The sequence below is a fragment of the Pseudomonas sp. Pseusp16 genome, assembly GCF_047324915.1.
GTDB lineage: Bacteria > Pseudomonadota > Gammaproteobacteria > Pseudomonadales > Pseudomonadaceae > Aquipseudomonas > Aquipseudomonas fluorescens_CD.
Genome location: NZ_CP168522.1, coordinates 6,295,524 through 6,410,866, shown reverse-complemented (window position 1 = coordinate 6,410,866; position 115,343 = coordinate 6,295,524). Strand labels below are relative to the sequence as shown.

Sequence of the window (115,343 nt, the reverse complement as noted above, 5' to 3'; positions counted from 1 at the left end):
TGACTGTCGAGCAACAGGTATTGATACAAGTCATTGAGCGAGGTCAGGTTCAGCTTGTTCGGACGGCCCTCATCTTCTTTCGGAGCCACTTGCCCCAAATAGAAATCCGCCAGGGCCATGCAACGACGCTCTTCCAACGCACCAATAATTGACTTGTTCATTGTTTTCTCCAGTTTTCAGTCTTAATGCGCTTGGCAACATCGAGGCAATAACCTGTTGCAGCGGCAATTACACGTCAGTACCGCCAGTGAAAAAAATCGCTGTATTCAAGACGGTTACTACCCCCGAAACTCGATCAACCTCTGGCAACAACAACAATTTCATGGTCGTAGCCCATCCAGGGGGAGGTCACGGAACCGACCTTCAAATTGGCTTCAAGAAAATGTGTACCAACGGCCAAGGGAGGGTGAAGCTGAACCCGCCAGCGCCCGTCTGAACCAACAACCCCCGCGGCATACACCGTTCCGTATTTAGCCCGGCACACATTAATTTCCGCTCCCGGCAACCCCACCCCTTCAATCCAGGATGCAGGATCTACTTTTGCTTTTACTATCGGGCTCACTATCGCTGCTGCGGCAATAGAGCTGTTTACTGTCACCCGAACATCCGGTGCCCAAGCCTCGGTCGTATCGATATGCCGCTGTTTCACTGAAATCACATGCGGCCCCATCGCCAGCGGTTCAGGCATCCGCACCGACCACTGCCCGTCATTCCCCACACTGGTACGCGCCAACAACGGCCCACCCCTGCCTTCAAACACATAAATCTGCGCCGATGGACTGCCAGTACCTTTAAGCAAGGGCTGAACTTCCACGGTGTTGCCAGTGGCGGGATAGATCAGCACCGGCGGCGGTGCGTCCAGCCGGCCCGGCAATACCAGGCGCTGGTCGAGACGATTGCAGAAGAAGGTCAAGTCGAATGCGCCATTGCGCAGGTCCTTGCAATCGACATCCCAGTGGAGTTTCGTATTGCCGCCGATGATGACGTAGGCCCCGGTGGGCGGGCTGAAGATCATTCCCAGGCCTTTGGCCGAGAGCTCTCCGCTCCAGATCAGCATCGCCCGGGCATCCTTGAGGTCCACCGACGTTGGCAGGTCAATCTCGAGTCTGTATTGGCGCCCGCGGATAAACGCCAGAGGCGCCCCACTGATAACGGCATTGGTTGTGGTATCGATCAGTTTGTAAGTCCACTGAATGGCCGGAACGACTTTGAGATTGAACGTGCGTATTTGCCCTGTGGTGCTCTTGAGCCTGGCGGTCACCACGTAGTCCCCCTCTGCATCCGCCTCGAACGCAAAGGTCGAACGGCCCAATACATCGGTGGAGATATCGACCCGCGTCGAACTGCTCCCTCCGTTTTTTTGCACCGTCCATTCAACCGGGCTGTTGGGTATGAGCCTGGACTGGTTGTTCGCTTCCTCCCGGACGGCGACCCACAACAAGGTCGGCGTCCCCGAGCCCGCTATCGGGTACAGGAAGTCAGTAGACTCACCATGGATCACTGCCGTTTTAGCCACGTAGACATCAAGCCGTTGCTCGCCCATTTCGACCTTGGCGATATAGGTCTGATCTCCGTCGGTTGGCGTGGTCACGGTGTACTGCGCAATCCCCACGGCCGAGGTAGTGCCCTCTCCAAGCTTCGTTTCTCCTTTGAAGAACTCGACTTTCACACCAGGCGCCGGCTTCTTGGTCAAACCGATAACGTGACAACTCAACACAAGTGGTTGCCCGACGACAGCCATCGAGGTTGCCTCCAGCAGTTTGATGAACGGCTTGTCAACAAACGTGATGTTGTTGATGACGAGGGGATCCTTGGTGCTGTAGCTCGCCACCAGACTGGCCTTTTCCACCGGTTCCATACTTCTGACTTTGGTTCGGGCATAGCCCTGATCGTCGGTCACCACCACCAGCGGATCGGCAACCACACCCTTCCCGGCGAATGTCACGGCACGGCCGCGCCCCGGATTCCCGTGTCTATCGACAAGCTGAACATACACAGGGAAAAACGCCTGTCCGCCAGCAAGGAATGTCTCGTCTTTTCCCGGATCCTCAGTACTGTCGAGGCTGAAGCCCAGGGAGAATTCATCGCAGTCGATCAGGATTTTCGGTGCATACACCGTTTGAGCCAGACCGTAGGTGCCTTTCACTTGCACGGCGCCCATCCAGGATCCTTTTTCCGGCTTGAAGTGAATCACCGCGCGCCCCTCATGATCGGTGATAGAGACCGACTCCATCAGCCCTGGACGATCACTGCTCCAGGTCACGGTGATATTCGGCAATACCTGATTGGTCAGGTCACGCAACGTCAATTCAACCAGCGCGACTTGATTACTCACATTAGCGATCAGGGTGTCGTTGAGACACCTGATGTCGTGCGTCACGCTCTGGCCGATTTCACCGAATACCTGAGACTGGCCGTGTACCGCCGATTCGGACAAGCATTCCAGTACATGTTCGGCCGCACTGCGGCAGGCATGTTTGTCGCTGTCCGGGGTGAGCGCGCCCAATCCGATAATGGCCTTGGCGTCCAGCCCGCTGCTGGATGCCAAACCTCGAATGCGAATCAATGTGTCGAGGGCTAAAAGATCACGCACGACCGGCATTGACGGGCTGATATAGAGAATGCACTCCAACACTTCCCTTACCCCCCACTTCACCACTTCCGCCAGCTTGCTCGCTGCCGAATCACGAATCAGGCGCAGGTCTTCCGGCGTCAGATAGGTGGGCAAGGTGTTTACCAACTCCAGGTAATGCAGCAGTTTTTCCGCCGGCTGCCCGGTAAAGGCCACCATTCGCTGAAACAGTGTCAAGTAATACAAGGAACCGATGGATATCGTCTCCGGGTGTCTGAGGTCGAGCCACTGCCAGTTATGCCGGGTGGTCAGAGCGACCAGCATTGCGGAACTGAGCCCCAGCTTTTGCACGACGTCTGCGCGCCGCACCAAATGTGCCAGCAGGTTTAACACCTCATCACCGACATTGACCTTTTCAGAGCCAGAAGTCACCGCTTCCAGCGCCCGAGTGGTGTCCAGCAGCAACATGTGGACACCACCTCTGTTGACCCATTTGAGTAACGGCAACACCAGGTCCTGGGAAAGGCTCAGGTACACTGACAAGCTTTCCTGAACCACCGCATTCTGAGCGTCCCGAGCCTGCAGCAGCAGGGCCAGAATCGCCTCACAAACCCGTTCGAAATCTTCTTGCCGAACCTGCGCCAGGGTCACCGCCGCTTCAATTTCCCCACGTGCCAGCCGTTCGTAGTCATCCGCTTCGCCCGTGTGACTCAACACCAGGCCATCCTCATCGACGACCTCTTCGAGCAGTTCCAGCCACCCCCCGTAATAATTGTTATGGGGGGACCCACCTACCGCCCTCAGCGCCTCTTCATAGAGCCGCACCGGTTGCAGGCGTTTGTGCAGTTCCTGCAACAGCATCGTGTCGGCCTCAGTGGCCAAGGGTGGAGCAATCCTCGGGGTGACATGCTGCACCAGCCAGGACACGCTCAACTCATTGTCCTGACACCATTGAACGCAGGAGTGCACAGCATGCATCACACTCAATACATCGCCATTACTGGTGGCGCCGCTGACCCGCAAACGGGGTTCGCCCAGCACCCGCTGCAACAGTTCACTGCCCCCCTTGTTACTCAAGGCCTCCAGCAACGCCCCCAGTTCTATCGCGCTGATTCCGAGAAACGCAGCCAGTAACACATGACGATAGAAGGACGAGAGAACCGGCAGACTGCACTGCAATTCGTCCATCAGGTTGTAACTCTTGGCCACGAACCGCGCCAGATAGCGCCAGGCTTCCTGGTTGATCCCCAGACTGCTGCAAATATGGTCGACGATGCGTTTATCGGCGCGGGTCTGCGGGTCGATTGCGAAGGAGACGTTACTCAACGTTAAAGGCGTATCGAACAAAGCCTGGGCATTGAAGATCCGGTCGAACTGCGAGAGTTCTTCCCCACGGCCATAAGGAGAGATTTCGTCAATCAACGCAGCGAATTGCTCGGCAGTGCACTTGAAGCGCAGACGAAACTCCTGGAACAGACCGATCGCCCGAAGGGTATTGTTGGTGATCCGCTTCGGCGCATCTGCCAGGTCTTGCGAATCGACGAGGTCGGCCCGTTGCTCAGCCCGGATTGCGGCCATGACCAGACGATCAGTTTGCTCCACAGGCAATTTCAACCAACGGCTCAGACGCAACATCCGGCTCATGCGTTCAAAGCGGTTATCGGTACTGTTTGTGAATTCGCGCGTGCCATTGGCCGGCGTACTGAGGTCCATCGCAGCGGTTGCACCATCGTTGATGAACGCTGAGCCAAAAACCTTGGGGGAGGCCGCGGGTACAACGCCCGCGGCGACGTTGTCCGATAGCTTGGGCAAACAGTCTTCGATCGATAAAAAGGACGTAAGCGTCTGCGCATCGATCGAGGTCTGGGCACAGAAGTGCACCGAGTCCAACAATGCCTTCCCAGTGGAGCCAAAGTCTCTTTTGTAGAACGCTGCTTTGTCCGGGTTGTTGGGAAACAGAAAGTTTTCCAGGAGCATCCGCTGGCCCTGGGGCCCGATATTGCAGGATTGACGCAGGGCAATGTCCGAAAGGTTTCCCTGAACCCCCAATTGCTTGAAATACGGCGCCGTCAGGTCAATGGCCCGCACCACTTCCCCCAGCGACAACTTGTTCTCCTCCAGAACCTGCTTCCATTGTTCGGCATACCACTCGAACGGCATGGTGCGAAATGGAAAACGCGTTTCCAGCAAGCGGTCATCGACCACTTTGTCGTCTGCATTCACGGGGGCGGAATTGTTGCTGATGAACGATTTGATGATGCTTTCCAGCACCTCATTGACCAGGGTCACCGTCGGCTTGATCTGGAACATGCTCACCGAATCAATGATGAGGTCGTCCAGGTCCGGCCGCCGAGTATCCAGCTTGATGAATCCGGCCCCGCCCGTCGCGCGACCTTCCAGCTGCCGGGCCAGCAAGACCAGCCTCACGAAATAGGCCGCTGGCGAGATGCTCGAATCCGGACTTTGCGAGGGGCTGGCACCCTCCCAATCGGGATCGAACAAATCGTCGAACGTCGGCGTATCCACCAGCGCCCGGATTCCGGTGCGATGCAAGGGATTGGGCGGTGCATGAGTCACCAGGCGCTGCTCACGGAACTCGCGAGCGGTATGCACCGCAAGACTCCGCGCCTTGTCCAGCAATGCCTGGGCAGCGCGGCTGTGCAGCCCGAACGTCTCCACGACTTCTTGACGCCCCAACTTCAGCAGGTCGAAAACCGAGCCGCCTTCCGCGACGAAGCGCTCGTAGTTGCTTTGCACGGCGGGCTCATCTGTGCCCGGCGTCAGATCCAGGAGTTGCTTGAGAGGCGAGGTCGAGTCGTTGCTCATTGTAAATCTCCTGAAAGTCTGGGTGATCGAGCACCGGGCGGCAACGAAGGGAGATATTTGCATTTACCCTTTCGTGGTTTTTTTACGCTTTACCTGCGCCGAAAATCACCTGCCATAAATGACAGTTCAGACGAACGGTAAAGTGGATTGAAGTTTGAGAACGGCGTTTGATTCCAATAAAAGCGTTCACCAGCAGTGGGTAATCAGAGGCGATTGGAAAATGCCAGGCACCCAGGAACGAGTGCCCATTTCCCCAAAGGCACTTGAACAGTTTTTAAAGGATTTCGAAGGGTGGAAGTCAATCGACTGGTGGGGTTAAAACATAAAAATATTTGATAAATACCCAATCCGACTCTTCATTTTGTGAACCGCTGTACCATACCGCGAGCGTATGCAATTCATGAGGGCCTGGATCCATTTCCATCTGATAGCGCCCCAAATGCGCGTCTCTTTCTGCATAAGGGCCGTCATAATAAAAGTGGATTTTGAACTTCTTCGCAGCGTAAGTCCCGCCTTCACCACGGGTAATATCAACGTAAAAAGGTGAGCGATAAACCTCTCCGGCCTTAGGGCTGTTAACGACGGGCGGACGAATATCAATCAACGGATGCTGGTCGTCTTGAAGTGTTGTCATTTTCAAATCCCCGATCATAAAACGGTCAGTTGTTCCACAGTGCTATTGCTACACCATCTTCTGGCGTGAGAGCACCTGTAACAAATGACAGTTCAGACGAATGGCAAAGAAGTCTTCAACTGGATGAACTGGGGAATATTCCGGACGACATTGACCTGAGCACGGCTGTCAGGCTGAAGCCGGCAACGGCAGAAAACTGAAATACTGCTTCAACGCCTCCACCAGTTGCCCATACTCCGGCGGTGCCCGTTGCAGGCTGAACCCGGCGTCGTAATGTTGAGGGGTCACGTCTTCATGGCACCACAGGCAACAGGCTTGCAGATCGATGATCCGCTGGCCACCTTCGCTGGCGGGAATTTTCAGGCGCAGGTTGAAGTCCGCGCCGATCATCATCGGCAGCTGGCTGATGAGCATCAGCCCGTCTTCAGAGACGTTGCCCAGAAAACCGATGGGTTTGTCGGTGGTGCCGTTGAATACTTTCAGGAAGTACGGCAGTTGATGCCGCTCGATTCGGCGGTCGGTGAACATGTGCAATATCGCTATGCAAGGCTCTTAAGCAGAGCCGCACTACTGCTTCGGAACGGGTACGCATAAGTCTTTGCCCGCTCTCCCCGCTTCCGGTGCGCCAGTTCTTGAAGCGCAGAGTCTTGCTTGTGCCGGTCACAGGTGTTGCCCCGGTTCAGAGGCAAGGCTCCAGAACCGGTTTATTCGACTATAGCTCACCACCGCCGGGGAACCAGCGATTGAATGATGCCTGCCATCAGTACTGTGTTGGTTTTGCCGCTGCGGCACTGCGCATCGGGTAGTGGCCCAGGCTCTGCAAGGTTTCCAGGCGGGCGCGGGCGCGGTAGGCGTATTCGCTTTGCGGATACGAGTCAATCATGAACTGGTAGGTCTGGGCCGCATCGATGAACATCTTCTGCCGTTCCAGGCACTGGCCGCGCATCATCGACACTTCCGGCCACACGTAAGGCCGCGCGCGGCTGTCGCGTTCGACTTTGGACAGCTCGAGCATCACTTGCTCGCAATTGCCCCGGTCATAGGCGCTGTAGGCATTGTTCAAATGATGGTTCATCGACCAACGGGTGCAGCCCGTGACACTGAGGACGCTGATGGCAAGGGCGGCAATGAGCACGAATCGCATGGGGGATCTCCTGTCTTGAACCCTGTATCGACCCGTGGTCGGAAATCTTCAGGCTGTAGAAGCGAGAAGTTGCCTGGCTCCATAAGGAAGGCAATAACCAGGTTCTTCAAAAAAACCAGGCTCTTCACGAAAAAGTAGTGCAAACGAACAATGACTACACCTTCGGAGCATAGTAGCCTCACTCAGCGCTTGAACTCAGGAGTCTTTGCATGTCCGTCCGTCGTACCAAAATCGTCGCCACCCTTGGCCCGGCCAGTAACTCGCCGGAAGTTCTCGAACAGCTGATCCTGGCTGGCCTGGACGTCGCCCGCCTGAACTTCTCCCACGGCACTCCCGACGAGCACAAGGCTCGCGCGAAGCTGGTGCGTGACCTCGCGGCCAAGCACGGTCGCTTCGTCGCCCTGCTGGGTGACCTGCAAGGCCCGAAAATCCGTATCGCCAAATTCGCCAACAAGAAGATCGAGCTGAAGATCGGTGATCAATTCACCTTCTCCACCAGCCATCCTCTGACCGAAGGCAATCAGCAAGTGGTCGGCATCGACTACCCGGACCTGGTCAAGGACTGCGGCGTGGGCGACGAGCTGCTGCTCGACGACGGTCGCGTGGTGATGCGCGTCGATACCGCCACTGCCACCGAACTGAACTGCACCGTGACCATCGGCGGCCCGCTGTCCGACCACAAAGGCATCAACCGTCGCGGTGGCGGCCTGACCGCTCCGGCCCTGACTGAAAAAGACAAGGCTGACATCAAGCTCGCTGCGGAAATGCAAGTCGACTACCTCGCGGTATCCTTCCCGCGTGACGCCGCCGACATGGAATACGCCCGTCAACTGCGCGACGAGGCCGGCGGCACTGCCTGGCTGGTGGCGAAGATCGAACGCGCCGAAGCCGTGGCCGATGACGAAACCCTCGACGGCCTGATCAAGGCGTCCGACGCGGTAATGGTTGCCCGTGGTGACCTGGGTGTGGAAATCGGCGACGCCGAGCTGGTGGGCATCCAGAAGAAGATCATTCTGCACGCACGCCGCCACAACAAGGCTGTGATCGTTGCGACCCAGATGATGGAGTCGATGATCCAGAACCCGATGCCGACCCGCGCCGAAGTGTCCGACGTGGCCAACGCCGTGCTCGACTACACCGATGCCGTGATGCTCTCGGCCGAAAGTGCCGCCGGCCTGTACCCGCTGGAAGCCGTTCAGGCCATGGCGCGTATCTGCGTCGGTGCCGAAAAGCACCCGACCAGCAAGACCTCCAGCCACCGCATCGGCAAAGAGTTCGAGCGCTGCGACGAAAGCATCGCACTGGCGACCATGTACACCGCCAACCACTTCCCGGGCGTGAAAGCGATCATCGCCCTGACCGAAAGTGGCTACACCCCGCTGATCATGTCGCGCATCCGTTCCTCGGTGCCGATCTACGCGTTCACCCCGCACCGCGAAGCCCAGGCTCGCGCGGCCATGTTCCGCGGCGTGTACACCATCCCGTTCGATCCGGCTTCGCTGGCACCGAACGAAGTCAGCCAGAAGGCAATCGACGAGCTGGTCAAGCGCGGCGTCGTGGAGAAAGGCGACTGGGTCATCCTGACCAAGGGCGACAGCTACCACACCACCGGCGGCACCAACGGCATGAAGATCCTGCACGTTGGCGACCCGATGGTCTGAGTGACCGGTTGCTGAAAAACGAAAGCCCCGCCATGTGAATGGCGGGGCTTTTTGTTTTCTGATCCAACAGGTGTGTTGTCTGATCGGGCCCCTTCGCGAGCAAGCCCGCTCCCACAGGGTTTTGTATTGGTCACATGATTTGTTAGCAACTCCGGTCAATGTGGGAGCGGGCTTGCTCGCGAAGGGGCCGGTACAGTCAGCGAAAGACTCAATGCCGCTTGATGAACCCGGTCAACGCAGCCAGTGCTTCCGGCGAACTCAACCGCTGGGTGAACAACGCCCCCTCCTCTTCGATCACCCTGCGCAACAACTCGCGATCCGGCGCCTTCATCAATTGCTTGCTGATACGCACCGCTTCCGGTGGCAGCGTCTCGAAGCGCAGCGCCATTTCCCGCGCCTTGGCCAAGACTTCTTCGCCACTGCCCAGCGCCTCGGACGCAATGCCCCACGCAGCAGCCTGTTCACCATTGAACCCCTCACCGAGCAGCAATAACTCCGCCGCTTTGGCATGCCCGAGCAAGCGCGGCAGGAGCAGGCTGGAACCAAATTCAGGGCATAAACCCAGGTTGACGAACGGCATGCGCAAGCGCGCATCACGGCTGACGTAGACCAGATCGCAATGCAGCAACATCGTCGTGCCAATGCCCACCGCCGCTCCAGCCACGGCGGCGATCACCGGTTTGCGGCATTCAAGCAGGCTGAGCATGAACTGGAATACCGGGCTGTCGAGGCCGCTCGGCGGTTGCTGGATGAAATCGGCGATGTCGTTGCCGGCGGTGAAGCATTCGGCGGAGCCGGTGATCAGCACGGCGTTGATCTCGGGGTCGCTGTCGGCCTGTTTCAACGCTTCGGCCAGGTGGCTGTACATGGCGCGGGTCAGGGCGTTTTTCTTGTCCGGGCGATTCAGGCGCAGGGTCAACAGGCCGCGTTCGCGTTCAACTTGGATGGCATCGGTCATGGCAGGTCTCGCGTCTGAAAGTCAGCGCTCAACCACGGGGCAGGAACACATCGGCCAGCAGTTGATTGCGCGGCAATCCCGCCAGGTACAGGCGCCGGGCAAAGGCGTCGACACTGTCGGGGGCTCCGCAGAGTAAGGCCAGGGTTTGCCGCGAAACAAGCCGCAGTTGCGCCAAAGCCGCTGGCAACTCGGCCGGGGTCCACAGTTCGACACTCAGGTTAGGACGGCTGGCGGCCATGGCTTGCAGTGGTTTTGCCAGGTAGTGCTCATCGGCATCATGGGCCAGGTGAATGACACGGATGGCGCCCTGATGATCGTGGCGCAGCGCTTCGCGCAATACGCCAAACAACGGCCCCAACCCGGTGCCGGCCGCCATAAGCCACAACGGTCGGGTGTGCCAGTCAGGGTCGTAGTGCAACGCCCCGCCGCGCAACTCGCCGAGACGCATCGGATCGCCGATGTTCAACTGGCGGGCTGCATCGCTGAACTCCCCCGGCAGGCGACAATCGAGGTGAAACTCCAGAAAGCGGTCGTCTTCCGGCAGGCTGGCAAGGGAATACGGCCGCGCAACGCTGCCCGCCCACAACACCAGATGCTGGCCGGCGCTGTAGCGCAACGGTCGCTGCGGGGTCAAGCGCAAGCGCAACACGCTGTCGCTCAACCAATCGACAGCCGCAACCTCGGCCGGGCGACCGTCCTCTAGCGGGTCGAAGGCATGCACCTGCAAGTCCTCGACCACCTGGCACTGGCACGCCAGTCGCCAGCCCTGTTCACGCTGCTGTGCACTCAGGGCATCCGGGCGGCTGTCGCTCGGCAGCCCCTGTACACACTGCACCAGGCACGCATGGCAACTGCCCGCGCGACAACTGTAAGGCACCGGCACGCCGTTCTGATTCAGCGCATCGAGCAGATTGCTGCCCGCCGCCACCGACCAGTGGCGCTCGCCGACCCGCAGTTCAGGCATCGACGTTCTCCCACGCTGCCGCGCATCGGTTGCGGCCATCACGTTTGGCGCGATAGAGCGCCTGATCGGCCTGTTGCAGGGCATCATCGAGGTCGTCGCCCAGTTCCAGCAGGGTCATGCCGGCGGACAGGCTGAGGTTACGCACATTCAGCCCGATCAATTCGACATCGGTGAATGCAATGCGCAGTCGTTCGCAGCACGAAGTCAGACTGTCGGCATCACAATCGGGCAGCAGCACCACGAACTCTTCGCCACCGTAGCGAGCCAGAACGTCACCGTCGCGCAGGCACGCGGTGGCTACGCCGGCAAAGGCTTGCAGCACCTGATCGCCGGCGGCATGGCCGTGCAGGTCGTTGATGCGTTTGAAATGGTCAAGATCGATCAACGCCAGGCCATGCATGACACCCGCATCCATGGCTTTCAACTCGCGGGAAGCAAGGCGCAGGAAATGCCGGCGATTGAACAGGCCGGTCAGCTCGTCGGTGGCTACCAGGTCTTCGAGCTGACGCATCATCCCGCGCAATGTGTCCTGGTGTGCCTGCAACGCAAAACGCCGCTGACGCATACGCTGTCGCGAGGCCTGGACATGGCGGGCATACAGCACCAGCCACACCAGTACGATGAACAGCACGCAGACCTGCAACACCGCCATGGCCGGGTCAGGCAGCTGGAAGTGGTAGCCCTCCCACAACGTGATCGCGCTGAAACTGCAAAACACCAGCAACGCACATCGTACAAAAGACCGGCGTGACAGATGGAACAGGCCGAACAGCAGGATCAGCACGTAAAACACCAGAAACGCGCCCCGTGCTTCGTCCAGATGGGCAATCAGCCAGGTTTGCCAACCCAGCCCCAGCAACACTTGCGCCTCGGTCAGGCTGGGGTCGGCGAGACGCAGGTTGTAGCCGCTGTAGAACACCGCGAACAGGATGACCTGACTGGTCACTACCAGTACGCTGCCGATGACGACACTGGAAAGCGGCGCGTCGTAGTGACCAGTAAAAAACGCCAGCCAAAGCAACAGCAATGCCAGGGCATAGGTGCCGGCCGCCAGGGCGAAACGTTTAAGCAACAGGCGCTGGATGGCGTTATGGGTCAATCGTTGATTCACCAAATGAAAGGAGACTGACAGAGCGTCCTACTCTACAGACCGTATGTCACTTTAGTGGCGTGGCCGATAAATGACCATTCAATTTTCGGCATGGGCAAGGTCATCTCGGTTGCAGGAGCTTATGCGACCAACGATTGACTGTCGGCGCGTGTGCAGGCCTTTGATGCGCGGTATACTGCCGCGCCTTTTTAGCGTCGCGCCAGCATGCCCGGCGTGCCTTGAAAGGTGCTTGCAACCGACCGATGCACCCAAGCTGCAAGCACCTTAATTGAATGTTCCCGTCTTTTAGAGGAGCGCGACTCATGACCGTGATCAAGCAAGACGACCTGATTCAGAGCGTTGCCGACGCCCTGCAGTTCATTTCCTACTACCACCCCGTGGATTTCATCCAGGCGATGCACGAGGCCTACCTGCGCGAAGAATCGCCAGCGGCCCGCGACTCGATGGCACAGATCCTGATCAACTCGCGCATGTGTGCCACCGGCCACCGCCCAATCTGCCAGGACACCGGTATCGTCACCGTGTTTGTCCGTGTCGGCATGGACGTGCGCTGGGATGGCGCCACCATGGGCCTGGACGACATGATCAACGAAGGCGTGCGTCGCGCCTACAACCTGCCGGAAAACGTCCTGCGTGCCTCGATCCTCGCCGACCCGGCGGGCGCTCGCAAGAACACCAAGGACAACACCCCGGCCGTTATCCACTACTCCATCGTTCCGGGTAACACCGTGGAAGTGGACGTGGCGGCCAAGGGCGGCGGTTCCGAGAACAAGTCGAAGATGGCCATGCTCAACCCGTCCGACTCGATCGTCGACTGGGTGCTCAAAACCGTTCCGGAAATGGGCGCCGGCTGGTGCCCACCGGGCATGCTCGGCATCGGCATCGGCGGCACCGCCGAGAAAGCCGCGGTGATGGCCAAGGAAGTGTTGATGGAATCCATCGACATTCACGAGCTCAAAGCCCGTGGTCCGCAGAACCGCATTGAAGAAATGCGCCTGGAGCTGTTCGAGAAGGTCAACCAGCTGGGCATCGGCGCCCAGGGCCTCGGTGGCCTGACCACCGTGCTCGACGTGAAGATCATGGACTACCCGACCCACGCCGCCTCCCTGCCGGTGTGCATGATCCCCAACTGCGCCGCCACCCGTCACGCGCACTTCGTGCTCGACGGTTCCGGCCCGGCCTCGCTGGAAGCGCCACCGTTGGACGCCTACCCGGAAATCGTCTGGGAAGCCGGTCCGTCGGCCCGTCGCGTCAACCTCGACACCCTGACCCCGGAAGAAGTGCAGAGCTGGAAGCCGGGCGAAACCGTCCTGCTCAACGGCAAGATGCTCACCGGTCGCGACGCCGCGCACAAGCGCATGGTCGAGATGCTGAACAAGGGCGAAACCCTGCCGGTTGACCTCAAGGGTCGCTTCATCTACTACGTCGGCCCGGTCGATCCGGTCGGTGACGAAGTGGTTGGCCCGGCTGGCCCTACCACCGCGACGCGGATGGACAAGTTCACCCGTCAGATCCTCGAGCAGACCGGCCTGCTGGGCATGATCGGCAAATCCGAACGCGGCCCGACCGCGATCGAAGCGATCAAGGACAGCAAGGCCGTGTACCTGATGGCCGTCGGCGGCGCCGCTTACCTGGTCGCCCAGGCGATCAAGAAGTCCAAGGTGCTGGCGTTCGCCGAACTGGGCATGGAAGCGATCTACGAGTTCGAGGTCAAGGACATGCCGGTCACCGTTGCGGTCGACAGCAAGGGCGAGTCCGTACACATCACCGGTCCTGCCATCTGGCAGAAAAAGATCAGTGAAAGCCTGGCGGTGGAAGTTCAGTAAGCACTGACAGCGCACAGTAAGAACCGGTCTGCTGGCAACGGCAGACCGGTTTTTTTACGCCTGATAAAAAGCGATCGAAGGCTGAAGCTCACGCATCGTTTGTTCTAATAAATCCCGGCTGACCTGTCAGATCTGACAGGTTACAGCCGCCCGTGTCGCTGATAGCTTGAATGCACTCGATGCATTCTCTGTCACGGCGGACACTCCCATGGCGACTGAACAGCAGGGCACCCTCGAAATCAACGCACCCGCCCTGCCCAAAGGCGGCGGCGCCATCCAGAGCATCGGCAAGGGCTGGGGCGGTGTGGGCACCACCGGTGCGGCGTCGCTGGAACTGCCGCTGCCCATCAGCAAGGCGCCCAATCGTGACATGGTCCCGGCCCTGGGCCTGGGTTACAGCAGCGATGTCGGTAACAGTCCGTTCGGCATCGGCTGGCGTATGACCACCAATGCAATCACCCTGCGCACCACCAAAGGCGTGCCGAAGTACGACGGCAGCGACCAGGTGGTTGGCCCCGGCGGTGATGTGTGGATGCCCGAGAAGAGTGACGACGGCAAACTGATCTCCAGGGCGGTGTCCGAGTACAACGGCATTCAGCTCGGCATGCACCGGGTCGTGCGCTACTGGCCGCGGGTCGAAGGCGCTTTCGATTTGATCGAGCACTGGACCAAAGAGGGCGATGCGGACAATCCGGCGGGCTTCTGGCTGATTCACGGCGCCGACGGCAGCCTGCACTGCTACGGCAAATCCGAGGCGTCACGCCGGGCCGATTCGAACGACAAGTCCCGCGTCGGTGTATGGCTGATCGATGAAAGCCTGAACCTGCGCGGTGAACATGTGGTGTACCTGTACCAGGCAGAGGTCGATGCGCCGACCGCCCCGCAGTTGCGCGACTACCGTGCCCAGCGCTACCTGCGTCGGGTCTTGTACGGCAACGCCCAGGCCAGCGCCAACCTGTATGCATGGAAAGCCAATGGCTGGAAAGACGTAGCCTGGCATTTCCACTTGCTGTTCGATTACGGCGAACGCAGTACCGACCTGACGCAAGTGCCGGTTTACGATCTGCCCGGTATAGAGCGCGGCGAGTGGGGCGAACCGCGCAAGGATCCATTCTGGAACTACGCCTACGGTTTTGAATTGGGCTCCCGGCGTCTGTGCCGTCAGGTCCTGATGTTTCATCAGTTCGCCGAAGAACTCGGTAACGACCCGGTGCTGGTCCAGCGTCTGCTGCTCGAGCATCGCCAGAGTCCGCTGGGCTACAACCATCTGACCGCCGCCCACATCCAGGCTTATGACAATCAGGGGCAGATGGAAAGCCGGCCGCCCATGGAATTCTTCTATAACCCGTTCGAACTCGATCCGCAGCGCGAGGGTTACCGTGAATTCCCGCAAATGCCCGGCCTCAATGACGGCCAGCGTTATCAACTGGTGGACCTGTATGGCGAAGGCATGCCCGGCGTGCTGTTCAGCAGTGACAAGGCCTGGTATTACCGCGAACCGCTACGCGCCGCCAGTGGCGGCAATGACGTGAGTTATGGCGACTGGGCGCTATTGCCCGCCATTCCCGTGGCCGACAGCAGCAAACCTATTCGCCAGTCCCTCAGCGACCTGACGGGCGACGGCAAGCTCGATTGGGTGATCGCCCAGCCCGGTCTGTCCGGGTTCTTCACCCTCAATCCCGACCGAACCTGGTCGAACTTCGTGGCCTACGCGGCATTTCCCACGGAGTTTTTTCATCCCAAGGCGCAACTCGCCGACCTGGTGGGCGACGGTCTGACTGACCTGGCGTTGATCGGCCCGCGGAGTGTGCGGTTGTACTCCAGCCGTCGTGAAGTCGGATTCAGCCAAGGGGCCGACGTCCCTCACGATGATGACTCGCTGCCGCTGTTGAGCAATGCCCAGACCGAACTGGTGGCGTTCAGCGACCCGCTGGGCAGCGGCACGCAGCACTTGGTGCGCATCCGCCACAACGAAGTCAAATGCTGGCCGAATCTGGGTCATGGAAAGTTCGGCAAAGGCTTCGTGCTTTGTGACCTGCCCTTCGACTATGCCGAGTTCGATGCGTCGCGGGTACGACTGGCAGACCTGGACGGCTCGGGGGCTGTTGACCTGATCTACCTGGAGCCCGACGGTTTCCGGGTGTTCATGAACCACGGCGGCGAAGGCTTCGATGAGGACTTTGTGACAATGCCGTGGCCGCAAGGCGTACGTTACGACCGCCTCTGCCAGGTGAGCATCGCCGACCTGCAAGGGCTGGGTTGTTCCAGCCTGATCCTGACCGTACCGCACATGGAGCCCCGGCACTGGCGCTACGATTTCGTCAGCGCCAAGCCGTATCTGGTGAACGCCAGCCACAACAACATGGGCGCCGTGACGGGCGTGAGCTACCGCAGTTCGGCCCAGGAATGGCTGGATGAAAAAGCCGAACTGATCGCGGCTGGCAAAGCCCCGGTTTCGCACCTGCCGTTTGCCATGCACCTGGTCAGCCAGCAGACCCAGCTCGATGAAATCACCGGCAATCGACTGACTCAGGGCTTCACTTACCGCCAGGGTTTCTACGACAGTTTCGAACGTGAGTTCCGTGGTTTTGGCCTGTTGTTGCAAACCGATACCGAAGCCTCGGCGGCGGAACGTTCAAGCCTGGGATTCACTGCGCCGATTCTCAGCAAGACCTGGTTCCATACGGGCAAAGCCATAGACATGCGTGACGATAGTTACTACCGGGGGGACACCAACGCCGTCGATTTGCGCGCAACCCTGCTGCACGAGTATCACCTCAGCGACGCGGCGGGACGAGTGATCGAGCCCGACGAAGAACTCGTCCGCGAGATGGCCCGCGCCCTCAGCGGCTCTGTGTTGCGCTCAGAGGTTTTTGCCGCTGACGATGATCCCGCAACGGCTGTGCCCTATACAGTGCAGGAGAACCGCTTTCTCATTCGCCAGTTGCGCCCCAAAGGTAAACATCACCCCTATGCCGTGTTGCAGTCACTGGCGCTGGAAAGCATCGCTTACCAGTACGAAAAAACACTCGCCGACGACCCGCTGGTCCAGCACACGATCAACCTGGAGTGGGACAAGTTCGGCAGCCTGACTCATGGTTTTGTCGTGCACTACGCCCGGCGTAAAACCGACAAGGACAATCCGCCCTTCCACGTCGATCAGCCCGGCGACGAAAGCGATGAAGACTACGAAAACAAATGGTGGCTGGACGCCCACGACGAAGCGCAACAATGCTGGTATCTGACCGAGGCGAAAGCCGAGCATTGCCATTTGGAAAACACTGACGGCTGGCGCCTGGGCCTGCCCTATCGTCAGCGCGGCAATGCGCTGGTCCTGGAAAAAAACGAACTCAAACCTGTCGACATCCACCATGAGAAGCTCCTTGAGTGGGCCGCCGACGCAGGAGCCTGGGCAGGCAAAGCGGTGCTGACCGGTTTGTCGCTGCAACGCTATCAGGACCCGGCCACCGGCCAATTGCTGGACCCGGACCGACTGATTTTCACCGCCCTGCCCGACTACCTGGAAACCGCCGAACTGGATGCCGCCGCCCTGAGCGCCTACGACAAGCTCAAGGACGAAAACGGCAACATGCCGTTCAACCTCAAGGAGAAACTCCAATCACCCGAAGTCGGTTACCACATCATGGATCTGTTCCTGCCGGATGCTCCCGCGGGTGACCCCGTAGACCCGACCGATGCCAAGAACTATCTGTGGTCCGTGCGCAAGAGCTTCCCCACTTACCACGGCCTGGAAGGGTTCCATAACGTCGAAAAATTCCAGCAGACCAAAAGCCATGGCATCACCTCAGTCGCGTATGACGAGCACTGGTGCCTGAGTACCGCCGTCACGTTGCCGGATGGCTGCACCACAGGCATCCTCGATATCGACTACCGATCGTTCCTGCCAGCAGGCATCATCGACCCCAATCAAAACACCCAGGAGGCTCGCTACAACGCGTTCGGCGAAGTGCTGGTGACCAGTTTCTACGGCACGGAACTGGGCGTCGAGGTCGGTTTCCATCCGCTCAGCGGTTACCAGCCACCGGAGGACCGCACCCCGGCAGGCGCTATCGCCGACAAGAACAAAGCCATCGGCAACTACGCCACGGCCACCTTCTCTGCACCCTTCAGCTGGATGGGCAAAATCCCCCCGGCAGCAACCGCGCCCTGGCTGGCCTGGGCCCGCGCCGAAGGTTTCGTATTACCCGACGGCCATCTCTGCAGCCGGGCGCGTTTGCACCTTGAAGACCTGCAAAATCCTTCCGCGAACGAACGGCAGCTTCAGCAATACCTCGACAACGCGCATCGCGAACCGGTGCATGTCGTCACCTTGCAGGCCGACCGCTACCCCGGCGATCCGGAGTTGCAAATCCGCGCGGCCATCGCCTGCTGGGATGGCTTCGGACGCTCCCTGCAAACCAAGCAGGAGGTCGAACCCGGCCTGGCCTGGGTGGTCAACGACAAAGGTGAACTTGAACCCGACGAAAACGGCCGCCCCAAGGAAGAACAGGCAGCCCGGCGCTGGCGGGTCAGCGAACGGGTCGAGTACAACAATAAAGGCGAAACCGTGCGGATCTATCGCCCCTACTTCGCCAGCGCCTACCGCTACATCAACGACGCCTCGATCCGCGAGTCGGGCTACCACGACCAGCAGTTCTACGACGCCGCCGGCCGGCCGACACACACTGTGCTGGCGAAAAAAATGCTGCAGGGCAATCCACCAGAAGAAAAACCGTTGCGTCGGGAACAACGCTATCGCACCTGGTACACCATTGCGTTTGACGAAAACGACTTGTTTGATCCGCCACCCGCACAACGGCAATCCATCTGGACAATCCATTGAGCGCAAACATCCACCGCCATACGCCAGCGCTGGCTGCTACCGACGGTCGTGGCATAGTGGTACGGCAAGTGGCTTACCTTCGTGCCTTGAGACCGAAGTGGAACAAATGTGCAAAAAAATGAGCGATTGAAAGCTCAAGATATTCACCAGGGCACAGTGAGATGAGATCTGGCGCAAGATAGTCCGCATGCTATCTTGCGCCTCTTATCTTTTGTCCGATTTCCGTTCGATGCTCCCGACCTCCCGAACCCTGCGCCTGGCGCTCTACACCCTGTTGATCATCGCCGGCGCCGCCATCGCCGCGACCCTGGCCGTGCGCCACTCCGTGCGTCAGTCAATGGTCGAAGACGCCGCCCGCGCCAATCAGCAATTGGCGCTGTACGCCACGTCCCTGCATACCTTGATCGAACGTTACCGTGCCCTGCCCGCCGTGCTGGCGCTGGACCCGGAATTGCGCTCGGCACTCAGGGGTACCGTGAGTCCCGAGCAGCAGGATGCGTTGAATCGCAAACTGGAAAAGATCAACGGCGCCGCCCAATCCTCGACCCTGGAATTGCTCGACCGCAACGGCCTGGCCATCGCGGCCAGCAACTGGCGCCTGCCCAGCAGTTATGTCGGTCACAACTACGCGTTCCGCCCTTACTTCAACCAGACCCGCACCCAGGGCACCGGGCGTTTTTACGCGGTAGGCGTGACCAGCGGGATTCCCGGTTACTTCCTCTCCAGTGCGGTCAGCGATGACGATGGCCAGTTCCTTGGCGCCATGGTGGTGAAACTGGAATTTCCCGAACTGGAGCGCGAGTGGCGTCAGGGCAGCGATACGCTGCTGGTCAGCGATGCGCGCGGGATCATCTTCATCGCCAACCAGCCGGGCTGGCGCTACCGCCTGCTCAAGCCGCTGAGCGATAGCGATCATGCCGAACTCAAGACCACCCGCCAGTACGATAAACAGCCCCTGACGCCGCTTGAGTTTCAATCGTTGCGGCGCTTCGACGACAACAGTGACCTGTCTCGGGTCGATGGTCCGGACGGCAAGGCGGATTACCTGTGGGAATCCCTGCCGCTGAGTGCCGAGGGCTGGACCCTGCACCTGCTGCGTCGCCCGCAAGTCGCCTTCGAAGACAGCCGCAATGCGGCGCTCGCCGCGGCCGGGCTATGGCTGACCCTGGTGTTCCTGCTGCTGTTTCTCAACCAGCGCTGGCGCCTGGCGAAAATGCGCCAGCGCAGTCGCGAAGAACTCGAACGACTGGTAGAAGAGCGTACCCGCGACCTGCGCACCGCCCAGGAAGGCCTGGTGCAGTCGGCCAAACTCGCGGCGCTGGGGCAGATGTCCGCCGCCCTGGCCCATGAGATCAACCAGCCGCTCACCGCCCAGCGCATGCAGCTGGCGACCTTGCGCCTGCTGCTCGACAACGGCCGCGTCGACGACGCCTACAAGGCGCTCAAACCGGTGGATGAAATGCTCACCCGCATGGCGGCCCTCACCGGCCACCTGAAAACCTTCGCTCGCAAGAGCCCCAGCGGTCTGCGCGAACGCCTGGACCTGGCAACGGTGGTGGACCAGTCGCTGCAACTGCTCGACACAAGGTTGCGCGACGAACAGGTCAGCACGGTGTTGCACCTGACCCGCCCGGCCTGGGTGCGCGGCGATGCGATTCGTCTGGAACAGGTGCTGATCAATCTGCTGCGCAACGCCCTCGATGCGATGCAGGACAAACCCTGCAAACGCCTGGAAATCCGCCTGGAAGCCGACGAGCAATTGTGGCGCCTGAGCGTGAAAGACAATGGTGGCGGTATCGCCGAAGAGAACCTGTCCAAGGTCTTCGATCCGTTCTTCACCACCAAACCGGTGGGCGATGGCCTGGGCATCGGCCTGGCCGTATCGTTTGCCATCGTTCACGAATCCGGCGGGCGCCTGAGTGCCGCCAATCATGACAAAGGTGCCGTGTTTACCATGACCTTGCCCATCGACCTGGAGGTGCATGAACCATGCTGAACTCAGTGATGGTGGTCGACGACGAAAGCAGCATCCGCAGTGCCGTTGAGCAATGGTTGAGCCTGTCGGGTTTCGAGGTGCAGCTGTTCAGCCGCGCCGATGAATGCCTGGCGCAATTGCCCAGGCACTTTGCCGGGGTGATTCTCAGCGATGTGCGCATGCCCGGCATGACCGGCCTGGAACTGCTGGCCGAGGTCCAACGCCGGGATGCCGATTTGCCGGTGATCCTGTTGACCGGCCACGGCGATGTACCGATGGCCGTCGAGGCCATGCGCGACGGTGCCTACGATTTCCTCGAAAAACCCTTCAGCCCGGAAACCCTGCTTGGCAGCCTGCGCCGCGCCCTCGACAAGCGCCGGCTGGTGCTGGAAAACCGTGCGCTGCACGAGCAGGCGGACAACCGCGCCAAACTGGATGCCACGCTGCTCGGCGTGTCCCGGGGTTTGCAGACCCTGCGGCGGCAGGTGCTGGACCTGGCAGCACTGCCGGTCAACGTGCTGATTCGCGGTGAAACCGGCAGCGGCAAGGAACTGGTTGCGCGTTGCCTGCACGACTTCGGGCCGCGGGCCGACAAGCCCTTTGTCGCACTCAACTGCGCGGCCATCCCCGAGCAATTGTTCGAGGCCGAGCTGTTCGGTCACGAGAGCGGCGCGTTCACCGGGGCGTCCGGCAAGCGCATTGGCAAACTGGAGTACGCCGACGGCGGCACACTGTTTCTCGATGAAATCGAAAGCATGCCGCTGGCCCAGCAGGTGAAGTTGCTGCGGGTGCTGCAGGAGCAAAAGCTTGAGCGACTGGGGTCGAACCAGAGCATCCGCGTGGATTTGCGCATCATCGCCGCGACCAAACCGGACCTACTCGACGAAGCGCGGGCCGGACGTTTTCGCGAAGACCTGGCCTATCGTTTGAACGTCGCGGAACTCCGCCTGCCGCCCTTGCGCGAACGCCGTGAAGACATACCCTTGCTGTTCGAATCCTTTGCGCAAAACGCCGCTGAACGGCTGGGACGTAAATTTCCACCATTGAGCGGCGCGCAGTTGAGCCACCTGCTGAGCCATGACTGGCCGGGCAACGTGCGCGAACTGGCGAACGTCGCCGAGCGTCAGGTTTTGGGTTTGGGTGAACCGGAGCCAGTGGGCATCGAGCCCGGCCAGTCACTGGCGGCACAGCAGGAAGCGTTCGAGGCGCAATGCCTGCGTGCGGCGTTGACCCGGCACAAGGGTGATGTGAAGGCGGTGCTCGAAGAACTGCAGCTGCCGCGCCGGACCTTCAATGAAAAGATGCAGCGGCATGGGTTGAGTCGGGAGATGTTTTTGTAGCGCCTGAACTGGCCTCTTCGCGAGCAAGCCCGCTCCCACAGTGGATCTCCAGTGAACACAAGATTTGTGTACGTCTCAGATCAATTGTGGGAGCGGGCTTGCTCGCGAAGAGGCCGGTACAGGCGACACAAACCCAGGAGCCCGAATAAGCAACTTTCCGCCCACCACCAACCACAGATAAGCGGATTTCCGCTCACTGAAACACCCTCCCCCCTCTAAACCGGCCCTCTCCCCGTTGGCACAGCTCCTGCTATAGCCCAGGCAGGCTGCGTTTCATCGCGCTCCACAAAAACAATTAAATGAAGGATCCTTCAATGGATAACTCCAACTCCCTGCCGCTTGGGTCGGCTGCCGTACCGGCCAAAGAAAGAACCACTTCCAGTCGCATCAAATCGATCTTCAGCGGTTCCGTCGGCAACATGGTCGAGTGGTACGACTGGTACGTCTATGCCGCCTTCTCCCTGTACTTCGCCAAGACTTTCTTCCCCAAAGGCGACACCACCGCCCAACTGCTCAACACCGCCGCGATCTTCGCCGTGGGCTTCCTGATGCGTCCGATCGGTGGCTGGCTGATGGGCCTGTATGCCGACAAGGTCGGGCGCAAAAAGGCCCTGATGGCCTCGGTGTACCTGATGTGCTTCGGCTCGCTGCTGATCGCCTTGAGCCCAAGCTACGAAGTCATTGGCATCGGCGCGCCGATACTGCTGGTGTTCGCGCGCTTGCTGCAAGGCCTGTCGGTGGGTGGCGAATACGGCACCTCCGCCACTTACCTGAGCGAAATGGCGACCAAGGAGCGTCGCGGCTTCTACTCCAGCTTCCAGTACGTGACCCTGATCTCCGGCCAGCTCATCGCTTTGGCAGTGCTGATCGTGCTGCAACAACTGCTGACCACCGAAGAGCTCTACGCCTGGGGCTGGCGCATCCCGTTCGCCATCGGCGCGCTGTGTGCCGTGGTTGCGTTGTACCTGCGTCGCGGCATGGAAGAGACCGAGTCGTTCACCAAAAAAGAGAAAGCCAAGGAAAGCGCGATGCGCACCTTGCTGCGTCATCCCAAGGAACTGATGACCGTGGTCGGCCTGACCATGGGCGGTACCCTGGCGTTCTACACCTACACCACGTACATGCAGAAATACCTGGTGAACACCGTCGGCATGAGCATTTCCGACTCCACCACCATTTCCGCCGCCACGCTGTTCCTGTTCATGTGCCTGCAACCGGTCATCGGCGGGCTGTCGGATAAAATCGGTCGCCGGCCGATCCTGATTGCCTTCGGTATCCTCGGGACCCTGTTCACCGTGCCGATCCTCACCACCCTGCACACCGTTACGACCTGGTGGGGCGCGTTCTTCCTGATCATGGCGGCGCTGATCATCGTCAGCGGCTATACCTCGATCAACGCCGTGGTGAAAGCCGAACTGTTCCCGACCGAGATTCGCGCCCTGGGCGTGGGCCTGCCATACGCACTGACCGTATCGATCTTCGGCGGCACCGCCGAATACATCGCGCTGTGGTTCAAGAGCATCGGCATGGAAACCGGTTACTACTGGTATGTCACCGCGTGTATTGCCGTGTCGTTGCTGGTGTACGTGACCATGAAAGACACCCGCAAGCATTCGCGGATCGTGACGGACTGACCGTCCACCGGCACTCACTGCAACGGTGAGTGCCATGAGCCTTCGCGAGCGACCTCGCGAAGGCCACCATTCGTCTCCCCCTCCAGCAAGATAATCATCGGTTAATTCACCGGCCGCACCCTGCGCCTGAGTGCATCCAGATGAACAGGACGCACGTATATCCGTTACAGGCCTCGAAAGAGCATCTGAACGAACCCATTACGAACGTACCTGGAGTACCTGTCATGAAAACCCGACTGATCCTTGCCCTGACCCTTTCCGTGCTGGCTGCCAATGCCTTTGCAGCCGACGGTTACGACAAAACCGGCTCGGCCTCCTACGGCACCGGCACCAGCGCTGCCATCGAGCACGCCCGTTCGGGCACCTATGCCGCCGATGGCTTCGATAAAACCGGTTCCGCTGAAAGTATCGGCTGATTGTGGAGGGGAATTGGGGGGACGTAGAAGTATTCGGGTCAACCATGGAACCTGTGGGAGCGGGCTTGCTCGCGAAAGCGGTGTATCAGTCACATTGATGCTGGATGTGCCGACGCATTCGTCGGAACGCCGCCCGGAGCAAGCCCGCTCCCACATTTGACCTCATCACCTCAAGTGCTGAATCCGGCTGGAAATCTGCGGCGCGTGCTTGCACCATGAGCGTCTCCAGCCCGCTCCGGAAATTCTCTCCAATGCCCGACGACATCCACTTCTACGAACCCGCCAACGGCCACGGCCTGCCCCACGATCCGTTCAACGCCATCGTCGGCCCACGCCCCATTGGCTGGATCTCTTCACAGAATGCCGAAGGCCGTTTGAACCTGGCGCCCTACAGCTTCTTCAACGCCTTCAACTACATTCCGCCGATCATCGGTTTTTCCAGCGTCGGGCGCAAAGACAGCCTGAACAACATCGAACAGACCGGTGAATTCGTCTGGAACCTGGCCACGCGGCCGCTGGCCGAGCAGATGAACCAGAGCTGCGCCATGGTCGGGCCTGAGGTCAACGAATTCGAACTGGCCGGACTGACGACCGTTGCCTCGAAGGTGATTCAGGTGCCACGAGTGGCCGAAAGCCCGGTGTCGTTCGAGTGCAAGGTCACGCAGATCATCCAGTTGCAACGGGCGGACGGCAATGTGGTGCCGAGCTGGCTGATCCTCGGCGAAGTGGTCGCCGTGCATATCGCCAAATGGTTGTTGAAGGATGGGATATACGACACCGCCGCGGCAGAACCGATTCTGCGCGGCGGCGGGCCAGCGGATTATTTCCAGCTGGGGCCTGAGGCGTTGTTCAAGATGTACCGCCCGGGGGCGGTGAAGTGATCACCAGAGCAGGTCGGTGTTTTCCTTGACGTCCTTGAGGCGGGTCAGCTCCTTGGCGGCCGCATCATCGGCCTCGTGGGCGGTCTTGAAGACCTGGCCTTCCAGCACTTTGTGAAAACGCGGGGCGCCGGAACCACCCAGCGCTTTGACGGCGATAGCGGCGTGGTAACCACCCTCGCCCGGTACTACAGCGGAAACAGCTTCAAAGTGTTCAAAGGCTTTACGTGCCATGTCGCGAATCCTGGCTGGTTGAGAATGCTGTCATTAAACCCTCAACCGGCCAGTTTGTGTACCGCCACTGCGGACTGACCGAGGGCCTGCGCCGCCGACACATCCTTGAAGGTATGGAAATCCAGGCTATTGACCACCAGGTCCTGCACCAGCTCGGCAAAAACCTCCATCGCCGGCGTGCTGAAGTACGCGGTCATGGCCTGTTGATTGCTCCAGAAACCGGACACCAGCCACAGATCCGGATCGCACTGCGAATGCTGCAAGGCAAAACTCAGGCAGCCCGGCGCTGCGCGGGACGGCTCGATCAGGGCACTGAGGCGCACACCAAGTTCCACCGAGCGCCCGGCGCGCGCTCGAACGAAGGCCATATGACTGACGGGGATCTGCTTGGACATGTTCAACCCTCCCGGGGAGTCGCGAGGCAGCCGGGGGACGGGCTGCGACAGGATCAAAGGTTAAGGGCCGCGACGCCGGTCTCGTTAGTCGATTCCTGCCGGTGCGTTGCACAATCCTGCGAAACTGCATGGGAAGCCTGTAACAAGCGGTAAAACCCTGTCACGGTTCTGCCATACGAGTTTCAAGCAAGTTTTTCCGGTGCAAGGCTCTAGTGTTAATACCGCCGGTCGAGCCCAGGCAGAATCAGGCAAGCATCCGGCAGGATGTGTCTACCACTGTCACTTGCACAAACTTATGCTCTGCTCCATTCCCACCCTGCCTTGCCGAGGATGCCTCGCATGTCGTCGCCCGATCACTTTCAAGCCCCGCTGGACACCGACATGGAAAAGCAGCGCGCGGAACTGGCGGCGATCATCCGCCGTAACACCGCCGAAGACGGCAGTTATGCCACGGCCATCGCCTCGCTGTTCATGTCACGCCACAGCCAGTCCCACGAGTTCGCCCCGGTGCTCGCGCAACCGGCGCTGTGCATCATGGCTCAGGGACGCAAGGAAGTTCAGTTGGCCAACGAGTACTTCAACTACGACCCGTTGAACTACCTGGTGGTCTCGGTCTCGATGCCGCTGAGTGGACGGGTGGTGGATGTCTCGGCCGAGGAACCGATCCTGGCCTTGCGCCTGGACATCGACCCGGCGGAAATCACTGCATTGATCGCCGACGCCGGCCCCCTCGGCGTACCCACCCGGCCGACCGGGCGCGGGCTGTATGTCGAACGACTCGACACCGCCATGCTTGATGCGGTGCTGCGTCTGGCACGGCTACTGGACACGCCCAAAGACATCGCCATGCTCGCGCCGCTGATTCGCCGGGAGATCCTCTATCGACTGTTGCGCAGCAAACAGGGGCATCGGCTGTACGAAATCGCCATCGCCAACAGCCAGAGCCATCGCATCAGCCAGGCGATCAAATGGCTCAACGGCAACTTCGAGCAGCCGTTGCGCATCGATGATCTGGCGAAGGAAGTGAACCTGAGCGTGTCGACCTTGCATCACCGTTTCAAGGCGATGACGGCGATGAGTCCGTTGCAATATCAAAAGCAGCTTCGCCTGCAGGAAGCGCGGCGGCTGATGCTGGCCGAAGGGCTGGAGGCTTCGGCGGCGGGGTATCGCGTCGGCTATGAAAGCCCTTCGCAGTTCAGCCGGGAGTACAGCCGGTTGTTCGGCGCGCCGCCGTTAAGGGATCTGGCGCGGTTGCGGTTGTCAGTCTGATCCGGAATTTTTGGTGTGGCTGCTGACCCCTTCGCGAGCAAGCCCGCTCCCACAGGTTCTGTGAACGCCACATACCCTGTAGGAGCTGGCTTGCCAGCGATAAGGCCAGCAAGGCCAACATCAAATCCGGATCAGGCCCCGAGTACCCGGCAAGCCTCCGCCGGCAACGTCACCGACACCGGATGCCCGATGCTCAGGCCGAAGCCCTGACATGGTGTGCTCAGCGCGGTAAACGACACCCCGGAACACTCCACCGTGGTCTCGATGGTCGCGCCGATATCGCGCACGAACGTCACCTTGCCCAGCAAGCGGTTGCCTGCGGTCGCCTGGGGTGCCGACAGTTGCAGGTCTTCAGGACGAATCAGCATCTTCAACTTCTCCCCTGCCGCAATACTCGTGCAGATCGGCACTTGCAGCGCATCGCCACCCGGCAGGCAGACCTTGCCGTTGCCCAGCGCCGTGGCCGGGAAGATGTTGCCCGAGCCGATGAAATCGGCGACGAACTCATTGGCCGGGTGCCGGTAGATTTCAATCGGCGTGCCCACTTGCTGCACCCGATGTTCACCCAGCACCACCACGATATCGGCCATGGTCATGGCCTCGCGCTGGTCGTGGGTCACCATGATGGTGGTGATGTTCAGGCGTTGTTGCAGTTGACGGATTTCCACCTGCATCGACTCGCGCAGCTTGGCGTCCAGCGCCGACAACGGTTCGTCGAGCAGCAGGATCTTCGGGTGCGAGGCAATCGCCCGGGCAATCGCCACGCGCTGACGCTGGCCGCCGGAGAGCTTGGCCACCGGACGATTGATCATCGGTTGCAGCTGGATCAGTTCCAGCAATTCCACCACCCGCTTCTGCTGATCGGCCTTGCCGACCCCGCGCAGTTTCAGCGGATAGGCGATGTTCTCGCCCACGGTCATGTGCGGGAACAGTGCCAGGGACTGGAACACCATGCCGAAGTTGCGCAGGTGCGCCGGGGTGTTGCCGATGTCTTCACCGTCCAGGCGGATCTCGCCGCCGGTCAGGCTTTCAAGGCCGGCAATCATGCGCAGCAACGTGGTTTTGCCACAGCCCGAAGGGCCGAGGAAACACACCAGCTTGCCCTCGGGCAAATGCAGGTTCACATCCGTTACCGCGCAGGCCGAGCCGTAATGTTTCTCGACGTTTTCCAGAATCAGACCAGACATAAGAATCACCTCAAAAATAAGGTTCTGTCTGGAGGTCGCCGAGCGATGATCAGGCAAGGCAAAAGTCTGCGAAGAAGCGGAGTTGACTTTAGTCAATGAGCATTCTGAGCTGACTTTTAACGCAGCATGATCGAGCGCAGGCACCTCCGGGCAGAAGCTAGAACGAAACGCCACCTTCGCCGACTAACTTCTCCAGCGCCCAGATCAGGACGAAGTCGATCAGCACGATCAGCACGGCAAACGAAAATACGGTTGGATCGAGCGAAGACACGGTGCGGCTGTACATCCAGATCGGCACGGTCATCACATCGATGGTGTAGAGGAAGTAGGTCACGGTGAACTCGTTGAACGAGACGATGAACGCCAGCAGCATGCCCGCCAGGATCCCCGACTTCATCAACGGCACCACCACATCGACAATCGCCCGCAGCGGTGAAGCGCCGAGCATCTGCGCGGCCTCCTCGACTTCGCTGCCGATGGAGAGCATCGCCGCCGTGCAGTTCTTCACCACGAACGGCAATGCGAGGATCACGTGGGCAATCACCAGGCGCGAGGTAGTCATGTGGAACGGCAGGCTGTCGAACACCAGCAGCAATGCCAGGCCCAACACCACCATCGGGAACACCAGTGGCAACGACATCAGTTGCAGCGCCACGGCCTTGCCGCGGAACTCGCAACGGGTCAGCGCGTAGGCCGCCGGCACCGCGATCAGCGTGGCGAAGATCATGGTCAGGCACGACACCAGCAGGCTGGTGCTCATGGCCTGGCCGAGGCTCAGGACGTCGCTGGCGTCCGGTGACACAAAGGTGTGCCAGGCGGCTTTGTACCATTGCAGGCTGTAGCTGCTCGGCGGGAAGTCGAGGTTCGACGCGCCGCTGAACGACATCACGATCATGGTCAGGATCGGCAACACCGCCAACAGCAGGATGAAGCCCGAGAGGATGCCGGCAAACTTGCCGGTATCACCCGGCAACAGTGACTGGCGCTTCTTGATCAGGGTACTCATTGCGAAGCCTCCAGCATGCGGCGACGACGGCCAGTGATGTATTCGGACAGGGTCATGATCGCCAGGGTGGTAACGATCAGCACCACACCGGCAGCGGATGCGGCGGGCCAGTTCATCAGCGGGGCGATCTGGTCATGCACCATCACCGCCAGCATCGGCACGCGCCGGCCACCGAGCAGCAACGGCACCACAAAACTGCTGGCGTTGTAGGCGAACACCAGGGTCGCACCGGTAATGATCCCCGGCAGACTCATCGGCAATACCACCTGGCGGAATACCTGCAAACGACTGGCGCCGAGGGTGGCGGCGGCCTCTTCATAGCTGCGAGCGACACCGCGCATGGCGCTGGCAATCGGCAACACGGCCAGCGGGAAGGCGGTTTGCACCAGGCCCATCAACACGCCGTTCTGGTTGTACAACAGCATGATCGGGCGCTTGATCAGGCCCAGGCCCATCAGGGTCTGGTTGAGCATGCCGCCGGGACCGAGGATCACCAGCCAGCCGTAGCTTTGCAGCAGCAGGTTGACCAGCAAGGGCAGCAGCACCGCCGCAAGGAAGATCCGTCGCACGAACGGCGAGGTCAGGCGCGACATGGTGTAGGCCACCGGGATCGCCAGAATCACTGCGATCACCGCGCTGATCAGCGCCAGGCGCAGGGTCAGCATCAGCGATTTGAGGTAATAGGGTTCCAGCAACTGGGCGTAACTGGCCAGGCTGAAGCCGGACCATTCCGCGCCCTTGGTGCCCACGCTCATGCGCAGTACCAGCAGGCTGGCGGCAATCAGTACGCCAAGAAACAGCATCGACGGCGAAAGGAAAAACCAGGCGCGCGCCGTTGGCGAAACACCCTGAGCAGCGCGCACGGGGGCGGCACTCACCGGATGGGTCAGAGGTTGGTGTTCCATAGCAAAGGGTCTCGTCAATGGAAGATCAATGGCACACGGAAGCGGGGTGTAAACCCCGATCCCCTGTAGGAGCGAGCTAGCTCGCGAAGGAAGTGAGGGCGCCACGTTCATTCAGGCAGCCCTCGTCATCGTTAACATCCATCGCGAGCTAGCTCGCTCCTACAGATCAGGAAGAAAAGATTTCCGTGTAACGACGAATCCACTGGTCATGCACAGTCGCCAGGAAGGCGTTGTCGTGCATGATCGCCTTCTCGGCAATCTGCTCCGGCGTGAGGATGTACGGACTCTTGCGTGCTTCGGCGGAGATGATCGCCTTGGCGTTGACCGGGCCGTTGTAGATGTCTTCAGCCATCTTGCCCTGCACCAGTGGGTCCAGAGAGTGGTTGATGAAGGCGTAGGCCATATCGGTATCGCCCGGACGGTTCTTCGGCATCACCGACAGCATCAGGTCGGTGTAGAAACCTTCCTTCATGCCGAACGTGGCGCCCAGGCCGTAGTTCGGATCGCGGATCTGTTTCGGGAAGAACGCTGGAGCATACAGACCGCCCATGTCCAGGGAACCGGTGCGGAACAGTTCGGCGATCTGGTTCGGGTTTTCACCCAGCGTCACCACACGATCTTTCAGCTCGGCGAGTTTCTTGAAGCCCGGTTCGATGTTGTGCTCGTCACCACCGGCCAGTTTGGCGGCGATGATGATCAGGTCCATGGCCTCGGTCCAGTTCGGCGGCGGCAGGAAGATGTTCGGGGCCACCTCCGGGTCCCACAGGGCCGCGTAGCTGTCTGGCGCTTGTTTCTGGGTGCGGGTGCTGTAGACCAGGCTGTTGCACCACAGCAGGTAACCGATACCGTGGCCATTGGCGCCGGTGCGGTACTTTTCCGGTACATCGACGAGGTTGGGAATGCGGTTGAGGTCGGGTTTTTCCAGCAGGTTGGCGGCGGCCAGACCTTCGGCGCCGACGCCTGCAAGGGTGATGATGTCGTATTGCGGACGATCACCGCCGGCCTTGAGCTTGGCGACCATTTCCGAGGTACTGCCGGTGCGGTCAGCGATAACCTTGCAACCGTACTTGTCTTCGAACGTCGCGGCGATGTTGCGCAGTGCAGCCAGGCCGGTGTCATCGGACCAGGTCAGCAAACGCAGGGTCTTGCCGGCAAAACGTGTATCGCTGGCATTGGCCTTGATGAACGGCATGCTCATGGCCGCTGCTGCAACCGAGGCTACGCCCACGGTCTTGATGAATTGACGTCTGTTCAGATCATGCTCGCCCATTACGGACTCCCTTTGTTTTTGTAGGTATGAGGCTGGTCGAAACTGTTGCATCCGCGCGGCTGGATCAGCTTTAGCCCCTGTGTTTTCGGGGGCTTGGCTGAGCCAGCGAGTTCATCCTGAGGTCGTGTAAAACACCTGACTATCGATAAAAACTCATTGAAGCCATGACGTCAGCGCATGCCTCCTTTTCCTTGTGGGAGCGAGCTTGCTCGCGATGGACGTCAACGATAATGCGGGGCATCAGACAGCCCGTGTCGTCCATGCGTCCATCGCGAGCAAGCTCGCTCCTACACAGTGCCAGGCGTCAGACGGCCCGAATCACGTGTTTGATTTCCTGGAAAGCCTGCAAGCCCCACGGCCCCAATTCGCGGCCGATGCTGCTCTGCTTGTAGCCGCCCCAGGCGGTCTGCGGGAAGATCACCTGCGGTGCGTTGATCCACACAAGCCCCGCCTGCAACGCGTTGGCGACGCGGTCGGCGGTCTCGGCATTGCGCGTCACCACACTGGCGACCAGGCCAAACTGACTGTCGTTAGCCAAGGCAATCGCTTCGGCTTCAGAGGCGAAACTGCGCACGCAGATCACCGGGCCGAAAATCTCTTCATTCCACAGCGCACTGTCGAGGGGCACTTCGGTGAAGACTGTCGGCTGCAAAAAATATCCGCGCGGCAGGTCGGCCGGGCGATTTCCACCGCAAACCAGTTTGGCGCCGGCACTCAAACCACGATCGATGTGACCGAGCACGCGCTGGTACTGCGCCTGATTGACCAGGGCGCCCATTTCCACGTTCGGGTCGAACGGGTCGGCCACGCGAATCGCTTCGGCACGGGCTTTCACACGGGTCAGGAACTCGTCGGCCAGCTCATTGGCGACCAGCACACGGCTGGTGGCGGAACACATTTGCCCGGCGTTGAAGAAACCGCCGCCGCAAGCCACGTCCACCGCCAGGTCGATATCGGCATCGGCCAGTACCAGCAGCGAAGATTTGCCGCCCAGTTCCAGGCTCACGCCCTTGACGGTTTCCGCCGCACGTTGCATGACCTGCACGCCGACCGCATTGCTGCCGGTGAACGACACTTTGGCGATGCGTGGGTCAGCCGACAGCGGAGCGCCAACTGCCAGGCCGGTGCCGCACACCAGGTTGAAGACACCCGCCGGCACACCGGCTTGCGCGATGATTGCCGCCAGTTCCAGTTCCGGCAGCGGCGTCACTTCCGAAGGCTTGAGCACCACGCAGCAACCGGCGGCCAGGGCCGGGGCGAGTTTCCACGCGGTGGTGACCATCGGGAAGTTCCACGGCACGATCAGACCAACCACACCGCACGGCTCACGGCGCAAGCGAGCGCTGAAGTCGTCGCTCGGCAGCTCAATGGCACTGTCCTGTTTCGCGTCCAGGCCTTCGGCCAGACCGGCGTAATACTCGAACGTGGCGATCACGTCATCGACGTCGATCGCGGCTTCGAACTGCGGCTTGCCGTTGTTGCTCGACTGCAAGTGCATCAGTTTTTCGCGATTGGCCTGCACGCCCGCGGCGATTTTGCGCAGGATGGCAGCGCGTTCGGCGCCCGTGGTTTTCGACCAGGCGGCGAACGCCTGGGTCGCCGCGCTCACGGCTTGATCGACCGCGCGTTCATCGCCACCGTTCACCGTGGTCAACAGGGCTTCGGTCGCCGGGTTGATGACACGCAGGTGTTCATTGCCCGCCGACCATTGGCCGTTGATGTACAGGCCATCCAGGGTAGTCGGGAAACTCATTTCGACACCGCCTGCATCCATTCGGCCTGATCGATTTCAATCAGGGTCGGACCCTGGCGATCGGTGGCCACGCGCAAGGCGCCGCGCAATTTCTCGACACTGCTGACGGCTTCGGCCGCGCAACCCAATGCTTTGGCCACTCCGATGAAGTCCGGGGTGTAGATGTCCACGCCGACCGGCTCGATGGCGCGGTTGACCATGTATTTCTTGATCTCTTCGTAGCCCTGGTTATTCCACAGCAGCACGATCACCGGGGTGCGCGCTTCAACGGCACTGGCCAGTTCCGGCAGGGTGAACTGCAGGCCTCCGTCGCCGATCAGGCACACCACGGGAGGACGAGCGCCGTTTTCAACGCTGCCGCCGAGCCAGGCACCAATGGCCGCAGGCAAGGCGTAACCGAGAGTGCCGTAACCGGTGGACGAGTTGAACCAGCGGCGCGGACGCTCCGGGTTGAAGGTCAGGTTGCCGGTGTACACCGGCTGGGTCGAATCGCCGACGAACACGGCGTCCGGCAGTTCGTGCAGCACGGTTTCCAGGAAACGGGTCTGGGCCAGGGTCGGTGCGTCCCAGGTAGCGGCCAGGTCTTCACGCAGACGAGCGGCGCGTACTTGCCCCCAATCGTTGCGGCGCTCGGCCAGGGATTTGTGCGACAAGGCGCTGAGCAAGGCCTGGGCGGCGTTGCGCGAGTCGGCCACCAATGCCACGTGCGGCGGGTAGTTGCGCACGGTCTGGTCCGGGTCGATGTCCACGCGCAGCAGCTGGCCTGGAATCTCGAAGCCACCGGCGAAGGTCACGTCGTAGTCGGTCTCGGCCAGCTCGGTGCCGATGGCCAGTACCACATCGGCCTCGGCGACCAGAGCACGGGTGGCGACCAGGCTCTGGGTCGAACCGATCAGCAGCGGGTGGCCGGAGGCGAGCATGCCCTTGGCATTGATGGTCAGGGCTACCGGTGCGTCCAGCAGCTCGGCCAGCTCGGTCAGCTCGGCCGCCGCGTCGATTGCACCGCCGCCGGCGAGAATCAGCGGACGCTTGGCGCCGGCCAGCAAATCGGTCATGCGCGACACGGCGCTCGGCGAAGCACCGGCGCGGTCGATGTTGACCGGCAGGCTGGTCAGCAGGTCGTCGGCGTCTTCAACCAACACATCCAGCGGAATCTCAATGTGTACCGGACGCGGACGGCCAGCCTGGAACAGCGCAAAGGCGCGAGCCAGCACGCCCGGCAATTCCGATGCCGACATCAGGGTGTGGGAGAAGGCCGCGACACCGGCGCACAATGCGCCCTGGTTCGGCAGCTCATGCAGCTTGCCGCGACCGCCGCCCAACTGGCTGCGCGATTGCACGCTGGAGATCACCAGCATCGGGATCGAATCGGCGTAGGCCTGGCCCATGGCGGTGGTGATGTTGGTCATGCCTGGGCCGGTAATGATGAAGCACACACCAGGTTTGCCGCTGGTGCGGGCGTAGCCGTCGGCCATGAAGCCGGCGCCCTGTTCATGGCGCGGCGTGACGTGGTTGATGCTCGAACGGGCCAGCCCGCGATACAACTCCACGGTATGAACCCCCGGAATGCCGAACACCTGCTCGACTCCGTAGTTTTCGAGTAACTTGACCAATACTTCGCCACACGTCGCCATGTCTTTGCCCTTCTTGTTCGTTTGAGACGCCGGGCATGCGCTGTGTTTATGATGGATTCGCAGGCCCGGGAATGGCCTCATTGGAACGGGCGACACGTAGCCGCAACAATGGATAAAAAGTCATACTAGCCATGTCCTCACGTCATACCTTGGATCCCAATGAAACGACTGCCTCCCCTGCCGGCGCTGCACACATTCCTGATTACCGCGCAGTGCTGCAATTTCACCCGTGCTGCCGAACAGCTGTTTATCACCCAGGGCGCGGTGAGTCGGCAGATCGCCGGGCTGGAAGATTTTCTGGGTTATGAATTGTTCATCCGTCAGGCCCGAGGCCTGGACCTGACAGCCGAAGGACGGGAATGGCTGCCGCGGGTCCAGCAGATTTTCGGTCTGATCGACGAGGCGGTGGAGCAGATCGGCGAGAAGCGCGAAACCCTGCAGCTCAAGGCTCCGACCTGCGTCATGCGCTGGTTGCTGCCGCGTCTGTTGCAATGGCAAAGGGAACGCCCGGACGTGCCGGTGGAACTGACCACCACGGTCAAGCACGGCGTGGATTTTCATCGCGAGCAGTTCGATGCGGCGGTGATGTACGGCGCACCGCCGGACGATTCATTGATGTCGCAAAAGCTCTTCGATGAACAACTCACGCCGGTGTGTTCCAGGCCGATGCTCGAAGGCCCGATGCCCCTGCAGACTCCAGCCGATCTGCAACAACACCTGCTGTTGCATCCGACCCGCGATGAACGGGACTGGAAGGCCTGGTTGAAAGCCGCGGATGTACAGTTGAGCAATGTCGGCAAGGGTCAGCATTTCGAAACACTGGACCTGGCGATGTCGATGGCGTCCCAGGGAACGGGGGTGGCGATTGGCGACTGGTCGCTGATCGGCGATGACCTGAACGCCGGGCGGCTGGTCATGCCATTCGAATTGAAGGTGACAACCGGGCTGGCGTATTACCTGGTATTCCCCGAAAAACCCGGGCCTTCGCCGAAGTTGCGCGAATTGATGGGCTGGCTGGTGGAGCAGGCACAATCGCGCTGAACAATACCTTGTAGGAGCGAGCTCGCTCGCGATGAACCTGAGAATACCGCGGGGTATCAGGTTCCCAGCGTTATCGTTGGCGATCATCGCGAGCGAGCTCGCTCCTACAGGAGATCAGTGATCTTCAATAACCGACCGTAAACCGCTGCCGCGAATGCTTCGGTGCTTCCACTTCATCGAGCATCGCGATCGCGTAGTCGGCAAAGGTAATCCAGCTGCGCCCTGCGCTGCTCACCAGCAAATCGTCCTTGCCGACGCGGAACTTGCCCGTGCGCTCGCCCTCGACAAATTCGGCCGATGGCGACAAGAAGGTCCACTCCAGATCCCGCTCTTCACGCAAGTTTGCGAGGAATTCGGCACCGGCGCTGGCCTCTGCCTTGTAAGCCTCAGGGAAGCCTTTGCTATCGATCACCCGAGTGCCATCCGGCAACAACAGCGACCCCGCACCGCCCACCACCAGCAAGCGATTGACCCCAGCCTTTTTCACCGGCCCGGTAACGGCACTCGCCGGCAACGTCGAGAAATGCGCGGCGCTGATCACCACATCATGACCGGCGACGGCTGCTTGCAGGGCCGCGGCATCGAGGGCATCGACATCTTTGCTGACCACACCGTCACGCTGAGCGATCTTCGACGTATCGCGGGCAATGGCAGTGACGCTGTGGCCGCGACGCAAGGCCTCTTCCAGCAATTGGCTACCGGCACGACCGGTGGCCCCGATGATTGCGATTTTGCTCATGACATTCTCCAACAGGTTGGGTAGCTCAATGGGTTACCACTTCATCTCGCCCTTCGCGACCTGGGCGCTCAGCTCAAGAGAGCTTTCGTCGCCCAAGGTCGGGAAGCGTTTTTTCATCGCGGTGATCAGTGCGGCAGAATCCTTGGCCTTGGCGGTTTCTTCATCGAAGGCCTTGATGTAGTCGGCGGTGAACTGCACAGAGGCCAATGAACCCGTGCTGTCGCCCAGGTAATGACCCGGCACCACGGTCTGCGGTTTCAGGGTTTCAATGGAATGCAGCGTAGCCAACCAATCGGCATGGGACTGTGGCGTTTGGGTGTCAGCCATCCACACGTGGATGTTTTGCGCCACCACGACACCCCCGACTACGGCCTTGATCGATGGAATCCACACGAAGCTGCGATCCGGCTGCGGGCCCTCAAGACCCACCACCTGCAGCTTCTGCCCTTCGAGGATCAGGCTGTCGCCCTTGAGCACGTCCGGCACGATGGTTTTGGCCGGCACATCGGCACCCATTTTCGGGCCCCAGAATGCCAGTTTGCCGTCGACGGTTTGCTTGATGTGGTCAACGGTCGGCTGCGAAGCAAGGACCTTGGCCTTGGGGAACGCGGCCGTCAGGGTATCGAGGCCGAAGTAGTAGTCCGGGTCACCGTGACTGATGTAGATGGTGGTCAGCTGCTTGCCGCTGGCGCGGATTTTTTCCACCACCTGTTCGGCCTGGGACTTGCCGAATTGCGCATCCACCAGAATCGCTTCCTTTTCGCCGCTGACCAGCACCGAGGTCACCGGGAAGATGGCTTTTTCGCCAGGGTTGTAGACATCCAGCGTCAGGGTCGAGGCGCTGGCATGGGCGGCAAAACCGAGGGCGGCGCTTGCCAGCAAAACACGCTTGAGAATGGTGAATCCGATCATCTGTTGCTCCGTTGTCCGAATGCCTAGCTAGGCGAATGCCCTTTTTGTAGGAGCGAGCTTGCTCGCGATGGTCGTTAACGATAACGCGGGATACCGGTTATACGCGGCGTCTTCGAGTCCATCGCGAGCAAGCTCGCTCCTACAGAGGAACAGAGCTTAGTTGCCTGACTCAGTACAAAAAATGCGATGCTTGAACATAGTTTGTTTCTGAAAGCGGGCAAATCATGGATCGTCTTCAAGCAATGCGCGTGTTCGTCACGGTGGTCGACCTCGGCAGCCAGTCGGCCGCCGCCGATCATCTGGAGCTGTCACGGCCGGTGGTATCGCGGTATCTGGCGGAACTGGAAGACTGGGTCGGCGCACGCCTGATGCACCGCACCACACGCAAATTGAGCCTGACCGCCGCCGGCACCGAAATCCTGCCCCGCTGCCGGCAGATGCTCGATTTGTCCAGCGACATGCAAGCCGCCGTCAGCGAACCGGATGACGCACCGCGCGGCCTGCTGCGGATCAGCGTCAGCACCTCCTTCGGCCAGGCGCAACTGGCCGATGCCATGGCCGCCTATGTGCGACGCTACCCCGGCGTCAGCATCGACATGCAGATGCTCGACCGCACCGTGAACCTGGTGGATGAGCGCATCGACCTGGCGATCCGCACCAGCAACGACCTGGACCCGAACCTGATCGCCCGTCGCCTTACGGTTTGCCGCTCGGTGATCTGCGCGTCCCCCGCTTACCTGCGCGAGCACCCGGCACCGCAACGGGTCGAGGACCTGAGCCTGCACAATTGCCTGACCCATTCCTACTTCGGCAAAAGCCTCTGGCATTTCGAGCAGGACGGCGAACAGGTTTCAGTACCGGTGCAGGGCAACATCAGCGCCAACGAGGCCAGCACGCTGTTGCGCGCAACGCTCGCCGGCGCCGGGGTGGCGATGCTGCCCACGTACCAGGCCGGCGTGCACATCCACAGCGGCGAATTGATTCGCCTGCTGCCGACGGCCGAACCCCGGCAAATGAACGTGTATGCGGTGTATGCCTCGCGCAAGCACATGCCGGCGGCATTGCGCAGCTTGTTGGACTTTCTGGTGCTTAGATTTCCGGAAGAACCACAATGGGATATCGGCCTGTAACCGGATCAATTGTGGGAGCGGGCTTGCTCGCGAAGAGGTCGGTACATCCAATGCAAATTTTGCGCATGAAATATCGCTTTCGCGAGCAAGCCCGCTCCCACAAGTGGAAGTCATCAGTGGTCTGAATGGCGTGTCATGGCTGGTAACTCACAGGCGCTGACCTATGCTCAAAGTAATACCGAAAGGTATTCGTTCAGAGGTCAACGCCATGAACATCAAAACGAGAAGATACCTCGCGATCTTCATCACCTGCGCGGTCACGCTCGGGCTTTATGGCGCTGCAGCCTGGCGCGTCGAGCAATTGCGCAACCTGCCCCGTGATTACGCAACCTGCAACTTCGAGCACTGCGTTCCCCACAACGCCACCCTCGATGCCCTCCGGTAACGAAGGGGGTCAGGCTTCGTTGCCCTGATCGGCTTTCAAGCGGTCGCGGAACGCCTTGGGCGAAATCCCCACACGACGCCGGAACAGGCGCGTGAAATTGGTCGGATCGGAAAACCCCAACACGTCGGACATTTCATAAATGGTCATGCTGGTGTAGGTCAGCAAACGCTTGGCCTCCAGCAACTGCCGTTCGTGCACGATCTGCAACGCCGGTTGCCCCGCCAGCTCACGACAAGTGCCGTTGAGGTGGGACACGGAAATCCCCAGCCGGTGTGCCAGGTCCTCGACCTTGACGTGCTGGCGATAGGTCTCTTCCACCAGCTGAATAAAGCCGTTGAGATATTCCCGGGCCCGCTGCGGTCGCGCCATGGCGGTGCGACGCTGGATCACCTGGCGGCTGACCCACACCATGATCACACTGACCAGCGAATGCATGAGCATTTCCCGCGCCGGTTGATGGCTGGTGTACTCGTTCTGCAAGGCACTGAACAGGCTGTTGAGGTACTCGGCGTCCTTGCCTGCCGGGTAACTTTCGGCCTGTGCCAGGGCATTGACCGATTGCCCCAGTTGCATCTGCAGGTGGGCGATCAACGGCGCGGCGAGGGTCACGACAAAGCCTTCCACGTCCTCGGAAAAACGGAAGCCATGCACTGACAGCGGTGGCAGGATCTGGATCGCCGGTTCCACCAGTTGCGTACGCTGGCCTTCGATTTCAAGCTCTGCCTGACCTTTGAATACGAAGAGCAACTGGCACAAATCAGCGTGGCGGTGGGGTTTGATTTCCCAATGATGTTCGCTACTGCGTTTGGAAATGGTTTCACAGTGCAGCAAGTCCGGGGTCGGCCAATCCAGGCTTTCACCGTAGAGCTTGAACACCGGAATCGAAGGCAGGTCAGGCTTGTTCATCACTTCAATCCAGGCCTCGGAATAGATGACGGGCGATAATCGCACCGATTGGCAGAATGTACAGCTATCGGCTCAGTTTTCACCTTCAATTGACAGACTCGCAAGGGAAAAATGCAAGCACTCGATCCATAAAAATCACTCACCGGCCCTGGTCGCGTGAAGCTTGCGAGTCATAAAAACAATGAAAACACTGAAAACCCAGGTCGCTATCATTGGTGCCGGCCCTTCAGGCTTGTTGCTCGGCCAATTGCTGCACAACGCCGGCATCGACACCCTCATTCTAGAACGTCAGACCCCGGACTATGTACTCGGCCGAATCCGTGCCGGCGTGCTTGAGCAAGGCATGGTAGAGCTGTTGCGTCAGGCCGGCGTAAACCAGCGCATGGACGCCGAGGGACTGGTGCATGGCGGCTTTGAACTGGCCCTCGACGGGCGCCGGGTACACATCGATCTGCACGCCCTGACGGGTGGCAAAACCGTGATGGTCTACGGCCAGACCGAAGTCACCCGCGACCTGATGGCCGCTCGTCGGGAGGCCGGCGCGCAGACGATTTATCAAGCCGAAAACGTCGTCCCCCACGGCCTGAAAACCGATGAAGCGTTTGTCACTTTTGAAAAGGACGGTGAGACCTGGCGAGTCGATTGCGACTACATCGCCGGTTGCGACGGCTTCCATGGAGTGGCGCGGCAATCGATTCCCGCCGACAGCCTGAAAATCTTCGAACGGATCTATCCCTTCGGCTGGCTGGGGATTCTGGCCGATACCCCGCCGGTCCACGATGAGCTGGTCTACGCCCGCCATGAGCGCGGTTTCGCCCTGTGCAGCATGCGTTCGTCGACACGCACCCGTTATTACCTCCAGGTGCCCACCAGCGATCATGTCGAAAACTGGTCGGACCAACGCTTCTGGGACGAACTCAAGTCACGATTGCCGCAAGCGTTGGCGGACAGACTGGTCACGGGGCCGTCCATCGAAAAGAGCATCGCGCCGCTGCGCAGCTTCGTGGTCGAACCGATGCAGTACGGGCGGATGTTCCTGGTCGGCGATGCCGCGCACATCGTCCCGCCGACTGGTGCCAAGGGCCTGAATCTGGCAGCCAGTGATGTCAGTACCCTGTTCAACATTCTGCTCAAGGTTTACCGCGAAGATCGCGTCGATTTGCTGGAGAAGTACTCCGAAATTTGTCTGCGCAGGGTGTGGAAGGCGGAGCGTTTCTCCTGGTGGATGACTTCGATGTTGCACCGTTTCGACGACCACGATGCCTTCAGCCAGCGCATTGCCGAATCGGAGCTGGAATATTTCATCGACTCCGAGGCGGGTCGAAAAACCATCGCAGAAAACTACGTCGGGCTTCCTTATGAGGCTATCGAATAGCTTCCTACCGACTTACACTGGCGAGCATTCCCGCTCGCCTTGCCTCTTGCGGGTCAATCACTGCCCGCAGGTTTTCCCGTGACCAATCTCCGCCAGCCTGAAACGCCCAAACCCGCCATCCGCAGCGTGCTGATCGCCTTGATGCTGGCGATTTTTCTCGGGGCGCTGGACCAGACCATCGTCGCCGTTTCGATGCCGGCCATTTCCGCGCAGTTCAAGGACGTCAGCCTGCTGGCCTGGGTGATTTCCGGCTACATGGTGGCCATGACCGTGGCGGTGCCGATCTACGGCAAACTGGGCGACCTGTACGGGCGGCGCAAGCTGATGCTGTTCGGCATGGGCCTGTTCACCCTGGCGTCGGTGTTCTGCGGCATGGCACAGAGCATGGAGCAACTGGTACTGGCGCGAATCTTCCAGGGTATCGGGGCCGGCGGGATGATTTCGGTAAGCCAGGCGATCATCGGTGACATCGTGCCGCCACGGGAGCGCGGCCGGTATCAGGGCTATTTCAGCAGCATGTATGCAGTGGCCAGTGTGGCCGGCCCGGTGCTCGGCGGTTACATGACCGAATACCTGTCCTGGCGCTGGGTGTTCCTGATCAACCTGCCGCTGGGCCTGGGCGCCTGGCTGGTGGCTAATCGCACACTGGTCGGCCTGCCGATTCCGCAACGCAAACCGGTTATCGATTACCTGGGCACCGTGTTGATGATCATCGGGCTGACGGCGTTGTTGCTGGGTATCACGCAGGTCGGTCAGGGCCATTCCTGGCGCAGCCCCGAAGTGCTGGCGTTGCTCGCGTGTGCGGTGCTGGTGCTGGGGCTGTTTGTCGTTCACGAGCGGCGGGCACGGGAGCCCTTGCTGCCCATGCATCTGTTCGCCAACCGTAATGCGATCCTGTGCTGGTGCACGATTTTTTTCACCAGTTTCCAGGCCATCTCGCTGATTGTGCTGATGCCATTGCGCTTCCAGAGCGTGACCGGCGCTGGTGCCGACAGTGCCGCCCTGCATCTGTTGCCGCTGGCCATGGGCTTGCCGATTGGCGCGTATTTCGCCGGCCGCCGCACTTCCGTGACCGGACGCTACAAACCGATGATCCTCACCGGCGCTGCGCTGATGCCCATCGCAATTATTGGCATGGCGTTCAGCCCACCGCAGGCATTCGTTGTGAGCAGCCTGTTCATGTTGCTCTGCGGGATTTCCTCCGGCATGCAGTTCCCGACGTCATTGGTCGGCACGCAGAACTCGGTGGAGCAACGGGACATCGGCGTCGCCACCAGCACCACCAACCTCTTCCGTTCGCTGGGTGGTGCCGTGGGTGTGGCGTTGATGTCGGCGCTGCTGTTGGCGTTGTTGCAGGGCTCAAGTTTTGCGCACCTGGCCGGCTCGTCACTGATCGTCGAGGGCAGTTCAGGCAATGTGCTGCTCGACGGCTTGAACGCCGCACCGGGTGACGCGCAGGACGCCTTGCGTGCCGAGTTGCTGTTGACGTTCCGGCACTTGCTGACGGTCAGCGCGATGGTGTCGTTGCTGGGGCTGGCGGCAGCGATTGTCATGCCGAACATGCTGTTGCGCGGGCGCGAGGACAAGGTTCGCTAGGTAGACCGCGTCGCCTGTATTCGCGAGCAAGCCCGCTCCCACATTAGACCGCGTACTCATGAAGAACTCGGTCTAATGTGGGAGCGGGCTTGCTCGCGAAGGCGATCTGACAGTCACTACGATTCAAGGGCTGTAATACCCGACCGGCACCAGAAAGTACCCGACCTTCCTCAGAGTCCTCTGGCCGACGCGCTGATAGTCGACATGCTTGCGCTCTACATTACTGCCGGGCGCGCAGTTGCTGCTGAAGGTTCTGGATCTGCGCCTGGAGGGTATTGATGTTGCGGGTGACCTGGCTGCGGAACGCATCGAACTCGGCGGTATTGCTCGAGCCCTGTGTGACCGCCGGACGGTTGTCCTGCTCGCTCTTGAGCACGATCATGTCTTGCTCGAGACGCTCGATGGCAGCGCTCGGGTTGCCTTGTTTCTTCAGCGCGGTGATATCGGCGCCCAGGCTCTTCAGCTGTGCATCGAGTTTTTCCGAGTCGGACGGGGCACTTTTCAGGGCGGCTAATTCAGCGTTCAAGGCTTTGACCTGGGCCTGCAACTGAGTATTGGCTGTCTGATGTTCGTTGTTCTGGGCAGTCAACTGCGCCAGACGTTTGTCCAGCTCTGTGGATTGCGCAGTCATTTGCGCCAGTCGCTTGTCCAGGTCCGAGGCCTGGCCGGCAACACCTTGCTGCTGGGCGTTCTGGTCCTGGAGTTTGCTTTCCAGCTGGCGGATTTGCAGCTTCAGGGCCTCGCTGTCGGTGGTGACACTGGTCTGGCTGGCAACAACCTTTCCGGAAATATCCTGCAGGCGCCCTGCCGCTTCTTCACTGATTCGCGCAAAGCTCTCCTGGGTCGCCACCAGTTGCTGTTCCATCAGGGAAATCTGCTGAAAGCTCCACCAGCCCAGGCCCGCGAATGCGAAGAACAACGCCCCGACCAATGCCCACAGGGCACCGGTACCCGCCGCCTTGACCTTCACCACCGGCGCCGTGCGCGATTGCACGGCCGTGCGGGCAGTGGGCGGAAAATCGTCATCGAGAACGTCTGCACGCAGGCTCGGTACATCATCGAAGTCGTCGTTGGCATCGTTACGCATGGACATTGAGTCAACCTTAGTCAATCACATAATGGCTTTATGCCGCGCAGTATAAACCCCACAGCCGTAACCATTGACCCTGAAGCCCTGTATCCGGTTCAGTAAGGGGGGTTAAGCGAACGTCAGCGAACATCCTGAGCCTTCCACCAGCCACAGAATTCATCGAGCGCGGTCCAGAGGCTGACCTTGGGATCGTAATCCAGATAATGCCGGGCGCGGCTGATGTCCAGGGTGAAGTTTTTGTTCATGACCTGCGTGCCCAGTCGCGACAGCGTCGGTTCGGGACGCCCCGGCCACAACTTGCACACACCCTCGTTGAGCGCCGCCACGCTGTAGGCCAGGCCGTAGGAACGGTAGCGGGTAACCTGTGGGACTTCCATGTTGCGCATGACGTAATTGACCACGTCCCACAACGGCACCGGCGTGCCGTTGCTGATGTTGTAAGCCTTGCCCAGCGCGGAACCGCTGGCCAGCAAACTGCTGAGCAACGCCTCGTTGAGGTTTTGCACACTGGTGAAATCGACTTTGTTCAGACCGTTGCCGATGATCGCCAGGCGCCCCTTGCGCTGCATGTTCAACAGGCGCGGGAAGATGCTCATGTCGCCGGCCCCGGTGACGAAACGCGGGCGCAGGGCCAGGGTTTCCAGACCGAACTCCTGGGCACCGAAGACTTTTTGCTCGGCCAGGTACTTGGTGGCGGCATAGGGGTGTTTGAAGCGCTTGGGCACCTGCTCTTCGGTCAGGCCCAAGTGATCGCGACCATCGAAGTAGATCGACGGCGACGACAAATGCACCAGGCGCCGAACCCGTTGTTTCAGGCAGGCTTCGACCACGTTCTCGGTGACCTGAACGTTGCCCTGGTGGAAGTCCTGATAACGTCCCCATAAACCCACGGCACCGGCGCAATGCACCACGGCCTCGACGTCCGAACACAGTTCGCGTGCCAGCTCCGGGTCGCTCAAATCGCCCTGGACGAACTCGGCTCCGCGGCGCACCAGATGCTCCACACTCTCGGCCCGGCGACCGTTGACCCGCACGTCCAGGCCCTGCTCCAGGGCAAAACGCGCAAAGCGCCCGCCGATGAAGCCGCTTGCGCCGGTAACCAGAATCTTCATGAATTGCTCCGAATATTTCGTTTTGCGTATTACGTGAGGTCTTGACGCTGCGCGTCAGTCCAAGGGCACCAGCCATTGCTTCGAGGCGCGTACCAATTGATCGGTGAGCAGCCCCAGCAACTGCCCGCCATTACGCCAATGATGCCAGTACAGCGGCACATCGATTGGCTTATCTGGCAGCAGTTCCTGCAATATCCCCCTTTCAAGTTGCTCGCGTACCTGCAGTTCCGGAACCAGACCCCAGCCCAACCCGGCTTCCGTCAGACGGATAAAGCCTTCCGACGACGGGCATAAATGGTGTTCGAAACCACCCTCGACGCCGAGGGACGCCAGATAACGATGCTGCAGGAAATCGTCCGGGCCAAACACCAACGCCGGGCTTCGGGCCAACTGATCGGCACGTACGCCTTGCGGAAAATGCCGGGCAATAAAGGCGGGGCTGGCCAGCGCACGGTAACGCATCGCCCCCAGCAGCACGCTGCGCGCGCCCGCCACCGGACGCTCGCTGGCGCAGACACAGGCCGCCACTTCACCGGCGCGCATGCGCTTGAGGCCCACGGTCTGGTCTTCGACCACCAGGTCCATCAACAGATGCTGCTCCGCGCAAAATGCTCCCACGGCTTGCGCCCACCAAGTGGCCAGGCTGTCGGCGTTCAGGGCGATCCGCAGGCGCTCCGGCAGGCCCTCTTCATCCAGCGCCGGCACCAGGCTTTGCAAATCCCGTTCAAGCAATCGCACCTGTTGCACGTGGTTGAGCAACCGTCGACCGATTTCCGTCGGCGTTGGCGGCGTGGCACGCACGAGCACCGGTTGGCCAACCCGTGCTTCCAGCAGCTTGATGCGCTGGGAAATCGCCGATTGCGAAAGGCCCAGCACCTGGGCCGCCCGTTCAAAACCGGCCTGTTCGACGACGGCGGCCAGGGCGGAAAGCAATTTATAGTCGAACATCAGTTTTCCTAATGAGCGATCAGCATGATTTGTTTTTCTTATACAGCCTTCGCAAGGACAATGACCAGCAAGAACTCTTGAACAAGGATCACCCACATGGCTGGCGAAACATCATTGGCAACGCTGCTGCGCAGCATGAGCCCGCAACTCAACGCTGGCGAATATGTGTTCTGCACCCTGCGCGACGGCAAATTGCCTGCGGACCTGGAGGTTGTCGGCAGCTTCCGCGAGCAGGAAGGCCTGACGGTGATTCTCGAACGTTCCCGTGCCGAAAAAGCCGGATTCAGCTTCGACTACATCGCCGCCTGGATCACCTTGAACGTGCATTCGGCCCTCGAAGCGGTCGGCCTGACCGCCGCGTTCGCCACGGCATTGGGCAAGGCCGGCATCAGCTGCAACGTGATTGCCGGCTACTACCACGACCATTTGTTTGTCGGCCAGGCCGACGCCGACCGCGCCCTGCAAGTACTGCGGGACCTGGCAGCCAACGCGGAGTAAGCAATCATGTGGCAAAGTTATATGAACGGGCTGCTCGTGGCCTTCGGCCTGATCATGGCGATCGGCACCCAGAATGCGTTTGTCCTGGCGCAAAGCCTGCGACGTGAACATCACTTGCCGGTAGCGGCCCTCTGCGTGGCCTGCGACGCCCTGTTGGTGGCGGCCGGGGTATTCGGACTGGCGACGGTACTGGCACAAAATCCGACACTGTTGGCGATTGCCCGCTGGGGCGGCGCAGCGTTTCTGTTGTGGTACGGCAGCCAGGCACTGCGCCGGGCCTTTTCGAAACAGAGCCTTGAGCAGGGCGAAAGCCAGACCGTACGCTCGCTGCGGGCGGTAATGCTCAGTGCACTGGCGGTGACGTTGCTCAACCCGCACGTTTACCTGGACACCGTTTTGCTGATCGGCTCCCTGGGCGCACAACAAACCGAACCGGGCGCTTATGTCGTGGGCGCGGCCAGTGCCTCGCTGCTGTGGTTCTTCACCCTGGCGCTCGGTGCGGCTTGGCTGGCACCGTGGCTCGCCCGCCCAGGTACCTGGCGAATTCTCGATCTGCTGGTGGCGGTGATGATGTTTGCCGTAGCGTTCCAGTTGATCGCGGCCATCTGATTCGCACAACCTCTATTCCACACAGTTGTTGCGTGGTTATGCCGCCCCCCCGGTGCTATGATCCGACTCCCTGCGCCGCAAAGAGTACAAACTCCCCGGCGCTTGTCTGGCCGCCCGTGATCGGCCTTGCGCTCACCGCAACTGACCTGATTAGGAGAATCATCATGGCTTTCGAATTGCCGCCGCTGCCTTACGCACACGACGCCCTGCAGCCGCACATTTCCAAGGAAACCCTGGAATACCACCACGACAAGCACCACAACACCTACGTCGTGAACCTGAACAACCTGGTGCCAGGCACCGAGTTCGAAGGCAAGACCCTGGAAGAAATCGTCAAGACTTCCTCGGGCGGTATCTTCAACAACGCCGCTCAGGTCTGGAACCACACTTTCTACTGGAACTGCCTGGCGCCAAACGCCGGCGGCCAACCAACCGGCGCACTGGCTGAAGCCATCAACGCGGCTTTCGGTTCGTTCGACAAGTTCAAGGAAGAGTTCAGCAAGACTTCCATCGGCACCTTCGGTTCCGGTTGGGGCTGGCTGGTGAAGAAGGCTGACGGTTCCCTGGCCCTGGCCAGCACCATCGGCGCCGGCAACCCGCTGACCAACGGCGACACCCCGCTGCTGACCTGCGACGTCTGGGAACACGCTTACTACATCGACTACCGCAACCTGCGTCCGAAGTATGTCGAAGCGTTCTGGAACCTGGTCAACTGGAAATTCGTGGCTGAGCAGTTCGAAGGCAAAACCTTCACCGCTTAAGCTCGATGCCAGTCAAAAAACCCGGCTTTTGCCGGGTTTTTTTATGGAAGGAATATGAGCAAAGGGACGGTGGCGATCGTTGCGCCGCCTTCGCGAGCAAGCCCGCTCCCACTGGCTCGGTGGTGACCTGTGGGAGCGGGCTTGCTCGCGAAGAACGATAACGCGGTCAGTCGGCCAACTACTGCGGATCGAGGTTATCCAGCGCGCGATTCACCGCCAGCTCCGCCAACATGACGATCTGCGCAATAGCCAGCGCCGTGTTGCGCTGGGGGCCAGTCAGGCAGGTGGCGAAATCACTCGCCATGACATTGGCTGAAGCCAGTGATTCACAGGCGTGGGCGAGGAGGCTTTCAGTGTCCATGTCGGGGACGATCGTGAACATGGTGCGGGGGCTGTAGGGTTTGGTGGTGTTGCTGGGGGGATCGGGGATTAACTTATCCAAAATATGCTCCTTATCGATTGGAGCCATCTCTCGCCGTTTCTCACGCGGACGAAGAGGTGGCAGCTATGTGCGGAGTGAGAAACCGGCAAGAGAGCAATCCGGCCAGACCTGGGTCTGCCCGCACACAGCCGCCATAAAGCATTGCTGGCAGCGGAAAAGCTGGCGGCAATTATGGTGGTACTGGCGCTGGATTAACACTCTCTTGCGGGTTCTCACGCCCGATCGCTGAAGCATTTCAGCGATCACCAAAGGTTATTCAGCCCGCTTCCGACGGACAACCTGAAAACTGCGTGGGAAACTTCTGGCGCTTTCCTACACCGCGCTAACGCCAAAAACGTAACGCGGAGCATCCATGGCCGCACTCCCACGCGGGCGTGTGGAAACGATATGTTGGGGTGTGGCTGAAAGTGCAATGTCGACTGTCCCGCCGTCTTCGCGGGCAAGCTCGCGAAAAACGCCAGGACACCGCGGGCATTCAGGCAGCCCGCGTCATCGTTAACGTCCATCGCGAGCAAGCTCGCTCCTACAGGGCCGAGCGTTAGCTCGCCTGCCGCTCTTGATCTTGATCCACCCGCCCCCTCGGCAGGCTGAGCGGAGGTGTTCATCCGGGGATGGGCGCGCAGCGCCGTTCGACGCAGTCGAACCCATTGCATGCAGGTCGAGCGCAGCCGACCGGAGGGCAATGCCCCCGGATGAATACCGGAGCGAAGGAACCCCGAGCCTAAGCGAGGGGCCGTACGTAAGGGGCGAGACCTTTTGGTTCCTTTTGGGGCGTTTGCCAAAAGGGACTCGTCGTAAGGGCGAAACCGCCAGCCGCCGTTACCGCAGCAATGGATATGCCCCCCCAAAAACCCGCACGAAGCCAATATCCCAAGATGAAACCAGCCTCCCGCCCCTTGCTCCACCGCCACTGCCGACTAACATCAAACAAAAGGAAAATATCTCCACCCCGCCCCTCAAGTTGAAGGACTCGACAACCGACACAGTGCTAATAGGCAAACTCGTCAAGACAACTGCAAATCGGCCAAGCTGCGGGCAAAATCCCCCAAGGATGATTGTCCCTTTGACTGCCATCACGGGATTGCCAATACTCATGGCAACTTGATGCTACCCGCACGGAACAAGGAATAACCCTTTGAAGCTGGAACTCAAGAACAGCTTGTCGGTGAAGTTGCTTCGGGTCGTACTCCTGTCGGCATTGATCGTAGGCGTGATCTTGAGCTGCGCGCAGATCGTGTTCGATGCCTATAAAACACGTCAGGCTGTTGCCAGCGATGCCGAGCGCATCCTCGACATGTTTCGCGACCCCTCGACCCAGGCTGTCTATAGCCTCGACCGGGAAATGGGTATGCAGGTGATCGAAGGCCTGTTTCAGGACGCCGCCGTGCGCCAGGCTTCCATCGGCCATCCCAACGAAGCCATGCTTGCGCAAAAAACCCGTGAGTTGCAGCAATCCCACAGTCGCTGGCTGACCGACCTGATTCTTGGCAAGGAACGCACCTTCACCACCCAACTGGTCGGTCGCGGGCCTTACAGCGAGTACTACGGCGACCTGAGCATCACCCTCGATACCGCCACCTATGGTCAGGGTTTCATTATCAGCTCGGTGATCATCTTCATCTCCGGCGTACTGCGTGCGCTCGCCATGGGGCTGGTGTTGTATCTGGTCTATCACTGGCTGCTGACCAAGCCGCTGTCACGGATCATCGAGCACCTCACGGAAATCAATCCGGACCGTCCCAGCGAACACAAGATTCCGCTGCTCAAGGGTCACGAGAAAAACGAACTGGGCATCTGGATCAACACCGCCAACCAGTTGCTCGAATCCATCGAACGCAATACCCACCTGCGCCACGAAGCGGAAAACAGCCTGTTGCGCATGTCCCAATACGATTTCCTGACGGGGCTGCCGAACCGGCAGCAATTGCAGCAGCAGCTGGACAAGATCCTCATAGACGCCGGCAGGCTACAGCGCCGGGTGGCGGTGTTGTGTGTCGGCCTCGATGACTTCAAGGGCATCAACGAGCAGTTCAGCTACCAGACCGGCGACCAGTTGCTGCTGGCCCTGGCCGATCGCCTGCGCGGTCATAGCGGTCGCCTGGGAGCCCTTGCCCGCCTCGGTGGCGACCAGTTCGCCCTGGTCCAGGCCGATATCGAGCAACCCTATGAAGCCGCCGAACTGGCGCAAAGCATTCTCGATGATCTGGAGGCGGCGTTCGCCCTCGATCATCAGGAGATTCGCCTGCGTGCCACCATCGGCATCACCCTGTTCCCCGAGGACGGCAACAGCACCGAGAAGTTGCTGCAAAAGGCCGAGCAGACCATGACGCTGGCCAAGACCCGCTCGCGCAACCGCTATCAGTTCTATATCGCCAGCGTCGACACCGAAATGCGCCGCCGCCGCGAACTGGAAAAAGACCTGCGCGATGCGCTGATCCGCAATCAGTTCTACCTCGTCTACCAGCCGCAGATCAGCTACCGCGACAACCGCGTGGTGGGCGTCGAAGCCCTGATTCGCTGGCAACATCCCGAGCACGGCCTGGTGCCGCCAGACCTGTTCATCCCGCTGGCCGAACAGAACGGCACCATCATTGCCATCGGCGAATGGGTGCTGGACCAGGCCTGCAAACAACTACGCGAGTGGCATGACCAGGGCTTCAGCGACCTGCGCATGGCGGTAAACCTGTCCACGGTTCAATTGCACCACGCCGAACTGCCCCGGGTGGTCAACAACCTGCTGCAGATGTACCGCCTGCCGCCGCGCAGCCTGGAGCTGGAAGTCACCGAAACCGGCCTGATGGAAGACATCAGCACGGCGGCCCAGCACCTGCTCAGCCTGCGTCGATCCGGCGCGCTGATCGCCATCGATGACTTCGGAACCGGCTATTCATCCTTGAGCTACCTGAAAAGCCTGCCGCTGGACAAGATCAAGATCGACAAGAGCTTCGTTCAGGACCTGCTCGATGACGACGACGATGCGACCATCGTTCGCGCCATCATCCAGCTGGGCAAGAGCCTGGGCATGCAGGTGATCGCCGAAGGCGTGGAAACCGCCGAGCAAGAGGCCTACATCATTTCCGAAGGCTGCCACGAAGGTCAGGGCTATCACTACAGCAAGCCGTTGCCGGCACGGGAACTGGGTCTGTACCTGAAGCAGGCCCAACGCAGTAACGCCGCTATTTTGTAAAAAAACCCCGCCCCGTCTGTAGGAGCGAGCTTGCTCGCGATGGTCGTGAACGATAACGCGCTCATTCTGGATGAGCGCGTTGTTCTCAGGTTCATCGCGAGCGAGCTCGCTCCTACAGAGTTGCGATCCTCACTCTGTGAATAAGAAATATTTCCAGGTACAACCCTTTACACATAATGCGAAAGATTTGCATTATGTCGCAGTTTTGCGTGCGCATAGCACGACTCCACCCTCTATCGAAGCAGGATGTTCGCCATGATTCGTATGCCTCTGGCTACCGCCAGTCTGTTGGCCATCGCTATTTCCCTCGCCGGTTGCGGCGAAGGCAAAGACAAAGACAAAGCTGCCGCGCCTGCGCCAGCTGCCAGCACTGCGGCTGCCCCGGCTGCTCCAGCCGCTGCGCCTGCCGCTGCCGGTAAAGTCGACGAAGCCGCCGGCAAAGCCGTTGTCGCTCACTACGCCGACATGGTTTTCGCCGTCTACAGCGATGCCGAATCCACCGCGAAGACCCTGCAAACCGCCATCGACGCCTTCCTCGCCAAGCCGAACGCCGACACTCTGAAAGCCGCCAAGGCTGCCTGGGTTGCCGCTCGCGTGCCTTACCTGCAGAGCGAAGTGTTCCGCTTCGGCAACACCATCATTGATGACTGGGAAGGTCAGTTGAACTCCTGGCCGCTGGACGAAGGCCTGATCGACTACGTCGACAAATCCTACGAACACGCCCTTGGCAACCCGGGTGCTACCGCCAACATCATCGCCAACACTGAAGTGCAGATCGGCGAAGACAAGGTCGATGTCAAAGACATCACCCCGGAAAAACTCGCCAGCCTGAACGAGCTGGGCGGTTCCGAGGCCAACGTCGCCACCGGCTACCACGCCATCGAATTCCTGCTCTGGGGCCAGGACCTGAACGGCACCGGCCCAGGCGCCGGCAACCGTCCGGCCTCGGACTACCTGGAAGGCAAAGGCGCTACCGGCGGCCACAACGACCGTCGTCGTGCCTACCTGAAGTCCGTGACCCAGCTGCTGGTCAGCGACCTGGAAGAAATGGTCGGCAACTGGAAGCCGAACGTGGCCGACAACTACCGCGCCACCCTGGAAGCGGAACCGGCTGAGTCCGGCCTGCGCAAAATGCTGTTCGGCATGGGCAGCCTGTCCCTGGGTGAACTGGCGGGCGAGCGCATGAAGGTTTCCCTGGAAGCCAACTCCCCGGAAGACGAACAGGATTGCTTCAGCGACAACACTCACAACTCGCACTTCTACGATGCCAAGGGCATTCGTAACGTGTATCTGGGTGAATACGCCCGTGTCGACGGCACCAAAATGACTGGCGCCAGCCTGTCGTCCCTGGTGGCCAAGGCCGACCCGGCTGCCGACACCGCGCTGAAAGCCGACCTGGCCGCCACCGAAGCCAAGATCCAGCTGATGGTTGATCACGCCAACAAGGGTGAGCACTACGACCAGTTGATCGCTGCCGGCAACACCGCGGGCAACCAGATCGTCCGTGACGCCATCGCGTCGCTGGTCAAGCAGACCGGTTCGATCGAAGCCGCCGCTGGCAAACTGGGCATCAACGACCTGAACCCGGACAACGCTGATCACGAATTCTGATCAACGCTGGCTGAATGAAAAAGGCGACCTGCGGGTCGCCTTTTTTGTTGGCCGGAGCACTGACCACTGTAGGAGCGAGCTTGCTCGCGATGGACGTGAACGGTGACGCGTGCTGCCTGGAAAAATGCGTTGCCTTCGAATTCATCGCGAGCAAGCTCGCTCCTACAGGGGATCGTGGTTTGCAGATAGACTCTTGCCTCACATCAAGCAAACGATAATTCCTCTTATTCAAATTCCCATCCCCTGTTAGACTTTGCGCCCTTGTTTTGCTCGTCTTTCAGGATGTCTGATGCCCCCGCTGCCTCTTCGCTTGTCCGCACTGTTTCTGGCATTGGGCCTGAGTGCCTGCGATGACGCGCCGAAATTCACCCGGGCTGAACCCGGTGAAGCCCGCTCCGGCGGCAGTGCGACTGTGCGCAAGACCGATCAGAACGCGTTTTCGATGCCCTCGGCGAATCTGCCGCCGTCACGGCGTGTGGATTTCAGCGTCGGCAACAGTTTCTTCCGCAGCCCCTGGGTGATCGCCCCGTCGACGACGACCGCTCGCGATGGCCTTGGCCCACTGTTCAACACCAATGCCTGCCAGGGCTGCCACATCAAGGACGGCCGCGGCCATCCGCCGACTCCGGACGATGCGAACGCTGTGTCGATGCTGGTACGCCTGTCGATTCCCGACGCCCCGGAGTATGCCAGGGTCATCGAACAGCTCGGCGTGGTGCCGGAGCCCGTCTACGGCGGTCAGTTCCAGGACATGGCCGTACCCGGTGTGGCCCCCGAAGGCAAGGTGCGGGTCGACTACACCGCCGTGCCGGTTCGCTTCAAGGACGGCACCGAAGTCGAGCTGCGCAAGCCAAGCCTGAACATCACCCGGCTGGGCTACGGCCCGATGCACCCCGACACCCGTTTCTCGGCGCGTGTAGCGCCGCCGATGATTGGCCTGGGCCTGCTCGAAGCGATCCCCGATGAGGCGATCCTGGCCAACGCAGAAGCACAGGCAAAGGCGAACAACAGCATCAGCGGACGGCCGAACCAGGTGTGGGACGATGCCCGGCAAAAGACAGTTTTGGGAAGATTTGGCTGGAAAGCCGGACAACCGAACCTCAATCAACAAAATGTTCACGCTTTTTCGGGTGACATGGGCCTCACGACCAGCCTGAGACCCTTTGATGACTGCACGGATGCGCAAATTGCCTGCAAACAGGCACCCAGTGGCAACGGCCCGAATGGCGAGCCGGAAGTCAGCGATAACATCCTGAGCCTGGTGCTGTTCTACAGCCGTAACCTCGCCGTCCCGGCTCGTCGTGACGTCAACGCCCCTGAAGTGCTGGCCGGCAAGACCCTGTTTTATCAGGCCGGTTGCCAGTCCTGCCACACACCGAAATACACCACCGCCGCCAACGCCGCCGAACCTGAACTGGCCAATCAAGTGATTCGCCCGTACAGCGATCTGCTGCTGCATGACATGGGCGACGGCCTGGCCGATAACCGTAGCGAATTCCAGGCCAGCGGCCGCGAATGGCGGACCCCGCCGTTGTGGGGCATCGGCCTGACACAGGCGGTCAGCGGCCACACCCAGTTCCTGCACGACGGCCGTGCCCGCAACTTGCTCGAAGCCGTGCTCTGGCATGGCGGCGAAGCGACAGCGGCGCAGCAACAGGTTTTGTCTTTCAATGCCGAGCAGCGCACCGCGTTGCTGGCGTTCCTGAATTCCCTTTAACACGCATTCCACTCGCGGGAGCCCGACATGTTCCGTCCCAAACTGTTGTTCACCAGCCTTGCCGCACTCGCCCTGGGTGCCTGTTCGCCCCAGGACCCGCAAGCGGTCACGTCGGCGGCCATCGCCAAGTCGGTGATCCTGCCGACCTACACCCGTTGGGTTGAAGCCGACCGTCAATTGGCGGTCAGCGCCCTCGCCTATTGCGAAGGCAAGGAAACCCTGGAAACCGCCCGTGCCGACTTCCTGCACGCGCAAAAAGCCTGGGCCGAACTGCAACCATTGCTGATCGGGCCGTTGGCCGAAGGCAACCGTTCGTGGCAAGTGCAGTTCTGGCCGGACAAGAAAAACCTGGTCGGCCGTCAGGTCGAGCAACTGGTCACCACCCAGCCGCAGATCGATGCTGCCGCACTGGCCAAGTCCAGCGTTGTGGTACAGGGCCTCTCGGCCTACGAATACATTCTGTTCGACAGCAAGCCTGACGTAGCCAACGCTGAACAGAAGGCCAGGTATTGCCCGCTATTGGTTGCGATTGGCGAACGCCAGAAGCAATTGGCCGAAGAGATTCTGCAAACCTGGAACAACACCGACGGCATGCTCGCGCAAATGAGCAAGTTCCCGAACCAGCGCTACGCGGACTCCCACGAAGCGATCGCCGATCTGCTGCGTGTGCAAGTCACGGCCATCGACACCCTGAAGAAGAAACTCGGCACGCCGATGGGTCGCCAGAGCAAGGGCGTACCACAACCGTTCCAGGCCGATGCATGGCGTAGCCAGGCTTCCCTGACCAGCCTCGAAGCCAGCCTCGCGGCCGCCAAAACCGTCTGGGAAGGTGTGGATAACAAAGGCCTGCGCAGCCTGTTGCCGAGCGAGCATAAACCGTTGGCCGACAAGATCGATGCGGCCTATGCCGCCTCGCTGAAGCTGTTCGCCGGCAACCAGCGTTCGCTGACCGAAATGCTCAATGACGACGCCGGTCGCCAGCAGCTCAACGAGCTGTATGACAGCCTCAACGTCGTCCATCGCCTGCACGAAGCTGATCTGGCCAAGGCGCTGGGCATCCAACTGGGCTTCAACGCCAACGACGGTGACTGATGAGGGCGAGCTCCATGCTGCGACGCCAGGTTCTGACATTAGGTAGTTTGTTGCTGGGTGCGGTGACGCTGGGCGGCTGGAAGCTGTTCAAGCAAAAGGACAAGAGTCCGTTGTTGCTTTCGGCACGGGACGATACCGATGGCCAGCATTACGCCGTGGGTTATCGACTGGACGGCACCCAGGTGTTCGCCACCCGGGTCGGCCAGCGTTGCCACGACATCATCAACCACCCGACACAGCCGATTGCGCTGTTTGTCGCCCGCCGTCCGGGTACCGAGAGCTACCTGATCGACCTGCGCGACGGCGCGCTCCTGCAAACCGTGGTGTCACAGCCCAACCGGCACTTCTACGGACACGCGGTGATTCACCACAGCGGCGACTGGCTGTACGCCACCGAAAACGACACCAGCGATCCGGGGCGCGGCCTGCTCGGTGTGTATAAATTCGAAGGCGGACGGCTGGTGCACAGCGGTGAAATTTCCACCCACGGCCTCGGGCCGCACCAGGTGTCGTGGATGCCCGACGGCGAAACCCTGGTGGTGGCCAACGGCGGGATTCGCACTGAAGCCGAAAGCCGGGTGGAGATGAACCTCAACGCCATGGAACCAAGCCTGGTCCTGATGCAACGTGACGGCACCCTGTTGAGCAAGGAAACCCTCGCCCAGCAGATGAACAGCGTGCGCCATCTCGCCATCGCCAGTGACGGCACCATCGTCGCCAGCCAGCAGTTCATGGGTGCGGCCCACGAGTCGTCGGAGCTGTTGGCGATCAAGCGTCCCGGTCAGCCTTTCGTAGCATTCCCGGTACCCGAGCACCAGTTGCAGGCCATGGGGCACTACACCGCCAGTGTCGCGATACATAGCGACTTGCGCCTGGTGGCGTTGACTGCACCGCGGGGCAACCGCTTTTTCATCTGGGACCTGGACAGCGGTGAAGTACGCCTGGATGCACCACTGCCCGATTGCGCCGGGGTCGGTGCCGTGGCCGATGGATTTGTCGTGACCTCGGGTCAGGGGCGCTGCCGCTACTACGACTGCCGCCAGACAACTCTTATTGCAAAGCCGCTGGAGCTGCCGGCAGGGCTCTGGGACAACCATCTGCATCTGATGGCCTGAATCATTGAAAAAATCGCCGCCTTGGGCTGCGCTTGTATCCGGGTGACGGACACCCGGCAGGCGCGGCCCAAGGCGGCGAATCTTTTCAGGCTTTCGCCTCTCTAATACCTCACAAACTGTAAAAACGGCAGTTGGATTACCCTCTACACTCCCGGTAATGTGCCCCGCTGTCTCACCTGATTTCCTCCAAGGAACTGGAATATGCTGCGTCGCCGCATGCTGATCATGTTGGGTGTTGTTCTACTGATTGTGCTGGTCCTGGCCGCGTACAAAGCCTTCTCGATCTACACGATGGTTCAAGGCTTCTCTGCGCCCAGACCGGCCATCAGCGTTGCCGTGGCCACCGCCACCGAGCGCCCATGGCAAGCCCGCCTGCCTACTGTTGGCACGCTCAAGGCGTTACAAGGCGTGGACCTGAGCCTGGAGACCGATGGCACCGTCATCGATTTGCAGTTCGAGTCAGGGCAAAAGGTCACGGCCGGTCAACCACTCCTGCGTCTCGACAGCGCCGTTGAAAGTGCCCTGCTGGAAACTGCTCTGGCCGACCTCGGGCTGGCACAGCTTGATTACGGTCGCGGTAGCCAACTGGTCGGCAGCCAGGCCATTTCCAAAGGCGAGTTCGACCGCCTCTCGGCGGTCCTGAAAAAGAGCAGGGCCACGGTCAATCAGCTCAGGGCCGCGCTCGAGAAAAAACGCATCGTCGCGCCGTTCAGCGGCACCATCGGCATTCGTCAGGTGGACGTCGGCGACTATGTGGCCACCGGCACCATGATCGCTACCCTGCAAGACCTCAGTAGCCTGTATGTCGACTTTTTCGTGCCCGAGCAGTCGGTGCCCAAGATTGCTCTCGGCCAGCCAGTGCGGGTCGTTGTCGCGGCGTATCCGACCCTGGAGTACCCCGGCACCATCAGTGCAATCAACCCCAAAGTCGAGAACAGCACCCGTAACGTGCAGGTCCGCGCCACCCTGGCCAACCCCGATGGCAAGTTGATGCCCGGCATGTTCGCCAGCCTCCAGGTGCTCCTGCCCGACCCGCAACCGCGCATCGTGGTACCGGAAAGCGCGATTACCTACACGCTCTACGGCAACTCGGTGTACGTGGCCGTACCAAAGAAGGCCGAAGATGGCAGCCTGCAAAAGGATGACAAGGGCCAGCCGGTGCTGATCGCCGAGCGGCGTTTTGTCGAAACCGGCGAACGCCGCGACGGGCAAGTGATGATCACCAAAGGCGTGCAGAGCGGCGACAAAGTGGTGACCGCCGGCCAGCTCAAACTGGACAACGGCGCACGCATTGCCATCAGCGACGACAAGACCCTGGCTGAGCAGAGCAGCCCGCCACGCGCGGACTGATCAAGGAATCCCCATGGCATTTACCGATCCGTTCATCCGCCGCCCGGTTCTCGCAACCGTAGTCAGCCTGCTGATTGTGCTGCTGGGCTTCCAGGCCTGGGGCAAGCTGCCGCTGCGCCAGTACCCGCAAATGGAAAACGCCCTGATCACGGTGACCACCGCCTACCCCGGGGCCAACGCCGAAACCATCCAGGGCTATATCACTCAACCGATGCAGCAAAGCCTGGCGAGCGCCGAGGGCATCGACTACATGACCTCGGTGAGTCGCCAGAACTTTTCGGTGATCTCGATCTACGCACGCGTCGGCTCCAACAGCGACCGTCTGTTTACCGAACTGCTGGCCAAGGCCAACGAGGTCAAGAGCCAGCTGCCCCAGGACGCTGAAGACCCGGTGCTGAGCAAGCAATCTGCCGATGCGTCAGTGCTGATGTACATGAGCTTCTTCAGCAAGGAATTGAACAACCCGCAGATTACCGATTACCTGTCACGGGTGATCCAGCCGAAACTGGCGACCTTGCCCGGCATGGCCGAAGCCGAGATCCTCGGCAACCAGGTATTTGCCATGCGCCTGTGGCTGGACCCGGCGAAGCTCGCGGGTTTCGGCCTCAGTGCCAGCGATGTGACCAACGCGGTGCGCCAGTACAACTTCCTTTCGGCTGCCGGCGAGGTGAAAGGCGAATACGTGGTCACCAGCATCAACGCCAATACTGAACTCAAGTCCGCCGAAGCCTTCGGGGCAATTCCGCTCAAGGTCGAAGGCGACAGCCGTGTGCTGCTACGGGATGTGGCGCGCGTGGAAATGGGCGCGGAAAACTACGACACCATCAGCTCGTTCGGTGGCACTCCTTCGGTGTATATCGGCATCAAGGCGACGCCTGGCGCCAACCCGCTGGAAGTGATCAAGGAAGTGCGCAAGATCATGCCGGACCTCGAGGCCCAGCTACCGCCGAACCTCAAGGGGGAAATCGCCTACGACGCCACCCTGTTCATCCAGGCCTCGATCGACGAAGTGGTGAAAACCCTGTTCGAAGCGGTGCTGATCGTGATCGTGGTGGTGTTCCTGTTCCTCGGGGCCCTGCGTTCGGTGGTGATCCCGGTGGTGACCATCCCGCTGTCGATGATCGGCGTCATGTTTTTCATGCAGATGATGGGGTACTCGATCAACCTGCTCACCCTGCTGGCGATGGTATTGGCCATCGGTCTGGTGGTGGATGACGCCATCGTCGTGGTGGAAAACATTCACCGCCACATCGAGGAAGGCAAGACACCGCTCGAAGCCGCCATTGAAGGCGCCCGGGAAATCGCGATGCCGGTGGTGTCGATGACCATCACCCTGGCAGCGGTGTACGCACCGATCGGTTTCCTGACCGGCCTGACCGGGGCGCTGTTCAAGGAGTTCGCCCTGACCCTGGCCGGCGCGGTGGTGATTTCCGGAATCGTCGCCCTGACCCTGTCGCCGATGATGTGTGCGTTCCTGCTGCGCCACGATGAGAACCCCAGTGGCCTGGCCCATCGCCTGGACCTGATTTTCGAAAGCCTCAAGCGCCGCTACCAGAGCCTGCTTCACGGCACCCTCAACACCCGGCCGGTGGTATTGGTGTTCGCTGTAATCGTGTTGTGCCTGATTCCGGTCCTTCTCAAATTCACCAAGTCGGAGCTGGCACCGGATGAGGACCAGGGCATCATTTTCATGATCGCCAATGCCCCGCAACCGACCAACCTCAACTACCTGAACATCTACACCGACGAGTTTGTCTCGATCTTCAAGGCGTTTCCCGAGTACTACTCGTCGTTCCAGATCAATGGTTTCAACGGCGTGCAATCGGGCATCGGCGGTTTCCTGCTCAAGCCGTGGAACGAGCGCAGCCGCACGCAAATGTCGATCCTGCCCGAGGTGCAGGCCAAACTGGAAAAGATCCCGGGGTTGCAGATTTTCGGTTTCAACCTGCCATCACTGCCGGGCACCGGCGAAGGCGTGCCGTTCCAGTTCGTCATCAACTCCGCCAATGATTACGAATTGCTGCTGCAGGTGGCCGACCGGGTAAAAAAACGGGCGAAGGAATCCGGCAAGTTTGCGTTTGTCCACGTTGACCTGGCTTTCGACAAGCCGGAAGTGGTGGTCGATATCGACCGTGCCAAGGCCGCGCAGATGGGGGTTTCCATGCAGGATCTGGGGGGCACCCTGGCAACCCTGCTGGGTGAAGCCGAGATCAACCGTTTCACCGTTGAAGGTCGCAGCTACAAAGTCATTGCCCAGGTCGAACAGCCATTTCGCGACAATCCGGACTGGCTGAACAATTACTACGTGAAAAACTCCAAGGGCGAACTGTTGGCGCTGTCGACCCTGATCACCGTCACCGACCGTGCTCGACCGCGACAGTTGAACCAGTTCCAGCAACTCAACTCGGCCATCCTGTCCGGAGTGCCGCTGGTGAGCATGGGGGAAGCCGTCGACCTCGTGCACCAGATCGCCCGGGAAGAGGCACCTGCCGGTTTTGCCTTCGACTACGCCGGCGCATCGAGGCAGTACGTTCAGGAAGGCAGTGCCCTGTGGGTCACCTTTGCCTTGGCATTGGCGGTCATTTTCCTGGTACTGGCGGCCCAGTTCGAAAGCTTCCGCGACCCGCTGGTGATATTGGTCACCGTACCGCTGTCTATCTGCGGTGCATTGATTCCGCTGTTCCTGGGCTGGTCGAGCATGAACATCTACACCCAGGTCGGGCTGGTGACGTTGATCGGGCTGATCAGCAAGCACGGCATTCTGATCGTCGAGTTCGCCAACCAGCTACGCAAGGACAAGGGCCTGACGGCACGGGAGGCCGTGGAGGAAGCAGCAGCCATCCGCCTGCGTCCGGTCTTGATGACCACCGCGGCGATGGTATTCGGCATGGTGCCATTGATCATCGCCACCGGTGCTGGCGCGGTCAGCCGGTTCGACATCGGCACGGTCATCGCGACGGGCATGTCGATCGGCACACTGTTCACCCTGTTCGTGTTGCCCTGCATCTACACCTTGCTGGCCAAACCGGATAAACCCTGATGCAGAAAAACCTGTGGGAGCGGGCTTGCTCGCGAATGCGGGGTGTCAGACAACAGAGTTGTTGAATGACACCCCGCATTCGCGAGCAAGCCCGCTCCCACACAGGTCAGCGTTGAAACATGAAATCAGGGCAAAAAAAAGGCCTCGCATCAGCGAGGCCTTTCATTTGGGCTTCAATCGGTTCAATTCTGCGGCCTCAATCCCTGAGAAAGTCCGAACATGAACAGCAACAAATCATGATCGGGTCGAGTAGCCACGGATGCCTTCGCAACCCGCGGCAACGGACAATGTTCTTCTGCGCTTATCGAGCTGAGAACCTGGGGGCGTGGTTGCTCCCAGGCTGCCATCGCGATCGATGCAACTGCCAAGGCTCCTACCAGAAACAAACCTCGTGCAATTTCGAGTTTCATCGCTATAAATCCTTGATAGCGCTGCCAAACGCCGTCTCATAAAAGTAGACGAGCTTTTTCCAGTCTGCTTCGCTGAACGACGAGTGGCGACGCAACTGCTTCATGTCATGGGCCGCTGCGCGATGAGCGGTCAAACGCTGTCGGGATTTCTCCAGATCGATCAGGGCCACTTCGACCTTGGCCGTCTCGCCCTCACCGGTCACGCGAACGAATACGTGCTTGTCGTAAAGGCAACCGTGCTGCCAGCGGCCCTTGTGCATGCGCGCCAGGTTTTCAGCCAGGTCCTTGAGCACGCGGTCATGTATGGCTTCACCATGACGCTCGCGACCGCCACCGGCGTACCAGCGATCGATTTCCTCGAAGCCGTCCAGCGACCTGGTGACCAGCAAGGCACGCCATTTGTGCACTGGATCACGCTGCGCGCCGCAGAAAACGATATGCGGAACCCGTACGCCAAGCGCGGCGACACCGTTGAGCGCAGCACTCTCGCGCAGTACTGTCGGCCGCCCGAAAGGGTGCTGCCAGCTACGATGGATATGCCCGGTCTGACGCTTGACGTAGAGCAGCTGACCATCACTGCCCATCACTCGTTGAACGCCGCTTTCCCCGCCGCGACGGACGTTAGGTTCCTCGACCCATTCACCGCGCTGATTCCAAAAGTAATCGAAGCGATCCTGGGGAGCGACTTCCGTTTCTGCTGCATACTGCACTGCCATCCTGTTACCTCTTGCGTAATACGTAAACTCGCCACATCGCATAGAGCGGCAAAAAGTCCAGTTGTTCCTGGATGCGGAAACCCGCCTGCTCAAATTCCTTTTCTACGGTAGCGACCGGTAACACAAACCGGTTTTGGTAACCTTCCTGCCCACGGGTTTTCTCCGAACGCTTGCGTTTCCAGGCCTTGAAGTTGCCATCGACCCACAGCGAAAGGATCACGCTGTCACGGGTAACTCGCTCGAATTCGCGCAAAATGGCCATGCGATGCTCGGCTTCACCGATGTGGTGGAGCAAGCGCATGCAAAAAATGCTGTCGACGGCGTTGTCCGGCAAGGCGATGTCGAATGCAGAAGTGTGCAAGGGCTGTACCCGTTTCACCACGTGGGCGGATTGCGCCTGGGTTGCGACCTTCAGCATGGACTCCGAGTTATCGGCACCGATGATCACGCGGTTGGTTTTTTCCGCCAGCAAGGGCCAGAAACGCCCTGCACCGCACGGCAAGTCGAGGACCAGGCCGGGCTCGCCAACCAGGGCCAGCGCCTTGCGAGCCAGTTGTTCTTCACGCCAATGGGACAGCCGACGGCCGAGACCTTCCTGGTGTTTGCGCAAATAGCGTTGCGCGTGTTGATCGTCGTATTTTTCGGAAAAATCGAGTTTGATCGGACCTTCCATCACCAGGTCTCCTGAACTTCTGATAGCAACTACCTTAGGTTTCGCGGTGTCGGTGTCAGGTGAGCCACTTGTGAAAATTTCATTACGGAAAACCCGGAAGTATTACAGGCTTTTACAGAGTTGACAGGGTTTGCTGGACGCCTGACTCAACAGATCAGGTTCGGGACAACTCCACCTGAAAACGACAACCATTGGGCTCCATGGTTGTCAGGCTGACGCTCCAGCCCTGGTTTTCACAGATCCGCTGCACCAGTGAAAGTCCCAGGCCCAACCCTTCCCCGCGCTTTTCGTTGCCCCGGACGAACGGTTCGAACATCGCCTCGCGTTTTTCCTCGGGAATGCCCACGCCACTGTCTTCGACCAGAAAGCCCGTGCCCGTCAGGGTCAGGCGGATGAAGCCCTGTTCGGTGTAATGCAAGGCGTTGCGCAGCAAGTTACCCATCACCGCGTGCAAAAACGTCGCATTGTAGCCCTTGGCCTCAGGCTCGCCCGGTTCGAAGATCAGCTTCAACCCTTTGCTTTCAATGGGCTCGCGCCACAGACCGAGCAGGCCCTCGGCCACCTGGCCCAGGGACTGCTGTGGCGACATGCTGGCGTCTTCGCGCTGGGCACGGGCCAGCATCAGGAAGGTTTGCACCAGCTCACGCATTTCTTCGCATGCGCGGGCGATGCGCTCGACCTGGGCGCGGCCGCGCTGATCGATTCCTGGGTTTTCCAGCAGCAACTCGCAGGAACTGGCCAATATCATCAGGGGTGTACGCAATTCGTGGCTGACGTCGCTGGTGAATAACCGCTCGCGGGTCAGGGCCTGACGCAAGCGCCCGAGGGTGGCGTCGAAGGCCACGGCCAGCTCGCCCACTTCGTCGGCGGCATAATCCGGAGCCAAAGGGGGGGCCAAACCGAGCAGTTGATCGCGATGGCGTACCTGGCGGGCCAGCCGCACCACCGGCGCCATGACCTTGCGTGCCAGGACCCAGCCGAGAAACACCGCCAGCGCCAGGCTCAGTACGAAACCCACCAACACCACGGCAAACAGCACCCGCTCGCGCTCTTCGAAGTCGCTCTGGTCCTGCAACAGCACGTAACGTCGGCCGTCGACGATTTCGACCATGGCGTGGTACGACAGGTTTTCACGGAACACTTCGTGGAACCCCGGCTCCAGGTGCCGCAGATCCTTGGGCAAGTTGAAATCACCCCGTCCGCCGCTGAAGTAGAACAATTGGTCCGGTTCGGGTCGATGGCTCCAGTCCGCGACATTGTCCATCAGCAACAGGCGCTGCAGATCGCCGCCCAGACCCGCCGAAATCAGTTTTTCCTCCACCAGGTGCACGGTCGCCACGATGCCCATGGCAAAGGCACCGGCCACCAGTGCGCTCATCAGCGCAAAGGCAATGATGATGCGTTGAGAAAGGCTCTGCTTAAACTCCATCACGGCCCTCGGCCAGGCGATAGCCCACACCGTGCACGGTTTGCAGCAATGGCTTGGCGAACGGTTTGTCGATCACCTGGCGCAATTGGTGGACATGGCTGCGCAGGCTGTCGCTGTCCGGGCAGTCGTCCCCCCACAGCGCCTCTTCAAGAATTTCACGGCGCAATACATGAGGGCTTTTCTGCATCAACACGGCCAGCAACTTCAGGCCGACCGGGTTGAGTTTCAGCAACCGGCCTTCGCGGGTGACTTCCAGGGTGTCAAGGTCATAGCTCAGGTCGCCGACCTGCAAGGTCCGCCGCCCGCCGCCCTGGGTCCGGCGCATGACCGCTTCGATACGGGCCGCCAGTTCAGACAGGGCAAACGGCTTGATCAGGTAATCATCGGCACCCGACTTGAAGCCTTGCAGACGGTCATCCAGTTGATCACGGGCCGTGAGCATGATCACCGGCGTTTCGCGGCGGGCATCTTCGCGCAGGCGCTTGCACAAGGTATAGCCATCGATACCGGGCAACATGATATCGAGCACGATCAAATCGTAGTGCTCGGTGGCCGCCAGATGCAGGCCAGACAGACCATCCTGCGCGCAATCCACGGTATAGCCTTTGAGCCCCAGGTAATCGGCCAGGTTGGCCAGGATATCGCGGTTGTCTTCAACCAATAGAATTCGCATGGGTATCTCTCCGTCCACAGTAACGGCCGTCATGGCCCGCGCAGCTTAAGGCCAAGTGCGGCCCACGGCTAGGGGAAGGCCAGGGGTGAATCAATTCGATCAACCGAAAGGTATGATTAACAAGTTTTTCACTATCGATTCACGGGCTGACTACAGTGATCAGCCGAGACTCTCACGCGCTTGATAACAAGGAATACAAAAAATGGACTATTTGAAGACGGCCCCCATGCGCTTTTTGCTGCTGGTGACCGGCTCCTGGCTGGTGATTTTTTTTCTGACTCGAACAGTCCTGCTCCTGACGCATCTGGATGAGGCCGGAAGCGGATTCCTGTCGGTGTTCGGCATTGGCCTGCTCTACGACCTGGGCTTCATTGCCTACGCGGCACTGCCGATGGGCCTCTACCTGTTGCTGTGCCCGCCGGCCCTGTGGCGCACTCGTGGCCATCGCTGGTTCCTTCAGGGGCTGCTGACGGTCAGTCTGTTCGCGATGTTGTTCACCTCGGTGGCCGAATGGCTGTTCTGGGATGAGTTCGGCGTGCGCTTCAACTTCATCGCCGTCGACTACCTGGTGTATTCCGACGAAGTACTGAACAACCTGCTTGAGTCATACCCGATCGGCACGCTGCTGAGCATCCTCGCCGTGCTGGCCGTGGCCCTGAGTCTTGCATTGCGCAAACCCTTCAACGCTGCACTCGATGCACCGTTGCCGCCGCTGCGTGGGCGCTTGCTGAATGTGCTCGGTTTGTTGATCGTCGCCGGCCTGAGCATGCAACTGCTCAGCCAGGACGCCCCGCGCGCCCAAGGCGGCAACGCCTATCAGAACGAACTGGCGAGCAATGGCCCGTATCAATTCTTCGCGGCATTCCGCAACAACGAACTGGACTACCCGCAGTTCTACACCACACTACCGTCGGCCGTGGTTGCCCAGCAGATACGCGCCGAACTGGCAGAACCCAATGCCCGCTTCGTGGGTGAGGACCCGCAGGACATTCGTCGGCAGATCGATAACCCGGGCGCACCGCGTAAACCCAATATCGTGCTGGTCACCATTGAAAGCTTCAGCGCCAAGTACATGGGCAGCAACGGTGACACCCGTAACCTGACCCCCTACCTTGATGCCTTGCGCAAGCAGAGCCTGTATTTTAATAATTTCTACGCCACCGGCACCCGCACCGACCGCGGCCTGGAAGCCATCACCCTGGCGATTCCGCCGACACCCGGCCGCTCGATCGTCAAGCGCGTGGGTCGTGAAAGCGGCTTTGCCAGCCTTGGCCAGCAACTCAATGCCGTGGGCTACGACAGTGTGTTTGTCTATGGCGGGCGCGGTTACTTCGACAACATGAATGCGTTCTTCAGCGGCAACGGTTATCGCGTTGTAGACCAGAGCAGCGTCGAGGAGTCGGAGATTCACTTCAAGAATGCCTGGGGCATGGCCGACGAAGATCTCTACAGGCAGACACTGAAACTGGCCGATGCCGACTACGCCAGGCAGCAGCCATTCCTGCTGCAACTGATGACGACGTCCAACCATCGTCCTTACACCTATCCGGACAACCGGATCGACATCAAGTCCGGCAACGGCCGTGACGGTGCGGTGAAGTACACCGACTACGCCATCGGTCAGTTTCTCGATCAGGCGCGTCAAAAACCCTGGTTTGACAATACAATCTTCGTCTTTGTCGCCGACCACACCGCAGGCAGCGCCGGTAAGGAAGACTTGCCCATCGCCAACTATCAGATTCCGCTGTTCATCTATGCGCCCAAGTTGATCGAAGCTCGGGAAACTGCACAATTGGCCAGCCAGATCGATCTGGCGCCAACGTTGCTGGGTTTGCTCAATCTGGATTATGAATCGACATTCTTTGGCCGTAACCTGTTGCAGGACAACCCGCTGCCACCACGCGTGGTGCTCGGTAACTACCAGCACCTGGGGTTGTTCGACGGCAAGGACCTGGCGATCTTGAGCCCCCGCCAGGGCTTGCGTCGTCACGATGACGCGCTGACTGAAAGTCGCGAGTCCCGGTCTACCGCCAGTGACCCACTGATTACCCGCGCAATCACCTATTACCAAACTGCCAGTTATGGCTTCAAGCAACAGCTGCTTGGCTGGAAGGCGCCCAAGGAGGGTGCCGGTCAAGTCGGCGAACGATAACCGAATCGCCCCGGGCTGATGCCCCGGGGCTTTTTCCTTTGTTCAGGATCCACCATGTCATCAACTGCTGTCCGCCCCGCCCCTCGCCCGCTCAATTTCTGGGTGTGTCTGGGGGTTCCCGCCGTTGCGGCGATCACTCTGGTGTTGCTCGAACTGACCTCACTGGACATGGACCTTGCCAAGCTTTTCTACGACCCGGTCGCGGGTGACTTCATCGGACGGCACAGTTACTTCCTGGAAAACATCCTGCATACCCGCGCCAAGCAGGTAGTCATTGCATTTTCGGTGTTCGCCATCCTCGGTTACATCACTTCGTTCTTCATGGCCAGGCTCAAACCGTTCAAGCGCGAACTGGGTTGCCTGGTACTGTCCCTGGGCCTGGCGACTTCCTTTGTCACGCCCATGAAAGCGGTGACCGCAGTGCAATGCCCCTGGAGCCTTGAGCAGTTCGGCGGTCACGAGACGTACAGCGAACTGTTGAGCCCTCGCCCGCACACCGAAAAACCGGGACGTTGCTGGCCCGGCGGCCATGCGGCCACCGGTTTCACCCTGTTTGCCCTGTTTTTCGTATTGCGTGACCGTCGCCCGCGCATGGCGCGCGCAGCGTTTGTCTTCGCCTTCGCCCTCGGCTCGGTGTTCTCCATCGGGCGGATGATGCAGGGCGCGCACTTCTTCTCGCACAACGTGTGGACAGCGGTGTTCTGCTGGCTGATTTGCCTGGGGTCGTATTACTGCGTTCTGTATCGACCGGCCTCCAAGTCCGAAAAAGTCACCAAGGCTCAACCCGTCAGCGTCTGAGCCGACGCCTTCGCGGGCAAGCCCGCTCCCACAGGATTTATGCAGTTCCCTGTGGGAGCGGGCTTGCTCGCGAAGGCGGAGTGTCATTCAGCATCCATGTCGGCTGACACTCCGCCTTCGTCGGAACGCCGCCCGGAGCAAGCCCGCTCCCACAATGGATCGATGTTAGCTTCGGATTCCGGGCAATAAAAAACCCCGCCTGCTTTCGCAGACGGGGTTTTTTCGTACGGGGGTAAGGCTGGCTTACATCATGCCGCCCATGCCGCCCATACCGCCCATGTCTGGCATACCGCCGCCAGCACCGCCGTCTTTCTTCGGTGCATCAGCAACAGCGGCTTCGGTGGTCAGGATCAGACCGCCGATCGACGATGCAGCTTGCAGCGCGGAACGGGTGACCTTGGTCGGATCCAGGATACCCATTTCGATCATGTCGCCGTATTCGCCAGTCGCAGCGTTGTAACCGAAGTTACCTTTGCCGCTCTTGACTTCGTTGACCACAACGCTTGGCTCGTCACCGCTGTTGGCAGCGATCTGACGCAACGGTGCTTCAACGGCACGACGCAGAACAGCGATACCTACGTCCTGATCAGCGTTGTCGCCTTTCAGATCGTTCAGGGTTTGCAGAGCGCGGATCAGCGCAACGCCACCGCCAGGTACCACGCCTTCTTCAACGGCAGCACGAGTAGCGTGCAGGGCGTCTTCAACGCGGGCTTTCTTCTCTTTCATTTCTACTTCGGAACCAGCGCCAACCTTGATCACTGCAACGCCGCCGGACAGCTTGGCCAGACGCTCTTGCAGTTTTTCACGGTCGTAGTCCGAGGAAGTTTCGGCAACCTGAGCACGGATCTGAGTGATGCGTGCTTCGATGTCGCCGTGTACGCCAGCACCGTCAACGATGATGGTGTTTTCCTTGGACAGGGTCACGCGCTTGGCGCTGCCCAGGTTTTCCAGGGTTGCGCTTTCCAGGCTCAGGCCGATCTCTTCGGAGATAACGGTACCGCCGGTCAGAACGGCGATGTCCTGCAGCATGGCCTTGCGACGATCGCCGAAGCCTGGAGCCTTGACGGCTGCGACTTTAACGATGCCACGCATGTTGTTCACAACCAGAGTCGCCAGGGCTTCGCCTTCAACGTCTTCGGCCACGATCAGCAGTGGGCGGCCGGCTTTGGCAACGGCTTCCAGCACTGGCAGCATTTCGCGGATGTTCGAGATCTTCTTGTCGACCAACAGGATCAGCGGGCCGTCCAGCTCAGCGACCATGGTCTCTGGCTTGTTGACGAAGTACGGGGACAGGTAGCCACGGTCGAACTGCATGCCTTCAACAACCGACAGTTCGTTTTCCAGGCCCGAGCCTTCTTCAACGGTGATCACGCCTTCTTTACCGACTTTTTCCATGGCTTCGGCAATGATGTCGCCGATGGAGTTGTCGGAGTTGGCGGAGATGGTACCAACCTGAGCGATAGCCTTGGTGTCAGCGCATGGCTTGGACAGGTTTTTCAGCTCTTTGACGATGGCGATGGTCGCCTTGTCGATACCGCGCTTGAGGTCCATCGGGTTCATGCCGGCAGCGACGGCTTTCAGGCCTTCGTTGACGATCGACTGAGCCAGAACGGTAGCGGTGGTAGTACCGTCACCAGCGTCATCGTTGGCACGGGAGGCAACGTCTTTGACCAGCTGCGCACCCATGTTTTCGAAACGGTCTTCGAGTTCGATTTCTTTGGCGACGGAAACACCGTCCTTGGTGATGGTCGGAGCGCCGAAGCTCTTCTCGATGATCACGTTACGGCCTTTCGGGCCCAGGGTCGCTTTTACCGCGTCAGCCAGGACGTTAACGCCTTTGAGCATTTTCTTGCGGGCGGAATCGCCAAACAGAACTTCTTTAGCAGCCATGATCGATATTCCTTAAATACTTTGTAGTAGCGGAAAATGAACGGGGGTATCAGCCTTCGATAACAGCGAGGATTTCGTTCTCGCTCATTACCAGCAGGTCTTCGCCGTCGACTTTCACAGTGTTGCTGCCGGAGTAAGGACCGAACACAACCTTGTCGCCCACTTTCACGGACAGTGCACGCACTTCACCGTTTTCCAGTACGCGGCCGGTGCCTACAGCGAGGATTTCGCCGCTGTTGGCTTTTTCAGCAGCCGAACCTGGCAGGACGATACCGCCAGCGGTTTTCTTTTCTTCTTCGCTGCGACGGATGACGACGCGGTCATGCAGAGGACGAAGCTTCATTGTCGATCTCTCCTAATTGTGGTTTTCATCGGCCGGTGTAGTCCCGGCGGGTTTAACAAAGGCCGGCGATGCCGGTTGCGGTTCGTCAAGCGAACCGCGGAAGTCTGTCTGGCGTGTTCGCCAGAAACCTTGCGGTGACCGTTACATAAGGGCGCATAAGCTTATTACAAGGGCGGCGATGAAAAAATTTTCAGGTCGATGCCCCGCAAACGAACACGGCACCCGAAGGTGCCGTGTGTGGAGTGCCATTACTTGGTATCTCGGTGTTCGAACTCGCCTTCGATCACTGTCGGCTCACGCCCCAGTGGCTCGCGGGGGGCTGGACCGCCGCGTGCCTGCAGGTCGTCGGCGAACGCTCGCTGACGCATCGCCTGCTCTTCGGCGCGCTGGCGCATTTTACCCGCCAGCAGGCGACGACTGAACGGCAGCAGCATGAACAGGCCGATCACATCGCTGATGAAACCCGGAAGAATCAGCAGGCCACCGGCCAACGCCAGCATCAGGCCTTCGAGCATGGTCTGGGCCGGCAGTTCGCCGCGGCTCAGACTTTCACGGGCACGCAGGGCCGTGGCCAGGCCGGCGATGCGCAGCACGAACACACCGAACATCGAGCCGAGAATGATCAGCAGCAGGGCCGGGAAAAACCCGATGGACCCTGCCACCTTGACGAATACGAACAGCTCCAACACCGGGAACAGCAGAAAGAGCAACAAAAAAGGGCGCATCAAATGGTTCCTCAACGCAAGAATGCCTTGCCAGTTCACCTTAGATGACGTCGCCGTTTCGTGAATTCAAGCGTCGGCCACTTCATTTTTCGGCCAATGTTCGGCGTGAGCCAGAGAAACCAAGGCCTCCCGGACTTGTGTCGGCGTATTACAAGGTGCTTGAAACGGCAACCAGTACAGACTTTGACCGATGCGCAGGTGCATACCTTCGGCGTCGATACCGGCCATTTGCGCCGGCACGTTTGTCGGCAACCCGGCCAGCTCGACATAATGGGCGATGGCCTTGGCGTGATCGGCGTTCATGTGCTCGACCATGCTCAGTTCAACCTTGCCGGCGAAAGGGTTGGCCAGGGTCAGGTCATTGACCCAATGAATCGCGCCAAAACCGCCGATATACCGGTGGCGTACAGGCTTGAGCACCCAGAAGTCGAAATCGTGGGCCTTGTGATAACCCTGCGACTCCGGGAAATAGCGGTAGTAACGTTCGGAGGCGGCTTCGATGGCGGCTTCGTCTTCGAGCTGCTGCGCTTCGGCCAGATAGGTCAGTCGACCAACGGCCTGGACATCCTCAGCGCCACGCTCGCCCACGAACAGCGAGCATTTCGGGTCTTTCTGCAAGTTGTGGGTGTGCTGGGCGATGCGGCTGATCAGGATCAGCGGCCGGCCCTGCTCGTCCAGGCAGTACGGAACCACGGAGCCGAACGGGAAACCGGGCATCGATTTGGAGTGCGTCGAGAGCACTCCACGGTATTCCTTGAGAAGCAATTCTCGTGCATGCTTAGCCGCTTCAACGCTCAATTTATGACTCCTTAAATAGAATCCGTCATAAAAACGGACGAGCTGCTGGTGAAAGTCCCAGCACGCCATCGGGGGCAGTTCTCATGTGCAGCCAGGCCACATCAGGTGCAGATCGAGAGGCTCTCATCAAGGAAACCACTCAGACCTGCTACCGGGGGCATGCGAATGCAACTCACTGACAAAGTAATCATTATCACTGGCGGTTGCCAGGGTTTAGGCCGCTCCATGGCCGAGTATTTCGCAGGCCTGGGCGCGAAACTCGCGCTGGTGGACCTGAACCAGGAAAAACTCGATGACGCCGTCGCAGCCTGCAAGGCCCAGGGTGTCGAGGCACGCGCCTACCTGTGCAACGTGGCCAACGAAGAGCAAGTGACTCACATGGTTGCCCAGGTCGCTGAAGACTTCGGCGCGATCCATGGCTTGATCAACAATGCCGGGATCCTGCGTGACGGCCTGTTACTCAAGGTCAAGGATGGCGAAATGACCAAAATGAGCCTGGCCCAGTGGCAGGCGGTCATCGACGTCAACCTGACCGGCGTGTTCCTGTGCACCCGTGAAGTCGCGGCGAAGATGGTCGAGCTGAAAAACGTCGGCGCGATCATCAATATCTCGTCGATTTCCCGCGCCGGCAACGTCGGCCAGACCAACTACTCCGCCGCCAAGGCCGGTGTCGCCGCCGCGACCGTGACCTGGGCCAAGGAACTGGCGCGCTACGGTATTCGCGTGGCCGGCATTGCGCCGGGCTTCATCGAAACCGAAATGACCCTGGGCATGAAGCCCGAAGCGTTGGAAAAAATGACCGCCGGAATCCCGCTCAAGCGCATGGGCAAACCTGAAGAGATCGCCCACTCGGCGGCATACATCTTCGAGAACGACTACTACACCGGCCGTATTCTGGAGATGGATGGCGGGTTGCGTCTCTAAGGCCAACCCAAAAACCAATGTGGGAGCGGGCTTGCTCGCGAAGGCGATAGATCAGTCAACTTATCGGTTGAATGACACACCGCTTTCGCGAGCAAGCCCGCTCCCACATTTGGTCAGTGTTTATCTGGCGAATATCAATCGTCGCTGACGCTGATGTTCGGCATCGCCGGCGTCAACGCTTCCTGCAACACGATCCGCGCGCCGACATGGCGGGCCAGCTCCTGATAGACCATGGCGATCTGGCTGTCAGGCTCGGCGATCACCGTTGGCTTGCCGCCATCGGCCTGTTCACGGATGACCATCGACAGCGGCAACGAGGCCAGCAACTCGACGCCATACTGGTTGGCCAGCTTGACGCCACCACCCTCACCGAACAGATGCTCGGCATGTCCGCAATTGGAGCAGATATGCACCGCCATGTTTTCCACCACACCCAGCACCGGAATGTTGACCTTGCGGAACATTTCCACGCCCTTGCGCGCGTCCAGCAATGCCAGGTCCTGCGGGGTGGTAACGATGACCGCACCGGCCACTGGCACTTTCTGCGCCAGGGTCAGCTGGATGTCACCGGTGCCTGGCGGCATGTCGATGACCAGGTAGTCCAGATCGCCCCACGCAGTCTGCGTCACCAATTGCAGCAAGGCGCCGGAGACCATCGGACCACGCCAGACCATCGGCGTGTTGTCATCGGTGAGGAAGGCCATGGACATCACTTCCACGCCATGGGACTTGAGCGGGACGAACCATTTCTGATCCTTGACCTCGGGACGGGTGCGCTCCGGTATGCCGAACATGATGCCCTGGCTCGGGCCGTAGATGTCCGCATCGAGAATCCCGACCTTGGCGCCTTCACGGGCCAGGGCCAGGGCCAGGTTGGCCGCCGTGGTGGATTTGCCCACGCCACCCTTGCCGGACGCCACGGCCACCACGTTCTTGACATTGGCCAGCCCCGGAACCTGTGCCTGGGCCTTGTGTGCGGCAATCACACTGGTGATCTCGACACGGGCGCTTGCCACGCCATCCAACCCCTGAATGGCCATTTCCAGCATCTGCGCCCAGCCACTCTTGAACAGGCCGGCGGCGTAACCCAATTCGAGCTGAACGCTGACGCGGTCGCCCTGGATCTCGATGTTGCGCACGCACCCGGCGCTGACCGGGTCCTGGTTCAGGTAAGGGTCGGTGTATTGGCGAAGGACGGCTTCCACCGCTGCGCGATTGACGGCGCTCATGGGCAACTCCGAAAACAGGACTGGAAAGATGACGGGTATCGTACCTGTTCTGAGCGCTCGACGGGATGCTCAAAAAATTGCATCGACCCGTTACTCATCCAATGAAACAGGCTCACAGGGTGAAAAATATGCGCCGGCGCTTTATAGTGGCCGACCTCCGTTTCATCAAGTAGCCGAGCCCCATGTCCGAGCCACGCAAGATCCTCGTCACCAGCGCCCTGCCCTATGCCAATGGTTCGATTCACCTCGGCCATATGCTGGAATACATCCAGACCGATATGTGGGTGCGCTTCCAGAAGCACCGCGGCAATCAATGCATCTATGTCTGCGCCGACGACGCCCACGGTTCGGCCATCATGCTGCGCGCGGAAAAGGAAGGCATCACCCCGGAACAACTGATCGCCAACGTCCAGGCTGAACACAGCGCCGACTTTGCCGACTTCCTGGTGGACTTCGACAACTTCCACTCCACTCACGCCGAAGAAAACCGTGAGCTGTCGAGCCAGATCTACCTGAAGCTGCGTGACGCCGGGCACATCGCCACGCGCTCGATCACCCAGTATTTCGACCCGGAAAAGAAAATGTTCCTGGCCGACCGCTTCATCAAGGGCACCTGCCCGAAATGCGGCACCGAAGACCAGTACGGCGACAACTGCGAAAAATGCGGCGCGACTTACGCACCAACTGACCTGAAGGATCCGAAGTCGGCGATCTCCGGCGCCACCCCGGTGCTCAAGGATTCCCAGCACTTCTTCTTCAAGCTGCCGGATTTCCAGGCCATGCTGCAGACCTGGACCCGTAGCGGCACCCTGCAGGATGCCGTGGCCAACAAGATCGCCGAATGGCTGGACGCCGGCCTGCAACAGTGGGACATCTCCCGCGATGCGCCGTATTTCGGTTTCGAGATTCCCGACGAGCCGGGCAAGTACTTCTACGTGTGGCTGGATGCGCCGATCGGCTACATGGCGAGCTTCAAGAACCTGTGCAACCGTACGCCGGAGCTGGACTTCGACGCGTTCTGGGGCAAGGACTCCACCGCCGAGCTGTACCACTTCATCGGCAAGGACATCGTCAATTTCCACGCCCTGTTCTGGCCAGCCATGCTCGAAGGCGCCGGCTACCGCAAGCCGACCGGAATCAACGTGCACGGCTACCTGACCGTCAACGGCCAGAAGATGTCCAAGTCCCGCGGCACCTTCATCAAGGCCCGCACCTACCTGGATCACCTGTCGCCGGAATACCTGCGCTACTACTACGCGGCCAAGCTGGGCCGTGGCGTCGATGACCTCGACCTGAACCTCGAAGATTTCGTGCAGAAGGTCAACTCCGACCTGGTGGGCAAGGTCGTCAACATCGCCAGCCGTTGCGCCGGGTTCATTCACAAAGGCAATGCGGGCGTGATGGTCGACACCAACTCCGCGCCCGAGTTGACCGAAGCATTCCTGGCCGCCGCGCCAGGCATTGCCGACGCCTATGAAGCCCGCGACTTCGCCCGCGCCATGCGCGAGATCATGGGCCTGGCCGACCGCGCCAACGCCTGGATCGCCGACAAGGCGCCGTGGTCGTTGAACAAACAGGAAGGCAAGCAGGATGAAGTCCAGGCCATCTGCGCCACCGGCGTCAACCTGTTCCGCCAACTGGTGATATTCCTCAAGCCGGTCCTGCCGTTGCTGGCCGCCGATGCCGAGGCGTTCCTGAACGTCGCGCCGCTGACCTGGAACGACCACGCGACCTTGCTCGCCAACCATCAGTTGAACGAGTTCAAGCCGCTGATGACCCGTATCGACCCGGTCAAGGTGCAAGCCATGACCGACGCTTCGAAAGAAGACCTGACCGCCAGCCAGACCGATACCGGCGAAGCCGCACCTGCCGGCAATGGCGAACTGGCCAAGGATCCGCTGTCGCCGGAAATCGAGTTCGACACCTTCGCGGCAGTCGATTTGCGCGTCGCGCTGATCGTCAAGGCTGAACACGTGGAAGGCGCCGACAAGCTGCTGCGCCTGACCCTGGACATCGGTGACGAGCAACGCAATGTGTTCTCCGGGATCAAGAGCGCCTACCCGGACCCGTCCAAGCTCAATGGTCGTCTGACCATGATGATCGCCAACCTCAAGCCACGGAAAATGAAGTTCGGCATCTCCGAAGGCATGGTGATGGCGGCCGGTCCCGGCGGTGAAGAAATCTACCTGCTGAGCCCTGACAGCGGCGCCAAGCCGGGTCAGCGCATCAAGTAAGGTCTGCGGCAAATCGATCCCACAGTCGTGCCTGGCGCGACTGTGGGATTTTCATGTCTGGCCCACCCTCCCGCCTTGCCGGATAATGCCTAAGCTTTTTAGACCATCTCCTGTAGGAGCGAGCTGGCTCGCGATGGTCGTTAACGATTATGCGTGTCCACAGGTTGAACGCAGCGCTCTTGAGTCCATCGCGAGCCAGCTCGCTCCTACAAAAACTACCGTTCCTGTCGGCACGAACAATGACCGAAATCCTGCTTACGCTTATCAGCGCCGCCCTGATCAACAACCTCGTGTTGCACTGGCCGTTGGCCGTCGATCCGCTGTTGGCCGGCCAGCGCCGTCAGGTCCATGCCTTGGGCATTGCGACGACATGCCTGATGCTGGTCGTGGGCATGCTCGGCTACGCGCTTTATCACTGGCTGCTGGTGCCGCTGCAATTGACGGCGCTGCGTCTGTTTGTGTTTCTGCCATTGAGCGTTCTGCTGATCAGCCCACTGCTGAAGTGGCTGGCGCGGCTGTTTTCGACACTGCCGTTCGAAGGCCTCTGGCCGTTGCTGCTGGGCAATGCCGGCGTGCTCGGCGTGGCCTTGCTCAATGCTCAAGAGGACAAGGGCTTCTTTCACGCTTCAGCCTTGAGCCTTGGTGCAGGGTTGGGCTTCTGGCTGGTGTTGAGCCTGTTCACTGATTTGCGTGAACGCACGGCCGACAACGATGTTCCCCTGCCCTTTCGCGGCTTGCCGATCGCCCTGATTGGTGCCGGCCTGATCGCAGTGGCCTTTCTCGGATTCAGCGGACTGATCAAAACATGAGTCTGATTCAACGCATCGACGCACTCTTGCCGCAAACCCAATGCGGCAAGTGCGGCCACCCCGGGTGCAAGCCGTACGCCGAAGGCATTGCCAGCGGTGAAGCGATCAACAAGTGTCCGCCCGGCGGCAACGAAACCATTGCGGCCCTGGCCGAGCTGCTGAAGGTGCCGGTGCTGGAACTGGACATCACTCGCGGCTCGGCACCTGCGCAAATTGCCTATATCCGCGAAGCCGAGTGTATTGGTTGCACCAAGTGCATTCAGGCCTGCCCGGTCGATGCCATCGTCGGTGCGGCCAAACTGATGCACACGGTGCTCATCGATGAGTGCACCGGTTGCGACCTCTGTGTGACGCCGTGCCCGGTGGACTGCATCGAGATGCGCCCACTGCCACCGAACACGGTACTGCCCGTTGTCGGGGGCCTGGCCCTTACACCGCAGGCAAGGCAGGCCCGCACCCTCAAGCGCGATCACGCACGGAGCCGCTTCGAACAACGCAATGCCCGCTTGCAGCGTGAGGAACAACAGAAAGTCGCCGAGCGGCAGGCCCGACAGCGGGCCGCACAACCTGCCGAAGTGGCAGTCGACCCGGTGCAGGCCGCCCTCGAGCGTGTTCGTGCACAGAAAGCCGCCAATGCCGATGCCGCGCTGAAAAAGGCAAAAATCGATGTGGCGATGAGTCGGGCGCAGTTGCACAAATCGCTGAAGGCCTTCGGACATCCACCGACCTTCGAACAGCAATCGCAGTTGATCGTTTTGCAACAGCAGTTCGAAGCCGCCGAACAAAACCTGGCGCAACTGGAAAGCGCCGCCCCTCAGCCCCCTGCGCCGACGGTCGCCACTGTGTCGTCGAATGATGCCGATCTGAAACGGGCCAAGATCCAGTTGGCCATGCGCCGCGCCGAACTCAAGAAGGCTCAGGCCAACGAAGCACCGGCGGAACAAATCGAAGCCCTGGAGCGCGCACTCGGCGAAGCCGAACGCCAGGTGGACGCCCATGCCAACCCTTGAAGCGGTGGATGATCGCCTGCAACAGGCGATGAAGCTGGTACTGCTGGCCACGCTACCGGGAATGCTGGCGGCATTCTGGCTGTACGGCTGGGGTGTGTTGATCAACCTGGTTCTCGCGGCCGCTGCTGCACTGGCCGTTGAGGCCGCCGTCGTGTTATGGCGCCAGCGACCGCTGAAGCCAACCCTGAGTGACGGTAGCGCGCTGGTCAGTGCCACATTGCTGGCTCTGGCGTTGCCGCCTTATTGCCCATGGTGGCTGACCCTCAGTGCTGCCGCTTTTGCGATGGTGTTCGGCAAGCACTTGTATGGCGGCGTCGGCTCGAATCCCTTCAACCCGGCGATGCTCGGTTTTGCCCTGGTGCTGGTGGCCTTTCCCCAACCAATGACCCATTGGCCATCATCCCAGGGCATGGACCTGCTGAATGGCTTGCAGCAAGTGTTCGGAGTCGGCCATGCGCCGGATGCGTGGGTGCAGGCCACGGCGCTGGACAGTCTGCGGATCAACAAAAGCCTGACCATGGATGAACTGTTTGCCGGCAACCCGGCATTTGGCCACTTTGGCGGCCGGGGGGTGGAATGGATGAACCTGGCCTTTGTGGCGGGTGGAATGTTTCTCCTGCAACGAAAGGTAATCAGTTGGCATGCTCCCGTCGGCATGCTCGCCAGCCTGTTCATCATCAGCCTGCTGTGCTGGAACGGGTCGGGCTCGGACTCTCATGGCTCACCGCTGTTTCATCTGCTGACCGGCGCGACCATGCTGGGGGCGTTCTTCATCATCACCGAACCGGTGTCCGGCGCCAGAAGCCCTGGCGCACGGCTGCTGTTCGGCGCTGGCGTCGGGCTTCTGACTTATCTGATTCGTACCTGGGGCGGCTATCCGGACGGCATCGCATTCGCCGTGCTGTTGATGAACCTCTGCGTGCCCGCGCTGGAGCGGTTCGTGTCGGCCAGACAACAACCGGAGGCGCCATGAGCCGGACATCGAGCATCGCGCTTGTGGTGCTTTTGGCCGCACTGGGCCTTGGCGTGACGTACTTCGTGCAGCTCGGCAGCGCGCCGCGCATTGCAGCCGAACAGCGCCTGATCGACAGCCGTAACCTGCTCGACCTGATCCCGTCAGACAGCTACGACAATCAGCCACTCGAACACCCCATCAAGTTCGAAACAACCGTCCTGACCAACAGCACCTTGCTGGGTGGTTATCTGGCGACCCGGGCCGATCAGCCCGTCGCGGTGTTACTGCGCAGTCAAACCCTTGGCTACGCCGGAGCCATCGACCTGCTGATCGCTATCGACGCCAATGGCAGGTTGCTGGGCGTCAAAACCCTCAAGCAGTCGGAAACACCAGGACTGGGAGCACGGATCGCCGACTGGCCCAATACCTGGCTGCAGATTTTTTCCGGCAAATCTCGAACACAACCCGGTGACAGCGGCTGGGCGCTGAAAAAGGATCAGGGGCAGTTCGATCAGATCGCAGGTGCGACCATCACCTCAAGAGCAGTGATCAATGCTGTCCACGATGCCTTGCGCTACTTCGATGAACATCGGCAACCACTGCTCGGAACACCTGCCCATGGATAACTCATCGACTCTGCGCAACGCCTTGATGCTGACACCGCTGATCGGCGCCACCCACTCGCTGATGGCCGCACTTGGCCTGTGCCTGATGTTCATGGCGGTGACCCGGTTGTTCAGTCTGGCCATGGGTGCCTTGCGACCCCGACTGGTCCCGGCGACCCGCCTGCTGGCCAGCGTCCTGCTGGCGGCCACGCTCACCAGTTGCGCGGAGCTCATGGCACAGGCCTGGTCGCTGCAATGGCAGCAGCATCTGGGGTTTTACGGCGCCTTGATCGCCTTGCAATGCGTCGTACTGGAACACGCCGGGTTCTTTCAGAACGGCTGGCACCAACGCCTGCGACTCGATGGACTGTTTGTCGCGCTGATGATCGGGCTGGCCTTGCTGCGCGAACTCATCGGCAACGGAACACTTGGAAGCCATCTATCGTGGCTGTCCGGCGCAACGCAAAATGACTGGCAAGGCTGGGTGCTGCTGGCCGATGGCGGTCTGCGCCTGGCGACATCGGTCCCTGGCGGATTCATTCTGCTCGGACTGCTGATCGCTGCCTGGCAGGCCTGGCGCCCCACACCCACCCATTGATTGCTGTCGAGGAAACGCACCGCCCATGAATGCCGCAAAACGTCTGGAAATATTCCGCAGACTGCACGAGGACAACCCGGAACCAAAGACCGAGCTGGCCTATTCCTCACCGTTCGAACTGCTGATTGCCGTGATTCTCTCGGCGCAGTCGACCGATGTCGGCGTCAACAAGGCCACAGCCAAGCTGTTTCCGGTCGCCAATACCCCGGCAGCGATCCATGCCCTGGGTGTCGAGGGGCTGTCGGAGTACATCAAGACCATCGGTCTGTACAACAGCAAGGCGAAAAACGTGATCGAAACCTGCCGTTTGCTGGTCAAGCGTCACGCAGGTGAAGTGCCACAAACCCGCGAAGAGCTGGAAGCGCTGCCCGGCGTCGGCCGCAAAACCGCCAACGTGGTACTCAATACCGCATTCCGTCAGCTGGCCATGGCCGTCGACACGCATATTTTCAGGGTCAGCAACCGGACTGGCATTGCTCCCGGCAAAAATGTGGTGGAGGTCGAGAAAAAGCTGATGAAATTCGTGCCCAAGGAGTATCTGCTCGACTCCCATCACTGGCTGATCCTTCACGGCCGCTATGTTTGCCTCGCCCGCAAGCCCCGGTGCGGAAGCTGCCGGATCGAGGACTTGTGCGAATACAAGCACAAAACCTCCGACGATTGAGGCGCTATTGGGATTATCTAATTACCGATTGAAAAAATCTTTTTTACCCGCCGGGAGATTGTCGATATAAGGAGCCCCAAAGGCCTTCTTAGCCTGGAGTAATTAAATGAGTACTGGCAAAGAGCAATTGGACGTAGAAGACGACTTCACCACCACTGAAACCGATGAGGCCGAGCCGGTGGTTGAAGTAGCGAAAACTAATCTGAGCAAACGCCGCACCATCGACAACCTGCTGGAGGAGCGCCGACTGCAAAAGCAGTTGGCCGATTACGATTTTGACTTATGACACCTGAAAGCCTCCCGAAACGGAGGCTTTTTTTTAAGTGCCATACTCCGTTAGACGCCCCTTGGTCGAGCAGTTACCTCCTCACACCAGACCATTGCGTTGTGCCAGCTCGATCAAATCGACCAGAGACCTCGCATTCAGCTTGAGCAGCAGGCGGGTCTTGTAAGTACTGACTGTTTTATTGCTGAGGAACATTCCATCGGCAATCTCTTTATTGGTCTTTCCTCTGGCCAACTGTTGCAGGACCATCATTTCCCGTCCTGACAATCGATCAACCATATCGGCCTCACTGGCGTTCCCCAAACTGCAACGCACGGTATGCAAGGCTTGATTGGGAAAGTAGCTGTAACCCGACAACACAGCCTTTATTGCACTGAGCAACTCCGTCAGATCTTGTTGCTTGCAGACATAACCGGCCGCACCGGATTGCATGCAACGCATGGAAAAATGCCCCGGCGCCTGGGAAGTCAAAATCAGAACTTTCATCGGCATTGAGGCCGAAGACAAACGCGCGATGACTTCCAACCCGTCCAGCTTCGGGATCCCGATATCCAGAATGACAATATCCGGCATAAGTTCACGGGCCAGTTGCAGTGCATCCACACCATTATCGGTTTCTGCAATAACTTCGTAGCCATGACGCTCCATTAGCATACGTACCGCAAGACGAATGACGGGGTGATCATCCACGATCAGCACTTTATTCATGGGCAAGTCCAATTTTCGCTGTTCGAATTTTCAGAGCCCGCACAATAGCCTAGTCGTTTCACCCATGGCATGTCGCCCCTTCCAGCCACCCGCACCAAGAGACATCCCCTACAAACAACACGGATTCCTCCTACAAAAATCCCTCGAACTGAATGAGTTGAAAACCATATCAGCGTCATGGTGTCGCACTTTCCAGCTGACACCTCTATCGATTTACGACCAAAATTTTCCGAGAACCGGCCTGAACGGCCGCCCCCTGACAAAGATAAACCTCTACTCTCCCGGTAAAACGTAACTGATATTTACGCACTAAACAGTCATTCCAGAAATATCACACACCAGGCATCCAATTACTCTTACAGCAAATAATTTTTTCTGAGCGATCATTAAAAAACCACCAACACTCAAAAAACCAAGTACAACACAACAGAAACCCATCAAACTAACTTTATAAACCATTCGAGAGAAGACAACACAGCATGAATACAGAGCTTGATAAAAAACGAATCACCAACCCAATGTCAATTATCGCTATATTCGCAACACTCTCTGAAACCTCGGCAGCCGTTTCTCTGCCCTTCCTTGACCAGGAAGAACAAGAGCTCTATGTCTGGTTTCTGATCAGCTTTCCGTTTTATTTACTTTTACTTTTTTTCGCAACACTCAACTTCAACTACCGATCACTGTATGCGCCTTCCGACTTTGAAAAGGGGAAACACTTCATGAAAGTCATGGATGTCGCTGGGCGGTCGGAAAAAAAAGCGTCCGGGAAGTTACCCGAGAATCACGCCCTGAAAACGTCGACGAATGACCGGCAGTCAACCCGGAGGCCCTGCGGTGCACAGGACCCGCCAACGGAGATTGGTCTGCAGTCCACCGTCCTTGTTCAGCATCAACTTCAGTTACCGGAGCTTGTAAAAGACCTGTACATCGTTGATGCACGCTGGATGAGCAAGGAGATCGAATTTGCAGCGCTGCTGGAAACCATCCAGAGGCCACGGGAAAAGACGACGTACGTGATTCTGTTTGTCACTTGTGCCGTTTCGGAGACTTTGCTGAAAGCCAGTGCGCTTGAACACTCAAGGCAGACCAGGAAACACTGTGCCGCCCTTTATGTTGCCTACAATCTGGACTCGCACAGGTTGACGGTCATTGATCAAGCCGGACAACCGACAAGCAATAACCCGTAGAACAAGAAAAACTATTGGAAGGAGAAAAACAGGAAATCGTCAGCAGCACAAACACCTGACAACGCAGTAACTGGCGTCACCCCATTTTCAGGTGCCTGACCTCGTCCTGGACGAGGTCAGGCTCCCATCACGATGTCAAAGGTCTCAGAACAGCTTCCGGCCTTTGTTCGCCGCAATGCGCATGCGCAGGGCATTGAGCTTGATGAAGCCTGCTGCATCCGCCTGATTGTACGCGCCGCCATCTTCTTCGAAGGTAGCGATGTTGGCGTCGAACAGCGAGTCGTCGGACTTGCGGCCAGTGACGATTACATTGCCCTTGTACAGCTTCAGGCGCACAACGCCGTTCACGTTGACCTGGGACGCATCGATCATCTGCTGCAGCATCAGACGCTCAGGGCTCCACCAGTAGCCGGTGTAGATCAGGCTGGCGTACTTGGGCATCAGCTCGTCCTTGAGGTGAGCCACTTCGCGGTCCAGGGTGATCGATTCGATCGCGCGGTGGGCACGCAGCATGATGGTGCCGCCCGGGGTTTCGTAGCAGCCACGGGACTTCATGCCCACGTAGCGGTTCTCGACGATGTCGAGACGGCCGATACCGTGTTCGCCACCGATACGGTTCAGGGTCGCCAGCACGGTGGCCGGAGTCATTTCGACGCCGTCCAGTGCGACGATGTCGCCGTTGCGGTAGGTCAGTTCCAGGTACTGCGGCTTGTCTGGAGCGTTTTCCGGGGAAACGGTCCAGCGCCACATGTCTTCTTCGTGCTCGGTCCAGGTGTCTTCCAGCACGCCGCCTTCATAGGAGATGTGCAGCAGGTTGGCATCCATGGAGTACGGGGATTTCTTCTTGCCGTGGCGCTCGATCGGGATCGCGTGCTTATCGGCGTAATCCATCAGCTTTTCACGGGACAGCAGGTCCCATTCGCGCCAGGGAGCGATCACTTTCACACCTGGCTTCAAGGCGTAGGCACCGAGTTCGAAACGAACCTGGTCGTTGCCTTTGCCGGTGGCACCATGGGAAATGGCGTCAGCGCCGGTTTCGTTGGCGATTTCGATCAGGCGCTTGGCGATCAGCGGACGAGCGATGGAAGTACCCAGCAGGTACTCGCCTTCGTAAACGGTGTTGGCGCGGAACATCGGGAAAACGAAATCGCGCACGAACTCTTCGCGCAAGTCGTCGATGTAGATCTCTTTGACGCCCATGGCCTGAGCCTTGGCGCGTGCAGGTTCGACCTCTTCGCCCTGACCCAGGTCAGCGGTGAAGGTCACCACTTCACAGTTATAAGTATCCTGCAGCCACTTGAGGATCACCGAAGTGTCCAGGCCGCCGGAATACGCCAGAACGACCTTGTTTACGTCCGCCATGCCATCACTCCACGGGGTTCTACGGAAAGCCGGGAAGTCTACCGCTCATGCAGAATAATTTACAGTGGCGCGACAGCTTATGACGACGAAGCGACAGATTATGTCGAGAGGGCGACGATGACCAAAGAGTCAGGAAGTTGCCGAAGTGGCCGCTTTCGTCGCTTGCGGGGCGACTTGTTCCACAGGCGCTCCACGCTCCAGGCGTACCGCTACCCGTCGGTTCTTCGCGCGGTTGGCGTTGTTGGTATTAGGCGCCAGCGGATAACGTTCGCCATGGAAACGCATGGTGATTTGCGACTCCTGGATGCCATTGGCCTTGAAGAACTCCATGACTGCCAGGGCCCGACGCCGGGACAGGTCGCGGTTGGTCAGGCGGTTGCCGCTGTTGTCGGAGTGCCCGTCGAGCTCGATATGATTGACCGTCGGATCAGCCTTCATGTACTCCAGCATGACCTGCAGCCTGGCCTTCGCGGCGCTGTCGAGCTCGATTCCGCCGCCGGGGAAGCCGACTTCGGATTGTTTCACCTGCTCGAAGTTCTGCGGCAACAGTTTGGCCACGCAGCTTTGGTAATCGGCAAACGCCTTGGTGAACCTGACCGGCAGCAAGCGCACTTCCGACACCCGGCCATCCCCCGAGGAATGGCGAACCACCGGGCTGCGACCGTCCATCAATCCGCTGATCAGGCGTCCGGCCTGAACCTGTGAACTGTTGAACAACACGTTGCCGCTGCCGATTCTCACCGTGCCCAGATTGATATCGTCACGCCCCGGTTGCCACGGTGCCGCAGCGGCCAGCAAGGTCGCCGAACCGCCGCCGATCATCGGGTTGTAGGTTTTCAGACGAAAAGTCGCCTGCTCGCCGGCACGACGCACGAACTCGCCCGAACCGAAGTCGGTTATCGGCTGAGCCAGGCGGCATTCGAACTTGTCACCTTCGACCGTCCACTCAATGCTCTCCAGACGGGTCTGGAAAGTGAGCGCCATCGCGGGAAGGCTGGCAAACACACTGAGCAAGGCTAAATAACGCTGGCGCACGGGAGGCTCCACTGGCTTCTACAACAAAAAGACCGACACACGCATGTCTACGGCATACCTGTTGGATATCGGAAGCTTCCCGTAAAACTTGATAGCGAGTGCCTGCAAGAGTCTTTTCCGGTAGCATTCCCCTGAGTTTGACCCGCCTGGAATCCCCTCATGTCCGACCGCCTGACCCTGCTGCGTCCCGACGACTGGCACATTCATCTTCGCGATGGTGCCGTGTTGACCAATACCGTCGCGGATGTCGCGCGCACCTTTGGTCGCGCCATCATCATGCCCAACCTGGTTCCACCGGTGCGTAACACGGCCGAAGCCGACGGCTATCGCCAGCGGATTCTCGCTGCCCGCCCGGCCGGCAGCCCGTTCGAGCCGCTGATGGTCCTGTACCTGACCGACCGCACCCAGCCTGAAGAAATTCGCGAGGCCAAGGCCAGCGGATTCGTGTACGCCGCCAAGCTGTACCCGGCTGGCGCGACCACCAACTCGGACTCTGGTGTTACCAGCATCGACAAGATTTTCCCTGCACTCGAGGCCATGGCCGAAGTCGGGATGCCGTTGCTGATTCACGGTGAAGTCACCCGTGGCGATGTCGACGTATTCGACCGCGAAAAATTCTTCATCGATGAGCACATGCGTCGTGTGGTCGAGCGTTTCCCGACCCTCAAGGTGGTCTTCGAACACATCACCACCACGGACGCCGTGCAGTTCGTCAACTCGGCTTCGACCAACGTGGGCGCGACCATCACCGCTCACCACCTGCTGTACAACCGCAACCACATGCTGGTGGGCGGGATTCGGCCGCACTTCTATTGCCTGCCGATCCTCAAGCGCAATATCCACCAGGAAGCCCTGCTCGACGCCGCCACCAGCGGCAGCGAGAAGTTCTTCCTCGGCACCGACTCGGCGCCTCACGCCCAGCACGCCAAGGAAGCGGCCTGCGGCTGCGCCGGTTGCTACACCGCCTTTGCTGCCATCGAGATGTACGCCGAAGCCTTCGAACAGCGCAATGCGCTGGACAAGCTCGAGGCCTTCGCCAGCCTCAACGGCCCTCGGTTCTATGGTCTGCCGGCCAACACCGATCGCATCACCCTGGTCCGTGAAGAATGGACCGCCCCTGCCAGCCTGCCGTTTGGCGAGCTGACCGTTATCCCGCTGCGCGCCGGTGAAAAACTGCGCTGGCGCCTGCTGGAGGAACACGCGTGAGTGAAGAGCATTTCGATGACGAACTGGAAGGCAACGGCGGCGGAGGCGGTTCCCGTCATCCGATGGCCGCACGGTTTCGTGGTTACCTGCCGGTTGTCGTCGACGTAGAAACCGGTGGCTTCAACTCGGCCACCGACGCCCTGCTGGAAATCGCCGCGACCACCATCGCCATGGATGAAAAGGGGTTTGTCTACCCGGATCACACCTACTTCTTCCGAGTCGAGCCGTTCGAAGGCGCGAACATCGAAGCGGCGGCCCTGGAGTTCACCGGAATCAAGCTCGATCACCCGCTGCGCATGGCCGTGAGTGAAGAGTCTGCCCTGAACGATATCTTCCGTGGCGTGCGCAAGGCCCTCAAGGCCAATGGTTGCAAACGGGCGATCCTGGTCGGGCATAACAGCAGCTTCGACCTGGGCTTCCTGAATGCGGCGGTTGCACGCCTGGACATGAAGCGCAATCCGTTCCATCCGTTCTCCAGTTTCGATACCGCAACGCTCGCAGGCCTCGCCTACGGCCAGACTGTGCTGGCCAAGGCGTGCCAGGCAGCGGACATCGACTTCGACGGTCGCGAGGCTCACTCGGCCCGCTATGACACCGAGAAGACGGCAGAGCTGTTCTGCGGCATCGTCAATCGCTGGAAACAAATGGGCGGCTGGGAAGATTTCGACGATTGATTGCTCTTTGTAGGAGCGAGCTGGCTCGCGATGGTGGTCAACGATAACGCGGGTTGTCTGGTTCCCCGCGGTGTTCTTGAGTCCTTCGCGAGCGAGCTCGCTCCTACAGAGGTACATAGTTCCAGGTTTATCCCGCGCATAAAAAAACCGGCCTCGATGGCCGGTTTTTTTATATCTGGAACGTACCTTACAGAGCGGCAGCGTGCTCGGTCAGGTAAGCCGCAACGCCTTCTGGCGAAGCGTTCATGCCTTTGTCGCCTTTCTTCCAGTTGGCAGGGCAGACTTCGCCGTGTTCTTCGTGGAATTGCAGAGCGTCGACCAGACGCAGCAGCTCTTCCATGTTACGGCCCAGCGGCAGGTCGTTGATGATCTGCGAACGGACAACGCCTTTGTCGTCGATCAGGAACGCGCCACGGAAAGCCACGCCGTCAGCGGACTGAACGTCGTAAGCCTTCATGATTTCCTGCTTGATGTCGGCAGCCATGGTGTAGCGAACTTCGCCGATACCGCCATTGTTGACCGGAGTGTTGCGCCAGGCGTTGTGGGTGAAGTGCGAGTCGATCGACACGGCGACCACTTCAACGTTGCGTGCCTTGAACTCGGACATGCGGTTGTCCAGAGCGATCAGCTCGGACGGGCAAACGAAGGTGAAGTCCAGCGGGTAGAAGAACACCAGGCCGTATTTGCCTTTGATCGCCGAAGACAGGGTGAAGCTGTCAACGATCTCGCCATTGCCGAGTACGGCCGGTACGGTGAAGTCAGGGGCTTGTTTGCCTACGAGTACGCTCATTGGATATCTCCTGGTGTAATAGCGTGAGAAACAGGGTTCGCATCAGCCTGCCACCCTGAGGCGACAGCCCTGTGACACGATCCCCGGTCGCAAAAGACCGGCCATCATACACCGCGTGTTTGAGCTGGCTTAGCTGTTTTTTCCCTGTACGATGAAATCCCCGACGGTTTTGTATCCCCAGACTTGCCAGGCAGACCGTTCGTCAGCCATACCCGTTTATGACGAAAAGTGTTCTGAAACCACTTTGACAATCATTCTCGTTAACATTAAGATCCATCGCAATTGAGTCACAATCAGCGACGGACCTTCCTTATGTATGTTTGCCTCTGCACTGGCGTCACCGACGGTCAAATCCGCGATGCGATCTATGAAGGATGCTGCAGCTACAAGGAAGTCCGCGTGGCCACAGGCGTTGCCAGTCAATGCGGCAAATGTGCCTGCCTCGCCAAGGAAGTGGTCCGCGAGACCCTGACAAAACTGCAAACGGCTCAGGCCGCAATTCCATATCCGGCAGAATTTACAGCCGCTTGAATATCGAATTTCAAAGAACCGGACATAAGTCCGGTTTTTTTATGTCTCAAAATCAACTAGTTATGCTCTAGACGCGGAACACAAACATTCTTATTCCGATTAATTTTCATTTAAGTTTCAATAACTTAGGTTTGACACTATTAAATACGCGGCTCAAACTCTGCTCTATTGACAGCTAATACAGGGCAGGACCCCATCATGAAAGGCGACGTTACAGTCATCCAGCATCTCAACAAGATCCTTGCCAATGAGCTGGTCGCGATCAATCAATATTTCCTGCATGCGCGCATGTATGAAGATTGGGGCCTGAACAAACTCGGCAAGCACGAGTACCACGAATCCATCGACGAGATGAAGCACGCGGACAAGCTGATCAAGCGCATTCTGTTCCTTGAAGGCCTGCCGAACGTCCAGGACCTGGGCAAACTGCACATCGGCGAACACACCAAGGAAATGCTCGAGTGCGACCTGCGTATCGAACGCACCGGTCACGCGGACCTCAAAGTGGCTATCGCTCATTGCGAAACAGTTGGCGACTTCGGTAGCCGTGAGCTGCTTGAAGATATCCTCGAGTCCGAAGAAGAACATATCGACTGGCTGGAAACCCAGTTGGGCCTGATCGAGAAGATCGGGATCGAGAACTACCTGCAATCGCAGATGGGCGAAGACGAGTAAGTTCTACGCAATAAAAAGCCCCGCTCTCTTTTGAAGAGGCGGGGCTTTTTTATATCTGCTTCTGTAGGAGCGAGCTTGCTCGCGATGGTGGTCAACGATAACGCGGGGAGTCTGGTTCCCCGCGGTGCTCTTGAGTCCATCGCGAGCAAGCTCGCTCCTACAGGAGGTGTCGGTCAGGCTTCAGTCTTGGCAGCGGCTTTTGCAGCAGCGTCTTTGATCAGCGCCTGCAACGAACCATCAGCCGACATCTCGGTCATGATGTCGCTACCGCCGACCAGCTCGCCGGCAACCCACAGCTGTGGGAAGGTTGGCCAGTTGGCATATTTTGGCAGGTTGGCGCGGATTTCCGGGTTCTGCAGGATGTCCACGTACGCAAACTTTTCACCACACGCCATCACGGCCTGTGCAGCTTTCGCGGAGAAGCCGCACTGCGGGGCATTCGGCGAGCCTTTCATGTAAAGCAGAATGGTGTTGTTGGCAATCTGCTCTTTAATCGTTTCGATGATATCCATGGAGCACCTCGGCTGAACTTTCCGACTCATGGGTCGGCACGGTGGCGCATTGTAACGGAAAGCCGAGCGCCCTGCTCGGTCTCTCCGTCAGTATGATTCATGCGGCGCCCACGGTCACCGGCACGCCATTGAGCGCGGCATTTCCCGAGAGTTCGTCAATCTGGCATTCGTCGGTCAGGTCGTTGGCGCTGGAGCCCGGCTGACTGCTGGCAATCGACATTTGCACGCCCGGCCGCGCATGCCCCCAGCCGTGAGGCAGGCTGACCACGCCTTTCATCATGTCCAGACTGCCAAGCACTTCGACTTCAATCACACCCACCCGCGAACTGACCCGCACACGTTGCCCGTCACTGAGCCCGCGACTGGCCAGGTCGTCCGGATGCATCAGCAACTGGTGACGAGGCTTGCCCTTCACCAACCGATGATAATTATGCATCCATGAGTTGTTACTGCGCACATGCCGGCGGCCAACCATCAACAACTCGTCGGCGGCCGGCGCCTGCAAGGCGGCGAAGCGCGCCAGGTCGGCAAAAATCACTGCAGGCGCGGCCTGGATGCGTTGATTGGCAGTCTTCAGGCGCTGTGCGAGGTTAGGCTTGAGCGCTCCCAGATCAACACCATGGGGATGATCGAACAAAGTCGCCAGCGACAGCTTGTACTCGGAAGTGTCGCCGTACAGCCCCATGCGCAGGCCGCGATCGATCATTTGCGCCGGAGCGATGGTGGGTTTCAACTCCTTGCCGGTCCTGGCGGAAAATGCCTTGGCCAGCCCGACGAAGATCTCCCAGTCGTGCAATGCACCTTCGGGTTTGGCCAGGATGGCGCGGTTGAAACGGCTGACGTTGCGCACCGCGAACAGATTGAATGTGGTGTCGTAATGGTCGTTTTCCAGCGCCGATGTGGACGGCAGGATCAAGTCGGCGTAACGCGTGGTTTCATTGATGTACAAATCGATACTGACCATGAACTCCAGCCCGTCCAGCGCCTGCTCGAGCTTTCGGCCATTGGGCGTGGACAGCACCGGATTGCCTGCCACGGTAATCAACGCCCGGACTTGCCCTTCCCCTTCGGTGAGCATCTCTTCGGCCAGCGCCGACACCGGTAACTCTCCGGCGTACTCCGGGCGCCCGGAAACCCGACTTTGCCACAGATTGAAATGCCCGCCCGAAGTCGTCGCCACCAGGTCCACCGCCGGCTCGGTGCACAAGGCCCCCCCCACGCGATCGAGGTTGCCGGTGACCAGATTGATCAACTGCACCAGCCAGTGGCACAGCGTACCGAAAGCCTGGGTCGAGACGCCCATGCGGCCATAGCAGACTGCACTCGGTGCCGCGGCGAAGTCCCGCGCCAATTGGCGGATCTGTTCGGCGGGCACGGCGCACAACGGACTCATGGCCTCGGCGGTGAACGGCGCGACGGTCTCTCGCACCTGCTCCAGACCGTCTACCGGCAGATGGCTGTCACGGGTCAGACCTTCAGCGAACAAGGTGTTGAGCAGCCCGAACAACAGTGCGGCATCACCTCCCGGACGCACGAACAGGTGCTGATCGGCAATGGCCGCCGTTTCACTGCGGCGCGGGTCGACCACCACCACTTTGCCGCCCCGGGCCTGTATCGCCTTCAAACGTTTTTCCACATCTGGCACGGTCATGATGCTGCCGTTCGAAGCCAGCGGATTGCCGCCCAGGATCAGCATGAAATCGGTGTGATCGATGTCCGGGATTGGCAGCAACAAACCATGGCCGTACATCAAATGACTGGTCAGGTGATGGGGTAACTGATCGACCGACGTCGCGGAAAACCGGTTGCGGGTTTTCAACAGGCCGAGGAAGTAATTGCTGTGGGTCATCAACCCGTAATTGTGCACGCTCGGGTTGCCCTGATAGACCGCCACGGCGTTTTGCCCGTGACGCTCCTGAATGGCGGCGAGGCGTTCGGCGATCAGATTGAATGCCGCGTCCCACTCGATGGGCTGCCACTCATTGCCCACCCGCTGCATGGGCTGGTGCAGGCGATCTGGATCATTCTGGATGTCTTGCAGCGCCACGGCCTTGGGGCAGATGTGCCCACGGCTGAACGTGTCCTGGGGGTCGCCCTTGATCGAGGTGATCTGGACGTTACCGCGTTCGACCTCAGTGGTTTCGATGGTCAGGCCACAGATGGCTTCGCACAAATGGCACGCACGGTGATGGAGAGTCTTGGTCATGGCCAGTCTCTGTTTTGTCATGGGCGGGCAACGATGGCCGCGGAAACAAAACTATGGTGCCAGACCCGCCACCACGCCAGCGATGTTCGTCTTGTGAATCGAAGGTTATCAGGCCAGCCGATGACCATCCCGGTTCAGTTTGGTCGTCATCGAAGCGGTGAGGCCCGGTCGTTCCATTAACAGCTGTTTTTTCGATTCCATCGGGAAGCTTCCTGCGTCGCTCGAGATTTGTTTATAACCCTGCACTTTGCATTAGCAAATATTTCAGGCTGGCGACACGCCACCCAAGACCAGGAATGACAGGTCAGAAACCGACTGCCAGCACACCATTGCCGCCCCGCCTGATTGCCAAGCCCCGAGAGGCCGGTGTACAAATGAGCCGCTGCTATCAGGAAACAGGCTTCAAAAGCGCTGCCTCGGTGAACCCGTAGCACCTCTGAAACTCCCTAAAAACTGTAGCCCTATTGGTAAGACGCGACATTTAATTATAAGATCGCGCCTTCCCCTATTTCGTCGCCCCGTGCGGCTTACGCCGCAGGTCTCGCCCGTTGTTCCGTCAAACAAGGCTTTGAGCATCTGCGGTTTGTAGCAAAAAGGTAGTCAATGATGAGCGCAAGGCACTTTCTCTCCCTGATGGATTGCACGCCCGAAGAGCTGGTCAGCGTGATCCGTCGAGGCGTTGAGCTCAAGGACCTGCGTAACCGCGGCGTACTGTTCGAGCCTCTGAAAAACCGCGTCCTGGGGATGATTTTCGAGAAATCCTCGACCCGTACCCGGATCTCCTTCGAGGCCGGCATGATCCAGCTCGGCGGCCAGGCGATCTTCCTGTCGCCACGTGACACCCAGCTGGGTCGTGGCGAGCCGATCGGCGACTGCGCCATCGTCATGTCGAGCATGCTCGACGCGGTGATGATCCGTACCTTTGCCCACAGCAACCTGACCGAATTCGCCGCCAACTCCCGCGTACCGGTGATCAACGGCCTGTCCGATGACCTGCATCCGTGCCAGTTGCTGGCGGACATGCAGACTTACCTCGAACACCGCGGCTCTATCCAGGGCAAGACCGTTGCCTGGATCGGCGACGGCAACAACATGTGCAACAGTTATATAGAAGCGGCGATCCAGTTCGACTTCCAGTTGCGCGTTGCCTGTCCGGAAGGCTACGAACCCAACCCTGAATTCGTGGCCAAGGCCGGCGACCGGGTCACCATCGTTCGCGACCCGAAAGATGCCGTGCGTGGTGCACACCTGGTGAGCACCGACGTCTGGACCTCCATGGGCCAGGAAGAGGAAACCGCCAAGCGCCTGAAGCTGTTCGCACCGTTCCAGGTCAACCGCGCCCTGCTCGACCTGGCCGCTGCCGACGTGCTGTTCATGCATTGCCTGCCGGCGCACCGTGGCGAGGAAATCAGCGTCGACCTGCTCGACGACCCGCGCTCGGTGGCCTGGGATCAAGCCGAAAACCGTCTGCACGCGCAAAAAGCCTTGCTCGAATTCCTCGTTCCGCCTTCGTACCACCACGCATGAGCCAGCCATTACTGCTTAACCTGCGCAACCTCGCCTGCGGCTACCAGGACCAGCGAGTGGTGCAGAACCTCAACCTGCATTTGAACGCCGGCGACATCGGTTGCCTGCTGGGCTCTTCCGGCTGTGGCAAAACCACCACACTGCGGGCGATTGCCGGTTTCGAACCGGTACACGAAGGCGAAATCCAGCTGGCTGGCGAGACCATCTCCAGCGCCGGTTTCACCCTCGCCCCGGAGAAACGTCGCATCGGCATGGTGTTCCAGGACTACGCGCTGTTTCCGCACTTGAGCGTGGCCGACAACATCGCCTTCGGCATTCGCAAGCACCCGCAAAAGGATCGTGTTACCGAAGAGCTGCTGGAACTGGTCAACCTGAAGAACCTCGGCAAGCGCTTCCCCCACGAACTTTCCGGCGGGCAGCAGCAACGTGTCGCCCTGGCCCGCGCACTGGCACCGGAACCGCAACTGCTGTTGCTCGACGAGCCGTTCTCCAACCTCGATGGCGAATTGCGCCGCAAGCTCAGCCACGAAGTACGCGACATCCTCAAGGCCCGTGGCACCAGTGCAATTCTGGTGACACACGACCAGGAAGAAGCCTTCGCGGTCAGCGACCACGTTGGCGTGTTCAAGGAAGGTCGACTGGAACAGTGGGATACGCCCTACAACCTCTACCACGAACCACTGACGCCCTTTGTGGCCAGCTTCATCGGCCAGGGCTATTTCATTCGCGGTCAGTTGAGCAGCCCAGAATCGGTGCAAACCGAGCTGGGTGAGCTGCGCGGCAACCGGGCCTATAGCTGGCCGGTAGGCGGCGCTGTGGACGTGCTGCTGCGCCCGGACGATATCGTCTATGCACCGGACAGCCCACTGAAGGCACGAATCGCCGGCAAGACCTTTCTGGGTGCATCGACCCTGTATCGCTTGCAGCTGCCGACAGGCGCACAGCTGGAGTCGATCTTCCCGAGCCATGTCGATCGTCAGGTCGGGGCGGATGTGGGTATTCGTGTCGCGGCTGAACACCTGGTGCTGTTCCAGGCGTCAGGCAGCACGGCGGCTCAGATTCCTGCTGTTGAATCAGGTGTCCGGCGCTACAGCACGGCCAACTGACAAACATGGATTAAATGTGGGAGCGGGCTTGCTCGCGAAGGCGGAGTGTCAGTCAATGATGATGTTAACTGACTATCCGCCTTCGCGAGCAAGCCCGCTCCCACAACGGGTTTGCGTTATCCCAGCATCAGCGTACCGCTGGCAACCAGGGTCGCATTCCCGCCGATCTTCACCCGGTCACCTTCCAGCCGGCAGAACAACTCCCCTCCTCGCGTCGAACACTGACAGGCCGTCAGGCTCGACTTGCCCAAACGCTTCGACCAGTACGGAATCAGGCTGCAATGGGTCGATCCGGTTACCGGATCTTCGTTGATGCCGATCGCCGGTGCGAAATAACGGGACACGAAATCGTGTTGGTTGCCTCGTGCCGTCACGATGGCACCCAGCCATGGCAATTTCGCCAGGGCCACCATGTCCGGCGTGCAGTCGAGTACCGCTTGCTCGGACTCAAGCACCACAAACAACTCATTCGAGCCCAGCACTTCGACAGCTTCAACGCCGAGCGCACGCTCGACATCCAGGGTCACACCGATTCCCGAGGGGATGATCGACGGGAAATCCAGCCACAGGCGCCCACCTTCACGCGTTACGCTCAACGGGCCGGATTTGCAGATAAAGTCCAGCCGTTCGACGGGTTCCTTGTAGATCTCAAACAATACATGGGCGCTAGCCAGCGTCGCATGACCGCACAATGGCACCTCGGTGGTCGGTGTAAACCAGCGGATATGCCAGCCTTGCCCTTCGCGCACGACAAACGCCGTTTCGGCGAGGTTGTGTTCGGCGGCAATCTTTTGCATCAATTCATCGGCAAGCCAGGTATCGAGCCGATAGACCATCGCCGGGTTGCCGCTGAATGGCTGATGGCTGAACGCGTCGACCTGATGGAACTCTAGCTGCATAACCTTCTCCCTTTGTCAGACCGCTGAGCATGCAGCGCCGACCGACCCGGCACCAGTGACAGAGCCGGCCGATTTTCACCATACAGCGGTGCGCGCACGTCAACGCTCACGCACGGCCGATATCGGCAAACTTCGCCTGGGTGTGTTCGGCCAGCACGGCCGGTGCCAATTCGACTTCCAGTCCACGTCGACCCGCACTGACAAAAATGCTGGCAAAGGGCTGGGCTGAATTATCAATGAACGTACGCAAACGCTTTTTCTGCCCCAGCGGGCTGATCCCGCCCAACAGATAGCCAGTGGAGCGCTGCGCTGCCGCCGGATCAGCCATTTCGACCTTTTTCACGCCGGCGGCGTGGGCCAGCCCTTTCAAGTCCAGACTGCCGACAACCGGCACCACGGCCACCAGCAACTCGCCCTTTTCGCTGGCCGCCAGCAAGGTCTTGAACACCTGCGCCGGATCGAGCCCGAGTTTTTCCGCTGCTTCCAGCCCGTAGGAGGCAGCCTTCGGGTCATGTTCGTAACTGTGTACGCGATGTTCGGCCCGAACCTTTTTCAACAAATCCAATGCGGGGGTCATGGCAGCTCCAGACATGGCGGCAGAAGAAAAATACTGCGCCGGATTCTAGGACATTGATCGTTAAAAGGCTCTACGGCAGCGCATCCATAACGCCATCGCCTGGCCATCCCATTACCCAACGACTTGTTCATTCATGCGACGAATAGTTTATTTATGACCGATGGTTCACTTTCGACCTTTGACAGTAGCGTTTCTTGTCTATATTTTTTCGTTTCTGAAACTGTACGAAATGTCCTACCGCAGTACCCGGCAGTAAACCGCGACCAGGATGGGGATCCTGCCTCGGCGAAAACCGCGCTCCGACCATGATGGAAAATAGCGCCAGACAACAAAAAAAATTGAGGTTTCAATGACAACTGCTTTACAACAACCGTCGCTCTCGAGCCAATGCATGGCCGAGTTTCTGGGTACAGCGCTGCTGATCTTCTTTGGTACAGGTTGTGTTGCCGCGCTCAAAGTCGCGGGTGCCAGTTTTGGCTTGTGGGAAATCAGCATTATCTGGGGCGTCGGCGTCAGCATGGCGATCTACCTCACCGCCGGGGTTTCCGGGGCTCACCTGAACCCTGCCGTGAGCATTGCCCTGAGCATTTTCGCGGACTTCGAAAAGCGCAAATTACCTTTCTACGTACTCGCCCAAGTGGCGGGGGCCTTCTGTGGAGCACTGTTGGTTTACACGCTCTACAGCAATCTGTTCTTCGAATTCGAACAAACGCAGCACATGGTTCGCGGCACTCAAGCCAGCCTTGAACTGGCCTCCGTGTTCTCCACTTTCCCGAACCCTATGCTGACCACCGCCCAGGCATTTCTGGTCGAGGTGATCATTACGGCCATCCTGATGGGCGTGATCATGTCCCTGACCGACGACAACAATGGCCTGCCCAAAGGCCCGTTGGCACCGCTGCTGATCGGCCTGCTGATTGCGGTGATCGGCAGCTCGATGGGACCGCTGACCGGTTTTGCCATGAACCCCGCACGAGACTTCGGCCCTAAACTGATGACTTTCTTCGCCGGCTGGGGTGAAATTTCCTTCACTGGCGGACGCGACATTCCGTATTTCCTGATTCCGGTTTTCGCACCGATTGTCGGTGCCTGCCTCGGCGCTGCGGCCTATCGCGGGTTGATCGCCCGTCATCTGCCAAACGCCACACCTGCTACAAAGGAAGCAGTACCTGCCATCGACGGCAAACCGAGAACGTCTTGATACCGTTGGCGCGTGCCCCTGCCCTTTGATCACGCGCCAGACCTCACTCCCTTTTTTCGCCCAAGGCAATCGACATGACCGACACACAGAATAAGAACTACATCATTGCCCTCGATCAGGGTACGACCAGCTCCCGCGCGATCATTTTCGACCGCGACGCGAACGTGGTCTGCACCGCCCAACGGGAGTTCGCACAGCATTACCCGCAAGCCGGTTGGGTCGAGCATGACCCGATGGAGATCTTCGCCACTCAAAGCGCCGTGATGGTCGAGGCCCTGGCACAAGCCGGCCTGCACCACGATCAGGTCGCAGCCATCGGCATCACCAACCAGCGCGAAACCACCGTGGTGTGGGACAAGAACACCGGCCGCCCGATCTACAACGCAATCGTCTGGCAGTGCCGACGCAGCACCGAGATCTGCCAGCAGCTCAAACGCGACGGTCACGAGCAATACATCAGTGAAACCACCGGCCTGGTCACGGACCCGTATTTCTCCGGCACCAAGCTCAAGTGGATTCTCGACAACGTCGAAGGCAGCCGTGAGCGCGCGCGCAACGGTGAGCTGTTGTTCGGCACCGTCGACAGTTGGCTGATCTGGAAGTTTACCGGCGGCAAGGTGCATGTCACCGACTACACCAACGCCTCGCGCACCATGCTCTTCAACATCCACACCCTGGAGTGGGACGCGAAGATGCTGGAAGTCCTCGATATCCCGCGTGAGATGCTCCCGCAGGTCAAATCGTCGTCCGAAATCTACGGCCACACCAAAAGCGGCATCGCCATCGGTGGCATTGCCGGCGACCAGCAAGCGGCCCTGTTCGGCCAGATGTGCGTCGAGCCAGGCCAGGCGAAAAACACCTATGGCACTGGCTGCTTCCTGCTGATGAACACCGGCGACAAAGCCGTGAAATCCCGACACGGCATGCTGACCACCATCGCGTGCGGCCCGCGTGGCGAAGTGGCCTACGCGCTGGAAGGCGCGGTATTCAACGGTGGCTCCACCGTGCAATGGCTGCGTGACGAGCTGAAGATCATCAACGACGCCCACGACACCGAATACTTTGCCAACAAGGTCAAGGACAGCAACGGCGTGTATCTGGTGCCGGCTTTCACCGGACTTGGCGCACCGTACTGGGACCCGTACGCCCGCGGCGCATTGTTCGGCTTGACCCGCGGCGTACGTGTGGACCACATCATTCGCGCAGCCCTGGAATCGATTGCCTACCAGACCCGCGACGTGCTCGACGCCATGCAGCAGGACTCCGGCGAACGTCTCAAAGCCCTGCGCGTGGATGGCGGTGCAGTGGCCAACAACTTCCTCATGCAGTTCCAGGCCGACATCCTCGGCACTCAGGTCGAGCGCCCGCAAATGCGTGAAACCACGGCACTCGGTGCCGCTTACCTGGCAGGCCTGGCCTGTGGCTTCTGGGGCAGCCTGGAAGAGCTGCGCGGCAAGGCAGTGATCGAACGCCGCTTCGAACCGACACTGGACGAAACGGCGAAGGAAAAGCTCTACGCCGGCTGGAAAAAAGCCGTCAGCCGCACCCGCGACTGGGCAGCTGAAGACGAGGCTGAATAAACCGGAATACGAGCTCGTATCTGTATGTCCAAACAGCGTGAAAACGTAGCGAGCGAAGAAAAGACAAGGCAAAAACAGGCGAGGACCGGCTGGGGTCGCACCCGACTTTACGAGGTTGTAAATGAGCAGTCCGAGCCTGTTTTTAACGCAGGATTTCTTGCGTAACGCCGAAGGCGCCCAGCACGAAAGTAGTTTTCACGTTGTTTGGAAACTGGTCGGGAGCAGATTCCTGCGTCATCATGGGCAAATTTTGCACGGCAGCCCAAAGGACGCCCCATGAATCTGCCTCCCCGTCAGCAACAAATCCTCGAACTGGTTCGCGAACGCGGCTATGTCAGCATCGAGGAAATGGCCACGCTGTTCGTCGTTACCCCGCAGACCATCCGCCGCGATATCAATCAGCTCGCGGAAGCCAATTTGTTGCGTCGCTATCACGGCGGCGCGGCTTACGACTCAAGTGTCGAAAACACTGCCTACGCCATGCGTGCCGACCAGATGCGCGATGAAAAACAGCGTATCGGCGAAGCCATCGCCGCGCAGATTCCCGACCATGCCTCGTTGTTCATCAACATCGGCACGACCACCGAATCCATCGCCCGGGCACTGCTCAACCACAGTCACCTGAAGATCATCACCAACAACCTGCATGTGGCGTCGATGCTCAGCGCCAAGGACGATTTCGACGTGCTGCTGACCGGTGGCAACGTACGGCGTGACGGTGGAGTAGTCGGTCAGGCCAGTGTCGACTTCATCAACCAGTTCAAGGTCGATTTCGCCCTGGTCGGCATCAGCGGCATCGATGAAGACGGTAGCCTGCTGGACTTCGATTATCAGGAAGTGCGGGTATCCCAGGCGATCATCGCCAATGCCCGGCAAGTGATCCTCGCGGCCGACTCCAGCAAGTTCGGGCGCAACGCCATGATTCGCCTGGGGCCGATCAGCCTGGTTGATTGTCTGGTCACCGATCAACAGCCCTCCCCGGCGCTGGCGCAGCTGTTGAACCAGCACAAGGTTCGGCTGGAGGTTGTATAACGCCGAAGGCGGTTGAACAACCTGTAGGAGCCAGCAAGCCGGCCCCTACAATAAATACCCCGCAACACTCTCTTCCTCCACACTCAATGTTCGAATATTTTCCTTTAACGGCCCTTCGATGAGTATTTTCAATCGAAGCTGACTGGCTGTGCGCGTCTTTATGGGCTAGTATTTTCGCAAATGAACATTAATGTTCGAATTCAAATACAAAACATCAAAGAATTCCGAGGCTGAGCCGATGCCCACTTCCACCTTGCCTACGCCCCCTCTCGCCGAGGTTTACGATATCGCCGTCATCGGTGGCGGGATCAATGGCGTGGGGATCGCAGCGGATGCCGCCGGCCGCGGTCTCTCGGTCTTCCTTTGCGAAAAGGATGACCTGGCCAGCCATACCTCGTCGGCCAGCAGCAAGCTGATCCACGGTGGCCTGCGCTACCTCGAACATTACGAATTCCGCCTGGTGCGTGAAGCCCTGGCTGAGCGCGAAGTGCTGTTGGCCAAGGCCCCGCACATCGTCAAGCAAATGCGTTTCGTGCTCCCACACCGCCCGCACTTGCGCCCGGCGTGGATGATCCGCGCCGGCCTGTTCCTCTATGACAACCTGGGCAAGCGTGAGCAGCTCGAAGGTTCGAAAAGCCTGAAGTTCGGCCCCGACAGCGCGCTGAAAAGCGAGATCACCAAAGGCTTCGAATATTCCGATTGCTGGGTCGACGACGCGCGCCTGGTGGTATTGAACGCCATGGCCGCCCGGGAAAAAGGCGCCCACGTTCACACCCAAACCCGCTGCGTCAGCGCGCGCCGTACCAAGGGCCTGTGGCACCTGCACCTGGAGCGCGCCGATGGCAGCCTGTTTTCGATCCGCGCCAAGGCCTTGGTCAATGCGGCCGGGCCATGGGTCGCCAAGTTCATTCGGGATGACCTGAAGATGGAATCGCCTTACGGCATCCGCCTGATCCAGGGCAGCCACCTGATCGTGCCGAAACTGTACGAAGGCGAACACGCGCACATCCTGCAAAACGAAGATCAGCGCATCGTGTTCACCATTCCGTACCTGAATCAGTTCACCCTGATCGGCACCACCGACCGTGAGTACACCGGCGATCCGGCAGCCGTAGCGATCACCGACGGCGAAACCGATTACCTGTTGAACGTGGTCAATGCCCATTTCAAAAAGCAAATCAGCCGCGACGACATCCTGCACAGTTATTCCGGGGTGCGCCCACTGTGCAACGACGAATCCGACAACCCGTCGGCCGTGACCCGCGATTACACCCTGGCGCTGTCTGGCACTGGCGAAGAAGCGCCGTTGCTGTCGGTGTTCGGCGGCAAGCTCACTACCTATCGCAAACTGGCCGAGTCGGCGCTGGCGCAACTGGCACCGTACTTCAAGCACATCCAGCCAAGCTGGACCGCCAGCGCTACGCTGCCGGGTGGTGAAGACATGACCACCCCGCAAGCCTTGAGCTCGCGTATCCGCGACAAGTTCGACTGGGTGCCGAGCGAGACCGCTCGCCGCTGGGCCACTTCCTATGGCAGCCGTACCTGGCGCATGCTCGAAGGCGTACAGGACCTCAGCGATATGGGCGAGCACATCGGCGGTGGTCTCTACACCCGTGAAGTCGATTATCTGTGCAGCGAAGAATGGGCCACCAGTGCCCACGACATCCTCTGGCGCCGCAGCAAGCTCGGCTTGTTCACGACGGTGGCCGAACAGGAAAAGCTCAAGGATTACCTGAACCAGGTCGAACAGAACCGCAGCAAGATCGAAGCGGCCTGATCGGTCGCCGGCATGAATAAAAGCCCCTGGGTCTCACGATCCAGGGGCTTTTTCGTATCGATGGATTTCAGTCACGCAAATCCGATTCATGAATCGGCTGCTCACGGTGAGTCGCCCGCTGATACTGCGCCGGCCACACGGCCTTGTGCCCGCCCAGATCATCGTCTGCATGCAGTGCCCAGTACGGATCGCGCAACAACTCGCGGGCCAGGAAGATGATGTCCGCCTGACAGGTGCGCAGGATGTGCTCGGCCTGCGCTGGTTCGGTGATCATGCCAACGGTGCCGGTGGCCATGCCCGACTCCTTGCGCACACGCTCGGCGAAGCGGGTCTGGTATCCCGGCCCTGTGGGAATCTCGGCATTCACCGCCGTCCCGCCCGATGAAACGTCGATCAGATCCACCCCCAGGGCTTTGAGGCGACGCGCGAGCTCCACGGTTTCATCGGGGTTCCAGCCGTCCTCCACCCAATCGGTGGCGGAGACCCGGACAAACACCGGCAATTCTTCAGGCCACACTGCACGCACCGCTTCGGTGACCTGCAGCACCAGCCGAATGCGATTTTCGAACGAACCGCCATATTGATCGCGACGCTGATTGCTCAACGGCGACAGGAACTGATGCAGCAGGTAACCATGGGCGGCATGCACTTCGACCACCTTGAAACCGGCCGTCAGCGAGCGCTTTGCCGCATCGACAAAGGCCTGGATCACCTTGGCGATCTCGCCGTCATCGAGTTGTCTGGGTTGGGTGTGCTGCGGGTCGAACGCAATCGGTGAAGGGCCGACCGGCACCCAGCCGCCCTCGGCGGGTTTGACGCTGCCATGCTTTCCGAGCCACGGCCGATAGGTGCTGGCCTTGCGCCCGGCATGGGCCAACTGAATGCCGGCAACGGCCCCTTGGGCGTTGATGAAGCGGGTGATGCGCTGCAGGGGCTCGATCTGCTCGTCATTCCACAGACCGAGGTCCTGAGCCGTGATACGCCCGTCGGCAGTGACCGCCGTGGCTTCGGTAAACACCAGCCCGGCCCCGCCGATAGCGCGACTGCCGAGGTGGACCAGGTGCCAGTCATTGGCCAGGCCATCGGCACTGGAGTACTGGCACATCGGCGAAACAGCGATGCGGTTGGGCAGGGTCAATTGGCGAAGGGTAAAGGGTTCAAGCAGCAGACTCATGGGGCACCTCTCGTATCAGTGGGCAGGCTCCAGGTTCTGTTTGAATAGTCGACGAGTGACAGGAAAAAGGTACAACACCCGCCCCCGCGGGCAAAAAATTCGACAAGACGTCACAAGGATAATCAAGCAGTGCTTAGAGCCTAGTCGACATCGGGGGATGTCGCCCCCTTGTAGGAGCGAGCTCGCTCGCGATGAGCGACAGGACACCGCGGGGTATCAGGTCCCCAGCGCCATCGTTCACGTCCATCGCGAGCGAGCTCGCTCCTACAACAGGGGTCGATTCAACGCGGTTCGATATGGGCAATCATCAGTTGAACCGTCTCGTTGCCCCGAAACTCGTTGAGGTCGAGCTTGTAGGCCAGTTCCACCCACTTGATGGTCGGATTCGGCCAGATGTCGCGGTCGATCCCGAAGGCGATGCCGTCGAGTTTCACCGAACCACATTCACTTTTCAGCACGACTTTAAGGTGCCGCTCCCCCACCACCCGCTGCTCGACCAACTGGAACACCCCATGAAACAACGGCTCGGGGAAGTGTTGCCCCCAAGGGCCGGCATGCCGCAGGGCGCGGGCCAGTTCCAGGTGAAACTCTTCCACCGCCAGGGTGCCGTCCGACAGCAGGCGGCCAGTCAGGTCTTCTTCGCGCAGTTGCCGGCGTACTTCAACGTCAAAGGCTTCGGCGAACAGGGGGAAATTCGCCTCCGGCAGCGTCAGGCCAGCAGCCATTGCATGGCCACCGTACTTGGTGATCAGATTCGGATGCTGCGCCGCCACCACGCTCAACGCGTCGCGGATATGAAAGCCCTGGACCGAACGCCCCGAGCCCTTGAGCTGTCCATCTCCGGCATCGGCAAAGGCGATGGTCGGGCGGAAATAGCGCTCTTTCATTCGTGACGCGAGGATACCGATGACACCCTGGTGCCACTCGGGATCGAACAGGCACAAGCCGAACGGCATCGACTCCACCGGCAGATCCTTGAGTTGCGCCAGCGCTTCGCGCTGCATGCCCTGCTCGATGGATTTGCGATCCTGGTTCATGCCGTCCAATTGAGCAGCCATCTCACGGGCCAGACCGGCGTCTTCGGTCAGCAGGCATTCGATGCCCAGGCTCATGTCATCCAGGCGCCCTGCGGCGTTCAGGCGCGGGCCGACAATGAAACCCAGATCGGTGGAGGTGATGCGCGCATGATCGCGCTTGGCCACTTCGAGGATCGCCTTGATCCCCGGCCGGGCACGTCCGGCGCGAATCCGCTCCAGCCCCTGATGCACCAGAATCCGGTTGTTGGCATCCAGCGGCACCACGTCGGCCACGCTGCCCAAGGCCACCAGATCGAGCAATTCGCCGATATTCGGCTGCGGCTTGCTGGTGTACCAGCCCAGCTCGCGCAACCGCGCACGCAGGGCCATCAGCACGTAGAAAATCACCCCGACACCGGCCAGCGCCTTGCTCGGGAACTCGCAACCGGGCTGGTTCGGATTGACGATGGCATCGGCCAAGGGCAGCTCGTCACCGGGCAAGTGGTGGTCGGTGACCAGCACCTTGAGCCCGGCCTTTTGCGCCGCTGCCACGCCTTCGACGCTCGAGATGCCGTTATCGACAGTGATCAGCAAATGAGGCTGACGCTCAAGCGCGACCGCGACGATCTCCGGTGTCAGGCCGTAGCCGTAGTCGAAACGGTTCGGCACCAGATAATCGACATGCGCCGCACCCAGCAAACGCAGGCCCAGCGTGCCGACGGTGCTGGCCGTCGCGCCGTCGGCATCGAAGTCGCCGACGATCAGAATGCGTTGGCGTTGTTCGAGCGCCGTCACCAACAGATCCACGGCGGCATCGATGCCCTTGAGCTGCTGGTACGGAATCAACCGCGCCAGGCTCTTGTCCAGTTCCGCCTCGGATTGCACGCCCCGCGCCGCGTAAAGGCGGGTCAGCAGTGGCGGAATATCACCGAGGAATGGCAGGGTGTCGGGCAGCAGGCGAGGTTCGATGCGCATGGGGCGAAAGATGCTTCTCTTCAATACGTAGGATAAAACCGGGTGACGCGCTAAAGCGGCGAAAAATCAGCCGCGCTCACCGGCCAGCCACTGCAACTGGACTTCGTGCTGACCACGGTCGTCGGTGACGAAGATCGTCCCTTCGCTGATCATCACATCCCACTTGATAACGCGCGGCATGTCTTTGGCCAGGATTTCCAGGACTTCCTGAGGCACGGCAGCGATGTTGACGTTTTTCAGGTTTTTCACCGCCGGCACCACTTTGCCTTCCCACACGCGCAGGCTGCCGTAGGCCAACAGGCTGGTACGCTCAGTGCGGCGCGAGCACCAGGTCAGGCGCTCGGCATCCGGCTGGCCGACTTCGATCCAGTGCAGGACGCGGTCATCCAGGCTTTTTTCCCACAAGGCAGGTTCATCCACTTCCGACAGACCGCGGCCGAACGACAGCTGCTCGTTGTACCAAAGGGCGTAGGCCAACAGGCGTACGGTCATGCGCTCTTCGGTTTCCGAAGGGTGACGGGCAATGGTCTGCTTCACGTTCTCATAGACGCTGCGGTCGAGGTCGGTGAGGTTCAGTTCAAACTTGTAGGTCGTGGACGGCTGGGCCATGAACGGGCTTCTTGATACGAGGAAAGGCGGCAAGTCTAACCGATGCGCAAGGTATTCCACGAATTGAAGGTGATCGACCTGAAGCGTCTGACAGTCGGCTATGTTAAAACGCTGTATTCGCTCATCCCTTGCCCTACAGGATTCCGTATGCCGTTCACCGCCAAACCGCTTTCCGGTCTGAAAGTCATCGAATTGGGCACCTTGATTGCCGGCCCGTTTGCTTCGCGCATTTGCGCCGAATTCGGTGCCGATGTGATCAAGATCGAATCCCCGGACGGCGGTGATCCATTGCGCAAATGGCGCAAATTGTATGAAGGCACTTCGTTGTGGTGGTTCGTCCAGGCCCGCAACAAAAAGTCCCTGACCCTCAATCTCAAGCACCCCGACGGTCTGGCGATCCTGAAACAGCTGCTGGGTGAAGCAGACATTCTGATCGAAAACTTTCGCCCCGGCGTCCTGGAAAAACTCGGCCTGGGCTGGGATGTCCTGCACGCCCTGAACCCGAAACTGGTCATGGTGCGGCTGTCGGGTTTCGGCCAGACCGGCCCGATGAAAGATCAGCCCGGCTTTGGTGCGGTCGGTGAATCCATGGGGGGCCTGCGCTACATTACCGGCTTCGAAGACCGGCCACCCGTGCGTACCGGCATTTCCATCGGCGACTCGATTGCCGCGCTCTGGGGCGTGATCGGCGCACTGATGGCCCTGCGTCATCGCGAGGTCAACGGTGGCCAGGGGCAAGTGGTGGACGTGGCGCTGTATGAAGCCATCTTCGCGATGATGGAAAGCATGGTCCCGGAGTTCGATGTGTTCGGCTTCATTCGCGAACGCACGGGCAATATCATGCCGGGCATCACCCCGTCCTCGATCCACACCAGCGCCGATGGCAAGCACGTGCAGATCGGCGCCAATGGCGACGCGATTTTCAAACGCTTCATGCTGATCATTGGCCGGGAAGACCTGGCCAACGACCCCCTGCTTGCCAGCAACGATGGCCGCGATGCCCGACGCGACGAGATTTATGGCGTCATCGATCGCTGGGTCAACTCGTTACCGCTGGACACCGTGCTGGCGCTGCTCAATCAGGCTGACGTGCCAGCCAGCAGGATCTTCAGCGCCGAAGACATGTTCAATGACCCTCAGTACCTGGCGCGGGAAATGTTCCTGCAAGCCAAGCTGCCGGACGGTAAAGACTTCAAGATGCCGGGCATTGTGCCGAAACTCTCAGAGACACCCGGTGAATGTGAATGGGTCGGGCCACAACTGGGTGAACACAACGCACAGGTACTCCAGGAACTTGGCTATGACGCGACGCAGATCGCACAGTTGCGCAAAGACGGAGCCATCTGAGCTGAGGCGCCTGCCGGCATGGGGCATTCACTGCCCATTGCGCGGCGGCTGGCTGCTGTGCGTGCTGGCGACCTTGTTCCTGCTCCTTGAACCGACCCCCTCAGCCCTGGCGCAATCCAGGGACACCCTGATCTGGCTCAAGCGCGACCTGCCACCGTTGACGATTTTCGACGGGCCGAAAAGGGGTCAGGGCGTTATCGATCAATTGCTTCCATTGTTGATTGCCGGCATGCCGCAATACCAGCACAGCGTGATGAGGGTCAATCGCGCGCGTGGACTGCAAATGCTTCACGAACCGACCCTCGTCTGTGATGCGGCGCTGAACTGGAGCAAGGAACGGGAAAAGTGGATCGCCTTTTCCATCCCGGTCTTCCGTGCCATGAGCAATGGCCTGGCCGTGCGGCGCGTTGACCAGTTCGTGCTGGCCCCCTTTATCAAGGATGGCGAAGTGGACCTGGCAGAGTTGCTCGCCAGCGGCCGCGAAAAACTGGGGATTATTGCCGAGCGCAATTACGGCGAATACCTCGACGGGCTGCTCAAGCAAGCGCCAGCCAACTCGCTGACCCCTCATTACGGCAACGACGCCTTGGGCAGCCTGCTGCAAATGCAGCGCCTGGGACGCTTGCGCCTGCTGCTGGGATATCGTCCGGAAATTCGCTACCAGGCCTCACTGCAAGGCATCACCGAGGATCAATTGCAGTTCTATCCGATCCGGGGCACAGGCAAATACCTGTCCGGTTACATCGGTTGCACTGACACGCCCAAGGGCCGGCAGGCCATTGTCGAGATCAACCAGGTACTGCGCACCCTGCCCCGCGAACGCCTTGATCAGGCCTACGCCGCCTGGCTGGATCCGCAAAGCCGCAGCGATTACCTGAAAGACACCAAGGCGTTTTTCGACAATCTGGTGCAGCCATGACAAATCCCGGGCAAAAAGAAACCCCGGGAAGTGGGGAGACGGCCCGGGGTTAAACGTGGCCTGTTTGGAGACCAGTAGCAGCAAGCTACAAGCACCGGAGCACAATGCTTGATCCTGCTGTTACAAGGTCTGACTGACCTCGGCGCGGGAAGGTTCCCACAAAAATCCGTTCAATTGCGGCCGGACAGCAGCTTGTCCTGCGCTGCATTTCGCAATGCCGCGATGACACAAGGCTCCAGGCGTCCTTCAGCGATCAGCACGTCGCGATGCAAACCGTCGACCACATCCGTCAGCAGGCGTTTGTCATTCAACTGGGCCTGATTGAACTCGCGCTCGACCACGGTCGCGCCGATAGCATTTTTCAGGGTCACCCGGCATTCACCTCGAATGCCTGACGGGGTCAATGTGACCTGATACGGGCTCAGCGCTTCACCGAGCAACAGACTGATACTTTCCATCCCGATCACCACTCAATAGTCCGAAAACAATGTGCCTGGGTCATGCTTGCAACAGATGACCACTGGCCCGAGAAGAAAGTTCTGGATACCGACCGCAAGCGAACCTGCAACTCAGTCAAGAGAGCATGCACGGCAAACATGACAGAGAAAAAACGCAATCTTCACGTCTGTCGGGTGCGCCGGGCGATATCGGCCCAGCCCCCCAACAATCCTCGTAGCTGGCCATCCGCCGTGTAAAACGGCACTGTCCACTGGTAGATATCCCTGACACCGTCCTTGAATACCAGTTGGCGCTCGAAGAAGCGTGACCTTCGCGTTCTCAACTGCGCTTGAAATTCGGCATGCAGCAGTTCCGCGGTTTGTCTGGGCATGACATCGACTTCGATCAACTGCCGCCCCTGCATCCGGTCAAATCGCGTCGACAAGGCGTCCTCATAACTTTTGTTACACATGATCAAACGCCCTTGCAGATCACGGACAAACATCGGGTCAGGCATGGCATCCATCAGCGCATGCTGAAATGCGAGCTGATCGCGCAGGTTCCTTTGGGCCTCGACCCGTTGCCTGACCAACTCCGCCAACCGTCGATTCCAGAGCAGGGACAACAGGCCGAACAAGCTGATCAAAAACACGCCCCAGCAGACCCACTCGTCAAGCCACTGCCAGAAACCAGGTGCCTGTGGCGTGATAGCACCACCGAACCACTTCAGGCGAAGGCTGCGCAGTTCCTGTTCAGGAAACGCCTCAAGCGCCTTGTTTAGGATACTCAGCAACTGCGGCTGACCTTTGCGCACCGCCAGATAATCCGCATCCCATTTACCTGGCATCACAGCCCCGATCTGCAGCCGGCCCGACGGAAAAAGCCGGGCGCCGATTTCGTTTTCGATGGTGGCGTAGGCTTCGCCGCTTTCAACCCAGGCGCGGGCTTCGGCGTAGGTTTTAACCGAACGCAATTCGATAGACGGATAATCGCGACGGATCTTCGCTTCCAGTGCATGCCGGGTTGGCAGCACCAGTACCCGCTTCGCCAGTTCTTCCAGCGACTGCACAGGCGGCGCCCCGGCCCGCCCGACAAAAACCCATCCAGCACCGCCGTACGCATGGCTGAAATCGAGAAACGCCTTGCGCTCGTCATTCATCGCCAGGGTCGTGCTCAAATCCGCTGCGCCGTTTTCCAGATGCGCCAGCATCTGATCGGTGGAAAAAGACTCTTGGTAAACGAACTGCAACCCCGTCATGTCACTGATGCGCTTGAGCAGGTCACTGTTCAAGCCCGTCCATTGGCCATGTTCATCCTTGAACAGGTACAACGGGTATTCCAGCGCCGTGACCACGACCTGTGGATGACTGGCCACCCATTGCAACTCCTGGTCATCCAGCGCGACCATTGATCGTGCAACAGACTTCCCACGCTCCTGATTCGATGCAGGGCTCGCCCCTCCCAATTCGGCGATTCCCAGGATGCCGAATAAAACCAGCCAGCGCGCGACCGGCTTGAACACACTTGTAAACAGCATTCCCACGTCCTTGGTGATCCACTCGCCTGTCCTTTCGCGGCGATAACTCGACAATTGTGCATGCAGAAATGAAAAAGCCCGTCAGGAGACGGGCTTCAAAATGTAACAGCGTTGACCGGTTACAGCGGCTTTCCGCGGTTGCCATGCTGACTGACAAAGGCCTGCACGGCCTTCAGGTCATTTGGCAATACCGTGCAACGTTCGTCTCGTTCAAACAAATCAGAAAGATGTACAGGCAGTTCGAGAGCTTTTCCTACACCGGCTTTTTCCACGGCGTCCGGGAATTTGACCGGGTGGGCGGTGCCCAGGATCACCATTGGAATGTCCAGGCTACGGCGGCATTCCCGCGCGGCTTTCACGCCGATGGCAGTGTGCGGGTCCAGCACTTCGCCGGTCTGCTCATAGACTTCGGCGATGGTTTCGCAGGTTTGTGCGTCATCCACTGCCAACGAGTCGAACAACTTGCGGGCTTCGGTCCAGCGCTCTTGCTCGACACTGAAACCGCCGCCCTGCTTGAACGAATCCATCAGCCCGGCGATTGCCGCGCCATTGCGACCGTGCAGGTCGAACAGCAGGCGTTCGAAGTTCGACGACACCATGATGTCCATGGACGGCGACAGCGTGGCGTGCAGGGTTTCCTTGACGTACTGGTTGCCGCTCATGAAGCGGTGCAGGATGTCGTTGCGGTTGGTAGCGACGATCAACTGGTTGATCGGCAGGCCCATGTTGCGCGCCAGGTAACCGGCGAAAATGTCGCCGAAGTTGCCGGTCGGCACCGAAAACGCCACCGAACGTGCCGGGCCACCCAGTTGCAGGGCTGCATGGAAGTAGTAAACGATCTGGGCCATGATCCGCGCCCAGTTGATCGAGTTCACTGCCACCAGACGCGTGCCTTTGAGGAAGCTCTGGTCGGCGAAGCTGGCCTTGACCATTTCCTGGCAGTCATCGAAGTTGCCTTCGATGGCGATGTTATGGATGTTCTCACCGAAAATGGTGGTCATCTGCCGACGCTGCACTTCGGACACACGGTTGTGCGGGTGCAGGATGAAGATGTCGACGTTTTCGCAGTGCTTGCAACCTTCGATGGCGGCCGAACCGGTATCACCGGAAGTGGCACCGACAATCACCACGCGCTCGCCGCGCTTCTCCAGCACGTAGTCAAGCAGGCGACCGAGCAATTGCAGGGCGAAGTCCTTGAACGCCAGCGTCGGGCCGTGGAACAGCTCCAGCACCCATTCATTACCGTTCAACTGACGCAGCGGCGCGACGGCGTTGTGGGCGAACACGCCGTAGGTTTCTTCAAGAATCTTTTTGAAATCGGCATCGGGAATGCTGCCGGTGACAAACGGGCGCATGACCCGGAAGGCCAGCTCGTGATACGGCAGGCCGGCCCAGGAAGCGATTTCTTCCTGGGTGAAACGTGGCAGGTTTTCCGGGACGTACAGACCGCCGTCGGTGGCAAGGCCTGCCAGCAGGACGTCTTCGAAATTCAGGGCCGGTGCCTGGCCGCGGGTACTGATGTAGCGCATGTTTTCAAACCTTCGGTTTGAGCTTCAAGCTTCAAGTTTCAAGCCGCAAGTAAAAGCCGAACTGCTTTCAACTTGCCGCTTGAAGCTTGCCGCTTGCCGCTGTGTTAATTCAAATGTTCGACGCGAATCCGGACTACCGGCCCAACCACGCCCTGAAGAGCTTCCAGTGCCTGGATGGCATCGTTGATGTGCTGTTCCAGCACGCGGTGAGTCAGCAGGATCATCGGCACCAGGCCGTCGTGCTCCTCGGCTTCCTTCTGCATGATGGACTCGATGTTGATGCCGCGCTCCGAAAGGATGCTCGCGACCTGAGCCAATACGCCTGGATGGTCCTTGGCCTGAATACGCAGGTAGTAGGCGCTTTCACAGGCTTCGATCGGCAGGATCGGGTGAGCCGACAGCGAGTCCGGCTGGAACGCCAGGTGCGGTACGCGGTTTTCCGGGTCGGACGTCATGGCGCGGACCACGTCCACCAGGTCTGCGATCACCGACGAAGCGGTCGGCTCCATTCCGGCACCGGCACCGTAGAACAGGGTCGAACCGGCAGCATCGCCGTTGACCATCACCGCGTTCATCACGCCGTTGACGTTGGCGATCAGGCGATCGGCCGGGATCAGCGTCGGGTGCACGCGCAGTTCGATACCGGCCGCGGTGCTGCGCGCCACGCCCAGGTGCTTGATGCGGTAGCCCAGCGCTTCGGCGTAGTTCACGTCAGCGGTGGTCAGTTTGGTGATGCCTTCGGTGTAAGCCTTGTCGAATTGCAGCGGGATGCCGAACGCGATGGAGGCCAGGATCGTCAGCTTGTGAGCGGCGTCGATACCTTCAACGTCGAAGGTTGGATCGGCTTCGGCATAACCCAGGGCCTGGGCTTCGGCCAATACGTCTTCGAAGGTGCGACCCTTCTCGCGCATTTCCGTCAGGATGAAGTTGCCGGTGCCGTTGATGATGCCGGCCACCCAGTTGATACGGTTGGCGGACAGGCCTTCGCGGATCGCCTTGATCACCGGAATACCACCGGCCACCGCCGCTTCGAACGCAACGATCACGCCCTTCTCGCGGGCCTTGGCGAAAATTTCATTACCGTGAACGGCGATAAGCGCCTTGTTCGCGGTGACCACATGCTTGCCATTCTCGATGGCCTTGAGTACCAGCTCGCGGGCAACGGTATAGCCGCCCATCAGCTCTATGACGATGTCGATCTCAGGGTTCGTGGCCACTTCGAAGACATCGGTGGTAATCGCAATACCGGTCGTTTGGAACTGAGGCTTTGGCGTGCGAATGGCAATTTGTGCCACTTCGATCCCACGCCCGGCACGACGAGCAATTTCCTCGGCGTTGCGCTGAAGTACGTTGAAGGTTCCGCCACCGACGGTCCCTAACCCACAGATGCCTACTTTGACCGGTTTCACTGTGAACTCCCCATAAAACGGCCGACACGAGGCCGGCCGTGAAAACAACCGCAGGTTCGCGGCTCTCTATTGATGGCCCGGCAAATGTTGCCACCGGACCCTGATCGTCAAGGACTGGCCGTGACGATGCGAATTTACTTCGCGCCCAGCGCCAGTTTGGCGACTTGTGGCGCAGGCTGGTAGCCCGGAATGACCTGACCGTCAGCCAAAACGATGGCCGGTGTGCCGTTCACGCCGATCGACTGGCCGAGTGCGAACTGTTTGGAAACCGGGTTATCGCACTTGGCGGCCTTGATTTCCTTGCCGTCGACCATTTTGTCCATGGCCGCTTTCTTGTCCTTCGAACACCACACCGCCTGCAGCTGTTCGTCTCCCGGCGAGCCCAGGCCCTGACGCGGAAACGCAACATAACGTACTTCGATGCCGCGTTTGTTCAGCTCAGGCACTTCGGCGTGCAGCTTGTGGCAGTACGGGCAGGTGGTGTCGGTGAATACGGTGATGTGCGACTTGGTTTCGCCAATGGCCGGGTAGACGACGGTTTCGGCAACCGGAATGTCGTTGATCAGTTTGGAGATGCCCAGGCGCTCGGTCTTCTCGGTCAGGTTGACCGGCTTGCCATCCTTGAGATCGAACAGGTAGCCCTGAACCACGTACTGGCCGTCGGCACTGGCGTACAGCACGCGGCTGCCTTTGAGCTTGACTTCGTACAGGCCGGGCAACGGGCTGGCGGTGATGCTTTCCACCGGCACTTCGAGCTGGAGGTTTTCCAGGCTTTTACGAATGGCTTTGTCGGCCGCGTCATCGGCGACGGCAAAGGTGCTGACCAACGCAATGGCTGCGGCGGCGAAAATCTGGGTCAGACGCATGAGAACTCCTGAAGGCGAACATATGGGACGATCAGAACGCCCGTGCCAAGACACCGGGTCATAACCGCCCATCGTGCAAACCGGTCAAGCCTATCACATAAGGTTCGCGGGGCCGAATGCCGGTGATACAAGGCATTGGCGAATGTTTTTTGTAGGAGCGAGCTCGCTCGCGATGGTCGTTAACGATCATGCGTGCTGACTGGTTTAACGCGGCGCTCTTCAGATCATCGCGAGCAAGCTCGCTCCTACAGGGGGGGGTACCATCAGCCTCTGGGGTGGTGTTTGGCATGCAGATCCTGCAAGCGCGCCCGGGCGACGTGGGTGTAGATCTGGGTCGTCGACAAATCGCTGTGCCCCAGCAGCATCTGCACCACCCGCAGGTCTGCACCGTGGTTGAGCAGGTGCGTGGCGAAGGCGTGGCGCAACGTGTGCGGCGACAGCGACTTGCCGATCCCGGCCACCTTGGCCTGGTGCTTGATCCGGTGCCAGAAGGTCTGGCGGGTCATCTGCTCGCCACGCTGACTCGGGAACAACACGTCGCTGGGACGCCCACCCAGCAGTTCGCTACGGGCATCACGCATGTAGCGTTCGACCCAGATAATCGCCTCCTCGCCCATCGGCACCAACCGCTCCTTGCTGCCCTTGCCCATCACTCGCAGCACGCCTTGGCGCAGGTTGACCTGTTCCAGCGTCAGGCTGATCAGCTCCGTCACCCGCAGACCGCAGGCGTACAGCACTTCAAGCATGGCGCGGTCGCGCTGTCCGATGGCGTCGCTCAAATCAGGCGCCTTCAACAGTGCTTCTACATCGGCCTCCGACAAGGATTTGGGCAGCGGCCTGCCGAGTTGCGGCATATCAACCCGTAACGTTGGATCGACAGCGATCATCTTTTCCCGCAACAGATAGCGATAGAAGCCACGCACACCCGAGAGAAATCGCGCGGTGGAACGAGGCTTGTAGTTTTGCTCCAGGCGCCAGGCCAGGTGGTCGAGAATCAACTCGCGCCCGGCATTGACCAGCTCCAGCCCTTTGTCCTGTAGCCAGCCATTGAACAGCGCCAGGTCACTGCGATAGGCATCGCGGGTGTTATCGGAAAGGCCTTTTTCCAGCCAGAGGGCGTCGAGGAACTGGTCTATCAGAGGATGATCAATGGCGGGCATAAAGGCTCAGGCAAGACCGACAACACGGTCAACGAAGATAAATCCCAGACAACAAAAAAGCAGCCCGTAGGCTGCTTTTTTCTGCATCGGAAGCTGGACTTAAACCAGTTTTTCCTTGATGCGAGCTGCTTTACCCGACAGGTCGCGCAGGTAGTACAGCTTGGCTTTACGTACGTCACCGCGACGCTTGACAGCCATGCTGTCGATTTGCGGGGAGTAGGTCTGGAAAGTACGCTCTACGCCAACACCGTTGGAGATTTTACGAACGGTGAATGCACTGTTTACGCCGCGGTTACGCTTGGCGATAACAACACCTTCGAACGCTTGCAGACGCGAACGGTCGCCTTCCTTCACTTTCACCTGAACGACAATGGTGTCGCCCGGGGCAAAGGGAGGGATCTCTTTGGTCATCTGCTCTGCTTCGAGTGCAAGGATGATTTTGTTAGTCATGCTGTGCTCCTAAGGTAAATCGTCGGATCTACCATCGATACGTTGTTAACTATCGTCCCGCTCGCGGATATATTCCTCGAGCAGCTTCTTCTCTTCTCCAGAAAGCGAGCGGCTTTCCAGAAGATCGGCGCGTCGTTCAAAGGTCCGACCAAGGGACTGCTGTAAACGCCAACGCCGGATGTGCGCGTGATTGCCACTTAGCAATACGTCGGGAACACGCTGATCCGCATACACCTCCGGTCGGGTGTAGTGCGGGCAATCCAGCAAACCATCCGTAAAGGAATCTTCCTCGGCGGAGTCCGCATGCCCTAAAG

General features: G+C 59.7%; 100 protein-coding genes (2 of these 100 cut by a window edge). 48 read left to right on the top strand and 52 right to left on the bottom strand.

Annotated elements, in window-relative coordinates:
* The 5 genes from ACEN8Q_RS29130 to ACEN8Q_RS29110 form a co-directional block, all read right to left on the bottom strand.
* Window positions 1-161, bottom strand: partial view of a neuraminidase-like domain-containing protein gene (locus ACEN8Q_RS29130; protein WP_413425252.1) — the 5' portion only. The gene continues 4,438 nt to the left of window position 1, outside the view; the window shows 161 of its 4,599 coding nt (coding positions 1-161); the start codon lies at window positions 159-161; its stop codon lies beyond the left edge, outside the window.
* A 134-nt stretch (window positions 162-295) separates the two neighbouring features.
* Window positions 296-5,398 (bottom strand): Tc toxin subunit A, encoded by a 5,103-nt coding sequence (locus ACEN8Q_RS29125; protein WP_413704093.1) that lies wholly within the window; start codon window positions 5,396-5,398, stop codon window positions 296-298.
* A gap of 298 nt (window positions 5,399-5,696) precedes the next feature.
* The gene (locus tag ACEN8Q_RS29120) at window positions 5,697-6,032 is read right to left on the bottom strand and encodes a hypothetical protein (protein ID WP_413425248.1); all 336 of its coding nucleotides are present in this window, start codon (window positions 6,030-6,032) and stop codon (window positions 5,697-5,699) included.
* A 168-nt stretch (window positions 6,033-6,200) separates the two neighbouring features.
* Complete coding sequence (locus ACEN8Q_RS29115; RefSeq protein WP_413704092.1) at window positions 6,201-6,560, bottom strand: PilZ domain-containing protein; 360 nt, start codon at window positions 6,558-6,560, stop codon at window positions 6,201-6,203.
* 232 nt (window positions 6,561-6,792) lie between these two features.
* The gene (locus tag ACEN8Q_RS29110) at window positions 6,793-7,176 is read right to left on the bottom strand and encodes a tetratricopeptide repeat protein (RefSeq protein ID WP_413425244.1); all 384 of its coding nucleotides are present in this window, start codon (window positions 7,174-7,176) and stop codon (window positions 6,793-6,795) included.
* 209 nt (window positions 7,177-7,385) lie between these two features.
* On the opposite strand from ACEN8Q_RS29110, the gene pyk reads away from it, so the two are divergent.
* Window positions 7,386-8,837 (top strand): pyruvate kinase, encoded by a 1,452-nt coding sequence (gene pyk / locus ACEN8Q_RS29105; protein ID WP_413425242.1) that lies wholly within the window; start codon window positions 7,386-7,388, stop codon window positions 8,835-8,837.
* Between the two features lie 208 nt (window positions 8,838-9,045).
* On the opposite strand, the gene ACEN8Q_RS29100 is transcribed toward pyk, so the two are convergent.
* From ACEN8Q_RS29100 to ACEN8Q_RS29090, 3 genes are read right to left on the bottom strand one after another with little or no spacing between them, the layout of a single operon-like run.
* Complete coding sequence (locus ACEN8Q_RS29100) at window positions 9,046-9,795, bottom strand: enoyl-CoA hydratase-related protein (protein ID WP_413425240.1); 750 nt, start codon at window positions 9,793-9,795, stop codon at window positions 9,046-9,048.
* Window positions 9,796-9,823: 28 nt separating this feature from the next.
* Window positions 9,824-10,759 (bottom strand): iron-sulfur-binding ferredoxin reductase, encoded by a 936-nt coding sequence (locus tag ACEN8Q_RS29095; RefSeq protein WP_413704091.1) that lies wholly within the window; start codon window positions 10,757-10,759, stop codon window positions 9,824-9,826.
* Window positions 10,752-11,858 carry a GGDEF domain-containing protein gene (locus ACEN8Q_RS29090; protein WP_413425236.1) on the bottom strand — a complete coding sequence of 369 codons (1,107 nt, stop codon included), beginning with the start codon at window positions 11,856-11,858 and terminating at the stop codon, window positions 10,752-10,754. Before ACEN8Q_RS29090 ends, ACEN8Q_RS29095 begins: the two co-directional genes overlap by 8 nt.
* Window positions 11,859-12,172: 314 nt before the next feature.
* On the opposite strand from ACEN8Q_RS29090, the gene ACEN8Q_RS29085 reads away from it, so the two are divergent.
* The 7 genes from ACEN8Q_RS29085 (at window position 12,173) to ACEN8Q_RS29055 (ending at window position 24,785) form a co-directional block, all read left to right on the top strand.
* Complete coding sequence (locus tag ACEN8Q_RS29085) at window positions 12,173-13,696, top strand: fumarate hydratase (protein WP_413425234.1); 1,524 nt, start codon at window positions 12,173-12,175, stop codon at window positions 13,694-13,696.
* Between the two features lie 208 nt (window positions 13,697-13,904).
* The gene (locus ACEN8Q_RS29080) at window positions 13,905-18,539 is read left to right on the top strand and encodes a SpvB/TcaC N-terminal domain-containing protein (RefSeq protein ID WP_413704090.1); all 4,635 of its coding nucleotides are present in this window, start codon (window positions 13,905-13,907) and stop codon (window positions 18,537-18,539) included.
* A 229-nt stretch (window positions 18,540-18,768) separates the two neighbouring features.
* Window positions 18,769-20,535 carry an ATP-binding protein gene (locus tag ACEN8Q_RS29075; RefSeq protein ID WP_413704089.1) on the top strand — a complete coding sequence of 589 codons (1,767 nt, stop codon included), beginning with the start codon at window positions 18,769-18,771 and terminating at the stop codon, window positions 20,533-20,535.
* A complete protein-coding gene (locus ACEN8Q_RS29070) occupies window positions 20,529-21,854 on the top strand; it encodes a sigma-54-dependent transcriptional regulator (RefSeq protein WP_413704088.1) in 1,326 nt (441 codons plus the stop codon). The genes ACEN8Q_RS29075 and ACEN8Q_RS29070 overlap by 7 nt, the downstream gene beginning before the upstream one ends.
* A gap of 314 nt (window positions 21,855-22,168) precedes the next feature.
* Window positions 22,169-23,488: an MFS transporter gene (locus tag ACEN8Q_RS29065; protein WP_413425228.1), complete on the top strand. Its 1,320-nt coding sequence runs from the start codon at window positions 22,169-22,171 to the stop codon at window positions 23,486-23,488.
* Window positions 23,489-23,712: 224 nt separating this feature from the next.
* Window positions 23,713-23,904, top strand: a complete 192-nt coding sequence (locus ACEN8Q_RS29060) for a hypothetical protein (protein WP_413704087.1) — start codon at window positions 23,713-23,715, stop codon at window positions 23,902-23,904.
* Window positions 23,905-24,155: 251 nt separating this feature from the next.
* A complete protein-coding gene (locus tag ACEN8Q_RS29055; protein ID WP_413425224.1) occupies window positions 24,156-24,785 on the top strand; it encodes a flavin reductase family protein in 630 nt (209 codons plus the stop codon).
* Here the strand turns inward: ACEN8Q_RS29055 and ACEN8Q_RS29050 are convergent, their stop codons facing one another.
* Window positions 24,786-25,016 carry a hypothetical protein gene (locus ACEN8Q_RS29050; RefSeq protein WP_085714463.1) on the bottom strand — a complete coding sequence of 77 codons (231 nt, stop codon included), beginning with the start codon at window positions 25,014-25,016 and terminating at the stop codon, window positions 24,786-24,788.
* Between the two features lie 41 nt (window positions 25,017-25,057).
* The gene (locus ACEN8Q_RS29045) at window positions 25,058-25,411 is read right to left on the bottom strand and encodes a putative quinol monooxygenase (protein ID WP_413425222.1); all 354 of its coding nucleotides are present in this window, start codon (window positions 25,409-25,411) and stop codon (window positions 25,058-25,060) included.
* A 339-nt stretch (window positions 25,412-25,750) separates the two neighbouring features.
* On the opposite strand from ACEN8Q_RS29045, the gene ACEN8Q_RS29040 reads away from it, so the two are divergent.
* The gene (locus tag ACEN8Q_RS29040) at window positions 25,751-26,680 is read left to right on the top strand and encodes an AraC family transcriptional regulator (RefSeq protein ID WP_413425220.1); all 930 of its coding nucleotides are present in this window, start codon (window positions 25,751-25,753) and stop codon (window positions 26,678-26,680) included.
* Window positions 26,681-26,811: 131 nt separating this feature from the next.
* On the opposite strand, the gene ACEN8Q_RS29035 is transcribed toward ACEN8Q_RS29040, so the two are convergent.
* The 6 genes from ACEN8Q_RS29035 to ACEN8Q_RS29010 all read right to left on the bottom strand — a co-directional run bounded on the left by ACEN8Q_RS29035 (window position 26,812) and on the right by ACEN8Q_RS29010 (window position 34,435).
* A complete protein-coding gene (locus ACEN8Q_RS29035; RefSeq protein WP_413425218.1) occupies window positions 26,812-27,867 on the bottom strand; it encodes an ABC transporter ATP-binding protein in 1,056 nt (351 codons plus the stop codon).
* Between the two features lie 157 nt (window positions 27,868-28,024).
* Window positions 28,025-28,873, bottom strand: coding sequence for an ABC transporter permease (locus tag ACEN8Q_RS29030; RefSeq protein ID WP_413425216.1), 849 nt, complete (start codon window positions 28,871-28,873; stop codon window positions 28,025-28,027).
* Window positions 28,870-29,778 (bottom strand): ABC transporter permease, encoded by a 909-nt coding sequence (locus ACEN8Q_RS29025; protein WP_057396286.1) that lies wholly within the window; start codon window positions 29,776-29,778, stop codon window positions 28,870-28,872. The genes ACEN8Q_RS29030 and ACEN8Q_RS29025 overlap by 4 nt, the downstream gene beginning before the upstream one ends.
* 166 nt (window positions 29,779-29,944) lie before the next feature.
* Window positions 29,945-31,048 (bottom strand): extracellular solute-binding protein, encoded by a 1,104-nt coding sequence (locus ACEN8Q_RS29020; RefSeq protein WP_413704086.1) that lies wholly within the window; start codon window positions 31,046-31,048, stop codon window positions 29,945-29,947.
* Window positions 31,049-31,352: 304 nt separating this feature from the next.
* Window positions 31,353-32,801 (bottom strand): aldehyde dehydrogenase family protein, encoded by a 1,449-nt coding sequence (locus ACEN8Q_RS29015; RefSeq protein ID WP_413704085.1) that lies wholly within the window; start codon window positions 32,799-32,801, stop codon window positions 31,353-31,355.
* Window positions 32,798-34,435, bottom strand: a complete 1,638-nt coding sequence (locus tag ACEN8Q_RS29010; RefSeq protein WP_413704084.1) for a 5-guanidino-2-oxopentanoate decarboxylase — start codon at window positions 34,433-34,435, stop codon at window positions 32,798-32,800. Before ACEN8Q_RS29010 ends, ACEN8Q_RS29015 begins: the two co-directional genes overlap by 4 nt.
* A gap of 159 nt (window positions 34,436-34,594) precedes the next feature.
* Here ACEN8Q_RS29010 and ACEN8Q_RS29005 point away from each other — a divergent pair, with 159 nt between their 5' ends.
* A complete protein-coding gene (locus ACEN8Q_RS29005; RefSeq protein WP_413425209.1) occupies window positions 34,595-35,476 on the top strand; it encodes a LysR substrate-binding domain-containing protein in 882 nt (293 codons plus the stop codon).
* Between the two features lie 124 nt (window positions 35,477-35,600).
* On the opposite strand, the gene ACEN8Q_RS29000 is transcribed toward ACEN8Q_RS29005, so the two are convergent.
* Window positions 35,601-36,215 (bottom strand): NAD(P)-dependent oxidoreductase, encoded by a 615-nt coding sequence (locus ACEN8Q_RS29000; protein WP_413704083.1) that lies wholly within the window; start codon window positions 36,213-36,215, stop codon window positions 35,601-35,603.
* Between the two features lie 33 nt (window positions 36,216-36,248).
* Window positions 36,249-37,127, bottom strand: coding sequence for an MBL fold metallo-hydrolase (locus ACEN8Q_RS28995; RefSeq protein ID WP_413704082.1), 879 nt, complete (start codon window positions 37,125-37,127; stop codon window positions 36,249-36,251).
* A 224-nt stretch (window positions 37,128-37,351) separates the two neighbouring features.
* Between ACEN8Q_RS28995 and ACEN8Q_RS28990 the strand changes: the two genes are divergently transcribed.
* Both ACEN8Q_RS28990 and ACEN8Q_RS28985 read left to right on the top strand, forming a co-directional pair.
* On the top strand, window positions 37,352-38,257 hold the full coding sequence (locus ACEN8Q_RS28990) for a LysR family transcriptional regulator (protein WP_413704081.1): 906 nt from the start codon (window positions 37,352-37,354) through the stop codon (window positions 38,255-38,257).
* Between the two features lie 208 nt (window positions 38,258-38,465).
* On the top strand, window positions 38,466-38,642 hold the full coding sequence (locus tag ACEN8Q_RS28985) for a hypothetical protein (protein ID WP_413425201.1): 177 nt from the start codon (window positions 38,466-38,468) through the stop codon (window positions 38,640-38,642).
* Window positions 38,643-38,651: 9 nt separating this feature from the next.
* On the opposite strand, the gene ACEN8Q_RS28980 is transcribed toward ACEN8Q_RS28985, so the two are convergent.
* Window positions 38,652-39,548: a helix-turn-helix domain-containing protein gene (locus tag ACEN8Q_RS28980; protein ID WP_413425199.1), complete on the bottom strand. Its 897-nt coding sequence runs from the start codon at window positions 39,546-39,548 to the stop codon at window positions 38,652-38,654.
* Between the two features lie 190 nt (window positions 39,549-39,738).
* Between ACEN8Q_RS28980 and pobA the strand changes: the two genes are divergently transcribed.
* Window positions 39,739-40,923: a 4-hydroxybenzoate 3-monooxygenase gene (gene pobA / locus ACEN8Q_RS28975; protein WP_413425268.1), complete on the top strand. Its 1,185-nt coding sequence runs from the start codon at window positions 39,739-39,741 to the stop codon at window positions 40,921-40,923.
* Window positions 40,924-41,001: 78 nt separating this feature from the next.
* Window positions 41,002-42,519 (top strand): MDR family MFS transporter, encoded by a 1,518-nt coding sequence (locus ACEN8Q_RS28970; RefSeq protein WP_413704080.1) that lies wholly within the window; start codon window positions 41,002-41,004, stop codon window positions 42,517-42,519.
* A 220-nt stretch (window positions 42,520-42,739) separates the two neighbouring features.
* Here ACEN8Q_RS28970 and ACEN8Q_RS28965 read toward each other — a convergent pair whose 3' ends face one another.
* The 3 genes from ACEN8Q_RS28965 to ACEN8Q_RS28955 all read right to left on the bottom strand — a co-directional run bounded on the left by ACEN8Q_RS28965 (window position 42,740) and on the right by ACEN8Q_RS28955 (window position 45,669).
* A complete protein-coding gene (locus tag ACEN8Q_RS28965) occupies window positions 42,740-43,612 on the bottom strand; it encodes an ATPase (RefSeq protein WP_413704079.1) in 873 nt (290 codons plus the stop codon).
* A 116-nt stretch (window positions 43,613-43,728) separates the two neighbouring features.
* Window positions 43,729-44,721 carry an NAD-dependent epimerase/dehydratase family protein gene (locus ACEN8Q_RS28960; protein WP_413425193.1) on the bottom strand — a complete coding sequence of 331 codons (993 nt, stop codon included), beginning with the start codon at window positions 44,719-44,721 and terminating at the stop codon, window positions 43,729-43,731.
* Window positions 44,722-44,775: 54 nt separating this feature from the next.
* Window positions 44,776-45,669, bottom strand: coding sequence for a LysR family transcriptional regulator ArgP (locus ACEN8Q_RS28955; protein WP_413425191.1), 894 nt, complete (start codon window positions 45,667-45,669; stop codon window positions 44,776-44,778).
* A gap of 96 nt (window positions 45,670-45,765) precedes the next feature.
* On the opposite strand from ACEN8Q_RS28955, the gene ACEN8Q_RS28950 reads away from it, so the two are divergent.
* The 3 genes from ACEN8Q_RS28950 (at window position 45,766) to ACEN8Q_RS28940 (ending at window position 47,537) form a co-directional block, all read left to right on the top strand.
* A complete protein-coding gene (locus ACEN8Q_RS28950; protein ID WP_413425189.1) occupies window positions 45,766-46,167 on the top strand; it encodes an ACT domain-containing protein in 402 nt (133 codons plus the stop codon).
* Between the two features lie 6 nt (window positions 46,168-46,173).
* On the top strand, window positions 46,174-46,776 hold the full coding sequence (locus ACEN8Q_RS28945; protein WP_413425187.1) for a LysE/ArgO family amino acid transporter: 603 nt from the start codon (window positions 46,174-46,176) through the stop codon (window positions 46,774-46,776).
* 164 nt (window positions 46,777-46,940) lie between these two features.
* Window positions 46,941-47,537, top strand: coding sequence for a superoxide dismutase (locus tag ACEN8Q_RS28940; RefSeq protein WP_007986065.1), 597 nt, complete (start codon window positions 46,941-46,943; stop codon window positions 47,535-47,537).
* Window positions 47,538-47,715: 178 nt separating this feature from the next.
* Here the strand turns inward: ACEN8Q_RS28940 and ACEN8Q_RS28935 are convergent, their stop codons facing one another.
* Window positions 47,716-47,979: a DUF6124 family protein gene (locus tag ACEN8Q_RS28935; protein WP_413425185.1), complete on the bottom strand. Its 264-nt coding sequence runs from the start codon at window positions 47,977-47,979 to the stop codon at window positions 47,716-47,718.
* 1,135 nt (window positions 47,980-49,114) lie between these two features.
* Here ACEN8Q_RS28935 and ACEN8Q_RS28930 point away from each other — a divergent pair.
* The 7 genes from ACEN8Q_RS28930 (at window position 49,115) to ACEN8Q_RS28900 (ending at window position 61,091) form a co-directional block, all read left to right on the top strand.
* Window positions 49,115-51,166, top strand: a complete 2,052-nt coding sequence (locus ACEN8Q_RS28930) for a putative bifunctional diguanylate cyclase/phosphodiesterase (protein ID WP_413427905.1) — start codon at window positions 49,115-49,117, stop codon at window positions 51,164-51,166.
* 255 nt (window positions 51,167-51,421) lie between these two features.
* Window positions 51,422-52,777, top strand: a complete 1,356-nt coding sequence (locus ACEN8Q_RS28925; protein WP_413704078.1) for an imelysin family protein — start codon at window positions 51,422-51,424, stop codon at window positions 52,775-52,777.
* Window positions 52,778-53,066: 289 nt separating this feature from the next.
* On the top strand, window positions 53,067-54,494 hold the full coding sequence (locus tag ACEN8Q_RS28920; RefSeq protein WP_413704077.1) for a di-heme oxidoredictase family protein: 1,428 nt from the start codon (window positions 53,067-53,069) through the stop codon (window positions 54,492-54,494).
* A 27-nt stretch (window positions 54,495-54,521) separates the two neighbouring features.
* On the top strand, window positions 54,522-55,586 hold the full coding sequence (locus tag ACEN8Q_RS28915; protein ID WP_413704076.1) for an imelysin family protein: 1,065 nt from the start codon (window positions 54,522-54,524) through the stop codon (window positions 55,584-55,586).
* Window positions 55,587-55,600: 14 nt separating this feature from the next.
* The gene (locus ACEN8Q_RS28910; protein WP_413704075.1) at window positions 55,601-56,701 is read left to right on the top strand and encodes a DUF1513 domain-containing protein; all 1,101 of its coding nucleotides are present in this window, start codon (window positions 55,601-55,603) and stop codon (window positions 56,699-56,701) included.
* Window positions 56,702-56,902: 201 nt separating this feature from the next.
* Window positions 56,903-58,051 (top strand): efflux RND transporter periplasmic adaptor subunit, encoded by a 1,149-nt coding sequence (locus ACEN8Q_RS28905; protein WP_413704074.1) that lies wholly within the window; start codon window positions 56,903-56,905, stop codon window positions 58,049-58,051.
* Between the two features lie 13 nt (window positions 58,052-58,064).
* Complete coding sequence (locus ACEN8Q_RS28900; RefSeq protein WP_413427911.1) at window positions 58,065-61,091, top strand: multidrug efflux RND transporter permease subunit; 3,027 nt, start codon at window positions 58,065-58,067, stop codon at window positions 61,089-61,091.
* Between the two features lie 182 nt (window positions 61,092-61,273).
* Here ACEN8Q_RS28900 and ACEN8Q_RS28895 read toward each other — a convergent pair whose 3' ends face one another.
* The 5 genes from ACEN8Q_RS28895 to colR all read right to left on the bottom strand — a co-directional run bounded on the left by ACEN8Q_RS28895 (window position 61,274) and on the right by colR (window position 64,992).
* A complete protein-coding gene (locus ACEN8Q_RS28895; protein WP_413427912.1) occupies window positions 61,274-61,501 on the bottom strand; it encodes a hypothetical protein in 228 nt (75 codons plus the stop codon).
* A gap of 2 nt (window positions 61,502-61,503) precedes the next feature.
* Window positions 61,504-62,217, bottom strand: coding sequence for a lipopolysaccharide kinase InaA family protein (locus tag ACEN8Q_RS28890; RefSeq protein ID WP_008018518.1), 714 nt, complete (start codon window positions 62,215-62,217; stop codon window positions 61,504-61,506).
* Between the two features lie 4 nt (window positions 62,218-62,221).
* A complete protein-coding gene (locus tag ACEN8Q_RS28885) occupies window positions 62,222-62,890 on the bottom strand; it encodes a class I SAM-dependent methyltransferase (protein WP_413427913.1) in 669 nt (222 codons plus the stop codon).
* 154 nt (window positions 62,891-63,044) lie between these two features.
* Window positions 63,045-64,319 (bottom strand): sensor histidine kinase, encoded by a 1,275-nt coding sequence (locus tag ACEN8Q_RS28880; protein ID WP_413427914.1) that lies wholly within the window; start codon window positions 64,317-64,319, stop codon window positions 63,045-63,047.
* Window positions 64,309-64,992, bottom strand: coding sequence for a two-component system response regulator ColR (gene colR, locus ACEN8Q_RS28875; protein ID WP_007985839.1), 684 nt, complete (start codon window positions 64,990-64,992; stop codon window positions 64,309-64,311). Before colR ends, ACEN8Q_RS28880 begins: the two co-directional genes overlap by 11 nt.
* Before the next feature lie 202 nt (window positions 64,993-65,194).
* Between colR and ACEN8Q_RS28870 the strand changes: the two genes are divergently transcribed.
* Together ACEN8Q_RS28870 and ACEN8Q_RS28865 are read left to right on the top strand one after the other, a co-directional pair.
* Window positions 65,195-67,144: an LTA synthase family protein gene (locus tag ACEN8Q_RS28870; protein WP_413704073.1), complete on the top strand. Its 1,950-nt coding sequence runs from the start codon at window positions 65,195-65,197 to the stop codon at window positions 67,142-67,144.
* A 54-nt stretch (window positions 67,145-67,198) separates the two neighbouring features.
* The gene (locus tag ACEN8Q_RS28865) at window positions 67,199-67,942 is read left to right on the top strand and encodes a phosphatase PAP2 family protein (protein ID WP_413427916.1); all 744 of its coding nucleotides are present in this window, start codon (window positions 67,199-67,201) and stop codon (window positions 67,940-67,942) included.
* A 243-nt stretch (window positions 67,943-68,185) separates the two neighbouring features.
* On the opposite strand, the gene groL is transcribed toward ACEN8Q_RS28865, so the two are convergent.
* The 4 genes from groL to ACEN8Q_RS28845 all read right to left on the bottom strand — a co-directional run bounded on the left by groL (window position 68,186) and on the right by ACEN8Q_RS28845 (window position 71,698).
* Window positions 68,186-69,832: a chaperonin GroEL gene (gene groL, locus ACEN8Q_RS28860; RefSeq protein WP_413427917.1), complete on the bottom strand. Its 1,647-nt coding sequence runs from the start codon at window positions 69,830-69,832 to the stop codon at window positions 68,186-68,188.
* A gap of 49 nt (window positions 69,833-69,881) precedes the next feature.
* The gene (locus tag ACEN8Q_RS28855) at window positions 69,882-70,175 is read right to left on the bottom strand and encodes a co-chaperone GroES (protein ID WP_007985847.1); all 294 of its coding nucleotides are present in this window, start codon (window positions 70,173-70,175) and stop codon (window positions 69,882-69,884) included.
* Window positions 70,176-70,423: 248 nt separating this feature from the next.
* Window positions 70,424-70,900: an FxsA family protein gene (locus ACEN8Q_RS28850; RefSeq protein WP_108228577.1), complete on the bottom strand. Its 477-nt coding sequence runs from the start codon at window positions 70,898-70,900 to the stop codon at window positions 70,424-70,426.
* A 66-nt stretch (window positions 70,901-70,966) separates the two neighbouring features.
* Window positions 70,967-71,698 (bottom strand): HugZ family protein, encoded by a 732-nt coding sequence (locus ACEN8Q_RS28845; RefSeq protein WP_057396773.1) that lies wholly within the window; start codon window positions 71,696-71,698, stop codon window positions 70,967-70,969.
* A gap of 165 nt (window positions 71,699-71,863) precedes the next feature.
* On the opposite strand from ACEN8Q_RS28845, the gene ACEN8Q_RS28840 reads away from it, so the two are divergent.
* A complete protein-coding gene (locus tag ACEN8Q_RS28840) occupies window positions 71,864-72,622 on the top strand; it encodes an SDR family oxidoreductase (protein WP_413427918.1) in 759 nt (252 codons plus the stop codon).
* Window positions 72,623-72,756: 134 nt separating this feature from the next.
* On the opposite strand, the gene apbC is transcribed toward ACEN8Q_RS28840, so the two are convergent.
* Entirely contained in the window at window positions 72,757-73,851 is a 1,095-nt protein-coding gene (apbC, locus tag ACEN8Q_RS28835; protein ID WP_413428922.1) for an iron-sulfur cluster carrier protein ApbC, read from the bottom strand.
* Between the two features lie 182 nt (window positions 73,852-74,033).
* Here apbC and metG point away from each other — a divergent pair, with 182 nt between their 5' ends.
* The 8 genes from metG (at window position 74,034) to ACEN8Q_RS28795 (ending at window position 81,012) form a co-directional block, all read left to right on the top strand.
* On the top strand, window positions 74,034-76,085 hold the full coding sequence (metG, locus tag ACEN8Q_RS28830; protein ID WP_413426126.1) for a methionine--tRNA ligase: 2,052 nt from the start codon (window positions 74,034-74,036) through the stop codon (window positions 76,083-76,085).
* Window positions 76,086-76,324: 239 nt separating this feature from the next.
* The gene (locus tag ACEN8Q_RS28825) at window positions 76,325-76,894 is read left to right on the top strand and encodes an electron transport complex protein RnfA (protein WP_413426124.1); all 570 of its coding nucleotides are present in this window, start codon (window positions 76,325-76,327) and stop codon (window positions 76,892-76,894) included.
* Window positions 76,891-77,904: an electron transport complex subunit RsxB gene (rsxB, locus tag ACEN8Q_RS28820; RefSeq protein WP_413426122.1), complete on the top strand. Its 1,014-nt coding sequence runs from the start codon at window positions 76,891-76,893 to the stop codon at window positions 77,902-77,904. The genes ACEN8Q_RS28825 and rsxB overlap by 4 nt, the downstream gene beginning before the upstream one ends.
* A complete protein-coding gene (locus ACEN8Q_RS28815) occupies window positions 77,891-78,877 on the top strand; it encodes an RnfABCDGE type electron transport complex subunit D (protein ID WP_413704072.1) in 987 nt (328 codons plus the stop codon). Before rsxB ends, ACEN8Q_RS28815 begins: the two co-directional genes overlap by 14 nt.
* Window positions 78,874-79,485, top strand: a complete 612-nt coding sequence (locus ACEN8Q_RS28810) for an RnfABCDGE type electron transport complex subunit G (RefSeq protein ID WP_413426118.1) — start codon at window positions 78,874-78,876, stop codon at window positions 79,483-79,485. Before ACEN8Q_RS28815 ends, ACEN8Q_RS28810 begins: the two co-directional genes overlap by 4 nt.
* The gene (locus ACEN8Q_RS28805; RefSeq protein WP_413704071.1) at window positions 79,478-80,062 is read left to right on the top strand and encodes an Rnf-Nqr domain containing protein; all 585 of its coding nucleotides are present in this window, start codon (window positions 79,478-79,480) and stop codon (window positions 80,060-80,062) included. Before ACEN8Q_RS28810 ends, ACEN8Q_RS28805 begins: the two co-directional genes overlap by 8 nt.
* Before the next feature lie 25 nt (window positions 80,063-80,087).
* The gene (gene nth, locus ACEN8Q_RS28800) at window positions 80,088-80,726 is read left to right on the top strand and encodes an endonuclease III (RefSeq protein ID WP_413704070.1); all 639 of its coding nucleotides are present in this window, start codon (window positions 80,088-80,090) and stop codon (window positions 80,724-80,726) included.
* A 106-nt stretch (window positions 80,727-80,832) separates the two neighbouring features.
* Entirely contained in the window at window positions 80,833-81,012 is a 180-nt protein-coding gene (locus ACEN8Q_RS28795; RefSeq protein ID WP_413426114.1) for a PA3496 family putative envelope integrity protein, read from the top strand.
* An 81-nt stretch (window positions 81,013-81,093) separates the two neighbouring features.
* Here the strand turns inward: ACEN8Q_RS28795 and ACEN8Q_RS28790 are convergent, their stop codons facing one another.
* Entirely contained in the window at window positions 81,094-81,720 is a 627-nt protein-coding gene (locus ACEN8Q_RS28790) for a response regulator transcription factor (protein ID WP_056726139.1), read from the bottom strand.
* A 479-nt stretch (window positions 81,721-82,199) separates the two neighbouring features.
* Between ACEN8Q_RS28790 and ACEN8Q_RS28785 the strand changes: the two genes are divergently transcribed.
* Window positions 82,200-82,910, top strand: a complete 711-nt coding sequence (locus tag ACEN8Q_RS28785) for a hypothetical protein (RefSeq protein WP_413426111.1) — start codon at window positions 82,200-82,202, stop codon at window positions 82,908-82,910.
* Between the two features lie 144 nt (window positions 82,911-83,054).
* Here ACEN8Q_RS28785 and ACEN8Q_RS28780 read toward each other — a convergent pair whose 3' ends face one another.
* Together ACEN8Q_RS28780 and ACEN8Q_RS28775 are read right to left on the bottom strand one after the other, a co-directional pair.
* A complete protein-coding gene (locus ACEN8Q_RS28780; RefSeq protein WP_007985864.1) occupies window positions 83,055-84,272 on the bottom strand; it encodes an argininosuccinate synthase in 1,218 nt (405 codons plus the stop codon).
* Window positions 84,273-84,401: 129 nt separating this feature from the next.
* Window positions 84,402-85,307, bottom strand: a complete 906-nt coding sequence (locus ACEN8Q_RS28775; RefSeq protein ID WP_413426109.1) for a flagellar protein MotY — start codon at window positions 85,305-85,307, stop codon at window positions 84,402-84,404.
* 159 nt (window positions 85,308-85,466) lie between these two features.
* Between ACEN8Q_RS28775 and pyrC the strand changes: the two genes are divergently transcribed.
* On the top strand, window positions 85,467-86,513 hold the full coding sequence (pyrC, locus tag ACEN8Q_RS28770) for a dihydroorotase (protein WP_413704069.1): 1,047 nt from the start codon (window positions 85,467-85,469) through the stop codon (window positions 86,511-86,513).
* Window positions 86,510-87,187 (top strand): ribonuclease T, encoded by a 678-nt coding sequence (gene rnt, locus ACEN8Q_RS28765; protein WP_110660659.1) that lies wholly within the window; start codon window positions 86,510-86,512, stop codon window positions 87,185-87,187. The genes pyrC and rnt overlap by 4 nt, the downstream gene beginning before the upstream one ends.
* A gap of 187 nt (window positions 87,188-87,374) precedes the next feature.
* Here rnt and ACEN8Q_RS28760 read toward each other — a convergent pair whose 3' ends face one another.
* Window positions 87,375-87,977, bottom strand: a complete 603-nt coding sequence (locus ACEN8Q_RS28760; protein ID WP_007971324.1) for a peroxiredoxin — start codon at window positions 87,975-87,977, stop codon at window positions 87,375-87,377.
* Between the two features lie 312 nt (window positions 87,978-88,289).
* Between ACEN8Q_RS28760 and ACEN8Q_RS28755 the strand changes: the two genes are divergently transcribed.
* On the top strand, window positions 88,290-88,508 hold the full coding sequence (locus ACEN8Q_RS28755) for a bacterioferritin-associated ferredoxin (protein WP_007985869.1): 219 nt from the start codon (window positions 88,290-88,292) through the stop codon (window positions 88,506-88,508).
* Window positions 88,509-88,706: 198 nt separating this feature from the next.
* The gene (gene bfr, locus ACEN8Q_RS28750) at window positions 88,707-89,183 is read left to right on the top strand and encodes a bacterioferritin (protein WP_057396758.1); all 477 of its coding nucleotides are present in this window, start codon (window positions 88,707-88,709) and stop codon (window positions 89,181-89,183) included.
* Between the two features lie 173 nt (window positions 89,184-89,356).
* Here bfr and grxD read toward each other — a convergent pair whose 3' ends face one another.
* Together grxD and ACEN8Q_RS28740 are read right to left on the bottom strand one after the other, a co-directional pair.
* Window positions 89,357-89,695, bottom strand: a complete 339-nt coding sequence (grxD, locus tag ACEN8Q_RS28745; RefSeq protein ID WP_413426106.1) for a Grx4 family monothiol glutaredoxin — start codon at window positions 89,693-89,695, stop codon at window positions 89,357-89,359.
* 97 nt (window positions 89,696-89,792) lie between these two features.
* Window positions 89,793-91,901 (bottom strand): molybdopterin oxidoreductase family protein, encoded by a 2,109-nt coding sequence (locus ACEN8Q_RS28740; protein WP_413704068.1) that lies wholly within the window; start codon window positions 91,899-91,901, stop codon window positions 89,793-89,795.
* A gap of 606 nt (window positions 91,902-92,507) precedes the next feature.
* On the opposite strand from ACEN8Q_RS28740, the gene argF reads away from it, so the two are divergent.
* Window positions 92,508-93,428, top strand: a complete 921-nt coding sequence (gene argF / locus ACEN8Q_RS28735) for an ornithine carbamoyltransferase (protein ID WP_413426102.1) — start codon at window positions 92,508-92,510, stop codon at window positions 93,426-93,428.
* A complete protein-coding gene (locus ACEN8Q_RS28730) occupies window positions 93,425-94,534 on the top strand; it encodes an ABC transporter ATP-binding protein (RefSeq protein ID WP_413704067.1) in 1,110 nt (369 codons plus the stop codon). Before argF ends, ACEN8Q_RS28730 begins: the two co-directional genes overlap by 4 nt.
* A gap of 116 nt (window positions 94,535-94,650) precedes the next feature.
* On the opposite strand, the gene ACEN8Q_RS28725 is transcribed toward ACEN8Q_RS28730, so the two are convergent.
* Together ACEN8Q_RS28725 and ybaK are read right to left on the bottom strand one after the other, a co-directional pair.
* Window positions 94,651-95,433 carry a PhzF family phenazine biosynthesis protein gene (locus tag ACEN8Q_RS28725; protein ID WP_413704066.1) on the bottom strand — a complete coding sequence of 261 codons (783 nt, stop codon included), beginning with the start codon at window positions 95,431-95,433 and terminating at the stop codon, window positions 94,651-94,653.
* A 106-nt stretch (window positions 95,434-95,539) separates the two neighbouring features.
* Window positions 95,540-96,010, bottom strand: coding sequence for a Cys-tRNA(Pro) deacylase (gene ybaK, locus ACEN8Q_RS28720; RefSeq protein WP_007971306.1), 471 nt, complete (start codon window positions 96,008-96,010; stop codon window positions 95,540-95,542).
* Between the two features lie 349 nt (window positions 96,011-96,359).
* Here ybaK and ACEN8Q_RS28715 point away from each other — a divergent pair, with 349 nt between their 5' ends.
* The 4 genes from ACEN8Q_RS28715 (at window position 96,360) to glpD (ending at window position 101,600) form a co-directional block, all read left to right on the top strand.
* The gene (locus ACEN8Q_RS28715; RefSeq protein ID WP_413426096.1) at window positions 96,360-97,211 is read left to right on the top strand and encodes an MIP/aquaporin family protein; all 852 of its coding nucleotides are present in this window, start codon (window positions 96,360-96,362) and stop codon (window positions 97,209-97,211) included.
* A gap of 74 nt (window positions 97,212-97,285) precedes the next feature.
* Complete coding sequence (gene glpK / locus ACEN8Q_RS28710) at window positions 97,286-98,791, top strand: glycerol kinase GlpK (protein WP_413426094.1); 1,506 nt, start codon at window positions 97,286-97,288, stop codon at window positions 98,789-98,791.
* A 276-nt stretch (window positions 98,792-99,067) separates the two neighbouring features.
* Window positions 99,068-99,823 carry a DeoR/GlpR family transcriptional regulator gene (locus ACEN8Q_RS28705; RefSeq protein ID WP_007971301.1) on the top strand — a complete coding sequence of 252 codons (756 nt, stop codon included), beginning with the start codon at window positions 99,068-99,070 and terminating at the stop codon, window positions 99,821-99,823.
* Window positions 99,824-100,061: 238 nt separating this feature from the next.
* Complete coding sequence (gene glpD, locus ACEN8Q_RS28700) at window positions 100,062-101,600, top strand: glycerol-3-phosphate dehydrogenase (protein ID WP_413426092.1); 1,539 nt, start codon at window positions 100,062-100,064, stop codon at window positions 101,598-101,600.
* A 67-nt stretch (window positions 101,601-101,667) separates the two neighbouring features.
* Here the strand turns inward: glpD and ACEN8Q_RS28695 are convergent, their stop codons facing one another.
* The 3 genes from ACEN8Q_RS28695 to ACEN8Q_RS28685 all read right to left on the bottom strand — a co-directional run bounded on the left by ACEN8Q_RS28695 (window position 101,668) and on the right by ACEN8Q_RS28685 (window position 105,374).
* Window positions 101,668-102,774 carry an NADH:flavin oxidoreductase/NADH oxidase gene (locus ACEN8Q_RS28695; RefSeq protein WP_413426090.1) on the bottom strand — a complete coding sequence of 369 codons (1,107 nt, stop codon included), beginning with the start codon at window positions 102,772-102,774 and terminating at the stop codon, window positions 101,668-101,670.
* Window positions 102,775-103,055: 281 nt separating this feature from the next.
* Entirely contained in the window at window positions 103,056-104,765 is a 1,710-nt protein-coding gene (recJ, locus tag ACEN8Q_RS28690; protein WP_413426088.1) for a single-stranded-DNA-specific exonuclease RecJ, read from the bottom strand.
* Window positions 104,766-104,831: 66 nt separating this feature from the next.
* The gene (locus ACEN8Q_RS28685; protein ID WP_413426086.1) at window positions 104,832-105,374 is read right to left on the bottom strand and encodes a YaeQ family protein; all 543 of its coding nucleotides are present in this window, start codon (window positions 105,372-105,374) and stop codon (window positions 104,832-104,834) included.
* A 147-nt stretch (window positions 105,375-105,521) separates the two neighbouring features.
* Here ACEN8Q_RS28685 and ACEN8Q_RS28680 point away from each other — a divergent pair, with 147 nt between their 5' ends.
* Complete coding sequence (locus tag ACEN8Q_RS28680) at window positions 105,522-106,721, top strand: CaiB/BaiF CoA transferase family protein (protein WP_413704065.1); 1,200 nt, start codon at window positions 105,522-105,524, stop codon at window positions 106,719-106,721.
* The gene (locus ACEN8Q_RS28675) at window positions 106,675-107,640 is read left to right on the top strand and encodes a TIGR02285 family protein (RefSeq protein ID WP_413426082.1); all 966 of its coding nucleotides are present in this window, start codon (window positions 106,675-106,677) and stop codon (window positions 107,638-107,640) included. The genes ACEN8Q_RS28680 and ACEN8Q_RS28675 overlap by 47 nt, the downstream gene beginning before the upstream one ends.
* A gap of 170 nt (window positions 107,641-107,810) precedes the next feature.
* Here ACEN8Q_RS28675 and ACEN8Q_RS28670 read toward each other — a convergent pair whose 3' ends face one another.
* The 8 genes from ACEN8Q_RS28670 to trmD all read right to left on the bottom strand — a co-directional run.
* The gene (locus ACEN8Q_RS28670) at window positions 107,811-108,098 is read right to left on the bottom strand and encodes a DUF3509 domain-containing protein (protein ID WP_413426080.1); all 288 of its coding nucleotides are present in this window, start codon (window positions 108,096-108,098) and stop codon (window positions 107,811-107,813) included.
* A gap of 161 nt (window positions 108,099-108,259) precedes the next feature.
* Window positions 108,260-109,615 (bottom strand): transporter substrate-binding domain-containing protein, encoded by a 1,356-nt coding sequence (locus tag ACEN8Q_RS28665; protein ID WP_413426078.1) that lies wholly within the window; start codon window positions 109,613-109,615, stop codon window positions 108,260-108,262.
* Window positions 109,616-109,734: 119 nt separating this feature from the next.
* Window positions 109,735-111,144 (bottom strand): threonine synthase, encoded by a 1,410-nt coding sequence (gene thrC / locus ACEN8Q_RS28660; protein WP_413426076.1) that lies wholly within the window; start codon window positions 111,142-111,144, stop codon window positions 109,735-109,737.
* A gap of 104 nt (window positions 111,145-111,248) precedes the next feature.
* Window positions 111,249-112,553, bottom strand: a complete 1,305-nt coding sequence (locus tag ACEN8Q_RS28655) for a homoserine dehydrogenase (protein WP_413426074.1) — start codon at window positions 112,551-112,553, stop codon at window positions 111,249-111,251.
* A 134-nt stretch (window positions 112,554-112,687) separates the two neighbouring features.
* Complete coding sequence (gene dsbC, locus ACEN8Q_RS28650; RefSeq protein WP_007990033.1) at window positions 112,688-113,419, bottom strand: bifunctional protein-disulfide isomerase/oxidoreductase DsbC; 732 nt, start codon at window positions 113,417-113,419, stop codon at window positions 112,688-112,690.
* A 263-nt stretch (window positions 113,420-113,682) separates the two neighbouring features.
* Window positions 113,683-114,579: a site-specific tyrosine recombinase XerD gene (gene xerD / locus ACEN8Q_RS28645; protein ID WP_413704064.1), complete on the bottom strand. Its 897-nt coding sequence runs from the start codon at window positions 114,577-114,579 to the stop codon at window positions 113,683-113,685.
* A gap of 99 nt (window positions 114,580-114,678) precedes the next feature.
* The gene (gene rplS, locus ACEN8Q_RS28640) at window positions 114,679-115,029 is read right to left on the bottom strand and encodes a 50S ribosomal protein L19 (RefSeq protein WP_008018567.1); all 351 of its coding nucleotides are present in this window, start codon (window positions 115,027-115,029) and stop codon (window positions 114,679-114,681) included.
* A gap of 45 nt (window positions 115,030-115,074) precedes the next feature.
* Window positions 115,075-115,343 carry the final stretch of a tRNA (guanosine(37)-N1)-methyltransferase TrmD gene (gene trmD, locus ACEN8Q_RS28635; protein WP_057396740.1) on the bottom strand. It continues 484 nt past the right edge of the window, so the window shows 269 of its 753 coding nt (coding positions 485-753); its start codon lies beyond the right edge, outside the window; the stop codon is at window positions 115,075-115,077.

Bases quoted from the DNA above. Each gene is read 5' to 3' on its own strand.
- ACEN8Q_RS28780 (WP_007985864.1), bottom strand. From the start codon at position 84,272: ATGGCGGACGTAAACAAGGTCGTTCTGGCGTATTCCGGCGGCCTGGAC.
- grxD (WP_413426106.1), bottom strand. From the start codon at position 89,695: ATGGATATCATCGAAACGATTAAAGAGCAGATTGCCAACAACACCATT.
- dsbC (WP_007990033.1), bottom strand. From the start codon at position 113,419: ATGCGTCTGACCCAGATTTTCGCCGCCGCAGCCATTGCGTTGGTCAGC.
- ACEN8Q_RS29125 (WP_413704093.1), bottom strand. From the start codon at position 5,398: ATGAGCAACGACTCGACCTCGCCTCTCAAGCAACTCCTGGATCTGACG.
- ACEN8Q_RS29100 (WP_413425240.1), bottom strand. From the start codon at position 9,795: ATGACCGATGCCATCCAAGTTGAACGCGAACGCGGCCTGTTGACCCTG.
- ACEN8Q_RS28675 (WP_413426082.1), top strand. From the start codon at position 106,675: ATGACGCGACGCAGATCGCACAGTTGCGCAAAGACGGAGCCATCTGAG.
- ACEN8Q_RS29000 (WP_413704083.1), bottom strand. From the start codon at position 36,215: ATGAGCAAAATCGCAATCATCGGGGCCACCGGTCGTGCCGGTAGCCAA.
- ACEN8Q_RS28895 (WP_413427912.1), bottom strand. From the start codon at position 61,501: ATGAAACTCGAAATTGCACGAGGTTTGTTTCTGGTAGGAGCCTTGGCA.
- ACEN8Q_RS28810 (WP_413426118.1), top strand. From the start codon at position 78,874: ATGAGCCGGACATCGAGCATCGCGCTTGTGGTGCTTTTGGCCGCACTG.
- ACEN8Q_RS29030 (WP_413425216.1), bottom strand. From the start codon at position 28,873: ATGAGTACCCTGATCAAGAAGCGCCAGTCACTGTTGCCGGGTGATACC.
- metG (WP_413426126.1), top strand. From the start codon at position 74,034: ATGTCCGAGCCACGCAAGATCCTCGTCACCAGCGCCCTGCCCTATGCC.
- ACEN8Q_RS28680 (WP_413704065.1), top strand. From the start codon at position 105,522: ATGCCGTTCACCGCCAAACCGCTTTCCGGTCTGAAAGTCATCGAATTG.
- ACEN8Q_RS29040 (WP_413425220.1), top strand. From the start codon at position 25,751: ATGTCGTCGCCCGATCACTTTCAAGCCCCGCTGGACACCGACATGGAA.
- ACEN8Q_RS29065 (WP_413425228.1), top strand. From the start codon at position 22,169: ATGGATAACTCCAACTCCCTGCCGCTTGGGTCGGCTGCCGTACCGGCC.
- pyrC (WP_413704069.1), top strand. From the start codon at position 85,467: ATGTCCGACCGCCTGACCCTGCTGCGTCCCGACGACTGGCACATTCAT.
- ACEN8Q_RS28950 (WP_413425189.1), top strand. From the start codon at position 45,766: ATGGCTGGCGAAACATCATTGGCAACGCTGCTGCGCAGCATGAGCCCG.
- ACEN8Q_RS28795 (WP_413426114.1), top strand. From the start codon at position 80,833: ATGAGTACTGGCAAAGAGCAATTGGACGTAGAAGACGACTTCACCACC.
- ACEN8Q_RS29075 (WP_413704089.1), top strand. From the start codon at position 18,769: ATGCTCCCGACCTCCCGAACCCTGCGCCTGGCGCTCTACACCCTGTTG.
- ACEN8Q_RS28885 (WP_413427913.1), bottom strand. From the start codon at position 62,890: ATGGAAGGTCCGATCAAACTCGATTTTTCCGAAAAATACGACGATCAA.
- ACEN8Q_RS28880 (WP_413427914.1), bottom strand. From the start codon at position 64,319: ATGGAGTTTAAGCAGAGCCTTTCTCAACGCATCATCATTGCCTTTGCG.
- ACEN8Q_RS29035 (WP_413425218.1), bottom strand. From the start codon at position 27,867: ATGTCTGGTCTGATTCTGGAAAACGTCGAGAAACATTACGGCTCGGCC.
- ACEN8Q_RS28870 (WP_413704073.1), top strand. From the start codon at position 65,195: ATGGACTATTTGAAGACGGCCCCCATGCGCTTTTTGCTGCTGGTGACC.
- ACEN8Q_RS28925 (WP_413704078.1), top strand. From the start codon at position 51,422: ATGATTCGTATGCCTCTGGCTACCGCCAGTCTGTTGGCCATCGCTATT.
- ACEN8Q_RS28790 (WP_056726139.1), bottom strand. From the start codon at position 81,720: ATGAATAAAGTGCTGATCGTGGATGATCACCCCGTCATTCGTCTTGCG.
- groL (WP_413427917.1), bottom strand. From the start codon at position 69,832: ATGGCTGCTAAAGAAGTTCTGTTTGGCGATTCCGCCCGCAAGAAAATG.
- ybaK (WP_007971306.1), bottom strand. From the start codon at position 96,010: ATGACCCCCGCATTGGATTTGTTGAAAAAGGTTCGGGCCGAACATCGC.
- ACEN8Q_RS28945 (WP_413425187.1), top strand. From the start codon at position 46,174: ATGTGGCAAAGTTATATGAACGGGCTGCTCGTGGCCTTCGGCCTGATC.
- ACEN8Q_RS28715 (WP_413426096.1), top strand. From the start codon at position 96,360: ATGACAACTGCTTTACAACAACCGTCGCTCTCGAGCCAATGCATGGCC.
- glpD (WP_413426092.1), top strand. From the start codon at position 100,062: ATGCCCACTTCCACCTTGCCTACGCCCCCTCTCGCCGAGGTTTACGAT.
- ACEN8Q_RS28815 (WP_413704072.1), top strand. From the start codon at position 77,891: ATGCCAACCCTTGAAGCGGTGGATGATCGCCTGCAACAGGCGATGAAG.
- ACEN8Q_RS28995 (WP_413704082.1), bottom strand. From the start codon at position 37,127: ATGATCGGATTCACCATTCTCAAGCGTGTTTTGCTGGCAAGCGCCGCC.
- ACEN8Q_RS28805 (WP_413704071.1), top strand. From the start codon at position 79,478: ATGGATAACTCATCGACTCTGCGCAACGCCTTGATGCTGACACCGCTG.
- ACEN8Q_RS29085 (WP_413425234.1), top strand. From the start codon at position 12,173: ATGACCGTGATCAAGCAAGACGACCTGATTCAGAGCGTTGCCGACGCC.
- ACEN8Q_RS28695 (WP_413426090.1), bottom strand. From the start codon at position 102,774: ATGAGTCTGCTGCTTGAACCCTTTACCCTTCGCCAATTGACCCTGCCC.
- rplS (WP_008018567.1), bottom strand. From the start codon at position 115,029: ATGACTAACAAAATCATCCTTGCACTCGAAGCAGAGCAGATGACCAAA.
- ACEN8Q_RS28905 (WP_413704074.1), top strand. From the start codon at position 56,903: ATGCTGCGTCGCCGCATGCTGATCATGTTGGGTGTTGTTCTACTGATT.
- rsxB (WP_413426122.1), top strand. From the start codon at position 76,891: ATGAGTCTGATTCAACGCATCGACGCACTCTTGCCGCAAACCCAATGC.
- ACEN8Q_RS28865 (WP_413427916.1), top strand. From the start codon at position 67,199: ATGTCATCAACTGCTGTCCGCCCCGCCCCTCGCCCGCTCAATTTCTGG.
- xerD (WP_413704064.1), bottom strand. From the start codon at position 114,579: ATGCCCGCCATTGATCATCCTCTGATAGACCAGTTCCTCGACGCCCTC.
- ACEN8Q_RS28910 (WP_413704075.1), top strand. From the start codon at position 55,601: ATGCTGCGACGCCAGGTTCTGACATTAGGTAGTTTGTTGCTGGGTGCG.
- argF (WP_413426102.1), top strand. From the start codon at position 92,508: ATGAGCGCAAGGCACTTTCTCTCCCTGATGGATTGCACGCCCGAAGAG.
- ACEN8Q_RS28940 (WP_007986065.1), top strand. From the start codon at position 46,941: ATGGCTTTCGAATTGCCGCCGCTGCCTTACGCACACGACGCCCTGCAG.
- ACEN8Q_RS28985 (WP_413425201.1), top strand. From the start codon at position 38,466: ATGAACATCAAAACGAGAAGATACCTCGCGATCTTCATCACCTGCGCG.
- ACEN8Q_RS28685 (WP_413426086.1), bottom strand. From the start codon at position 105,374: ATGGCCCAGCCGTCCACGACCTACAAGTTTGAACTGAACCTCACCGAC.
- pyk (WP_413425242.1), top strand. From the start codon at position 7,386: ATGTCCGTCCGTCGTACCAAAATCGTCGCCACCCTTGGCCCGGCCAGT.
- ACEN8Q_RS29055 (WP_413425224.1), top strand. From the start codon at position 24,156: ATGCCCGACGACATCCACTTCTACGAACCCGCCAACGGCCACGGCCTG.
- ACEN8Q_RS29010 (WP_413704084.1), bottom strand. From the start codon at position 34,435: ATGGCGACGTGTGGCGAAGTATTGGTCAAGTTACTCGAAAACTACGGA.
- ACEN8Q_RS28730 (WP_413704067.1), top strand. From the start codon at position 93,425: ATGAGCCAGCCATTACTGCTTAACCTGCGCAACCTCGCCTGCGGCTAC.
- ACEN8Q_RS29115 (WP_413704092.1), bottom strand. From the start codon at position 6,560: ATGTTCACCGACCGCCGAATCGAGCGGCATCAACTGCCGTACTTCCTG.
- colR (WP_007985839.1), bottom strand. From the start codon at position 64,992: ATGCGAATTCTATTGGTTGAAGACAACCGCGATATCCTGGCCAACCTG.
- apbC (WP_413428922.1), bottom strand. From the start codon at position 73,851: ATGAGCGCCGTCAATCGCGCAGCGGTGGAAGCCGTCCTTCGCCAATAC.
- ACEN8Q_RS28955 (WP_413425191.1), bottom strand. From the start codon at position 45,669: ATGTTCGACTATAAATTGCTTTCCGCCCTGGCCGCCGTCGTCGAACAG.
- ACEN8Q_RS28665 (WP_413426078.1), bottom strand. From the start codon at position 109,615: ATGCTGTTTACAAGTGTGTTCAAGCCGGTCGCGCGCTGGCTGGTTTTA.
- ACEN8Q_RS28915 (WP_413704076.1), top strand. From the start codon at position 54,522: ATGTTCCGTCCCAAACTGTTGTTCACCAGCCTTGCCGCACTCGCCCTG.
- nth (WP_413704070.1), top strand. From the start codon at position 80,088: ATGAATGCCGCAAAACGTCTGGAAATATTCCGCAGACTGCACGAGGAC.
- ACEN8Q_RS28840 (WP_413427918.1), top strand. From the start codon at position 71,864: ATGCAACTCACTGACAAAGTAATCATTATCACTGGCGGTTGCCAGGGT.
- ACEN8Q_RS28990 (WP_413704081.1), top strand. From the start codon at position 37,352: ATGGATCGTCTTCAAGCAATGCGCGTGTTCGTCACGGTGGTCGACCTC.
- ACEN8Q_RS29120 (WP_413425248.1), bottom strand. From the start codon at position 6,032: ATGACAACACTTCAAGACGACCAGCATCCGTTGATTGATATTCGTCCG.
- ACEN8Q_RS28960 (WP_413425193.1), bottom strand. From the start codon at position 44,721: ATGAAGATTCTGGTTACCGGCGCAAGCGGCTTCATCGGCGGGCGCTTT.
- ACEN8Q_RS28900 (WP_413427911.1), top strand. From the start codon at position 58,065: ATGGCATTTACCGATCCGTTCATCCGCCGCCCGGTTCTCGCAACCGTA.
- ACEN8Q_RS28965 (WP_413704079.1), bottom strand. From the start codon at position 43,612: ATGTCCATGCGTAACGATGCCAACGACGACTTCGATGATGTACCGAGC.
- ACEN8Q_RS29050 (WP_085714463.1), bottom strand. From the start codon at position 25,016: ATGGCACGTAAAGCCTTTGAACACTTTGAAGCTGTTTCCGCTGTAGTA.
- ACEN8Q_RS29070 (WP_413704088.1), top strand. From the start codon at position 20,529: ATGCTGAACTCAGTGATGGTGGTCGACGACGAAAGCAGCATCCGCAGT.
- ACEN8Q_RS28785 (WP_413426111.1), top strand. From the start codon at position 82,200: ATGAATACAGAGCTTGATAAAAAACGAATCACCAACCCAATGTCAATT.
- ACEN8Q_RS28980 (WP_413425199.1), bottom strand. From the start codon at position 39,548: ATGAACAAGCCTGACCTGCCTTCGATTCCGGTGTTCAAGCTCTACGGT.
- ACEN8Q_RS28760 (WP_007971324.1), bottom strand. From the start codon at position 87,977: ATGAGCGTACTCGTAGGCAAACAAGCCCCTGACTTCACCGTACCGGCC.
- glpK (WP_413426094.1), top strand. From the start codon at position 97,286: ATGACCGACACACAGAATAAGAACTACATCATTGCCCTCGATCAGGGT.
- ACEN8Q_RS29080 (WP_413704090.1), top strand. From the start codon at position 13,905: ATGGCGACTGAACAGCAGGGCACCCTCGAAATCAACGCACCCGCCCTG.
- ACEN8Q_RS29045 (WP_413425222.1), bottom strand. From the start codon at position 25,411: ATGTCCAAGCAGATCCCCGTCAGTCATATGGCCTTCGTTCGAGCGCGC.
- recJ (WP_413426088.1), bottom strand. From the start codon at position 104,765: ATGCGCATCGAACCTCGCCTGCTGCCCGACACCCTGCCATTCCTCGGT.
- ACEN8Q_RS28740 (WP_413704068.1), bottom strand. From the start codon at position 91,901: ATGACCAAGACTCTCCATCACCGTGCGTGCCATTTGTGCGAAGCCATC.
- ACEN8Q_RS29095 (WP_413704091.1), bottom strand. From the start codon at position 10,759: ATGCCTGAACTGCGGGTCGGCGAGCGCCACTGGTCGGTGGCGGCGGGC.
- ACEN8Q_RS28825 (WP_413426124.1), top strand. From the start codon at position 76,325: ATGACCGAAATCCTGCTTACGCTTATCAGCGCCGCCCTGATCAACAAC.
- ACEN8Q_RS28920 (WP_413704077.1), top strand. From the start codon at position 53,067: ATGCCCCCGCTGCCTCTTCGCTTGTCCGCACTGTTTCTGGCATTGGGC.
- ACEN8Q_RS29110 (WP_413425244.1), bottom strand. From the start codon at position 7,176: ATGCGATTCGTGCTCATTGCCGCCCTTGCCATCAGCGTCCTCAGTGTC.
- ACEN8Q_RS28850 (WP_108228577.1), bottom strand. From the start codon at position 70,900: ATGCGCCCTTTTTTGTTGCTCTTTCTGCTGTTCCCGGTGTTGGAGCTG.
- ACEN8Q_RS28855 (WP_007985847.1), bottom strand. From the start codon at position 70,175: ATGAAGCTTCGTCCTCTGCATGACCGCGTCGTCATCCGTCGCAGCGAA.
- ACEN8Q_RS28755 (WP_007985869.1), top strand. From the start codon at position 88,290: ATGTATGTTTGCCTCTGCACTGGCGTCACCGACGGTCAAATCCGCGAT.
- bfr (WP_057396758.1), top strand. From the start codon at position 88,707: ATGAAAGGCGACGTTACAGTCATCCAGCATCTCAACAAGATCCTTGCC.
- ACEN8Q_RS28890 (WP_008018518.1), bottom strand. From the start codon at position 62,217: ATGGCAGTGCAGTATGCAGCAGAAACGGAAGTCGCTCCCCAGGATCGC.
- ACEN8Q_RS28725 (WP_413704066.1), bottom strand. From the start codon at position 95,433: ATGCAGCTAGAGTTCCATCAGGTCGACGCGTTCAGCCATCAGCCATTC.
- ACEN8Q_RS29060 (WP_413704087.1), top strand. From the start codon at position 23,713: ATGAAAACCCGACTGATCCTTGCCCTGACCCTTTCCGTGCTGGCTGCC.
- ACEN8Q_RS29005 (WP_413425209.1), top strand. From the start codon at position 34,595: ATGAAACGACTGCCTCCCCTGCCGGCGCTGCACACATTCCTGATTACC.
- thrC (WP_413426076.1), bottom strand. From the start codon at position 111,144: ATGCGCTACATCAGTACCCGCGGCCAGGCACCGGCCCTGAATTTCGAA.
- ACEN8Q_RS28705 (WP_007971301.1), top strand. From the start codon at position 99,068: ATGAATCTGCCTCCCCGTCAGCAACAAATCCTCGAACTGGTTCGCGAA.
- ACEN8Q_RS29025 (WP_057396286.1), bottom strand. From the start codon at position 29,778: ATGGAACACCAACCTCTGACCCATCCGGTGAGTGCCGCCCCCGTGCGC.
- ACEN8Q_RS29020 (WP_413704086.1), bottom strand. From the start codon at position 31,048: ATGGGCGAGCATGATCTGAACAGACGTCAATTCATCAAGACCGTGGGC.
- ACEN8Q_RS28670 (WP_413426080.1), bottom strand. From the start codon at position 108,098: ATGGAAAGTATCAGTCTGTTGCTCGGTGAAGCGCTGAGCCCGTATCAG.
- ACEN8Q_RS29015 (WP_413704085.1), bottom strand. From the start codon at position 32,801: ATGAGTTTCCCGACTACCCTGGATGGCCTGTACATCAACGGCCAATGG.